The 111,704-nt window shown below is 45.6% G+C and carries 91 protein-coding genes; 56 read left to right on the forward strand and 35 right to left on the reverse strand.

Going from position 1 to position 111,704, the window contains the following annotated elements; all coding sequences use genetic code 11:
* Positions 1-114: 114 nt before the first annotated feature.
* Positions 115-840 (reverse strand): MIP/aquaporin family protein, encoded by a 726-nt coding sequence (locus ACYVGR_RS19305; protein WP_460959655.1) that lies wholly within the window; start codon positions 838-840, stop codon positions 115-117.
* A gap of 225 nt (positions 841-1,065) precedes the next feature.
* Between ACYVGR_RS19305 and ACYVGR_RS19310 the strand changes: the two genes are divergently transcribed.
* From ACYVGR_RS19310 to ACYVGR_RS19320, 3 genes are all read left to right on the forward strand, one after another.
* Positions 1,066-2,037 (forward strand): zinc-dependent alcohol dehydrogenase family protein, encoded by a 972-nt coding sequence (locus ACYVGR_RS19310; RefSeq protein WP_460959657.1) that lies wholly within the window; start codon positions 1,066-1,068, stop codon positions 2,035-2,037.
* A gap of 179 nt (positions 2,038-2,216) precedes the next feature.
* On the forward strand, positions 2,217-2,927 hold the full coding sequence (locus ACYVGR_RS19315) for a MotA/TolQ/ExbB proton channel family protein (RefSeq protein ID WP_460959659.1): 711 nt from the start codon (positions 2,217-2,219) through the stop codon (positions 2,925-2,927).
* Positions 2,928-3,028: 101 nt separating this feature from the next.
* Entirely contained in the window at positions 3,029-3,421 is a 393-nt protein-coding gene (locus tag ACYVGR_RS19320) for an ExbD/TolR family protein (RefSeq protein WP_460959661.1), read from the forward strand.
* Positions 3,422-3,687: 266 nt separating this feature from the next.
* Here the strand turns inward: ACYVGR_RS19320 and ACYVGR_RS19325 are convergent, their stop codons facing one another.
* Positions 3,688-5,229 carry a TonB-dependent receptor plug domain-containing protein gene (locus tag ACYVGR_RS19325; protein ID WP_460960798.1) on the reverse strand — a complete coding sequence of 514 codons (1,542 nt, stop codon included), beginning with the start codon at positions 5,227-5,229 and terminating at the stop codon, positions 3,688-3,690.
* Positions 5,230-5,431: 202 nt separating this feature from the next.
* On the opposite strand from ACYVGR_RS19325, the gene ACYVGR_RS19330 reads away from it, so the two are divergent.
* The 19 genes from ACYVGR_RS19330 (at position 5,432) to ACYVGR_RS19420 (ending at position 29,863) form a co-directional block, all read left to right on the forward strand.
* Positions 5,432-7,012, forward strand: a complete 1,581-nt coding sequence (locus tag ACYVGR_RS19330; protein ID WP_460959663.1) for an FAD-dependent oxidoreductase — start codon at positions 5,432-5,434, stop codon at positions 7,010-7,012.
* Positions 7,013-7,067: 55 nt separating this feature from the next.
* Positions 7,068-7,889 carry an exonuclease domain-containing protein gene (locus ACYVGR_RS19335; protein ID WP_460959665.1) on the forward strand — a complete coding sequence of 274 codons (822 nt, stop codon included), beginning with the start codon at positions 7,068-7,070 and terminating at the stop codon, positions 7,887-7,889.
* A 92-nt stretch (positions 7,890-7,981) separates the two neighbouring features.
* On the forward strand, positions 7,982-8,326 hold the full coding sequence (nuoK, locus tag ACYVGR_RS19340; RefSeq protein WP_046577146.1) for an NADH-quinone oxidoreductase subunit NuoK: 345 nt from the start codon (positions 7,982-7,984) through the stop codon (positions 8,324-8,326).
* Positions 8,327-8,436: 110 nt separating this feature from the next.
* Positions 8,437-10,347: an NADH-quinone oxidoreductase subunit L gene (nuoL, locus tag ACYVGR_RS19345; protein WP_460959667.1), complete on the forward strand. Its 1,911-nt coding sequence runs from the start codon at positions 8,437-8,439 to the stop codon at positions 10,345-10,347.
* Between the two features lie 81 nt (positions 10,348-10,428).
* Positions 10,429-11,907 (forward strand): complex I subunit 4 family protein, encoded by a 1,479-nt coding sequence (locus tag ACYVGR_RS19350; protein WP_460959669.1) that lies wholly within the window; start codon positions 10,429-10,431, stop codon positions 11,905-11,907.
* A gap of 73 nt (positions 11,908-11,980) precedes the next feature.
* Complete coding sequence (locus ACYVGR_RS19355) at positions 11,981-13,387, forward strand: NADH-quinone oxidoreductase subunit N (RefSeq protein ID WP_460959671.1); 1,407 nt, start codon at positions 11,981-11,983, stop codon at positions 13,385-13,387.
* Between the two features lie 140 nt (positions 13,388-13,527).
* Complete coding sequence (locus tag ACYVGR_RS19360; protein ID WP_182460074.1) at positions 13,528-14,022, forward strand: GtrA family protein; 495 nt, start codon at positions 13,528-13,530, stop codon at positions 14,020-14,022.
* A gap of 144 nt (positions 14,023-14,166) precedes the next feature.
* On the forward strand, positions 14,167-14,358 hold the full coding sequence (locus tag ACYVGR_RS19365; protein WP_460959673.1) for a hypothetical protein: 192 nt from the start codon (positions 14,167-14,169) through the stop codon (positions 14,356-14,358).
* 61 nt (positions 14,359-14,419) lie between these two features.
* On the forward strand, positions 14,420-15,055 hold the full coding sequence (locus tag ACYVGR_RS19370; RefSeq protein ID WP_460959675.1) for a sprT domain-containing protein: 636 nt from the start codon (positions 14,420-14,422) through the stop codon (positions 15,053-15,055).
* Entirely contained in the window at positions 15,045-18,506 is a 3,462-nt protein-coding gene (gene porU / locus ACYVGR_RS19375) for a type IX secretion system sortase PorU (RefSeq protein ID WP_460959677.1), read from the forward strand. The genes ACYVGR_RS19370 and porU overlap by 11 nt, the downstream gene beginning before the upstream one ends.
* Positions 18,507-18,624: 118 nt before the next feature.
* A complete protein-coding gene (porV, locus tag ACYVGR_RS19380; RefSeq protein ID WP_460959679.1) occupies positions 18,625-19,803 on the forward strand; it encodes a type IX secretion system outer membrane channel protein PorV in 1,179 nt (392 codons plus the stop codon).
* Between the two features lie 97 nt (positions 19,804-19,900).
* Positions 19,901-21,181 carry a M16 family metallopeptidase gene (locus ACYVGR_RS19385; protein WP_460959681.1) on the forward strand — a complete coding sequence of 427 codons (1,281 nt, stop codon included), beginning with the start codon at positions 19,901-19,903 and terminating at the stop codon, positions 21,179-21,181.
* Between the two features lie 152 nt (positions 21,182-21,333).
* Positions 21,334-21,984 (forward strand): glycerol-3-phosphate 1-O-acyltransferase PlsY, encoded by a 651-nt coding sequence (plsY, locus tag ACYVGR_RS19390; RefSeq protein WP_460959684.1) that lies wholly within the window; start codon positions 21,334-21,336, stop codon positions 21,982-21,984.
* 161 nt (positions 21,985-22,145) lie between these two features.
* Positions 22,146-23,507: a dipeptidase gene (locus ACYVGR_RS19395; RefSeq protein ID WP_460959686.1), complete on the forward strand. Its 1,362-nt coding sequence runs from the start codon at positions 22,146-22,148 to the stop codon at positions 23,505-23,507.
* 106 nt (positions 23,508-23,613) lie between these two features.
* The gene (locus tag ACYVGR_RS19400; protein ID WP_460959688.1) at positions 23,614-25,035 is read left to right on the forward strand and encodes a DUF1207 domain-containing protein; all 1,422 of its coding nucleotides are present in this window, start codon (positions 23,614-23,616) and stop codon (positions 25,033-25,035) included.
* Positions 25,036-25,118: 83 nt separating this feature from the next.
* Entirely contained in the window at positions 25,119-26,459 is a 1,341-nt protein-coding gene (purB, locus tag ACYVGR_RS19405; protein WP_460959690.1) for an adenylosuccinate lyase, read from the forward strand.
* A gap of 330 nt (positions 26,460-26,789) precedes the next feature.
* Positions 26,790-27,692, forward strand: coding sequence for an NAD-dependent epimerase/dehydratase family protein (locus ACYVGR_RS19410; protein ID WP_460959692.1), 903 nt, complete (start codon positions 26,790-26,792; stop codon positions 27,690-27,692).
* A gap of 431 nt (positions 27,693-28,123) precedes the next feature.
* A complete protein-coding gene (locus ACYVGR_RS19415) occupies positions 28,124-28,933 on the forward strand; it encodes an SDR family oxidoreductase (protein ID WP_460959694.1) in 810 nt (269 codons plus the stop codon).
* Between the two features lie 9 nt (positions 28,934-28,942).
* Positions 28,943-29,863 carry a helix-turn-helix domain-containing protein gene (locus tag ACYVGR_RS19420; protein ID WP_460959696.1) on the forward strand — a complete coding sequence of 307 codons (921 nt, stop codon included), beginning with the start codon at positions 28,943-28,945 and terminating at the stop codon, positions 29,861-29,863.
* A 793-nt stretch (positions 29,864-30,656) separates the two neighbouring features.
* On the opposite strand, the gene ACYVGR_RS19425 is transcribed toward ACYVGR_RS19420, so the two are convergent.
* A complete protein-coding gene (locus tag ACYVGR_RS19425) occupies positions 30,657-31,601 on the reverse strand; it encodes a hypothetical protein (protein ID WP_460959698.1) in 945 nt (314 codons plus the stop codon).
* 5 nt (positions 31,602-31,606) lie between these two features.
* On the opposite strand from ACYVGR_RS19425, the gene ACYVGR_RS19430 reads away from it, so the two are divergent.
* Together ACYVGR_RS19430 and ACYVGR_RS19435 are read left to right on the forward strand one after the other, a co-directional pair.
* Positions 31,607-31,744: a hypothetical protein gene (locus tag ACYVGR_RS19430; protein WP_460959700.1), complete on the forward strand. Its 138-nt coding sequence runs from the start codon at positions 31,607-31,609 to the stop codon at positions 31,742-31,744.
* A 95-nt stretch (positions 31,745-31,839) separates the two neighbouring features.
* Positions 31,840-33,093, forward strand: coding sequence for a glycosyltransferase family 4 protein (locus ACYVGR_RS19435; protein ID WP_460959702.1), 1,254 nt, complete (start codon positions 31,840-31,842; stop codon positions 33,091-33,093).
* Here ACYVGR_RS19435 and ACYVGR_RS19440 read toward each other — a convergent pair.
* Both ACYVGR_RS19440 and ACYVGR_RS19445 read right to left on the reverse strand, forming a co-directional pair.
* A complete protein-coding gene (locus ACYVGR_RS19440; protein ID WP_460959704.1) occupies positions 33,082-34,920 on the reverse strand; it encodes an ABC transporter ATP-binding protein in 1,839 nt (612 codons plus the stop codon). The two genes, ACYVGR_RS19435 and ACYVGR_RS19440, sit on opposite strands and share 12 nt — an antisense overlap.
* An 88-nt stretch (positions 34,921-35,008) precedes the next feature.
* Positions 35,009-36,031 (reverse strand): glycosyltransferase family 4 protein, encoded by a 1,023-nt coding sequence (locus ACYVGR_RS19445; protein ID WP_460959706.1) that lies wholly within the window; start codon positions 36,029-36,031, stop codon positions 35,009-35,011.
* A gap of 290 nt (positions 36,032-36,321) precedes the next feature.
* Between ACYVGR_RS19445 and ACYVGR_RS19450 the strand changes: the two genes are divergently transcribed.
* Entirely contained in the window at positions 36,322-37,395 is a 1,074-nt protein-coding gene (locus ACYVGR_RS19450; RefSeq protein ID WP_460959708.1) for a glycosyltransferase family 4 protein, read from the forward strand.
* 359 nt (positions 37,396-37,754) lie between these two features.
* On the opposite strand, the gene ACYVGR_RS19455 is transcribed toward ACYVGR_RS19450, so the two are convergent.
* Positions 37,755-38,546, reverse strand: a complete 792-nt coding sequence (locus ACYVGR_RS19455) for an alpha/beta fold hydrolase (protein ID WP_460959710.1) — start codon at positions 38,544-38,546, stop codon at positions 37,755-37,757.
* Between the two features lie 235 nt (positions 38,547-38,781).
* On the opposite strand from ACYVGR_RS19455, the gene ACYVGR_RS19460 reads away from it, so the two are divergent.
* From ACYVGR_RS19460 to ACYVGR_RS19480, 5 genes are all read left to right on the forward strand, one after another.
* Positions 38,782-39,384, forward strand: coding sequence for a Crp/Fnr family transcriptional regulator (locus tag ACYVGR_RS19460; RefSeq protein WP_460959712.1), 603 nt, complete (start codon positions 38,782-38,784; stop codon positions 39,382-39,384).
* Positions 39,385-39,527: 143 nt separating this feature from the next.
* Complete coding sequence (locus ACYVGR_RS19465) at positions 39,528-39,719, forward strand: hypothetical protein (RefSeq protein ID WP_460959713.1); 192 nt, start codon at positions 39,528-39,530, stop codon at positions 39,717-39,719.
* A gap of 46 nt (positions 39,720-39,765) precedes the next feature.
* Entirely contained in the window at positions 39,766-40,332 is a 567-nt protein-coding gene (locus ACYVGR_RS19470) for an alpha/beta fold hydrolase (RefSeq protein WP_460959715.1), read from the forward strand.
* Between the two features lie 83 nt (positions 40,333-40,415).
* On the forward strand, positions 40,416-41,282 hold the full coding sequence (locus tag ACYVGR_RS19475; RefSeq protein WP_460959717.1) for an alpha/beta fold hydrolase: 867 nt from the start codon (positions 40,416-40,418) through the stop codon (positions 41,280-41,282).
* A gap of 871 nt (positions 41,283-42,153) precedes the next feature.
* Positions 42,154-44,811 (forward strand): excinuclease ABC subunit UvrA, encoded by a 2,658-nt coding sequence (locus tag ACYVGR_RS19480; RefSeq protein ID WP_460959719.1) that lies wholly within the window; start codon positions 42,154-42,156, stop codon positions 44,809-44,811.
* A 277-nt stretch (positions 44,812-45,088) separates the two neighbouring features.
* Here ACYVGR_RS19480 and ACYVGR_RS19485 read toward each other — a convergent pair whose 3' ends face one another.
* The 3 genes from ACYVGR_RS19485 to ACYVGR_RS19495 form a co-directional block, all read right to left on the reverse strand.
* Complete coding sequence (locus ACYVGR_RS19485) at positions 45,089-45,454, reverse strand: hypothetical protein (protein ID WP_460959721.1); 366 nt, start codon at positions 45,452-45,454, stop codon at positions 45,089-45,091.
* 462 nt (positions 45,455-45,916) lie between these two features.
* Positions 45,917-46,351, reverse strand: coding sequence for a response regulator (locus ACYVGR_RS19490; RefSeq protein WP_460959723.1), 435 nt, complete (start codon positions 46,349-46,351; stop codon positions 45,917-45,919).
* 67 nt (positions 46,352-46,418) lie between these two features.
* On the reverse strand, positions 46,419-46,856 hold the full coding sequence (locus tag ACYVGR_RS19495) for a response regulator (RefSeq protein ID WP_460959725.1): 438 nt from the start codon (positions 46,854-46,856) through the stop codon (positions 46,419-46,421).
* Between the two features lie 302 nt (positions 46,857-47,158).
* Here ACYVGR_RS19495 and ACYVGR_RS19500 point away from each other — a divergent pair, with 302 nt between their 5' ends.
* Entirely contained in the window at positions 47,159-47,626 is a 468-nt protein-coding gene (locus tag ACYVGR_RS19500; protein ID WP_460959727.1) for a response regulator, read from the forward strand.
* A 238-nt stretch (positions 47,627-47,864) separates the two neighbouring features.
* Here the strand turns inward: ACYVGR_RS19500 and proC are convergent, their stop codons facing one another.
* The 3 genes from proC to gatB form a co-directional block, all read right to left on the reverse strand.
* On the reverse strand, positions 47,865-48,668 hold the full coding sequence (gene proC / locus ACYVGR_RS19505) for a pyrroline-5-carboxylate reductase (RefSeq protein ID WP_460959729.1): 804 nt from the start codon (positions 48,666-48,668) through the stop codon (positions 47,865-47,867).
* Positions 48,669-48,760: 92 nt separating this feature from the next.
* Positions 48,761-49,894, reverse strand: a complete 1,134-nt coding sequence (locus ACYVGR_RS19510) for a redoxin domain-containing protein (protein ID WP_460959730.1) — start codon at positions 49,892-49,894, stop codon at positions 48,761-48,763.
* On the reverse strand, positions 49,891-51,381 hold the full coding sequence (gene gatB, locus ACYVGR_RS19515) for an Asp-tRNA(Asn)/Glu-tRNA(Gln) amidotransferase subunit GatB (RefSeq protein ID WP_460959732.1): 1,491 nt from the start codon (positions 51,379-51,381) through the stop codon (positions 49,891-49,893). Before gatB ends, ACYVGR_RS19510 begins: the two co-directional genes overlap by 4 nt.
* A gap of 188 nt (positions 51,382-51,569) precedes the next feature.
* On the opposite strand from gatB, the gene ACYVGR_RS19520 reads away from it, so the two are divergent.
* The gene (locus tag ACYVGR_RS19520; protein WP_460959734.1) at positions 51,570-52,466 is read left to right on the forward strand and encodes a cupin-like domain-containing protein; all 897 of its coding nucleotides are present in this window, start codon (positions 51,570-51,572) and stop codon (positions 52,464-52,466) included.
* A 1-nt stretch (position 52,467) separates the two neighbouring features.
* Here ACYVGR_RS19520 and ACYVGR_RS19525 read toward each other — a convergent pair whose 3' ends face one another.
* The 6 genes from ACYVGR_RS19525 to ACYVGR_RS19550 form a co-directional block, all read right to left on the reverse strand.
* Positions 52,468-52,857 carry a type II toxin-antitoxin system VapC family toxin gene (locus ACYVGR_RS19525; RefSeq protein ID WP_460959736.1) on the reverse strand — a complete coding sequence of 130 codons (390 nt, stop codon included), beginning with the start codon at positions 52,855-52,857 and terminating at the stop codon, positions 52,468-52,470.
* Positions 52,858-53,067, reverse strand: coding sequence for a hypothetical protein (locus ACYVGR_RS19530; protein WP_460959738.1), 210 nt, complete (start codon positions 53,065-53,067; stop codon positions 52,858-52,860).
* A 112-nt stretch (positions 53,068-53,179) separates the two neighbouring features.
* Positions 53,180-54,016, reverse strand: a complete 837-nt coding sequence (locus tag ACYVGR_RS19535) for a phytoene/squalene synthase family protein (protein WP_460959740.1) — start codon at positions 54,014-54,016, stop codon at positions 53,180-53,182.
* 125 nt (positions 54,017-54,141) lie between these two features.
* The gene (locus ACYVGR_RS19540; protein WP_460959742.1) at positions 54,142-55,614 is read right to left on the reverse strand and encodes a phytoene desaturase family protein; all 1,473 of its coding nucleotides are present in this window, start codon (positions 55,612-55,614) and stop codon (positions 54,142-54,144) included.
* Between the two features lie 331 nt (positions 55,615-55,945).
* On the reverse strand, positions 55,946-56,461 hold the full coding sequence (locus tag ACYVGR_RS19545; RefSeq protein WP_111347040.1) for an RNA polymerase sigma factor: 516 nt from the start codon (positions 56,459-56,461) through the stop codon (positions 55,946-55,948).
* A 367-nt stretch (positions 56,462-56,828) separates the two neighbouring features.
* The gene (locus ACYVGR_RS19550) at positions 56,829-57,797 is read right to left on the reverse strand and encodes a KpsF/GutQ family sugar-phosphate isomerase (RefSeq protein ID WP_460959745.1); all 969 of its coding nucleotides are present in this window, start codon (positions 57,795-57,797) and stop codon (positions 56,829-56,831) included.
* 107 nt (positions 57,798-57,904) lie between these two features.
* Here ACYVGR_RS19550 and recQ point away from each other — a divergent pair, with 107 nt between their 5' ends.
* From recQ to ACYVGR_RS19565, 3 genes are all read left to right on the forward strand, one after another.
* The gene (gene recQ, locus ACYVGR_RS19555; RefSeq protein ID WP_460959747.1) at positions 57,905-60,112 is read left to right on the forward strand and encodes a DNA helicase RecQ; all 2,208 of its coding nucleotides are present in this window, start codon (positions 57,905-57,907) and stop codon (positions 60,110-60,112) included.
* 93 nt (positions 60,113-60,205) lie between these two features.
* Complete coding sequence (gene purD / locus ACYVGR_RS19560) at positions 60,206-61,492, forward strand: phosphoribosylamine--glycine ligase (RefSeq protein WP_460959749.1); 1,287 nt, start codon at positions 60,206-60,208, stop codon at positions 61,490-61,492.
* Between the two features lie 88 nt (positions 61,493-61,580).
* A complete protein-coding gene (locus ACYVGR_RS19565) occupies positions 61,581-62,780 on the forward strand; it encodes a PSP1 domain-containing protein (protein WP_460959751.1) in 1,200 nt (399 codons plus the stop codon).
* Positions 62,781-62,832: 52 nt separating this feature from the next.
* Here ACYVGR_RS19565 and ACYVGR_RS19570 read toward each other — a convergent pair whose 3' ends face one another.
* The 4 genes from ACYVGR_RS19570 to ACYVGR_RS19585 all read right to left on the reverse strand — a co-directional run bounded on the left by ACYVGR_RS19570 (position 62,833) and on the right by ACYVGR_RS19585 (position 66,118).
* The gene (locus tag ACYVGR_RS19570) at positions 62,833-63,822 is read right to left on the reverse strand and encodes a TlpA family protein disulfide reductase (RefSeq protein WP_460959753.1); all 990 of its coding nucleotides are present in this window, start codon (positions 63,820-63,822) and stop codon (positions 62,833-62,835) included.
* 10 nt (positions 63,823-63,832) lie between these two features.
* Entirely contained in the window at positions 63,833-64,780 is a 948-nt protein-coding gene (locus tag ACYVGR_RS19575) for a hypothetical protein (protein ID WP_460959755.1), read from the reverse strand.
* A gap of 87 nt (positions 64,781-64,867) precedes the next feature.
* Positions 64,868-65,644 (reverse strand): M56 family metallopeptidase, encoded by a 777-nt coding sequence (locus ACYVGR_RS19580; RefSeq protein WP_460959757.1) that lies wholly within the window; start codon positions 65,642-65,644, stop codon positions 64,868-64,870.
* 114 nt (positions 65,645-65,758) lie between these two features.
* Positions 65,759-66,118: a BlaI/MecI/CopY family transcriptional regulator gene (locus ACYVGR_RS19585; protein ID WP_182460116.1), complete on the reverse strand. Its 360-nt coding sequence runs from the start codon at positions 66,116-66,118 to the stop codon at positions 65,759-65,761.
* 111 nt (positions 66,119-66,229) lie between these two features.
* On the opposite strand from ACYVGR_RS19585, the gene ACYVGR_RS19590 reads away from it, so the two are divergent.
* From ACYVGR_RS19590 to ACYVGR_RS19600, 3 genes are all read left to right on the forward strand, one after another.
* Entirely contained in the window at positions 66,230-66,706 is a 477-nt protein-coding gene (locus ACYVGR_RS19590) for a gliding motility lipoprotein GldH (protein WP_460959760.1), read from the forward strand.
* A 19-nt stretch (positions 66,707-66,725) separates the two neighbouring features.
* Positions 66,726-67,364, forward strand: coding sequence for a phosphatase PAP2 family protein (locus ACYVGR_RS19595; RefSeq protein WP_460959762.1), 639 nt, complete (start codon positions 66,726-66,728; stop codon positions 67,362-67,364).
* A 104-nt stretch (positions 67,365-67,468) separates the two neighbouring features.
* On the forward strand, positions 67,469-69,361 hold the full coding sequence (locus tag ACYVGR_RS19600; RefSeq protein ID WP_460959764.1) for an amidophosphoribosyltransferase: 1,893 nt from the start codon (positions 67,469-67,471) through the stop codon (positions 69,359-69,361).
* A 96-nt stretch (positions 69,362-69,457) separates the two neighbouring features.
* On the opposite strand, the gene ACYVGR_RS19605 is transcribed toward ACYVGR_RS19600, so the two are convergent.
* Entirely contained in the window at positions 69,458-70,756 is a 1,299-nt protein-coding gene (locus ACYVGR_RS19605; RefSeq protein WP_460959766.1) for a vanadium-dependent haloperoxidase, read from the reverse strand.
* A gap of 292 nt (positions 70,757-71,048) precedes the next feature.
* Here ACYVGR_RS19605 and dnaG point away from each other — a divergent pair, with 292 nt between their 5' ends.
* Entirely contained in the window at positions 71,049-73,148 is a 2,100-nt protein-coding gene (dnaG, locus tag ACYVGR_RS19610) for a DNA primase (protein WP_460959768.1), read from the forward strand.
* 79 nt (positions 73,149-73,227) lie between these two features.
* Here the strand turns inward: dnaG and ACYVGR_RS19615 are convergent, their stop codons facing one another.
* Positions 73,228-73,611 (reverse strand): hypothetical protein, encoded by a 384-nt coding sequence (locus tag ACYVGR_RS19615; RefSeq protein ID WP_182460121.1) that lies wholly within the window; start codon positions 73,609-73,611, stop codon positions 73,228-73,230.
* Between the two features lie 291 nt (positions 73,612-73,902).
* Here ACYVGR_RS19615 and ACYVGR_RS19620 point away from each other — a divergent pair, with 291 nt between their 5' ends.
* Positions 73,903-74,598, forward strand: coding sequence for a LuxR C-terminal-related transcriptional regulator (locus ACYVGR_RS19620; RefSeq protein ID WP_460959770.1), 696 nt, complete (start codon positions 73,903-73,905; stop codon positions 74,596-74,598).
* Between the two features lie 4 nt (positions 74,599-74,602).
* Here the strand turns inward: ACYVGR_RS19620 and ACYVGR_RS19625 are convergent, their stop codons facing one another.
* Positions 74,603-75,589, reverse strand: coding sequence for a LytTR family DNA-binding domain-containing protein (locus ACYVGR_RS19625; protein WP_460959772.1), 987 nt, complete (start codon positions 75,587-75,589; stop codon positions 74,603-74,605).
* A 966-nt stretch (positions 75,590-76,555) separates the two neighbouring features.
* Positions 76,556-77,563, reverse strand: a complete 1,008-nt coding sequence (locus ACYVGR_RS19630) for a LytTR family DNA-binding domain-containing protein (protein ID WP_460959774.1) — start codon at positions 77,561-77,563, stop codon at positions 76,556-76,558.
* Positions 77,564-77,725: 162 nt separating this feature from the next.
* Here ACYVGR_RS19630 and ACYVGR_RS19635 point away from each other — a divergent pair, with 162 nt between their 5' ends.
* Both ACYVGR_RS19635 and ACYVGR_RS19640 read left to right on the forward strand, forming a co-directional pair.
* Positions 77,726-77,902 (forward strand): hypothetical protein, encoded by a 177-nt coding sequence (locus ACYVGR_RS19635; RefSeq protein WP_460959776.1) that lies wholly within the window; start codon positions 77,726-77,728, stop codon positions 77,900-77,902.
* A gap of 21 nt (positions 77,903-77,923) precedes the next feature.
* Complete coding sequence (locus ACYVGR_RS19640) at positions 77,924-79,039, forward strand: lysophospholipid acyltransferase family protein (protein ID WP_460959778.1); 1,116 nt, start codon at positions 77,924-77,926, stop codon at positions 79,037-79,039.
* A 90-nt stretch (positions 79,040-79,129) separates the two neighbouring features.
* Here ACYVGR_RS19640 and ACYVGR_RS19645 read toward each other — a convergent pair whose 3' ends face one another.
* The 3 genes from ACYVGR_RS19645 to ACYVGR_RS19655 all read right to left on the reverse strand — a co-directional run bounded on the left by ACYVGR_RS19645 (position 79,130) and on the right by ACYVGR_RS19655 (position 82,302).
* Entirely contained in the window at positions 79,130-80,689 is a 1,560-nt protein-coding gene (locus ACYVGR_RS19645) for an Rne/Rng family ribonuclease (protein WP_460959780.1), read from the reverse strand.
* A 381-nt stretch (positions 80,690-81,070) separates the two neighbouring features.
* Entirely contained in the window at positions 81,071-81,931 is an 861-nt protein-coding gene (locus tag ACYVGR_RS19650) for a tetratricopeptide repeat protein (RefSeq protein WP_460959782.1), read from the reverse strand.
* Between the two features lie 68 nt (positions 81,932-81,999).
* The gene (locus ACYVGR_RS19655) at positions 82,000-82,302 is read right to left on the reverse strand and encodes an HU family DNA-binding protein (protein ID WP_164041501.1); all 303 of its coding nucleotides are present in this window, start codon (positions 82,300-82,302) and stop codon (positions 82,000-82,002) included.
* Between the two features lie 139 nt (positions 82,303-82,441).
* Here ACYVGR_RS19655 and mutY point away from each other — a divergent pair, with 139 nt between their 5' ends.
* The 3 genes from mutY (at position 82,442) to gldE (ending at position 85,504) form a co-directional block, all read left to right on the forward strand.
* Entirely contained in the window at positions 82,442-83,530 is a 1,089-nt protein-coding gene (gene mutY, locus ACYVGR_RS19660; protein WP_460959784.1) for an A/G-specific adenine glycosylase, read from the forward strand.
* Positions 83,531-83,603: 73 nt separating this feature from the next.
* On the forward strand, positions 83,604-84,116 hold the full coding sequence (locus ACYVGR_RS19665; RefSeq protein WP_460959786.1) for a single-stranded DNA-binding protein: 513 nt from the start codon (positions 83,604-83,606) through the stop codon (positions 84,114-84,116).
* Between the two features lie 41 nt (positions 84,117-84,157).
* A complete protein-coding gene (gldE, locus tag ACYVGR_RS19670; RefSeq protein ID WP_460959788.1) occupies positions 84,158-85,504 on the forward strand; it encodes a gliding motility-associated protein GldE in 1,347 nt (448 codons plus the stop codon).
* A gap of 18 nt (positions 85,505-85,522) precedes the next feature.
* Here gldE and ACYVGR_RS19675 read toward each other — a convergent pair whose 3' ends face one another.
* Entirely contained in the window at positions 85,523-86,629 is a 1,107-nt protein-coding gene (locus ACYVGR_RS19675; RefSeq protein WP_460959790.1) for an LBF_2804 family protein, read from the reverse strand.
* Between the two features lie 178 nt (positions 86,630-86,807).
* Here ACYVGR_RS19675 and ACYVGR_RS19680 point away from each other — a divergent pair, with 178 nt between their 5' ends.
* Both ACYVGR_RS19680 and ACYVGR_RS19685 read left to right on the forward strand, forming a co-directional pair.
* Positions 86,808-87,932, forward strand: a complete 1,125-nt coding sequence (locus ACYVGR_RS19680; protein WP_460959792.1) for a DUF3500 domain-containing protein — start codon at positions 86,808-86,810, stop codon at positions 87,930-87,932.
* Positions 87,933-88,019: 87 nt separating this feature from the next.
* Entirely contained in the window at positions 88,020-89,624 is a 1,605-nt protein-coding gene (locus tag ACYVGR_RS19685) for a S8 family peptidase (RefSeq protein ID WP_460959794.1), read from the forward strand.
* Positions 89,625-89,690: 66 nt separating this feature from the next.
* On the opposite strand, the gene ACYVGR_RS19690 is transcribed toward ACYVGR_RS19685, so the two are convergent.
* Both ACYVGR_RS19690 and ACYVGR_RS19695 read right to left on the reverse strand, forming a co-directional pair.
* Positions 89,691-92,462 carry a S8 family peptidase gene (locus ACYVGR_RS19690; RefSeq protein ID WP_460960800.1) on the reverse strand — a complete coding sequence of 924 codons (2,772 nt, stop codon included), beginning with the start codon at positions 92,460-92,462 and terminating at the stop codon, positions 89,691-89,693.
* Between the two features lie 105 nt (positions 92,463-92,567).
* Entirely contained in the window at positions 92,568-96,635 is a 4,068-nt protein-coding gene (locus ACYVGR_RS19695; RefSeq protein WP_460959796.1) for a S8 family serine peptidase, read from the reverse strand.
* Positions 96,636-96,855: 220 nt separating this feature from the next.
* Between ACYVGR_RS19695 and ACYVGR_RS19700 the strand changes: the two genes are divergently transcribed.
* From ACYVGR_RS19700 to ACYVGR_RS19715, 4 genes are all read left to right on the forward strand, one after another.
* Complete coding sequence (locus ACYVGR_RS19700; protein WP_460959798.1) at positions 96,856-99,843, forward strand: hypothetical protein; 2,988 nt, start codon at positions 96,856-96,858, stop codon at positions 99,841-99,843.
* Positions 99,844-99,875: 32 nt separating this feature from the next.
* Positions 99,876-100,952 carry a beta-alanine-activating enzyme beta-propeller domain-containing protein gene (locus ACYVGR_RS19705; protein WP_460959800.1) on the forward strand — a complete coding sequence of 359 codons (1,077 nt, stop codon included), beginning with the start codon at positions 99,876-99,878 and terminating at the stop codon, positions 100,950-100,952.
* A gap of 163 nt (positions 100,953-101,115) precedes the next feature.
* Positions 101,116-102,552: a DUF1800 domain-containing protein gene (locus tag ACYVGR_RS19710; RefSeq protein ID WP_460959802.1), complete on the forward strand. Its 1,437-nt coding sequence runs from the start codon at positions 101,116-101,118 to the stop codon at positions 102,550-102,552.
* A gap of 87 nt (positions 102,553-102,639) precedes the next feature.
* Complete coding sequence (locus ACYVGR_RS19715) at positions 102,640-103,845, forward strand: DUF1501 domain-containing protein (protein ID WP_460959804.1); 1,206 nt, start codon at positions 102,640-102,642, stop codon at positions 103,843-103,845.
* Between the two features lie 72 nt (positions 103,846-103,917).
* Here ACYVGR_RS19715 and ACYVGR_RS19720 read toward each other — a convergent pair whose 3' ends face one another.
* On the reverse strand, positions 103,918-105,111 hold the full coding sequence (locus ACYVGR_RS19720; protein WP_460959806.1) for an IS4 family transposase: 1,194 nt from the start codon (positions 105,109-105,111) through the stop codon (positions 103,918-103,920).
* Between the two features lie 259 nt (positions 105,112-105,370).
* Between ACYVGR_RS19720 and purE the strand changes: the two genes are divergently transcribed.
* Together purE and ACYVGR_RS19730 are read left to right on the forward strand one after the other, a co-directional pair.
* A complete protein-coding gene (gene purE / locus ACYVGR_RS19725; RefSeq protein ID WP_460959808.1) occupies positions 105,371-105,856 on the forward strand; it encodes a 5-(carboxyamino)imidazole ribonucleotide mutase in 486 nt (161 codons plus the stop codon).
* A 94-nt stretch (positions 105,857-105,950) separates the two neighbouring features.
* Positions 105,951-106,760 carry a LysM peptidoglycan-binding domain-containing protein gene (locus tag ACYVGR_RS19730; RefSeq protein WP_460959810.1) on the forward strand — a complete coding sequence of 270 codons (810 nt, stop codon included), beginning with the start codon at positions 105,951-105,953 and terminating at the stop codon, positions 106,758-106,760.
* Positions 106,761-106,844: 84 nt separating this feature from the next.
* Here ACYVGR_RS19730 and ACYVGR_RS19735 read toward each other — a convergent pair whose 3' ends face one another.
* Complete coding sequence (locus ACYVGR_RS19735) at positions 106,845-107,708, reverse strand: DUF481 domain-containing protein (RefSeq protein WP_460959812.1); 864 nt, start codon at positions 107,706-107,708, stop codon at positions 106,845-106,847.
* 96 nt (positions 107,709-107,804) lie between these two features.
* On the opposite strand from ACYVGR_RS19735, the gene ACYVGR_RS19740 reads away from it, so the two are divergent.
* From ACYVGR_RS19740 to ACYVGR_RS19750, 3 genes are all read left to right on the forward strand, one after another.
* A complete protein-coding gene (locus tag ACYVGR_RS19740; RefSeq protein ID WP_460959814.1) occupies positions 107,805-108,773 on the forward strand; it encodes a Gfo/Idh/MocA family protein in 969 nt (322 codons plus the stop codon).
* A gap of 203 nt (positions 108,774-108,976) precedes the next feature.
* On the forward strand, positions 108,977-110,146 hold the full coding sequence (locus tag ACYVGR_RS19745) for an AIR synthase-related protein (RefSeq protein ID WP_460959816.1): 1,170 nt from the start codon (positions 108,977-108,979) through the stop codon (positions 110,144-110,146).
* Positions 110,147-110,204: 58 nt separating this feature from the next.
* Positions 110,205-111,344 carry a T9SS type A sorting domain-containing protein gene (locus ACYVGR_RS19750; RefSeq protein WP_460959818.1) on the forward strand — a complete coding sequence of 380 codons (1,140 nt, stop codon included), beginning with the start codon at positions 110,205-110,207 and terminating at the stop codon, positions 111,342-111,344.
* Between the two features lie 76 nt (positions 111,345-111,420).
* Here the strand turns inward: ACYVGR_RS19750 and ACYVGR_RS19755 are convergent.
* Positions 111,421-111,704, reverse strand: a 284-nt coding sequence (locus tag ACYVGR_RS19755; protein WP_460959820.1) for an efflux RND transporter permease subunit, incomplete at its 5' end; no start/stop codon positions are given.

Genomic DNA, 111,704 nt, shown 5'->3' on the forward strand with positions numbered 1-111,704 from the left:
ACCCAAAACTACGGCCCGACTGCGGTGTTTACTTGCCATCATTACTTTTTAAGGACTACCTTATCCAGTTACCGAAGATGCTTCCTGCGTCAGCATGACAAAAACAAAACTAGTTTACAACGCGAACCACCGGATCAACACCCCACCAATCACAGCCCCAATGAGTGGTCCTATAACGGGTATCCAGGCGTAACCCCAATCAGAAGATCCTTTGCCAGGAATTGGAAGAAGTGCATGCGCCAACCGTGGACTGAAATCACGGGCGGGGCTCATAGCATAACCTGTTGTTCCACCAAGCGAGAGGCCAATACTCCAAACCAAAATACCAACTAAATACGGCCCAACACCAATGGCTAATTCGCCTAGATTTTTAGACGAAATCCCGGCTAATCCAAGAATGAGCACTAATGTGGCCAACGATTCACTCAATAAATTAGCACCTGTGTTACGAATGGCTGGACCTGTAGCGAAGCAAGCCAGCTTGGCGTCTGGATCAGGCGTGGCGGCCCAGTGAGGGAGGTACTGCAACCAGACCAGCGCAGCGCCCAGAAACGCCCCAATCAGTTGCGCCGTAATGTAAGGCACTATATGGCTATAATCATTGGTCGCTACGGCAAAAGCCACGGTAACGGCAGGATTCAAATGGGCATCGGTGCTGCCAAAAGCCTTGGACACAAACACGCCCATTGTAACGGCAAACGCCCACCCCGCCGTAATGACAATCCAGCCCGATGATTCGCCTTTGGTTTGCTTGAGAACCACATTGGCTACTACACCATCGCCCAGCAGAATGAGCACCATTGTACCAATTAATTCACCCAGAAAAGGAGAGGTTTGCATAGGAAATAAATAGTCGTTAGTCGACAGTCGTTTATCAAAATCAGTTACTAAAACTATCTACTGATTAGCGATTTATGACTGTTGGCTAACGACTCGATTCAAGGTTTAGGAATAGTTTGTGCGAATTAAGTGATATTTTTGGCTTCGTTCCAAATAAAGTACTGGAATCTCAACTGGATCAGCTTAGTTGCTCAATCAATCAGTCGATAATTCACTCATTAACAAATGAAAAGTATCATTTTTGAAAAAACAGGCAAACCTGCCGATATCCTCAAATCCACCGATATACCAATGCCTGAGCCCGGTCCTAATGAAGTTCGGGTAAAAGTCATTGCCTCGCCAATCAACCCGTCCGATATCATGTTCGTGCAAAATCTGTATGGCATTCGGCCTCAGTTGCCATCGGCTGCAGGTTTTGAAGGCGTGGGCATCGTTGATGCATTAGGCGAAGGTGTGCAGATGCGAACGGGCATGCGGGTGAGTTTTACCTGTATTGGTACCTGGTCGGAGTATGCCATTGCGCACCATCGTAGCCTGATTCCCGTTCCTGACGCCATGCCCGATGACGTAGCGGCTCAGTTATTTGTCAACCCATTCACGGCCTATGCGATGGTACAGGATGCGAAAGTGCCGGAAGGTGGCTGGTTAATGCTAACAGCGGCTGGGTCGGCATTTGGGAAAATGGTGATTCAGTTGTGCAAAATGCGGGGTATCAGAACCATTGGTACGGTTCGGCGTGATGACCTTAACGAGGAGCTAAAAGCATTGGGTCTGACGGAGGTTGTAAATACAGAAACCGAAAATCTGTCTGCCCGTGTCAAACAAATTACAGAAGGGGCTGGCGTTACTTGTGTGTTAGATTCGGTGGGTGGGCATACAGCTAGCGAAGCGCTGAAATGCCTTGGCAAAGGGGGCACTATGCTTATCTATGGCGTACTGAGTTTGCAAGATCCTACCATTAATGCCGGGCTACTTATATTCAGAGAGTTGACAGTCAGGGGATTCTGGCTGACAGACTGGATGCGCAGAGTGGATAGCCAAACTCGTCAGGATGTAGCTCAAAATGTGATCAGTTTGCTGGCGTCAGGTGCTATTCAACTACCTGTTGAAGCTGCCTATTCGCTGGACCAAATCGTAGAGGCCGTTGAGCATGCCGACCGCCCAGGCCGATGGGGGAAAATTCTGGTGAAGCCATAATAGTGATTGAGAAGCGCTTTAAATCGTGGGTTTCCAGCCGCGTTACGTAAGCATTACCTAACTTTCTCTTTATCATACCGAAGGCTTCGTTATCTTTGAAACAATATCTGAGGAAAGCCATACGTTTGTTCCAGTAACGACCGCTGGTCTAACCTCACTCACTTACTCGACTCGTTCGTATGCTCTTGCTTCAGGTTCCGGCTGTTGACACCACGGCCGCATCGCTGTCGGCCACCACGGCTGCCCAACCCCAATCGTTGCAACTTTTTGATCTGGTAGCCAAAGGCGGCTGGGTTATGATACCCATTGCGTTTTTGTTCTGTGCTGCTCTTTATCTGATTTTTGAGCGGTACTTCGTCATCCGTGCGCAAACCAAGACCGATGCCAATTTTATTGATAACATCCGCGATATGATCGCGCAGGGAAATATCAAATCGGCCGAGTCATTCGCTAAAAATCAGCGGACGGCTATGGGACGCGTGTTCGAAAAAGCCATTGGTCGGATTGGGTCGCCTATTCGGGAAATCGAAAGTACCGTCGAAACCGTTGGTCAGATTGAATTGTCGCGTCTGGAACGCAACATGGGCTATTTAGGGATTATCGCGGGGATTGCCCCAATGATGGGTTTTATCGGGACTATCTCTGGTATTATTCGTATTTTCTACGACATCTCGCTGTCCGACAATATTAGCGTTGGGATTATTGCCGGTGGTCTATACGAGAAAATGATCACGTCGGGCGCAGGTCTGATTGTAGGCGTTATTGCTTATACCGGCTATCACCTGCTCAATATGATGATTGAGCGGTTTACGCTCTCACTCGAAGTGAATGCCTTTGAGTTTATCGAAGTTCTCCAGAAACCAACCACCGAACCCGCCCGGATGCGGTAATATTTAGTTTGAGGTTTATGCAAGACCACTGATGTGGTTTGAAGTTCGTAGTTACCGTAACTGAGAATTTCAAACTGTAAACTTCAAACTATAAACTGACTATGAAACTCCGTCGAAAAAATAAGTTTGCTGCCGAAGTCGCGACGTCCTCGCTGAACGACATCATGTTTTTCCTATTGTTGTTCTTTCTGATTATCTCGACGGTGGCTAACCCCAATGTCATTAAACTGATGTTGCCCAAGGCATCGTCGTCACAGCAACTGAGTAAGAAGCAGGTGACTTTATCGGTCGATGACAAAAAGCAGTATTTTATTGATAAGAAGCCGGTTGATCCGGCCAATCTGGAACTGGAATTGAAAACGATTATGGCCGGTATTGCTGAACCGACGGTCGTTGTTCGTTTTGATAAATCCTTAACCGTGCAGGATTTGGTGGATGTCCTCCAGACAGGGGCCAAGCTGAATATTAAAATGGTAATGGCAACGTCGAAGTAGGACCCGGATTTTTTTGATTAATCTGATTTTATTGGGCCGATGCAGGGTTGCATCGGCTTTTTTGTTGCGGTAATTTTTTAGAAGAAATTATCAATTGCAGGTATGACCCCGATGGGGTCAAATGTTTATAGTCAAGTTTTTTCTATAGACATCTGACCCCTTCGGGGTCATACCTGCAATTGATAGGATATCATTGAAAAACCCTCTTAACGATGCGATGACAAAGGCCATTGTTAAGAGGGTTTTCGTAGCAATAGGCTTATTGCTTAAAACCGGAAGTTCAGCTTGCCGAACCAATACGCTCCGTTGCTACCCATTTGAACAGGGTCCCAGGCACCACCCGACTCGGTCAGATCGGCCCGATGTAGGTCAGGGTACACGTTAAAGATGTTAGACCCGCCAATCGACAAGCCAACTTGTGGGGTGAACCGGTACGAAATCGATAAATCGGTTGTAGCTTTTGGACGGTAAACGTCGAGATTATTCGGATCGTAATTCCAGTTTGCCAGCTTCACTTCGCCAAAACGCACGATACGTAGCAGGAATGCCCACTTATTGATGCTATAATCAATCGTAAGGTTCATTTTGGAAGGGGGAGCCGACGCCTTTACGAAATAGTACTCTCGCAGGTCAAAATACAGGTCTTTATAGGGTTTCAGTTTTGCGTTCGTATTCACACTGATCGTGTCTAACGAATTGAAATTCACGCCTAAGGATGTATTCAATCGGCCATTGCCTAGCTGTGTATGATGCGCCAGTACGATATCGATACCGCGTGTGCGGGTTGAAATAGCATTCGTGAAAAACTGTACGCGGCTCACATTCAATTGCTTTAATTCATCGGCAATAGCAGGTAAATCATCGCTGAATTGTCCTGTCAGAACAACCCGATCTTTGATACGAACGTAATACGCGTCAACGGTTAACGAGAAGCCGCTTCCTAATTGGCTCGTAAAGCCCAAACTTCCATTGACAGACGTTTCCTGTTTAAGAGGAGGCACACCCAAAGCTTGGGTAATAACACTACCGTTCTGGGCAATTTGCACCTGCACAGCCTGACCACCTACGAAATTCGTAATAGTCGAGTTGAAATAGGTTTGCGCCAGCGAAGGAGCGCGGAAACCCGTACTAACGGTACCCCGTAGCATAAACGCCGGACTGATTTTCAGACGACTTGACAGTTTACCGTTCAAGGTACTTCCAAAATCACTGTAATTCTCATAACGGGCAGCTGCCCCAATCATAAAGGCTTTAGTCAGGTCAGCCTCCGTGTCGACATAAACCCCCACATTAGTACGACTTTTATTCAGCGCATTACTTGGCTGAAAGCCAGGAAATCCTTGTGAACCAGCAGGTTTTGTAATGTCATACGCTTTATAAGAAGCTTCTTCACCTGCGAAAATCTTATAATTCTCATACCGGAACTCCGAGCCAAAGGCGATGTTCAAGCCTTGTAAGGTGTTTTTGTAGAATCGGGTGAAATGCAGACCCGTTACGTTTTGCTGCAACTGAAAACCGCCAGCATTGAACTCGCGGGGGGATGAAGCGCCCATCGATGTATTCAGCGTGTTCTTGACACCATAATCGAAACGGTTTGAACCAAAGATGTTGCCCAAATCCACATTCCAGCCGCGAAGGTTTGTGCGTACACCGGCTGCAAAGGTTCCATCAAGAATTTTGCTAGTGATAATCGGGTCAAAACCATCGGGGTAAATGGAAGGAATGTTCCGTGGACTATCGGCTGTGCGTGTCCAGGCATAGGCATCGCCCTGACGGCTTAAAACCCATGCAAATTGTCGGTAAAAAATATTTTTTTGTGGACAAGTAAGTACTCAGCTAGTTTACTTACGCTTAGCTTGACAAGTCTTAAATGATGGATTTAGGGAGAATTCGGCGAAACGAATTCAAAGCAGGAATATCAACAACATAGACAACCATTGGCCAACTTAGTAGGCAGATCATAAATCAATTTAGTCAGCTTCATAGTTGTATAGCCAAACTTAACCACTTATGATCGCTGACTACACCGAAGCCCCTGTTTGCCATGTTGATGACATGGTCGATGGTGAATTGAAAGAAGTTCGCGTGGGCGATACCGACGTATTGCTCGCCCGTTCCGATGGCCAATACTATGCACTCTATCCGAAATGTACTCATTATCAAGGACCGCTGGCAAAAGGTCTGCTTAATGGGCATCGACTTGTTTGTCCCTGGCATAATGCCTGCTTCGATATTAGGGATGGCCATCGACTGGAAGCGCCTGCTCTGAATGGCTTACCGACACACGAGGTGCGTATTGAAAACGATCAGGTGTTCGTGCGATTGACTACGAATAAGGAAAGTCTGGAAAATCCAATGGCTGCACTAGATGGTGCTGCTTCTGAAACATACGTCATCGTTGGGGGGGGAGGAGCTGGTGCTTTTGCTGCCGAAGGCATGCGTGAGGGTGGTTTTACGGGTAAGATCATCATGCTGACCGAAAGCAGCGAAGCGCCTTATGATCGCCCAAATTGTTCGAAGGATTACCTGCAAGGCAAAGCTCCCGACGAATGGATGCCGTTGCGCCCGGATGAGTTTTACAAAGACTATGGGATCGAAATCCGTACTAATCAGCAGGTAACATCACTTGACCCAACTAAAAAACAGATTGAGCTGGCTTCTGGTGAAACGATTTCGTATGATAAAGTACTCATTTGTTCAGGGGGTAAGCCTAATACACTACCTGGCTTAAATACCGATCTCAAAGGAATTTATTCTCTTCGCAGTTTACACGATAGCCAGACTTTGCGTGAGTTAGGGAAACAAGGTAAGCGTGTGGTCATTGTCGGCAGCTCGTTTATTGGCTTAGAAGGGGCTATGAGCCTTCGTAAACTGGGTAGTGAAGTCACTGTAATCGGGGTAGAAAAAACGCCTTTCGAGAAAATTCTTGGTGAAAAAATTGGGCGTGCTATTCAGGGCTGGCATGAGAAAGAAGGTATCCAGTTTCATCTTGGCCGTAAAGTTGACCATGTAGAAGGTGAGGAAGCCGTGACTGCGGTAATTCTTGACGATGGAGAGCGGATTCCTGCTGATTTTGTACTGCTTGGGCTGGGCGTTAAACCGCGCACTGATTTTTTGAAAGGTGTTTCGCTTGAAAAAGATAGTGGGGTTAAAACCGATACTGATTTACAGGTAACAGACGGGCTATATGCCGCTGGCGACATTGCTCATTATCCCGTAGCGGATGGTTTTCAACGGATTGAACATTGGAAAGTGGCTGGCCAGCAAGGACATACCGCTGGTTTAACGATGGCAGGTAAGGACGAGCCATATACGGCCGTTCCGTTTTTCTGGAGCAATCAGCAAGGCAAACGCATCAACTATGTTGGACACATCACCCAAATTGATGACATTATTTATGAGGGTGACCCCGAAGAAGACGATTCATTCTTAGCCCTCTACATTCAGGATGATCAAGTCAAAGCGGCAGCTGGTCTTAAACGGGATCAGGATATTATTGCAATCCGGGAGTTGATGCACGAAGGCCGGATGCCAGCGATAGAAACGATTAGAAATGGGTTAAAATGGGTTGAGGAGTTGAAAAAAGCCTGATTCCACCGAAACGTGTTTACCTTTGTAACCTGACCGTGCGAAATCCGGTTTGGTTATGACGCATCAACTTATACTTAGAAAGCCGCTCGCGTTTTTCGATCTCGAAACAACGGGCGTCAACATTGCCAAAGATCGCATCATTGATATCTGCGTGATTAAAGCGCTTCCTGGTGGTGAAGTCGTCAGTAAAACTCAGCGTGTTCATCCCGGTATGCCCATACCGCTGGAATCGAGTCTGATTCATGGCATCTACGACGACGATGTAAAAGATGCGCCCCCATTTAAATCGGTTGCCCGAACGCTGGCTCAGTTTCTGGATGGCTGCGACCTGGCCGGTTTCAACTGCAATCGCTTCGATGTGCCTTTGTTGGTTGAGGAATTTCTGCGCGCCAATGTTGATTTTGATATGAAAAATCGGCGTCTGGTCGATGCACAGCGGATTTTTCACCTGATGGAGCCACGAAATCTATCAGCAGCCTACAGATTCTATTGCAATAAAGAATTAATTGGTGCTCATGGTGCTGAGGCAGACACCATTGCTACGCTTGAAGTGCTCGACGCTCAGGTACAACGCTATATGGGTATGGTTGCCAAAGCTGATAATGGGCAGGATGTTATCTTCGAGAATGACGTTGATATGCTCCATAGCTTGACCGCAAACACGAATGTTGACCTTGCCGGACGAATAATTCTCAATGAAAAAGGCGAAGAAGTATTTAATTTCGGGAAACATAAGGGTTTTCCAGTTTTGGAGGTACTCAAAAAAGAGCCATCATTCTACGATTGGATATTGAAAGGCGAATTTCCGCTCGATACTAAACGTCGGCTGACTGAAATACGACTTCGGATGTTCAGTAATGGCCTTGGAAAGAAGTAAAAGTGTAAATCTCACACTTACCTTGCCCTTCCAGATTTGAGCAAGCCCGAATAATCTTTACATTTGCGACACTTTCTATTAACCGGCAAGCCATGCAACCCACGCAGGACGTCCTCATTCCGGAAGTCATTCAGCAGATACCGCTCACCTATTATCTGATTCTCAGCACCGCGCTGTTTGTTATTGGAATCATTGGTGTATTGACCCGGCGCAATGCCATTATCATTTTCATGTCCATTGAGCTAATGCTCAATGCTGTCAACCTGCTACTTATCGCGTTTTCGTCGTATCGATCAGATTCGTCGGGGCAGGTATTCGTCTTTTTCATTATGGCCGTTGCTGCCGCTGAGGTTTCAGTTGGTCTGGCTATTATTGTTATGATTTACCGCAATACCCGCTCCATCGACGTAGGATTGCTTAACAAATTGAAATGGTGAAATCAGTTTTATGTTTCAAGTTCCACGTTCCCTGCTAGATGACTCAGATTTACGTGATCACTCTTACCTGAACCTGAAACTTTAAACCTGAAACCTGAAACTTAGACCTCATGAAAGTAGAATTACTCTGCGCTCTTATTCCGCTCTTTCCGCTGATTGGCTTTTTGATTAATGGCCTCGGTTTTCGTCGGGTACCAACGGGCCTGGTTGGGGCAATAGCCACCATAGCAGTTCTGGCCTCTTTTGTTCTGTCAATTTCGCTGTTCAGTTCTTTTTCGGGAGATTCTCAGCCTATCGTCGCTACACTCTTCGACTGGATTAGCGTTGGCGATCTACACATCAATTTCTCGTTTCAAATTGACCAGTTGTCGCTTTTGATGTTATTGGTGGTAACGGGCGTTGGTTCGCTGATTCACCTCTACAGTATTGGTTATATGCATCATGATGAAGGATTTGGTAAGTTCATGGCCTTCCTGAACTTGTTCATTTTCTTCATGCTCCTGCTGGTAATGGGCTCCAACTACGTCATCATGTTTATCGGCTGGGAAGGTGTAGGTCTATGTTCTTACCTGCTTATTGGTTTCTGGAATAAGAATACGAACTACAACAATGCCGCTCGCAAAGCCTTCGTCATGAACCGTATTGGTGACCTGGGCTTTCTGTTGGGCATATTCATGCTCATCAATACCTTCGGTACGGTTGAGTATTTAGATGTTTTCAAACAAGCTACAAGTCTGGAGATAGGCGATAAAACAGTTCTGGCCATTACGCTGCTTCTGTTTATCGGTGCCATGGGTAAATCGGCGCAGGTTCCATTATATACCTGGCTTCCAGATGCGATGGCTGGCCCAACGCCCGTTTCGGCCCTGATTCACGCAGCTACGATGGTGACCGCTGGTATTTACATGGTCGTTCGCTCGAATGTACTGTACACCTTGTCGCCACTAACGCTTGAAATTGTTGGTGGAATTGCCATTGTTACGGCTCTGTTAGCGGCTTCGATCGGCCTTTTGCAGAACGACATCAAAAAAGTACTGGCTTACTCAACTGTTTCGCAGTTGGGCTATATGTTCCTCGGTTTAAGCGCAACGGCTTACACGGCGGGTATGTTTCACGTTATTACCCACGCGTTCTTCAAAGCGTTGTTGTTCCTTGGAGCGGGTAGTGTGATTCATGCTATGTCTGATGAGCAGGATATTCGCAAAATGGGTGGCTTGCGAAAAGCATTGCCCATTACGTTTATCACCTTCTTAATTGGTACCTGGGCTATTTCAGGTTTACCTCCGTTTGCTGGTTTCTTTTCGAAAGATGAAATCCTGGCTCACGTTTTTGAACATAACAAAGTTCTTTGGGCACTGGGCGTTGTAGGTTCTGGCCTGACGTCGTTCTACATGTTCCGGTTGTTGTTCCTGACCTTCTTTGGGGAATTCCGCGGAACCGAAGAGCAAAAGCATCATCTGCACGAGTCACCGATTACGATGACCGCGCCATTAATTGTTCTGGCGATACTATCGGCAGTAGGTGGAGCGCTTAACCTACCCGGCGGAGGCTGGTTAGGGCACTTCATGGAACCCTTGTTTGAAGGTTCGAAGCAAGTTAATCCCGAAGCTTTTGCTGAATCGACGATTGAGCATAGCACAGAATATGCGCTGATGGCGGTTTCGGCAGGTGTTGCCTTAGTCGCACTGATTATTGCTTACGTCATGTACATCAGCCGGGGTGCTGTTCCTGCTCCCGAAACAGATGAACGTTCATTCGCAGAGCGGGTCATTTACAACAAATATTATGTCGATGAGCTATACGAAACGATCATCGTTCGCCCAATTCGTGGATTGGGAGATGCCTTGTATAGCTTTGGTGAAGGCCTTATCGACGGTATCGTGAATGGTGTGGCCTGGTTAGTACAAAAAAGCGCAGCGCAGTTACGATTACTACAAAGTGGTTCGATCGGCTTTTATGTCCTGGCGATGGTCGTTAGTATCGTTCTCATTTTTGCCCTACGATTCTTTATTCGGTTATAAGATAGTTTTTGGTTTTCGGTTTTTGGTTTGTCAACTGGCAAAATCGAAAACCGGAAACTGAGAACCGAAAACTTGTTCAAGATGCTTACATTATTTCTGATTTTTTATCCTGTCGTAGCAGCTTCGCTAATCCTGATGATTCGGGGAGAACGGGTAAAGCAGGCGGCTTTGGTAGCTGCACTTGTCGAGCTGGCATTTGCGGGTTACGCCTTCATTGGATTTAAACCTGATGCAAGTTCGCAATTCGGATTCGACTACGCCTGGATTGGTTCCTTAGGTATTCGATTCAGTGCAGGCATTGATGGAATCAGTGTATTGCTGGTATTGCTAACGGGATTGCTGGTTCCGTTCATTATACTGTCTACCTTCGATCGGAGCTACCCTCGTCCTGCTTTGTTTTATGCGCTGATGCTGTATATGCAGGCGGCCTTAATGGGAGTTTTTACCGCTCGCGATGGCTTTCTATTCTATTTCTTTTTTGAGGCCGCGCTGATTCCTATTTACTTCCTGGCCGCTATGTGGGGAGGGGCCAATCGGATTCCAGTTACCTTTAAGTTCTTTGTTTACACCATTTTTGGTAGCCTTTTCATGCTGCTTGCTTTAGTGTATTTGTATTACCAGACACCAGCAACAGCCGTATCGGCACACTCGGCCGCTATTGTTGATTTCTATAAGCTTAACCTGACGCCTGAAGCTGAAACCTGGCTTTTCTGGGCATTCTTTATTGCCTTCGCTATTAAGATGCCGGTGTTCCCATTCCACACCTGGCAACCCGATACCTACGTTGAATCGCCAACGCCCGCTACGATGTTATTGGCTGGCATTATGCTCAAGATGGGCGTTTATGGCCTGATTCGGTTTATTCTTCCTATCGTGCCACTTGGGGTTGAAACCTGGGGGAAAACAGCCGTTATTTTATCTGTCATTGGTATTATTTACGGGTCGATTATTGCCATTCGCCAGCGCGATATGAAACGATTGATCGCTTATTCATCGTTTTCGCACGTTGGTTTAATGGCAGCGGGGGTATTCTCGCAAACCGAAACGGGTATGCAGGGAGCCTTGGTACAGATGTTGGCGCACGGTATCAATGTAGTAGGAATGTTCTTTGTTGCCGACATAATTTTCTCGCGTACAAAAACTAACCAACTTGATCAACTGGGCGGTATTACACAAACCACCCCCAAACTAACGGTCTTCTTCCTGATTATGCTGTTGGGGAGCGTAGCACTGCCGTTGACAAACGGATTTATTGGTGAGTTTCTGTTATTACATGGCGTCTTCACCTACAACAATTACCTGGGTTTAGCGGCTGGCTTTACGATTATCTTCGGCGCAGTTTATATGCTTCGCATGTTCCAAAAGAGCATGTTTGGCCAAACTTCATCGCGCACAGAGTCATTTGCTGATCTGACCAGTTCTGAAAGTTGGGTATTTATTCCGCTAGTTGTGCTTGTCTTTTGGATAGGTATCTACCCGCATTCATTTTTGAAAGTAACCGAACCCGCTGTCGCCAATATGATGAAGTATATTGGTACAACAGCTGTATCCTTGAAATAATCGTTAAAAGTTTTCGGTTTCTGGTTTTAGCAATGCTGAAAATCAGAAACCGAAAACCGAAAACTATAAACCTATGCTTCCCATCGTTCTGTTATCGGTTTTTGGCATTGCTCTATTGTTCCTGGGCTTTTTGAAGTCAAAGGCAGTGTTACTACCAGCTACGCTCTTGTTCCTCGTTGTCACACTGGGAGTTAACTTCCTCGACTGGAATAAAACGTATCTGTATTTTAACGATATGCTGCGGACGAATAACCTGTCAATGGTTTTTACCGCTATTATGCTGGGGTCGGCATTTATGGTTGTGGCTTTGTCGAGTAGCTTTATCGATGAAGATTCTGCTCAACCGGCTGAATACTACGCTCTTATGCTGTTCTCGCTGGTAGGAGCTGTTATGATGGTTAGCTTCGAAAATCTGATTATGCTATTTGTTGGCGTCGAAATATTGTCGGTAGCGATGTATGTATTAACAGGCAGCGACAAACGGAACTTACGCTCAAACGAGGCTGCGCTGAAATACTTCCTGATGGGCGCCTTTGCCACCGGTATCATGTTATTCGGCATGGCGTTGCTATATGGCGCAACTGGCTCATTTACGCTGGCTGGCCTTGCTTCTTATACCGCACATCCACAAACAGGATTGTCTTTACTGATTTATGTTGGCCTGCTGCTGTTACTGATTGGCTTACTCTTCAAAGTATCGGCAGCTCCTTTTCATTTCTGGACGCCTGACGTATACGATGGAGCACCAACCATTTTCACAGCGTTCATGTCGACAGTGGTGAAGACGGCTGGTTTTGCCGCTTTGTTCCGATTATTATCTGTTTCCTTCGGTGGCGTTTACACGTTCTGGTGGACTCTGTTGGCTATTATTACGGCGCTGACGCTTATTGCCGGGAATATTACCGCCGTCTATCAAACGAGCTTTAAGCGGATGATGGCGTACTCCAGTATTTCGCATGCGGGTTATCTGCTGATAGGTTTAGCTTCCTTGGGTACACAAACGAAACAAGCTATTGTGTTTTATTCACTAGCTTATTCTGTGGCTACAATTGCCGCTTTTGGGGTATTGATATTAGTATCTCAACAACGAAGTACACAAACAATAACCAGCGAAGGTGTTCTGACCGAAAACTTCGATGCTTTCAATGGGCTGGCTCGGCAAAATCCACTCTTAGGTTTGGCAATGACCGTTTCGATGCTCTCATTAGCGGGTATTCCATTGACAGCAGGTTTCTGGGGCAAATTTTACATGTTTTCAACCGCTGTTGAACGCGGACAAATCTGGCTGCTGGTTGTAGCCGTGCTGATGTCGGCTGTGGGTATTTATTATTACTTCCGGGTCATTATTGCGATGTACTTCCGAGATGGCGCAACAGAGCCAATTCGCGTTGCTCCTTTCTTCCAGTATGTGCTCGTAGGAGCAATTATCCTGACCATAGGATTAGGCATTGCACCGGGTTTATTACAGGGCCTATTTTAAATAAGTAAACGTCTCTTTCTGAGACCGTATCCTAAGTAATAACGCCTGATAGCATAGACCTTTGCTATCAAGTGTGTACTTTTGGGGTAATTTGTTGGCCAGATAATAAATACAATTAACGAATTTCGCCCGGTAAAATAGTGAACGTGAGTAGCATAGAACAGCCAAAACCAAAAGAATATAAGGACTTTTTCTCGTTCTTTTTAACGGCTGTACTGGGTGCATCCATTAATTTTGTCAGCCAGATCTTCTACCGGAAATTCTTTGATTTTGATACGAGTGTTTTTTGCGGCTACCTAACCGCAACCGTGCTGACGTTTATTCCAACGAAACGCTACGCTTTTTCAGCTAAGGACACCGGTAACACAGGGCGTGAAGCCATTAAATTTCTGGGTATCGCTATTGTTGCCCTTGTAGTTCAGGTATATGTGGCTAAATATACTTTAGAGTGGATTGCTACTCCCTTATTTCCCAATACTCCTGAGCTCTGGCGTGAGAAAGGTTCGCACGTAGCAGGTATGGGAATGAGCTTCTTAGCCAACTATTTTGGCCATAAACTCCTGACATTTCGTAGTACGGGTTTTTATGATAAGCTCCTTTCGCGTTCATCAAAAGAACCAGAAAGTAACGTATAGAGGTAAACTCTGATTAATTCAACTTCAAATAGGACTTTTTGATGTGCTAAGTACCTAATTGTAAATTTATTGAAGGGTATTATTGCATTCACTAAGAAAAAAGTATATTTGTAGCTGGAAACCTAAAATATCACTGAGAAGGTAATGAAAAAAGTTATCGCTTTATTGTTCGTTGGTAGCATGCTGACATTTGCTGCTTGCCAAAGCAAACCTAAGACAGAAGAAACCACCACGGATTCGACTGCAACTATGTCAACCGACACTACGACAATGGCTACAGATTCTGCTGCTACGATGGCTACAGATTCTGCTGCTGCTGACACCACGAAGAAATAATTTTCTTCGCGCAAGAAGTTAAAAAGCCTTATTTTTATAAGGCTTTTTTGTTTTTAAGACGTTGACAAACGTATTTACTACGCATATTCCTCCGATGGCCGTTGAGTACTGCCATCAACTTCTACGGAATTATAAATTTCACTTTCGGATTGTAAAGCCCCGCCGGACACGTTTAGGCGACTTCCGGGTATTACCACACAATCAGACCCAAATTACGGTTAACACGAACCTAAATCCGTACGCATTTTTAATTACCTATGTGCATGAAGTAGCCCATGCGGCTGTTCATTTTCAGCACGTAGCCCAGCGAAGGTCCCGGCGGGTTAAGCCACATGGGAAAGCCTGGCAAATAGCCTTTCAGCAGCTCATGCAACCCTTGTTGACTGAAGCTATTTTCCCAGCGGCAATCCTGCGTCCACTTACGCATTACATGGCTAATCCTGGCGCTACAACCTATTCCCACCCTGCATTGATGCTGGCATTACGACAGTTTGATCCGCAACCAATAGAAACTGTACCAGAGAATCGGGTATTACTTCGGGATGTATCGGAAGGTAAGGCTTTTCAATTAGCTCAAAAGACGTATATACGAGGTACGCTACGGCGTACTCGCGTCGTTTGTAAGGAAGTTACATCGGGAAAATCATACGCCGTTCTGGCTCACGCCTGGGTGTCAATAATGATGAATGATGAATGATAAATGCAAAATAAACTATAGCCTACAGGAGTGGAGGAAGCAAGCAGCCAGAAAGGGGCTGTTTATTTTACTGATCATTCATCATGTATCATTCATCATTTGCCCTTCGAAAGCCCAGTCTGTCCTGCGCGAGGGAACGTGGGTGAAAATTGGCGTTACAGAATCTGGGATTTATCGACTTTCTCAAGCCCAGCTAATTCAATTAAACCCTGCTTTTGCGACTGCCGATCCAAGACGATTACGGCTCTATGGTAATGGAGGAGCTGTATTGCCACAACCGAATGCCACGCCACGGGCCTCTGATTTAATTGAAAATGCAATTCAGGTATCAGGTGAAGCCGATGGCCGATTCGATGCGGGAGATGCTCTACTATTTTTTGGCCAAAGTCCTCATGCAATTCGTTACGATTCAACGGCTAAACGATTCGCTCATCAACTCAATTTTTATTCCGACACAACCTTCTACTTTCTGACGATTGGAGCTGCAAATGGTCTGCGTATCGTTGATCGTTCAGCGGGCTCGCTGGGCGCTACAGCGACTGTTACGACCTTCGATGACTATCAATTTCACGAACTGGATTTGCTAAAGTTGCCGTCCGTCCGCTCAGGTCGGGAATGGCTGGGCGAATACCTAACTACGGACACAACCAAAGTTATTTCGTTTGATATACCGGGTCTGGTAGCCAATACTCCAGTCCGATTAGCCGCATCGGTTGTTTCGGGGGCGACTGTATCCACCCAATTTCGACTTCAACTCAATGATCAGTTGGTGGGTACAATGCCCATTGCCCCCATTTCAGGATACGAATATGATTATCAAGGCGTAGCCCGTACAGATACATTTTTAGCTAAATTAACAACTGCCGATAGCCCCATTCGCCTGGCTATTACCTTTCGTAAGAATGGCTTATACTCGGCGCAGGGCTATCTGAATTATTTGTCAGCACAAGTCAAGCGGGAGCTGCGTCAGTATGATAAGCCGACATGGGTACGGCGATTACCCGCTGGCCAGTATGCCATTAAACAGGCGTCTGCTGGTTTGCGTGTATGGGATGTAACAAGTCCATCTATTCCCATTTCGCAGACGTATACCCTTTCATCGGCACAGGAAGCTGGGTGGATGGCTTCGCGTTTAGGAGACTACTTTTTATTTACAGATTCACAGGTTTTAGCGCCTGTATTATTACAAAGCATTTCGAATCAGGATTTGCATAGTCAAACTACTGCCGACTTGATTATCGTAAGTCCAGCGGCCTGGGTAGATCAGGCAGAGCGATTAGCGAAATTTCGGCGTGAGCATGATCTGTTATCCGTTCAAGTTGTTACGACGCAACAGGTTTATAACGAGTTTGGCTCCGGACAACCCGATCCAACGGCTATTCGGGATATGGTTCGATACTTTTATCTGAAGCAACCTGCTAAGCTGAAGTACCTGTTGCTTTTTGGCGATGCGACGTATGATTATCGAAATATTTCGGGCCAGGTTAGTGCGGCACAATTAGCCAATATGGTGCCTGTATACGAAAGTCGGGAATCCCTGCATCCGGTTACGAGCTATTCCTCCGACGATTATTTTGGCTTCATGGATATTAATGAAGGGGAGTGGCCGGAGACTACTACGGGCGACTACCTGTTAGATATTGGTGTGGGCAGATTACCCGTAAAATCAGCAGATGAAGCCAAAACAGTTGTTGATAAGCTTATTCGTTATAGCTCAGATGCCTCATTAACTGGCGATTGGCAAAGTCGGATTACGCTTGTTGCCGACGATGGTGATTATAATATTCACCAGCAGGATGCCGATTTGATGGCGAGAAATATTGAGAAAATTGCGCCTGCTTATCGTCCAGAACGCGTTTTTCTGGACGATTATCCACAAGAAAACACATCAGATGGTCAGAAAGCACCAATTGTTAATCAATTAATTAATCAGGCGGTTACCGATGGGCGACTGATTATCAATTATAGTGGGCATGGGGGCGTAATAGGTCTGGCTGATGAGCAAGTGGTAACCCTTCAGGATATTCTTTCCTGGAAAAACAGTAGGCTTCCCTTATTTGTGACAGCTACCTGCCAATTCGGTCGCTATGATGATCCGAACGTTAATTCAGGGGCAGAACTGACCTTATTAAGTCGAACGGGAGGTGGAATTGGCCTGCTAACAACAACGCGCCCAGTTTATGCCAATACGAATTTGCTTTTAAACGAAGCGTTCTATAATACCGTTTTCACGGCAGTGAATGGCCAAATGCCTCGACTGGGCGATGTGATGCGGAGCACGAAAAACAATAGTTTGAGTGGTGCTGTTAACCGAAATTTTGCACTTCTGGGCGATCCATCTATGACACTGGCCTATCCACAGGCAAAGGCTGTGCTTACACAGGTCAATGGGAAAGTCGTCACTACTACTCGCCAGGATACCCTCAAAGCCTTGCAGACAGTCGAGTTAACTGGTGAAATTCGGCAGCAAAGTCAGCGAGTAACTGATTTTACGGGTACCATTCGATTGTCGCTTTATGATAAAGCGGTAACCCATACCACTCTCGGATCTGAAGCGGGTAGCCCTAAAATGACGTATCAGGCATTTAGCAACCCTATTTTTACAGGACAGGTGCCTGTTCAGCAAGGTAAATTTGTTGCTCGCTTCACCATGCCGAAAGATATTGACTATACCGTCGGCCCAGGTAAACTTTATCTATATGCCGTAAAATCGGATAGTTTGTTGGCGGCAGGCGGAAGCTATGATAGTTTGCTAATTGGTGGCAGTGTTTTTGCTGATAGTATCGATACGCAGCCACCTGTAATAAAGCTTAGTGTGATAGGAGGGAAGCTGGACGGTGATGTTGTTCGTTGTACCGGGCCAGATGTCCCGCTTCTTATTGATCTGTCAGATAACAAAGGAATTAATATTGCCAGATCGGGCCTTGGCCATGAGCTAACGGCTCAGTTTGGTGATCAGACAGCGGTTGTCCTGAACGAAAATTATGTTGCGAACAGTGCAGATGGGCGCCAGGGGGAAGCGAGCTATACATTTCGAAACGTAGTATCGGGTACATATACGATTCGGGCCAAAGCGTGGGATATTAACAATAATTCAAGCGAGGGCGCGTTGACCATAGTAGTTTCTGACCGACCGGGCTTAGCTTTGCGCACATTGCGGGCTAGTCCTAATCCAGTGGTTGCTCAAACAACGTTAACAGCAGAACTCAATCGTTCGGGCGAACCACTTGACTGGACAGTAAGAATATATGACCTCAACAGTCACTTGCTAAGCCAGCAAACTGGTCAATGTACCAATTGTGATGCGAGTGTTGACGTTGGTGTATGGAACGGTCTGACAGATACGGGTCAACCTGTATCGAATGGCCTGTACATTGTTCGGCTTGAAATTCGTTCGGCAACCGATGGCACAACAGCTATTGGCGCTAGCCGGATTGTACTAACAAAATGATTTAAAAAGACTTAAAATCGTCTCATTTTTTCTAATCCAACGATTCATTGTAATTTTGACCAAACAGTACTGCACTACTCACCCTATCCAGTTGCGGTCGTTGACCAACTCTCTTTGTATGAAGCGCAATTTTTTCCGTGTTCTTCTCGGCGTTTGCTTTTACTTTCCTTTCGTCGTATCTGCTCAAAATGGTTTAAACGGTGCAAAAAATGTTCCGACCTCATCAGTACCCTTCCTGAACTTTACGCCTGACGCTCGTTCTGGGGCGCTTGGAGAAGCTGGCGTAGCGCTTGGAGATGTGGATGCCAATGCTATTTTCTGGAATCCATCGAAGCTGGTTTTCGCTAAACAGAGTTCTGGAGGATCGCTATCCTACACGCCCTGGCTTCGAAATCTAATTGGGGATATGTACTATTCCTACCTGAGCGGCTACGGAAAAGTAGGTAAGAACTCCGTGGTAGCAGGTTCGTTAATGTATTTCGATTTAGGCACAGTTGATTTCACGACCGCAAATGGTGTAGCCGCTGGTACATTCAACTCCCGCGAATATGCACTCACCGTTTCGTTTGCGCAGAAACTCTCTCAGAATTTTTCGCTGGCTGTTGACCTGAAATACTTAAACTCCAACTTAGCTGCTGGTAGCGCTAACCCGGCGCTTAAGCCGGGTTCAACTGCGGCTGCTGATATCAGTGCTTACTACCATAACGAGTCACGTGATAATGCAACGGGCAAAGGAATTGGCTGGGCCTTTGGCGGTATGATTTCGAACCTCGGTGGTCGACTTAATTATGGTGGAACGCAGAGCTACTTTATTCCGACTAATCTTCGTTTAGGAACCAGTCTGACCTTGTTTTCCGACCAGTATAACAAGTTCAACTTTGTAGTAGACGCTAATAAGTTGATGGTGCCAACGCCAAATGTTGTTAACGGTGTGGATCTGAATGCCAATAAAGATTACTTCTCATCCGTCTTTGGTTCGTTTGCCGATGCACCGGGCGGATTCAGTGAGGAATTACAAGAGGTGACCTTATCAACGGGTGTTGAGTATTGGTATAACGATCAGTTTGCTGCCCGACTTGGCTATTTTAACGAATCGAATCAGAAAGGTGGCCGTAAATATGTGACGACAGGTATTGGCCTTCGACTCCAGCAGAAATTTGGCATTGATTTCTCGTATTTAGTGCCGATAAAACAAGGTAGCCCACTGTCCGATACGTTCCGAATCTCATTAGTATTTAACTTTAATAAAGCGAATCGGGTTGGCGATGAAGAAGCCGTAACCGACGATTCTAACTAAAATTAAAGAGCGAAAGAGCGAAAGAGTGAGTAAGTGGAGGCCAAACTGGCAAATTCACTCACTCACTCTTTCGCTCTTTCGCTCTTTTGCAATTTATATGACACTTAACAGAAGCCAATCGCCCGCCTTTCAGGCCATACATGATATACAATTACCCGCCGTTCAGTCTCATCGGTTAGATAATGGCATTCCACTGCATTTAATCACCGTCAACCAGCAGCCGGTAGTCCGATTAGAATGCGTATTTGATGCGGGAACCTGGCACGAGCTGGTTCCAGGGAGTGCGTTCTTTGCGATGAAGATGCTTTCAGAAGGAACAACTTCCCGCTCATCGGCACAGATTAGTGAGTATGTCGATCGTTACGGAGCATTTCTTGAATTGAATAGCGGCCCCGATCGAGCAAGTATCGTTATTCATTGTCTGACGAAGTTTCTGCCGAGCGTGCTGCCTCTTTTGAGCGAAATTCTTAACGAACCCGTGTTTCCGCAGAAAGAATTAGATGACCTGCGGAATATTACCTTACAGAATTTGCGGGTTAATTACGAAAAGAGTGCTTACCTGGCTGGGGTTCTGTTTCGGGAAAAACTCTACGGTGCCGAGCATCCTTATGGGCGTAGTCAGCGGCCCGAAGCGGTTGAGCAGCTCACTCGCGAGAACGTAGTAGCCTTTTACGAACGGGTTATTCGAAATCGCCAGTTTCAGATTATTCTAGCCGGACAAGCGTCTGAAAATGAGGTCTTGTTGATTAACCAAATATTGGGCCAGCAGCCTATTCATACTGATAGCCTACCCGGTTTTTCCGGTATCTTACCCGCCGATAATAACTTGCCTATTTTGGCGGAAAAGCCCGATAGCATTCAATCGTCCATTCGATTAGGGCGTCGGTTGTTTACCCGGTCTCATCCCGATTTTTTCAAAATGCTGGTCGCCAATGAAGTATTGGGCGGCTACTTTGGTTCTCGGTTGATGAAGAATATTCGGGAAGAGAAAGGGTTTACGTATGGCATCTCCTCGAATATGCCTTCCTTCCGGCGAGATGGCTATTTTCTGATTGGTACGGATGTCAATAAAGAAAATACACAAGAGACATTGGATGAAATACGCAAGGAAATCCGTATCCTTCAAACCGAGCTGGTTACTGACAGCGAACTGGAAACGGTAAAGAATTATATGTCTGGTGAATTTGTTGGATCTCTGAATACACCGTTTGACATTGCCGATCGGTATAAAGTGATTTTGCTGGACAGCATGCCTGCCGATTTTCTGACGACCTATATTCAAAAAATTCGCGCAGTAACAGCCGAGGAAGTGATGGAAATGGCGACCAGTTACCTAACTCCGGAAAGCCTGAATGAAGTAGTTGTAGGGGGTAAATAGGATTTGTATGGAGAAGCCAAGTGGTTTTGTAGTCTAAAAAGATTTGCCGTTTAGTAACAATCCCTTAATTTTGGGGTTACACTTCCTTTACAAGGCTAATCAATTTAATTGGCTAGTCTCTTTATCCAGCAACCAGTTCTTAAGTTTTATTGATGAACGTTCTCATTATTTGCGCCACTACGATAGTGGCCTATTTGCTAGGGTCTATTCCCTCCGCCGTATGGTACGGTCAGGCATTCTTTGGCCTTGATATTCGTAACTATGGCAGTGGCAATGCTGGGGCAACCAATACCTTCCGCGTATTGGGCAAACGAGCCGGAACCATAGTGATGTTGCTGGACGTGCTGAAAGGATACACAGCAGCTATTTTATCGACTATACTATGGTATGCCGATGTGATCACCGTCAATGAAATTCTGACCTTCAAAATCGTTTTTGGCTTAGTGGCCGTTATAGGGCATCTATATCCTGTTTTTGCCAATTTTAAAGGTGGAAAAGGCGTGGCAACACTGCTGGGAATGATGTTAGCGACGCATCCAGAAATGGCAGCCGTTTGCATTGGCATTTTTCTATTGGTAGTTATTGCCTCTCAGTACGTATCGCTGGGGTCAATTCTTGCTGCATTGGCCTTTCCCGTTCTGCTGTTATTGCAGATTTTCGGGCAGAAAGAAAATCCGTTATTGATTGTTTTTGGTTTCATCGTCTTTTTGCTTGTGGTGTTTACACACCAGAAAAATATTGGTCGATTATTACGTGGCGAAGAAAGCCGTACGATTCTAATCCGATTCCGAAAAAAGCACTAGGCTAAGAAACCTTATTTCAGGATAAATCAACGCCCCGGCGTTGCGCGAAAAAGGCGTAACTTCGGGGCGAACTTATTGAGATACGATTTACGGTTTACGGTTTGCGATTTCTGGCGTCAGCTCAAATCGTAAACCGTAAACCGTAAATCGTAAGTACATCTATGACTAACTACCTTGACGCCAATAAGCAACGATTTTTAGATGAGTTGCTGGACTTACTACGTATCCCATCGGTTTCGGCCGATTCAGCATTTAAAGGCGACGTGCGCCGGGCTGCCGAATTTGTGAAAGACAAACTAACGGCTGCTGGATTGGATAATGCCGCCTTGTACGAAACACCAGGCCATCCGATTGTTTACGCCGAAAAAATTGTAGACGATACCCTACCAACGGTGTTGGTATACGGTCACTACGATGTTCAGCCTGCCGATCCGTACGAACTCTGGAATACACCTCCTTTTGAGCCGACGATTCGTAACGAACGAATTTATGCGCGAGGTGCCTGCGACGACAAGGGCCAGTTCTACATGCATATCAAAGCCATTGAAGCAATGGTGGCTACGGATGGTTTGCCCTGTAACGTGAAAGTGATGATTGAGGGCGAAGAAGAAGTTGGCTCTGATCACCTTGGCACCTTTGTGAAGGAAAATCGGGAGATGCTGAAAGCCGATGTCATTCTAATTTCGGATACGAGCATTATTTCAAACGAAACGCCTTCGATTGAAATGGGTCTTCGCGGACTTTCGTACGTAGAAGTACAGGTTACAGGTGCAAATCGTGATTTGCATTCGGGCGTGTATGGCGGTGGGGTTGCTAACCCGATCAACGTCTTGTGCGAAATGATTGCGTCGCTTCACGATGAGAACGGTCGCGTGACGATTCCTGGTTTTTATGATAAAGTGATCGATCTAAGTGATACCGAGCGTGCTGAATTAGCGAAAGCTCCCTTTGATTTAGAAGAGTATAAAAAAGACCTGGGCATTAATGATGTGCTCGGTGAAACAGGCTACTCGACCAACGAACGTACTTCGATTCGGCCAACATTAGATGTCAACGGGATTTGGGGTGGATATACAGGCGAAGGAGCCAAAACGGTACTTCCCTCAAAAGCATCGGCTAAGATTAGTATGCGGCTGGTACCAAACCAAACACCCGACGAAATTACGGAGATGTTTACATCCCATTTCAAGTCAATAGCGCCAGCAGGAGTGTCTGTTACGGTTACGCCACATCATGGCGGTATGCCCTACGTAACGCCTATCGATTCGGTTGAATTTGAGGCTGCCAGCAAAGCATTTGAAGAAGCCTGGGGTCAGAAACCCATTCCAACGCGCGGTGGTGGTAGTATTCCTATTACAGCACTGTTTGAACAGGAACTCGGCATTAAGTCGATCCTGATGGGTTTCGGCCTCGATAGCGATGCCCTGCATTCACCGAATGAAAGTTATGGTCTCTTTAACTTCTATAAAGGCATCGAAACCATTCCTTATTTCTATAAATACTACGCAGCTCTTAAGCAATAAGTATTCTTCATAGGATTTTTGCCTGGAGCCCTGCCACAGCTCCAGGCAAAAGCCCTATTTCAAAAAGTCGCGTAAAACTGTTTAGGCGTAAATCCTTCTTTTCTCTATGAAAAAAACGTTACCGGTTCTTTTGTTAAGTTTTTTGGCGGTGACCTGGGCTTCTGCTCAACAAACACCAACTGCTCCACCTGCTCGCGTATTAACTCCCGCTGAGCAGAAGCAGAAAGAAAAGATAGACCGAGAAATTCAACGAGAACGGCAAATTCGGGCAGAATGGTTGCAAAAGCAACGTGAATACGAAGCTAAACAAGCCGAGAAGGAGCGCCAACGACAAGCTAAAAAAGCAGGGAAAGAACTGCCTGCCAAAGAGACCCCAGCCCCTCAGTCGAAGCCAATTGTAGCACCGCCACCTGCGCCAGTACAAACTGCGCAGCCCACGGTTAGCCAGCCCGTACCGACAGGGCCTACAGAAAAAGAAATACGTGCTAAAGAGGAGCAGGCGGCTAGGGAGGCTAAGAAGGCGCAGCAAAAAGCGGATAAACAGGCCGCACGGGATGCGAAAGAAGCCCAGAAAAAAGCTGGTAAAGCGGCTAAAACAGCACCTGTTTCGCCATTTACTGATACTCCAGCTGTAGCACCAGCAGTAGTGGAGCCAGCAAAGGTCGAACGCCCAAAACGAGAGAAAAAGCCTGTTGTCGTGCCGACAGATTCTACGACGAGTAACGTAGAACCAACAGCTATACGGCCCAAACGGGAGTTTCTGCCCAAAGGACATTTATTCGACCCAATTATACTGGACCCGCTGGAGGCCCAAACGTATGGGAGTATTTTACCCGGATACTGGACCGAAGGTCAGAAGTATAAGGGGAGCATAGTTCCATTCGCTTTTGGCTTTGCAAAACCCTTTTATCGCCGGACTACCGAACCTGGTCGGGCTGAAGAGTGGGTGCTGGATTTGGCCTCATTCACCCAATTCGAGGCTTATCACGATGACGTGATGGATAAGGCACGTCGGCAAATTATGAATACCGATTATAAAATCAGTATTATTTACAACATCCGCCGGGGAGAGCATAATTACCGCATTCGGGTCTATCACATATCCTCGCATTTAGGCGACGATTACATCTATCGGAACAAACTGACAGCTCCCTCACCCAATTCGGTTAACTACGAACAGCTAGACTTTACGTATAGCCGTACTGTAAGCGATTGGCGATTGTATGGTGGAGCTGGAATTGTACTGCGAAAAACAGAAGAGCGTAAACTATTTAGTGCACAGCTTGGCGCATTCTATAAAAAGCCATCTACGCATGCTGCCCGATTGGTAGGTGGTGCCGATATTAAATTCTGGCAGCAAACCGATTTCCGGCCTGGTATTCATGGTGGGATAGGTATTGAACTGGGTCGGACGCAAAATAACCTGACTTTTCTGCTGGAAGGATATTCTGGTTTCCGTCCATATAGCCAGTATGAGCAACAACAAACCTCGTGGATAGGCGTTGGCCTGTACCTGAGCCCATTTTGATATAGGATGTAGTATATATGATGTATGAGAGAATTACATATCATATATAACACATCATACATATTACATTATACATCATATATATGTCTTTGTCTGCACTAACGGCTATTTCGCCCGTTGACGGTCGCTATCGGTCTCAGGTTGAGGCTTTAGCTCCTTATTTTTCGGAACTTGGTTTAATTCATTACCGGGTTCGTATTGAGATCGAATATTTTATTGCGCTCTGCGAATGGCCTATACCACAACTCGCCGGAGTTGATGCAGCACAGTTTTCTGTTTTGAGAACCCTATACGAAACGTTTTCGGAAGAGGATGCGCTACGGATCAAGGAAATCGAAAAGACTACGAATCATGACGTCAAGGCGGTTGAGTATTTTATCAAAGAAAAACTGAAAGGATCGCCTGTTGAACCGTATCTGGAGTTCGTTCACTTTGGCTTAACCTCGCAGGATATCAACAACACAGCTATTCCGCTGTTGCTAAGTGAAGTGCTCGACACCGAAATTGTACCGCTTTACCGGCAGATATTCATGCGATTACAGGAGCTGGCCAATCAATGGAAGGATGTACCGATGCTGGCTCGCACACATGGACAGCCCGCGTCGCCAACGCGTTTAGGAAAAGAGCTTTCCGTTTTTGTTGAGCGAATTGAGAAACAATTACAAATTCTGGCGACCATTCCGACGGCGGCTAAATTTGGTGGGGCAACGGGTAACTTCAATGCGCATGCGGTGGCTTATCCAAAGGAAGACTGGAAGAAATTTGGCGATCGGTTTGTTGAAGGTCTTGGCATGGTTCGTAGCCAGTTTACGACCCAGATTGAGCATTACGACATGTTGGCGGCTACGATGGATGCCTTTAAACGGCTGAATACAATCCTGATTGACCTTGATCGTGATGTCTGGACCTATGTGTCTATGAATTACTTCAAGCAGCGTCTAAAAGAAGGTGAGGTAGGGTCGTCGGCCATGCCACACAAAGTTAACCCGATTGATTTTGAGAATTCGGAAGGAAATCTGGGTATCGCTAATGCCATTTTCGAACATTTATCAGCTAAACTCCCTGTTTCCCGGTTGCAGCGCGATCTGACTGATTCAACGGTATTACGGAGCATTGGCGTTCCGTTTGCGCACTCGGTTATTGCGCTCAAATCACTTCTGAAAGGCTTGAATAAACTGGAGTTGAACCAGGACGCCCTCAATGCTGATCTGGAAGACAACTGGGCTGTTGTAGCCGAAGGAATTCAAACGATTCTCCGTCGCGAAGGCTACCCACAGCCATACGAAGCCCTAAAAGCCCTTACGCGAACCAATCAGAAAATTACAGCGGATACCATTCGCGAATTTATTGAGGGTTTAGACGTATCGGAAGCAGTTAAGGGCGAGCTACGCGCTATTACACCATTTACCTATACAGGAATATAATTGATGTAGAGTAAAGTTAGATCTATATAACGAGCCGTGCTGCTAACAAGCGGCACGGCTCTTTGCCTTATAAACAAACTATAATCGATTCATTCTGAAATCTGTACTGGTCTGCTATGACCAGAAATCGGGCAATTATCCCCATCTATAAGTCTATAGGGGCCAGCTACCAATACCTAATATTAACGATCAAACAAAGAGCTTGCTCAGTGCCACACCCACGATTACTCAATGAACGAGTAACGAATAATGTTTAAATTGACCTGTTATAAGTGGGGTAAACAAGATCAATTTGTAAGTAAAAAAATCATAGATTAATCAGCAGAATACATGACTAAAAAACGCATATTTTTTACTGGTGGATCGGGGAAAGCTGGAAAGCATGTCATTCCCTACTTGATCGACCAAGGCCATACCGTGTTGAATGTAGACCTGATGCCCTTGGATCATCCAGGAGTAAATAATATCGTCGCTGATATTACGGATTCTGGACAAATGTTTAATGCCCTAAGTTCTTATGCCAGCTTAGATGAATTGGAGTCAGGTACGGGCGTACCCAAATTTGATGCCGTCGTCCATTTTGCAGCCGTGCCCCGAATTTTACTTAAATCAGATAATGAAACGTTTCGGGTTAACACCATTGGCACCTATAATGTGATTGAAGCGGCTGTCAAACTGGGTATTCGAAAGATTATTATTGCCTCTTCAGAGACTACCTATGGGATCTGTTTTTCCGATGGTCAAACCAACCCAAAATCGTTGCCGTTGGAAGAGGATTATGACGTTGATCCCATGGATAGCTACGGCTTATCGAAGGTAGTCAATGAACAAACGGCCCGTAGCTTCCAGCGCCGGTCGGGCTTTGATGTGTACGCCCTTCGGATCGGTAATGTGATTGAACCGCACGAATACTCCGAGCTGTTTCCCTTTTATTTGGCTCACCCTGAAGTGCGACGTCGGAATGCCTTTTGCTACATCGATGCGCGAGACTTGGGCCAGATTGTGGATTTATGTTTGCAAAAAGAGGGTCTTGGATATCAGATTTTCAATGCAGGTAATGATCACAATGGAGCTATTCTTCCTAGCCTAGAACTGGCTAAAAAGTTCTTCCCTGGTGTGCCCCTTACGCGCGAATTGGGGAAGTATGAAGCTTTGTTTTCAAACCGAAAAATTCGGGAAGTGCTGGGCTTTAAGGAACAACATAACTGGCAGAAGTATGTGCCCTGGGAGTAATAAAGCAACCAACATCTCAGCTAAGATTGACCAAAGGAAAGGGGCGAGCTAACAGATTCGGTCTAGGTTCCAGTTGGTTACTCAATACACCGCTCGGGCAGCGAGCTATTCCGATCCGAGCGTTTGCCTTGCCGTTCACACTGCTCCCGCATGATCGTGTAGGGCTATTCTTACATAGTCGACGTACGACGGGTATCCATGAATTAGCCATTACAGTGTCGAACACCAGTTTGTCATTAAGTATGACCAGGAAGAACTCACCCGACTGTTTGCGCTATCGAGTGCGTTCTTTTTTATGTTTACGGTATTGACCACAGAACGTAAAGCAAAGGATACCTGATGCGGTTGTCATTTTGAACACAACTAAACTCAATATGGCCACATCTTCCTGAAACGTTCCGACCAATTTTGCTCTATAAACGAATAAGCAAATGAGCAAGACAATTTTCATTACCGGAGCCTCGTCGGGTCTAGGGAAGGCCACCGCTACCTTATTTCAACAAAAAGGCTGGAACGTCATAGCAACCATGCGTAAGCCTGAGCAGGCAGGTGAACTGAGTCAACTGGACAACGTAACGATTTTACCGCTGGACGTCACTGACACTGAGCAGATTAAGCAAGCCGTCAGTAAGGCCATTGCGACTGGCAATATAGATGTCGTTTTTAACAATGCCGGGTATGGCCTGTCAGGCCCGTTGGAGGCCACTTCGGACGAACAGTTGATCCGTCAGATCAATACCAATCTGTTAGGCGTCATCCGGGTTACGCAGGCATTTATTCCCTATTTCAGGGAGAAGGGCAGCGGGCTTTTTATTACGACAACCTCAGTGGGCGGGTTGGTTGGCTTTCCGTTTTCATCGTTATACCATGCCACCAAATGGGGGTTGGAAGGATGGAGTGAAAGTATGGCTTATGAACTGAAAAGCATCAATGTCGGGATCAAAGTGATTGAACCAGGAGCTATTCAGACTGATTTTATTGGCCGGTCTTACGATAAAGCCTATCATCCTGCCTACGGTGAACTGTTTAACCGCTTTTTCTCGAATGTCGATCAGGTTACCTTTTCCCCGGCCGAAACAATAGCCGAAGTTGTTTATGAAGCCGCCACCGATGGGAAAGATCAATTGCGTTATTTGGCTGGAGAAGATGCTAGGGGCCTTTACAGCCAGCGACTGCAACTCGGCGATGAAGGGTTCAGGCGCTTTATGGAATCCGCTTTTTTAGGGAATCAACCTGATTAATATGGCTACATGAAACATACATCGAATACCCCCCTTAAAATCAGTTCACCAGTCGAATTGCACCAATTAATGGATTTACCAGGGCCTTTACATCCCCTGGTAAGTCTGTTCGATAATACGCAGACTATCGCGAATAAAGCTACTCTGCCTCAGTCGTTCATGTTTGATTTCTACACCATTTCGTACAAGAAAAGGCTGAAAGGGAGAACAGGCTACGGTCAGCATTACTATGACTTCGACGATGGGACAATGGTATTCACCGCGCCCGGACAATTAATCTCGACCGATGGCGATCACGACTATTTTGGCATCTCCCTGCTTTTTCATCCTGATTATATCCGGAATTATCCCCTGGGCAGGCGCATAAAACAATTTGGCTTCTTTTCGTATGAAAGTAACGAGGCTTTGCATCTTTCAGACAAGGAAAAGAATACCCTATTGACGGTTTTTAAAAATATTAACGATGAACTACAGCACAGTCTTGATGATTTTAGCCAAGATATTGTTGTTTCACTGATTGAGACCCTACTCAATTATAGTAATCGTTTTTATGGAAGGCAGTTCATTACGCGCAAAACGGTCAATCACGATCTGTTGTACCGAATAGAAAAACTGCTGGATGAATATTTCGGTAGCGAACAAGGCTTAACAACCGGCCTGCCAACTGTCGACTATTTGGCTTTTCATATTAATGTATCTCCTCGTTACCTGAGCGATATGCTCCGCGCCCTTATCGGGCAAAATGCACAGCAGTACATTCATGAAAAAATGATTGAAAAAGCAAAGGAATACCTGGCTGGAACAAATATGACAGTGGGCGAAATCGCCTATCGGTTAGGATTTGATTACCCACAGTCGTTTAGTAAGCTGTTTAGACGAAAGACAAATTTAACGCCCATTGCATTTAAGCATCAGTTGCATAAGAATTGACTTTTTTCGGAATAGCCTATCATAGAATTGTCAGGATAGTGGCCCTATCGCTAAAAGCCTTAATCAACACATCGAATGCCACCGGGTTGGTTGTACTGCGTATCGTTAGATCACCTTCTGGGTAAACCTATTATTTGTGGCTGTTGCAAAAGCAGATCAGTGCATAATAAAACTGGTCAGGCATTTATAAAACTGATCCATGAGCCTAATTGGCTAAAAATAAGGATTGAAACAACTATTTAACGTGAATAATGGGTTGAAATAATGCATAAATAACTGATAGTCAGAGTGATAAAATATGGTTTTGTCATCCCGACGCAGGAGGGATCTTCGGTAAATAATCAGTTGCCGAAGATCCCTCCTGCGTCGGGATGACAAAAAACAATATTATAAATAACTGACAATCAATCAACAATTTTAGATTCCATCCATTATTCACGTTATAATACATATGGACGGGTAATATTTGGACTTTATTTCAAGAGAATAAGTAAACAAACTTGTATGAATTTATCAGTAATAGTCAGATCTTAATGCCAATTGATTGCCTTCTGGCCGGAAATAGCATTCTGATCCAGCCAAAAGCAGATATCAAAAAACTAGAGCTATCTAATTGAGACGGCTAAAGGCTTCCGTTTGCTCATGTAAAATCCGTTGCTCGATGCATCTCAGAATGTACTTTGTAGGCACACCAATATAACCCAGATGAGCCGAGTCAATGCGTAGCCGAGTGATTGGACAACTGGCCCTATTTGTCTTATTCCGGCTAACGGCATATATTGAAAACTCCTTCTTATAGATATTCTTCGCTATTCGTTTTGGTGTTAATAACAGGAAGTCCTTCAAGTAGAGCACGGCGCTCTACGCCATCCAGAAAGGACATTTGACCATTCTGGTTTCGGCTTTCCCGAAAACGAGAATATACATATCCCTCCTCAACGGATATAGCGGGTAATCCATTTAATTTATCCTTTTTGACAAAGTACGCATTATTACCAGCCTGATTACAACCCACAAAAGCATAACCCTTTTCAATCGCTAAGTCACACAAAGCGGGGAGCGAAGCGCCGAAATACAAATAGGAGTAATGAGTTTGCTCGCGCACAAAATCAGGGTTGTACGGTATACTAATCGAGCGCTCGGAGCCGAACAGACTATTATATTCAATAACCACAATATCGGCTTCAACTACAGTGATGGCTTTCCACACCCAATAATCATTGCCGTCGATATCAATACTGAGTAATCCGATCTGACCGGTAATTCCACTACTGACTAACAGTTGGTTGATGTTTTCTGCGGTAATAAAACTCGCCACGGCTTTTAAGCTATAACGCCAGTAAAACGAACGGGTCTTTATGTAATCAATAAAGCTCGACGAACCATCTATTACCAAACCCTTCCAATTGTTATTCATCAATAAGAAGCGGGTATTTGCTTCTTCATAATTTTCCACGCCAAATTCTACAAACGTATCCACGCGGGGGTTGACGTAACTAATTAAGTACTGGATAATTCCGTCGTCTCCAAACTGAGAAAATAGTTTAAATTCCGCATCCTTCATGGAAGTAGCCTGCTTAGCTAGTTTAGCCAGCGTTGCCCCCATCACCAGTTTAGTAGCCGCATTATCTTCTTTAGCTTGTCTAAGTTGATCCTGTGTATCCCGCAACTGGTCTTGTATTTCCCGCAGTTGTGTTTGTATCGGTTCGATGAAAAATCGCCTTAATTTTCTCCTCATACGGCATGAATATTAGGTCTGTGATGGGATTGATCTTTTTGTATCAGGTAGTAATTGGCCAGGGATGGAGTAACCTGTTTAATGAGCAGCAAATTTACCAGAATGTCTCTGGTGCTAAACACGAATCCATAAATGCAGGTTAATAGCATTGTAATAAAGCCTGTGAGGCTCAAAATGCCTGATTCCGGTGATAATACTGCTATCAGCCGGCAGGCATCAAAAAATCAATACTCTTTACATGAGAAAAATAGCCTTTGTTGTCCAACGGTATGGCGTAGAAGTAAATGGCGGGGCAGAATACTATTGCCGCGTTCTTGCCGAACGACTAACCAGTACGTATGAAGTAGATGTACTAACGAGTTGTGCACTAGAATATGTTACCTGGGCTAACTGGTATCCGGCAGCCACCACCCAGATAAATGGAGTGAACGTACATCGATTTCCAACGCATTACGAACGGCAAGCGAAGGACCACTTGATGTATGAGACTGAACGTAAAATCAAGAAATGGTCGCGACCAGAGGAATGGCATGGAATGGGTTGGCTTCGCATGTGGGGACGTGCGCTAGTCGGCAAAACCGTCGGGCGCTACATGATGCGATGGGCACAGTATCAAGGGCCTTATACACCTGATCTGATCACGTTTTTAAAGCGTAATCATCGGCAATATGATGCGCTTATTTTCATTACCTATCTTTATTACCCCACCATTGCGGGGATGAACGTAGCCCCCCAAAAGTCGATTTTCATTCCAACAGCGCACGACGAAATCCCTATTTATTTGCCTGGTTTCCGGACTTTATTTCACAAGCCACGAGCCATTCTATTTCTCACATCAGCCGAGAAACGGTTTGTAAATCAATTATTTAAGAACGAAGCCATTTACAACGATGTCATTGGGGTTGGGATTGAAAAAATTGACGTAAACCCTACCAATTTACCAACTACAGCATTAACGGTGGAAGCACCTTACCTGATTTACATTGGCCGAATTGATAAAGCCAAAGGCTGTGCGGAGTTGTTCGATTATTTTATCCAATATAAAGAAAACCACCCTTCCGACTTAAAGCTGGTGCTGGTTGGCCAAGCGTTCATGCCCATTCCTGATCACCCCGATTTGCTACTGGCCGGATTTGTGGACGAAGAGGTAAAAATAGCTTTATTGAAAAAGGCTAAAGCCTTGGTTATTCCTTCGCAGCACGAGAGTTTATCGATGGTTACGCTGGAAAGTTTCGCGTATGGCATTCCTGTACTTGCCAATAAAAAATGTGAAGTTCTTGAAGATCACATTAACCTTAGTCAGGCAGGCCTGTTGTTTGTGGATTATACCAGCTTTGCGGATGCTGTTCAGCAATTTTTGTCTCAGGGTTCCAGTGAAATGTCAGGAAAAGGCCAGGCCTATATCGAGCAAAATTACACCTGGGATAAGGTGCTGGCAAAATTCGCCAAAGCGGTTGATTATGTGGCTGGCAACGGACGCTTATTGCACTAACTCCTGCATCATGTTCAGGCGTTTATACACGCTGTCTTCGCTATTGATCAGTTCATAGTGATTGCCTCGTTCTACGATCTTTCCGCCCTCCATAATCAGGATTTCATCAGCTTCTTTTATGGTGCTCAGGCGGTGCGCAATAACCAGCGTTGTACGACCTTCCATCAGGTTGTTCAACGCTTCCTGCACTGATTTTTCGGATTCGATATCCAGTGCAGACGTGGCTTCGTCCAGAATTAAAATAGAAGGTTTCTTAAATACAGCCCTGGCAATACTCAGGCGCTGGCGCTGGCCACCACTCAGGCGGATACCTCTATCGCCGATGACCGTATTATAGCCATCTTCGGTTTCCATGATGAAGTTGTGCGCATTGGCCACTTTAGCCGCTTCGATCACTTCGTCCATACTGGCATCCGGCTTTCCGAGGGCTATATTATTGAAGATCGTATCATGAAATAAGATAATCTCCTGGGTTACAAAACTCATCTGTCTCCGCAGCGATTCCATCGAATAGTCTTTGACGTCGATACCGTCTATTTGAACGCTTCCCTGGGTAGCTTCATAAAAGCGGGGGATCAAATCTGCAATGGTCGACTTCCCAACCCCCGAAGGTCCCACGAGCGCGATTTTCTTTCCTTTGGCAATTCGGAAATTAATGTTCTTCAGAACGGGTTTGTCGCCATACTGGAAACTAACATTGTCAAAAACAATGTCACGCCGGAACCGTTCCAGCACACTGGCATCTGGCTTATCTTCTATTTCTATGGGCTTGTCCAATAGCTCCAGAATACGCTCACCCGCAGCCTGACCCTGCTGAATATTGGTAAAGGCTACCACAATTGCTTTTGCAGGTCGAATCACCTGTGAGAAAATAGCAATGAACGCAATGAATGAGCCGGCCTGTAAATTATTCTCATTGTTTAACACCAAACTACCACCATACACCAGAATACAAGCCACGATAAACACGCCCGATGCCTCTGAAAAAGCCGGAGCCAGCTCGCGCCGTTTAAAACTCTCCAAACTTGCCTGTCGGTAAAAATCGTTTTCCCGACTGAATCGCTTAAGCACAAAATCCGTGGCGTTGAACGACCGAAGAATGCGCATACCAAGTAAGGTTTCGTCCATAATGGTCAGCATGCGTCCCATGGAAGACTGCACATCCTGCGCTTCTTTTTTGAGCTTCTTGGTCACAGCCGCAATGCCGATTGCCGAGATTGGGATGATAACTAGTGTAAAGAGTGTTAGCTTAACGGATATAGCAAACAGCGCAATAAAGTAACCAATAAATACATAGGGTTCTTTAAAGACAACCTCGATTGAACTACCTGCCACGCTTTCAATAGCATACACATCCCCATTGAGTCGGGAAAGCAAATCGCCTTTGTGCTCTTTGGTAAAATAACCTAAATGCAGGTGATTAATTTTGGAGAACAGAGCCTCCCGAAGCCGTTTTACCAGCAGAGTTCTGGCATTAAGCAGGCATTGCTGAGCCAGAAACCGGAACAGATTGGTCAATATAACCGACACCACAATCGTACCCGCTAGAAAATAAAGCGCATAGATCGGTTTGGTGGTTTTAAAATGATAAATCTGATGATAAAACACATCCTTAAAATACGCTGGTGTCAGTTGGAAATCCGGCACCGATGCATACTTGGCGGCATCAGCCGTATTAATTGGGTCAAACAGAAAATTAAGCAGAGGAATGATCAACGCAAACTGAAATACGTTGAAGAAAACGCCTATGAGCGTGAATATAAAAAAAGGAATAATAAACTTTCCGTAAGGCTTGGCATAAGCCATTAGCCGTTTATAAATCTTCATTCGTTATTAATACCAGATACAGATAATTATGCGATAGCAGCTCTTGTTTCCTTGGACAGGTTGTCCAAGGAAACAAGAGTAACTCAGATCAGGCCATTGACCGATAGACGTCAATGTATTTTCTGGCCGAATCTTCCCAGTTGAATGTAGCACTATAAGCTTTCAGAGCTGCCTCCATCTGGCTACCGGCTCGTTGGTATCGCTGCATTCCATCGGCGAAATCATCATGTATGTTATCAAAATCGTGGAGGTAAAATGCAAAATCTTTCCCTATTTCGGGCAGGGCTGTATGCCTCGATAGAAACACAGGTTTTCCAACGGACATGGCTTCGGTAACGGGAAGGCCAAACCCTTCGGCCAGAGACGGCATGACAACAGCCTGACAATTATGATAGTACCAGGATTTCTCTTCTTCTGAAATTTCATTGACCAAATGCATCCGGTCTTCCACGTTCAATTCAGAGGCATGCTGATGTAGAAAATGAGCATACTCTTTATCTTCGTGGCGACCTGCCAGAATCAACTCCAATGCCGGATTTCGTTGTAATAAAGGCAGAATTCGGTGCTGGTTTTTTTTGCGGGCAATCACGCCCACGTTGAATAAAAAGGGAATTCTTGGGCGGTATGATTTCGCCTTCAGCACAGGTTGATGCAATTGATTTGTACCATTATAAATAACATGGACAGGTTTCCCGGCCGTATTACAATGCGTTAGTACATCGTTCTTGGTAAATTCAGAAATACATACGATGGCATCACTACGGTCTATATTCTGCTGCACATGCTTCAAACAACTCTCTTTCTTGTGCTCAGCTTTGTCTTCATGCAAAAAATTAAGGTCGTGAATTGTTAGTAGCACCTTAATTTTCTTATTTCTGCGGGGTAGGTATTGAGAACTTTGATAGGTACTATGCCAGATATGGTATTGACCAACGGATGGCATCAGGAATTTCTGAAGTGAATGCTGCTTGATGCAGGTTGTCGAAGAATCGAAGGCTTCCCGAACATGGTTTGGGATAAATACGGACAATTGTTCTGGGCAGGTATGCTGCTGAATAGTTCGTCCTAGATTGAGACAATAATAGTAAAGTCCTGTGTTGACATACTTCATTCTCTCGCAATCAAAAATGATACGCATCATACTAAAGTTCTCCTAACGTTGTTTAAGTAATTGAAAAAATCAAAAACTGCACCTCTATAAAAGCAGTTACTATTCATTACTAAAAGGACCCACAAACGATAACTTCCGTTTAAAGTCCAGCTATAATAAAAAACTGCTCCACATGTAGTAGGTCGTGCAACGAAGGGTTTAGTATGAGCAATACGGAGTGATAGGCCTTAATGTTGCAGAAAACCCAAAAAAACGATTAGCCGGCCCATTTACCGACCTCTTTCAGGCTTATGTCCCGTATTATTCTTGATTGCGACTTAATGAAGTTTCCCCATTCTGGCCTTTACCAGTATTGCCAGAATCTTGGCGAGCATATCAACCAGTTGCTGGTTGAAACCAATCAGCCTTTCATGAAAATGTATCTTCCGCGTCGAAAAAAACTGGTCCTTCCCCCCGAACCGTACCATTTGGTCGAGCATAGATGGCATAAACTCATCCAGCCCTTTCTGTTCGATTGCCGGGTGTGGCATGCTCCATTTCAATCAGGAAGGATTTTGCCGAACAAAAAGAGGTTTCCTCATCTTAATGTAGTACTGACCATTCACGACTTAAACGTATTACACGAAGGGAAGCCCGACTACATTCAGCAGAAGAGTCTGGCGCATACACAGGCCTTAATTGATCAGAGTGATGCTATTGTTTGCATTTCTGAATTTACAAAGAATGACGTCCTTACCCACTGCTCCACAGGCGACAAGCCTATCTACGTTATTCACAATGGCGTCAGTAAATTATCAGAGACAACAGGAGACGTTGCTGCTTATAAACCAACCCGCGAGTTTCTGCTGGGAATTGGCTATGTAAATCAAAAGAAGAATTTTCATGTTCTGCTGCCCTTATTGCAATCGAATCCTGATTTAGAACTGATTGTTATTGGTCACCATGATAGTCCAGACTATGTAACTCAGATGCGAAGCCAGGCACAGCAGTTAGGGGTAGAGAAGCGCCTGCACTTGCCAGGCACGGTTTCGGAGGAAGACAAAATCTGGTATTTGCGTAATTGTAAAGCTCTGCTCCACCCTTCTCTTGCTGAAGGTTTTGGTTTACCCGTTATCGAAGCTATGCAATTTGGTAAACCAGTTTTCCTTTCTACGCTCACCTCGCTACCAGAAATAGGCGGTGATGCTGCTTTTTACTTTTCTACTTTCGAAGCCAGCCTTATTCAGGAAGTGTACTGGGAAGGCATGAAAGCCTTCGAGTCGTTGGAGCGTAAAGAAGCTATTTTGAAAAATGCAGCCCGTTTTAATTGGGAAAGCAGCGCCAAGCAATATGTAGCAGTGTATGAGAGTACCATATGTAACTGATTGTGCAAACATAGGCTAAAAAAGTAAAGTACCCTTGTAAAAGGGAAATTCTCCGAAAAGGCTGTTTTTAATAGCTGCCCAGTGGTACGCCTATTGGGCTCAAACCGTAGATTTCTAGGTATAGTAAATCGGTAGCCTATAGTCCGGAAGATCTTCGACTCAACCAAAAACCCAGACTTATTCCTATCGGACGATGATACGATTTGGCCAGGGCGCTACCCAAATCCGCTAGTCCATAGCCATAGGTAACCCCCACTATGTCTGAGGCATATACCCTAACTATCCAACAAAAAGGCCATCTCATAAGTCAGTTATGAGATGGCCTTTTTGATTGTTATATTGAATTCTTTCTGACTATGTTATTGTCCTGTTTTAGTTAACAATATGGCTACCGAATCTGGTTTTGCTAAGAATGCCGAGTGGCTGGTGTTTAATTGATAAACTGTTTTTACGTTTCCAGATACGATCATTCTGGCTTGCAGACCAGGCGAAACCACCCGATCCTGCAAGGTTTTAATATAAACCTTCTCAACAGAGCCAAAATTAGCCGCCGTTAATGTCACCGGATTGGTAAATGGAATGGCTGGTTCAGGGCGATAATTTTGTAAAACAAGATTTTGTACCTGAGCAGAACCGTCCTGGATAAAGACGTTCACTAGCTGGTCACGCAACACATCCAGGGTTCCGTTCGCATTTTGGGTCAGTATAGGGACATGATTAACGGAATCACCAAGTGCTGAGCCGGCATCGGTGCCAGCAAGAGACAGTAAGGATTGTCCGGAAGATGGGAGATAAGCTGCGAGATAGACAAGTTTTTCAATTTTTGACGGATTCTGCTCGGCAACAGAAGAAATGATCATACCGCCTAAACTATGGCCTACCAGGATAACTTTGCCGTTTATTCCTGACATAGCATTAAGAACTTTGTCTCTGTAACTGGTCAACGTTAAGGTGGAGGGAACAGTTTGATCGCTGCCGTGGCCAGGCAGTTCTACAACGGTCACATTGTTGCCTTCATTAATCAAGCTGGCTTTTACGGCATCCCATACATAAGGAGCCTGCCATGCGCCGTGTACCAACACATAATTTTTAGCAACGGGTTTCACGTCATCATTCTTTTGGGAACATGAGGTGAACAGGATAGTAGCCATAGCTACAGAAAGGAAGAGTACGATCAGTTTGTGCATGATTTGTGGTGCCTAATTGTTTAGGACACCACAAACCTCGGGCTAGGCCGCGGCAATAAGTTTAACCCAGGTTAAAATCGAAAATAATCCCAAGCAATCCCTTAAAGCAACCCCTACAGGGATTTATCCGTAATGAGGAGGCACTATGATATAGGCACAAGTCGACACTTGATATCACTAAAATTTATATTTTTAGAGCATGGTGGAGAACAAAATAGAAACAGAGATAGACTTATTACGAACGATTTTAGGCTCTGCCGGTATGAAACCGGAAGTATTTGACTTGTCATTACCGTACTGGCAATCAAAACAGTATAAAAAAGGTGAGTTTTATAATGAATATAGAAATGTTTGCAAGCACCTTGGATTTGTAATCAACGGGGTATTCAGGATATACCGGGTAAACAGCGAGACGGGTGAAGAAAAGAATATGCTATTCTTTACTAATCACCAGTTTGTAGCTTCCTATAAAAGTTTTTTAGCCCAAACGGCCTGCGATTATTACACGGAGGCTATGGTTGATTCGCATATATTATACATACATATTGATCATCTGAATGAACTGTATAGACAATCACACCAGTGGGAACGGTTTGGAAGGATTGTTGCCGAAACAGCTTTTCATGAAGTGATGACCAATACCGAAGGTTTTTTATTTAAAACGCCGGAAGATCGTTACCGGGAAATGATGGAGAAACATCCAACTATTTTTAATTCGGTACCCCTTTATCATATTGCCTCTTACCTGGGCATCCAGGGGCCATCCTTGAGCCGGATTCGTAAACGAATGGTTGGAAAGTAAAACCCGGTATCTTCTGGTTATGGCTACTGAAACCCGCTAAACAAATTTGTTTGGCGGGTTTTTCGATTTTAACCTGGGTTAAACTTATTGCCCTAGCTGAGCCCGAGGTTTGTGGTGTCCTAAACAATTAGGCACCACAAATCATGAAAACAGCAATAATCGCAATGGCAATGAGTGTACTAGGTTTTTCGGCTCAGGCCCAAAACACAATCAGCAAAAATTCGAAAACGGTCGTACTTGTTCACGGCGCTTGGTCAGATGCATCGGCATGGAATGCCGTAACCCCTTTGTTAACGGCCCAGGGCGACGAGGTGATTACGGTTAACCTGGGTTAACCTGGCAGGCCACGGAAAAGATACCACTTCATTTGCCGGTATTACCTTGCAAACTTATGTTGACCAGGTAAAAGCGGCTATCGGCACCCGCACCAATGTGGTTTTGGTGGGCCATAGTTTTGCCGGATTGGTCATCAGCCAGGTTGCCGAAGAGATTCCTTCACAAATCAAAAAGCTAATCTATCTGGCAGCAGCACTTCCGCATGATGGGGACAGCCTTCTAGGCCTTGCAAAAGGGGACCCAGCATCGCATATCGGTAAGTTTCTTACAGTCGATAAGGAACATGGTGCCGCAATCATTGCGAAAGAAGGGGTAGCGGATATTTTCGCGGCCGATGCCCCTCAGCAGGTTCAGGAATACCTGGCAGCCACTATTAAAGCAGAACCCTTGGTACCTCTTGCTACCCCGGTACATCTGACCGAAAAGAACTTTGGCAGCGTCAGGAAGGTGTATATCCACACAGAAAATGACCATGCGATCAGTTATCCAGCCCAACAATACATGGTAAAAAATAGCAAAGTTGATAAAGTGTATACGCTGCAAAGCAGTCATACACCATTCGTTTCTATGCCGGATAAATTGGCCACCATACTGATTACCGAAAGCAAGTAATCCCGATTAACAGCAAAAAATAAATTCTTCATATCGGGCTTCTTCCGACGGAAAGGAGAAGCCCGGTCATAAAACACAATAAAATGTCACTTTCTCTAACCAAGAGCACCAATATACTTACTCACGAAACAGTACCAACTACCTTTATCGATGTAAAAGGTACAAAATTCGCTTATCGTTCATTTGGGAAGCAAGAAGGCATACCCATTGTATTCTTGCAACACTTTACTGGTACTTTAGATAATTGGGATCCGGCCCTAACCAATGAATTGGCCAAAACACACCCGATCATATTATTTGATAACAAGGGTGTCGGTAGCAGCGAAGGCGAAACGCCCGCTACAGTAACCGAAATGGCCAATGATGCCTATGAGTTCATCAAGGCATTAGGGTTGGAAAAAGTATATCTGCTTGGCTTTTCATTAGGCGGTTTTATTGCACAAAACCTGGCAGAAGGATATCCTGAATTGGTATGTAAAGTAATTCTGGCAGGTACCGGCCCGAAAGGCAGTGAAGGAATAACCGAAATTGTGAATGTAGTAACCGCAGGTATGTCGGATGGCCCTGCCAAAGTTCTGCGAAATATATTTTTTACAAAAACAAATAATGGTGTAGAAGCTGGCGAACAGTTCTTAGAACGTCTGCAATTTAGAAAAGAGAACCGCGATACGCCTACGACCGGAGCAACGGTCAATGCACAGGCAACAGCCATTATTACCTATGGGCATGAAAAAGATCCGGAATACCAGCAACTGCGCCATATTAAACAGCCTGTTTTGATCGTAAACGGCACCAATGATTTGATTGTGCCTTCTATCAATTCATTCACGCTAGCACAGTACCTGATCAATTCAAAACTCATTCTATGGAGTGATTCAGGCCATGGTGCACTTTTTCAACATAGCCAGGACTTTGTTAAAGAAGTTAATTCTTTTTTAGCCATATCATAAAGCATGCGTTAAATCAACATCAGGGCTAAGCCTATTTAATAGGCTTAGCCCTGATGTGTTTCAAATTGACATTGTTCAATTAGTTCTGATAATCCTATTCCATCAGCAGTTTATATCCTTATAGCGTACTTTTTGATTTTAATAAATGATTATCAGATGGATAGACTTAAAATACGCACTAGAGATACGGTTGGTAACCACCAGACAATCAGCCACACATCACGTAAGGCAGGCCAATCTTGCAGACAAAACGTCAACTGGTCGATAAACACTTCGAAATGCCATCCCATCTGGTTGAGCTGGTAGTTAACGGCTTGTGTTTGTTGTTCAACATTTTGGTCTCCTGAGTTAAACTGAGCATTTATGTATCGGTCCGATTAAAACCCGGGAAAGTCTACTATAAAAACGCGCTTCTTATCATTTGTAACCATGCTTTACATAATATTACAAAAGGCTCCAAGCTGAGACGAAAGAGGTAAGTGCGATTACTCAATTTTAGGGAGTTTGTTGGAACAGTGTTTAGCTCATGGTTTCTAACTCTGGCTAGTATACAGCAGATTATACAAAAGTTTCATGTGTAAGTACTCCTGTAGTTATATACCAAAACTTCATTTTATAATTTTCACCAAGCATACTAATTGGGGGCTTTTCGTTGACAGCGAGAGCCTTCACGACTACAGCCGAATAAGCACTAGCTCTCGTCTGCTTGTCCTTAACAAAGACACCATTTGATTTGTTACCTTATACTGGACAATACGTTATGAGTGTTTTCTATACTGTTCGGTAAAAGGAGGCAAGTTCATTTACGCGGTTAACGAAAAAGCGCACACGTTAACATTTTATAGCAACATCTCCAAGCACTTCTTTTAGCATGGCTCTACGAACAAGCTCTAACGACCAGGACGATAAAGTAGCATCCGGATATGTCCGCGTACGGGGGGCACGTGAGCACAACCTCAAAAATATCGACGTCTCAATTCCACGAAATCAGCTGGTGGTTTTCAGTGGTGTCTCCGGCTCGGGCAAGTCTTCCCTTGCCTTCGGCACCCTCTATGCCGAAGCACAGCGACGGTATCTTGAATCAGTTTCTCCTTATGCCAGGCGGCTGATCGATCAGGTCGGCGTGCCGGATGTCGATGCGATTGATGGCCTACCACCCGCCGTCGCCCTACAGCAACAACGCGGCACGCCCAATGCCCGCTCGACGGTAGGCAGCCTAACCACACTCTCGAGTCTGGTACGTATGCTTTACTCGCGCGTCGGTACCTACCCTGCCCACCAAACGATGCTTTATGCCGAGGATTTTTCCTTCAATACCCCACAAGGGGCTTGCCCCCGTTGCCAGGGCATGGGCCGCGTGCATACCATGACGGAGGAGTCGATGGTTCCAGATCCTTCGCTGACCATCCGTCAGCGGGCCATTGCCGCCTGGCCCACAGCCTGGGGTGGTCAGAACCTGCGCGACATTTTAGTCTCGCTGGGCTATGATGTTGACATTCCCTGGAAAGACCTGCCCAAAAAGGATCGGCAGTGGATTCTGTTTACCGACGAGCAGCCGACGGTTCCCGTCTATGCAGGCCTCACTCCGGCCGAAACGCGTCAGGCTCAGCGACGAAAGCTGGAACCGAGCTATCAGGGCACCTTCAGCAGCGCCAAGCGAAACCTGGAATATACGCTGGCCAATACGGAAAGTGCAGCGATGCGAAAACGCGTGTTGCAGTTTATGATCAGCACCGTATGCCCGGTATGCAAGGGCAAGCGCTTAAAGCCCGAGGCACTTTCGGTTACGTTCGCTGGCTACGACATCGCCGATCTTTCGCACCTCTCCCTGGTGCAACTGGCAGAAGTTATCAGGCCGGCCGCGAATGGCGAGTTTGCCGCCGACACGAATCCATCAACGTCGCTCGTGACTCGTGAAGCGGCAAAAGCCGCACTGGATATGCGCGTGAGTGCAGGTGGCTCAGCACACAAGGGCGCCCCGGATGTGCGTCGCACGGATGATCTCTCGCTGGAAAAGCGCATCGCTGCCGAGCGCCTGTGCGGTGATCTGCTGGATCGCCTGACCACGCTCATTGAGCTTGGCCTTGGCTACCTGTCGCTGGACCGCAGCACGCCCACCTGCTCATCCGGTGAGTTGCAGCGGCTGCGTCTGGCCACCCAGCTCTCCTCCCAACTCTTCGGTGTTATCTATGTGTTGGATGAGCCGACGGCAGGACTGCACCCAGCCGATGGCCACGCGCTGTTTGACGCGCTGGATAGGCTCAAAGCGTCGGGTAACTCGCTGTTCGTGGTCGAGCACGATGTTGAGATGATGCGCCGTGCCGACTGGCTCATTGATGTCGGCCCTGAGGCAGGCAGCGCGGGCGGACGCATTCTCTACAGTGGTGAACCACAAGGCCTTCGGGAGGTCAGCGAGTCCCGCACCAGGCCATACCTTTTTGAGGAAACAACCCGGCTCGTGTCCCCCAATCGTCCCCCTCAAGGCTGGCTGCGCCTGGAAGGAGTCCGACGAAACAACCTCAAGGGCGTTGACGTTTCTTTCCCGCTGGGTTGTTTTACCGCCGTGACTGGTGTGTCGGGGTCCGGTAAATCCAGCCTGGTGAGCCAGTCTCTGCTTGATCTGGTGGGAGAACACTTGGGCATGAGACGGGAGGAGACCGAGGAAGAAGCTCTGGAGGAGGGCCCTGCCGAAAAAACCATTGGTCAATTGCAGGGGGATATCAATGCCATCCAGCGACTGATTGAGGTCGATCAAAAACCAATCGGACGAACGCCACGCTCCAATCTGGCCACCTATACCGGGCTTTTTGATCATGTCAGAAAACTCTTCGCTGCAACACCAGAGGCACGTCGGAGACACTTCGATGCCGGTCGCTTTTCCTTCAATGTCGCCAAAGGGCGGTGTCCGACTTGCGAAGGAGAAGGGAAAGTCAGCATCGAGCTGCTGTTTATGCCGAGCGTTTATGCGCCCTGTCCGACCTGTCATGGCACACGCTATAATGATAAGACGCTGGAGATTAACTGGAACGACAAAACCATTGCGGATGTACTCGACATGACGGTTGACGAGGCCTGCCTGTTTTTTGCCGAGGAAGTGTTGGTATTGCGGTCTCTCGAAACACTGAGGGATATTGGCCTGGGTTATCTCAAGCTTGGGCAAAGCGCTACTGAGCTTTCCGGTGGCGAGGCCCAGCGGATCAAGCTCTCCACCGAGCTGCAACGCACGCAACGCGGTACAACTCTCTACGTGTTAGATGAACCAACCACCGGACTGCATCCGCGTGATGTCGACCGTCTTCTTGTTCAGCTTAACCGCCTGGTTAATGCCGGTAATACCGTTATCGTTGTCGAGCATGATATGCGCACGGTCGCCCAGTGCGATTGGGTTATTGACGTTGGTCCCGGAGCCGGGGATCGCGGTGGCACGATCGTTGCGGCCGGAACACCCTCCGAGATCAGCGCGTGTCCGGCAAGCCGTACGGCACCTTTCCTGGCAAACATCCTGAAGCCAGCGCTAAGTACCCCCTAATCAACGCAACAACCAGTCTATGTGTTAACAAGTTAGTTTCTTATAACCTCCCTAGTTTCATCCTGAGTTAGTTCCTAGCTTGGAGCCGGAAGAATTATAGACCCTCATTACTAACGGGGGAAAACGTTATTCCGTAGGTGCCAGGCGATTGGATATTGAGAAAAACGACCTTGATCCTACTGAGACGAGTATTGATTTCAAACGATTTCCGAGTACGCCAGGAAAGGAGTGGTGGGAATAGTATAGATTTGGGCTAGGTTAACATCAGTTAGTCAATTCATTTTACAGCTTGACTTCTCCGCTGTAATACATAATGGCGAGAAGTATCAGGGGAGGGTACATACACGTTTACTAACTCCCAGCCATGTTTATAAATATAGTTCAGCGCTTCAACTACAGAGGCAAAACGTACCCTTTCATGATCGTTAACGGGCTTCAAGAACTCGCTTGATTTACTAGCAGTATAATTCCGGCCGAAGTCAATCCAGACGCTAGCTTCCCAGGTAGATCGATTAAAGCCAATTAACTCCATGTATTGAATATCGAGACTGTCAACATTAATACTTCCTACAATAATTTGAGCTTTCGCAGTCCCTACGCCTACCAACCAGCAGGTTAAAATGGCTAAAAATATTTTCTTCATGCCCGTGTCGCAAACTAGATCTGACCAGTTGTATAATTTGCTTTATGATAATTTAATTGTAGAGAGCCTAAACAAGCTTCTTTGTAAGCAAGTACTTCATTAGCCGTTCTCTCCTCTTCTAGAGAGGTTCCCTCTTCTCAAGCATGATTTTGATTAACTCCGTGCTCAGAATTGTTGTATAATCGTCCTTGCGATAGCCCAGAAGCCGTTTTTAGCGGTCTTTTACTCGCAATGAAGAGAGCCGACCTACTGATATTCCATTAACATAATAATAGCTTTTACTATCCCCTTTCCAAAGGACAATTGGACATGCTTTTATGGCTTGTATAGGGTGAATGATCTTGAAAAGTTTATTCAACATAAAAACTTTGGCTGTTGCAAAAGTCTAAAAGCTATCGATCCTATACCACAAATGAACTTTTATTGGGCAGAATTTCACTTCAATGCAGAACGCTCAACTAGTTATATTTTCGGTAGACGAGCTGAATCACGCCAATACCGACGTAACATGGTTACATACTCATGCCAGCCCTGCATGTCCTCAGGTTTTTGCGTATAAGCCACAGCGCCCAGTTCGTAGGCTTGTTCAATTTTATCTTCTTCATCCAGGTAACTCAGCATGATGATCGGCACTCGGCCCTTGAAACGCGCCCATAATTCAGGTAATAAGCTTAACCCATCGGCTGATTCACGCAGGTCGATGTCTAAAAGAATGAGTTGAGGAGATTGATCGGATTGCTTATCCAGATACGTAATCGTTTCTTGAACGGATCGAGTATTGGTAAACCGAGCTTCGGGAAACTCCTTTTCCGAAGCTCTCACCAGAAGTTCATAAATGGGCGGTTCATCATCCACCACTAAAATAGCAAAGTACTGACTAGATTGTGCTGACTGCATACGTTAAGATAAAGAAAGTTGGTTAGTAAGTAGCCCGATTTTTTGAATTGATTTCAGCTGAACCATCCTAAGGCCCACGTTGATTGGTCCGGCGGGTTGGAATTTTAGCTAACCTAAACCAGTATAGACGAATCTGTTCGGCCAGTTCGACTAATCCTTGATGTTGCGTCGGTTTGATTAGGAACGTATTCGCTCCTAATTCATAGGATCGGTTAATGTCCTCCTCGTTGTCGGACGTCGTTAATATCAAGATGGGTACGTGGCGATAGTGTGGAGAGTTTTTTAGATGAGAAAGCACCTCAAAACCACCGATCCGGGGCATATTGAGATCTAATAACACCAAGTCAGGAAGGAAGTCTGTACGATCAATATTTTCTAAGACATCAGTACCATCATTAGCAAATCGAAGATTGAAAAGGGGTGAATCCTGCTCAAACGCGGTCTTTAGTAAAAACTGATCATCCTCATCATCGTCGACGATCAAAACATTAAACGTGTTTTTCATTTAACTGAGTGAATTTCATCGGGCTATTAACGTGAGTATACTTTTTGTTCATGGTTAGTGTTTTCCTTTTGGGTTAAATAACATGAAGACATTATTCTCTCCGGATCGCGAACGTGTTGGCTAAAAATAGATAAATACGTATGTCCCAGGTTATTGGATTTAGTTCAATGAAAGGCAGGCATCTTTATCACCGTTTGTCTTGTGACAAAGTCGTTAACCCATTGCTTGTCCTAATGACGCAGGGCGTTCAATTTAACAGTTTTCGCTGAAACGGGTTACTTTTGATAAACACCACTGTCTCGATGTCTTTGAATCCAACCAGTGAGCCTAGATTTCCCATCCTGCTGGTGGAAGATGATCTGGCCATTATTGATATTATTCAACGCGCAACCAGAGCTTGCTTTCCAGAAGCTGATATTATTGCTATCTCCACCTTTGAAGAAGCAGTCGTTTATTTGTATAATCTGGAGGGGAAAGGACCTCGCTTACTTTTATTGGATGTTTTTCTAGATGGCGGTCAAACTGGGTTAGATTTTCTGCAACTGCTTAAAGCTCATCCATTAGGAAAACTGCTGCCGGCGATTGTGTTGTCGCAAAGCGCTCGGCATGTCAAAGACGCCTATCAGTTGGGGGCGGCTGCCTATTTTACCAAGCCATTTTCGTTCCAGGATTGGAAACAGTATATGCTCGATCTTCGCTTGTTTTGGTACGAAACCGCTACACTCCCGCAAACGTATTTCGAAAGACAGCAAGCGCTTCTGCATGGATAGTAAAAGTGGGTAAGCTATTCTCATATCATCCAATCACGGTACCGACCGCTTCCTGCATCATAAGCAGGCGATTAATGCAGCTAAAGCAGCCGGTGTAAAGAGAATTTATGTACACCGGTTTCGATATGAACGATTTGTGGCATAGTGCTATGCCCTTTCTTTCCATACCGCATGCCCAGACCATTGACTACCTGAAGTAGGCAGAGATTAGCGCGCCCATAGCGGCTGGCCTTGAAAATTAGCCTTTTGATAATTCGGTTGCCCGAATTTGAGCCGCTTTGATTCCTGTTACTAATGTGTCTGATAAACCACCGCTTTCAAATGCGCGGAGTGCCGCTTCGGTGGTACCGCCTTTAGAGGCTACTGCTTTAATAAGATCGTCTAGTGATTTATCAGCGTTGTTAATGAGGTGATACGCTCCGAGCATTGTTTGTTTAACCAGCAAAGCCGCCACTGCATCGTCGAACCCCATTTGTTTGCCAGCCTCAATCATCGACTTTACGACGTAATAGAAATAAGCTGGACCGCTACCACTAAGGGCAGTTACGGCATCAATCATGGCTTCATCTTCCAGAAAGATGGATCGACCTGTAGCATTGATTAGATTTTCGATTCTACGTAGGTTGTTGAGGTCCACTTCTTTGGCCGCTGTGAAACCGGTGATGCCCATACCGAGCATGGCAGGTGTATTAGGCATAGCCCGAACAACCAAGGGGTGCCCCAGTTTTTCCTGAATTTGTGCGATTGGGATACCCGCCATGATCGACAAAATCACTTGATTGGGCTGAATAATCTCGCGTAAGGCTTCGTGAACGCTATTAAAATCCTGTGGCTTTACCGACAGAATAATCAAATCCGTTTCGCCAACGTGTGGCCCAATGGTATCAACAACAACGCCCGCTTTTTCAGCTTTCAACGATTCGGAGCGGTCGGCACTTTTTTCGATTAAGAGTAAATCGTCTTTTTTTACAAGGTCATACTGCAAAAACGATTTGGCAAAAGCCATACCCATGTTGCCGCAACCTACAATAGCAATTTTCATAATGGAGGGAGGAGAGGGAGAAAGGAGGAAAGGGACGAAGGAGATGGATGAACCTTTCTCCCCTTCGTCCCTTTCCTCCTTTCTCCCTTTTTCTATTTTACTTGTAAAACTTCTTCTAATTTTTGCTCCAAAGCAGGGCCACGTAGATTTTTGGCGATGATCTTACCGTCTTTGTCAAGCAGGAATGTTGCGGGAATGGCCTGAACGCCGTATTGTTGAGCGGCTGCCGATTGCCAGAATTTCAGATCTGAAACGTGCGTCCAGGTGAGGTTATCATTGCGAATGGCTTTGGTCCAGTTCGCTTTGGCCTGATCGAGCGAGACACTATAAATCGCAAATCCTTTGTCTTTATACTTGTTATACATCCGAACCACATTTGGGTTTTCGGCCCGGCAAGGGCCACACCACGACGCCCAGAAGTCAATCAGAACATATTTGCCACGCAATGACGAAAGTGGAACAGGTGTTCCGGTCGTGTCGTTCAGGGCAATTTCCGGGGCCGGCGCGCCAACCGATACGCCTTTGATTCGGGTTACACGGCCAATCAGCGATTTGGCATGGGGACTATTCGGATTCTCCTTCTCGAACCGTTGGGCCAGCGCATCGTAGGTGGCAAAATCGGTATCGATATTGATGAAGTTCAACGCGAAAAGAGACACTAAAGATGTTCCCATTTCGGGCAACATTGCCTTTACTTTATTGACAACCTCCTGTTCGGCATTCTGATAATCCTGCTCGATCTGGGCAATTTTCTTGTTGTCTTTTTTCTCCGTGGCAGCCGCTACCTGTTTATTCCAATTGGCAACTTTGGCCTCCATTTCGGTACGGAGCGCCATTAGTTTGCCATAATAGTCCATGTTTTTGGAACCAGAGACCGTTGCATGACCCATTTGCCCGGTTTTGGCATCCATCTGAAAACCATCGGCCACCACATTCAGGGTTTCGCCCCCTTCCACCAGCAGGGCCATTTTCTGACCTCCGCCCACGTTAAGCACGAATACCTCACCCCCATCGGCCACTTTGCCGTTGAGCGTGAATGTATTACCCTCAACGATTTTAGTCGAGTCAATTTTATGAGTTGGCTGCGAGTTCGTTTCCAGATAAACGTAACTGCCTGGCGTTGCTTTATTGACTTTGCCCGTAACCGTAAAGGTTTTTGTGCTTTGAGCATTGGCTACGAGGCTGAGCGCCATGAAACCAGCGATACCGAATACTGCGTTTTTCATATGTTCTGTAATGTCTTCGCTAATAACTCATTCACCAATTTAGGGTCAGCAGAGCCTTTCGATTTTTTCATGACCTCGCCAACAAACATGCCCATTAAATTTTTCTTTCCTTTTCGATATTGTTCAACTTTATCGGGCCAGGTAGCCAGTACTTCTTCTACCAACGTTTGCAGTGCATCGGTATTGCGGTTCTGAATGAGTCCGTGTGCTTTTGCTAATTCTTCGGGCGATGCATCGGGCTGCTCAGCCATCAGTGTGAATATTTGCTGAGCCGCCGTTTGACTTACTGTGCCTTTGTCAATTAGGGCAATTAAATCAGCCAATCGTTCGGCCGAAACCGGAAACTGACGATCGCGCAGCGTTTTTTCGTTAAGCTGACCTTTCACCGGACCCATAATCCAGTTTGAGGCAGCTTTATAATTAGTCGTATGCGCACAAACGGCTTCATAATATTCGGCCAATTCTTTGGCATCGGTCAGTAAAGCTGCATCGTAATCAGGCAAACCGTACACCGTCGTAAATTTCTGGTATAAGGCAGCCGGAAGCATTGGCATTCGATCCTGAATATCAGCCAGCCACTCCTCCGAAATAACGACAGGTGTCAGGTCAGGATCAGGGAAATAGCGATAATCATTCATGGTTTCCTTCTCACGCATACCATAGCTGAGACCTGTAGCGGCATCGAACGTACGGGTTTCCTGTATGATGCGTCCGCCTGATTCAGTCAGTTCAACCTGGCGAAGGAATTCACTATCTACTGCGCGCATTACGTTCCGAATCGAGTTCAGGTTTTTAACCTCAACCTTCGTGCCGAGATGTGTTGCGCCTTTGGGACGGATCGAAACATTGACATCGCACCGGAGCGAACCTTCCTCCATGTTCCCGTCGCAGATGTCCAGATACCGAACCAACCGGCGAACTTCGGTTAGATATTGGCCCGCTTCGTCGGCAGTTCGGATGGTTGGGTCCGTCACCATTTCGATCAAAGGTGTTCCGGCTCGGTTATAATCGAGCTGAGTGGCCCATTCATCGCCATCGTGAATGGATTTGCCCGCATCTTCCTCAAGGTGAATATGATGGAGCTGAATGGTTGTTTGGTAAGATTGACCCGTAACGGGGTCTTTCGCTTTAATCGGAATGCCGCCACCCACACAAATCGGTCCTTTATCCTGTGATAACTGATAGCCTTTTGGCAGATCGGGATAAAAATAGTTTTTCCGGGCAAACACATTGTGGCGCGTGATTTCGCTGCCACAGGCTAATCCCATACGAATCGCGTATTCAACCGCTTTGCGATTTAATTTGGGTAAAGTGCCCGGATAGCCGAGTGTAATAGCACTGATATTCGTATTGGGTTCTGCGCCGAATGCATTAGCATCGGCCGCGAAAATTTTGCTTTGCGTAAGCAACTGGCAGTGTACTTCCAGCCCAATTACAGCTTCGTATTTGGACAGAACATCTGGCGAAAGGGTCGCTTCGGCTACCATCGGTAAAAATTAGTGATTTTAGGCAAAGATAGGCAGAAATAAAAACAGCTGACGGTTGCTAACGAGCATTAACTGAATCATGTAAAGATACCGAACAATAAATAGACCAACTTGTAGATGTCTATTTGTTGAATTCATAGTCTAAAGGTTAATAGTATCTTTTTTACCTAGAACGACCTCCTCTGAAAATGGCTACCCAAACTGTTGAACTGGTTCACGAGAAAAATATTTTGGTGGAAAAAAAGTACCACATGAGTTATGACGAATTTGCCGAGAAACACCTCTTTGCGAATTATCCTGTGGTGATTGGAGATGCTTGTGAAGCCTGGTCGGCAAAGAAAAAATTTACGCCCGAGTTCTTCAAGAAATATTACAGCGACCGTGAAGTAACTATCTCCGGAAAAACATACAGCTTAGGGGAATACATTGACTGGATGCTGACAGGCGATGAGACGAATCCTGCTCCTTATCCCTGCACGCTCCAAATTGAGAGTGAATATCCGGAGCTATTACGCGATGTTATGCCTCCGCTCAAATATGCTCAACCAAGTCGCATTGGTAGCAAACTCGTACCTAATCGCTTACTGTCAGGGGCAAACACGCTGGAGATATTTTTTGGCAGTCCGGGTGCTCTGTTCCCCTATGTGCATTACGACTTTATGTGCCTTCACGCGTTCATTACGCAATTGTATGGCGAAAAAGAATTTACAGTAATTCCGCCTGATCAAACGCCATATTTATACCCAACGCCCGGTAATACCTGGGTTTCGCAGGTAAATGATATCTGGAATCCTGATCTGGAAAAATACCCGTTGTTTGCCAAAGCAACGCCCGTTTCGTTTGTGGTTGGACCTGGCGAAACCTTGTTTATCCCTTGTGGCTGGTGGCATACTGCCCGCTCGCTCACACCCACCATATCCGTGGCATTAGATAGCCTGAATGCATCCAACTGGAAGAATTTTATGAATGAAGTCGATATGAATATGCAGAAGCATAGACCCAAACTAGCTAAAGCAGTTCAAACCTACTTATCTGTGGCTGGGGGAGTATTAGGAACACTTGAAAAAGCAGGCGTGCGGGTGTAGTCTAAAGCCAAATCGTTTGAACAGATCGTGATGACTCGATTTTCGGATCGTTTGTAATTAACTCACACCGTAAATAGTAGGCAGTGGCAGCAATGGGCCGGTCATGTAATTCCGGAATATCATTAATCTGGAAACAAGACTTTATGATCTCAAAATTAAGTGGATAGACTTCTATTTTTGGAAAGCGATCGATATAGTCATTAACCATGTCCAATGTTGTATCAATTCGATTTCGTTCAGATAGATAACCAATCTCAGCAAGTACCATTGCGGGTATCACTAATTGCAAATCGCCATCTTCCGCAGACTTGAATAGCTGACGAGAACGCTCTGGCATTCTCCTATTTTCTAACCGGAGAACGAGAGCCATTGTATCAACGACAACCATCATTTATTCAACGGGATATTGCTGTTTGTAATCAGCAAATTCTTCTTCGAGATGCTGTTCTTCGACGAGAGATGCGCCAGAAAACAAGGAATATGGAGGCTGAGCGTATTTGGTCTTCAAAAAAGATACAAAATCGGCGACTTCCTGTAGGAGTTGGGGAGGAAGATCACGGGTTTGTTCGACAATACGCTGTTGAAGCTCTAATGTTGACATAGCTTTTAAACTTAGGGTCAAAGCGCTACTTAAGCAATCAAATATAACAAAAAGTTACGCAAGGGTAAGGCTCCGAAAGGTAGCAAACCGAAAGTTCATTTAGTCTGATTGCTCAAATTACATTCAAGCGATACTTCAGATACGTTTGGGCGAGTAGCGCCAATTTTTGCGGGTTCGGTACGCGGATCCGCTCGTTCTGAATGCGCGAAGCCGGGAGTTGTTTAATCTTGTTGAATAGGGTTTGATAGTAGATGTAAGCCAGATAAACGCCCATTCTGGCTCCTCGTGGCAGATTCATGATGCCAATATAAGCTTCGTTAAAATCGCGCTGAATATCAACTTCGATAAGTTGCTTGACTTCACTGCCAAAGTTGCTGAAATCGACACCGGGGAAATAGGTGCGTCCCCGTTCAACAAAGTCGCTTTTCATGTCGCGCAGAAAATTCACTTTCTGAAAAGCGGCTCCTAACTTTCGGGCTGGTTCGCAAAGACGATTGAATTCAGACAGATTACCTTCACAGAATACCCGCAGGCACATCAAACCCACAACCTCCGCCGACCCATATATATAGTCGTTATAGCCATCTGCATCGTATTCCTGGCAGTACAGATCCATTTCCATACTTTTCAGGAATGCTTCAATAAGCTCATGCTCAATTTTATACTGGCTGACCACCAGTTGAAAGGAGTGTAAAACCGGATTCAGGCTGATGCCTTCTTCGATGGCCTGATAGGTATCGTGCTTAAAGCGTTCGAGCAGCGTCTTTTTGTCGTAATCATGAAACGTATCCACAATTTCGTCGGCATAACGAACAAACCCATAGATGGCGTAGATGGGGAAATGGAATTTACGATCGAGTGTTTTGATACCTAACGTAAACGACGTACTGTAACGCTCGGTCACTAATTTGCTGCATTCCAGTGCGGTTTTATCGAATAAGGCCATCATACATTTTAAGAAGGAAGGGTTACAAGGAAAGGCATGGAGAGAAAAAATATCACTAGCGAAATGACATGTACGACATTTTCGTTGGTCTGGTTTTTTTATCTCTTTTCGGAATGCGGTTCCTAAAACTAAACAAACTCTTTGGCAACTTCATCGGCCACGACCAATCCTGAAATCAGAGAAGGTGGAACACCGGGCCCCGGCACGGTTAGTTGACCGGTGTAGAACAAGTTGTTCACCCTTTTGTTCTTAAGCGATGGCTTTAAAAGTGCTGTTTGTAAAAGCGTATTGGCTAATCCATAGGCATTTCCCCGGAAAGCATTGTAATCAGCTTTAAAATCCCTGTGTGCGTAGCTGCGCTTGAACACGATGTGGCTGCGAATAGCTTCCCCAACGTAAGCTTCGAGTCTATCCATAATCAGGTTGAAATACCGTTCGCGCGTAGCCTCATCGTCGGTAAGGTCAGGAGCGACGGGAATTAACAGAAAGAGGTTTTCGCACCCTTCTGGCGCTACGCTCGGGTCGGTTTTGGATGGGGCCGATGCGTAGAATAGCGGTTTGGTAGGCCAACGGGGCGTTTCATAAATCTCCTGGGCATGGAGTTTGAAATCTTCATCGAAAAAGAGATTGTGATGCTGTAAACGCGGCACTCGCTTATTTACGCCCAAATAAAATAATAGCGATGAGGGTGCCATTACCCGCTTTTGCCAATAGGCATCGCTGTAATTTCGGTTATCGGGATCGACTAAAGCAGTCTCGACATGGTTATAATCTGCCCCGGCCACAACAACATCGGTCTCAAAAATGCCTTTATCCGTAATAACCCGGTGCGCTTTTTTATTGAGTACATCGATTTTTTGTACTGTCTGATTTAACAGAATCTTGACCCCTTTCTCTTCGGCGAGGCTAACCATCGCTTTCACGATTTCGTGCATACCGCCTATCGGGTACCAGGTGCCAAACACCATCTCGGCGTAGTTCATCATGCTATACATGGCGGGGGTGTTTTCGGGAGTGGCCCCTAGAAAAAGCACTGGAAACTCAACTATTTCGAGTAGTTGGGGGTGTTTAAAAAATTTGCGGGCATGCGTTGCAAAAGACTGAAAGACATCCAGTCGTGCTACATCGTAGAGTAATTTCAGACTCAGAAATTCAGTAACCGAGCGGCTTGGTTTCCAGACAAACTTATGCATCCCAACTTCGTATTTATAGGCTGCCTGCTTCAGAAATTCTCGTAGTTTAAGTCCGCTACCTGGTTCTATTTGCTCAAACAGAGCTTCGAGCTTATCGCTACCTGCCGGAAGGTCAACAGATTCGTTGGGGCCGAAAACAACGGAGTAGGAGGGATCGAGCCGAACAAGCTTGTAATAATCAGAAGGCTTTTTGCCGAAGCGAGCAAAATAGGTTTCAAATACATCGGGCATCCAATACCAGCTTGGCCCCATATCGAATGTAAACCCTTGTGCCTGAAAAATACGCGCTCTGCCGCCGGGCATGGAGTTTTTCTCAAGGATGGTAACGTCGTAACCTTTCTCGGCAAGGCTGGTTGCAGCGGCCAGCCCGGCAAAGCCGGCTCCAATAACAAGAACGCGTTGGGGCATTAGTTAGAAAAAAATTGATTGAGTCTGTTAGTAATTGCTTGATGAAGCAATTTGTTTTCGTGAAGCTACCCGAAAATTGCTGAAACTAACGCGCTAAGAGGCCGGATTTACAGGCAAAGACAAAAAATAATAACGATACTCCTGAATTGTTCAGGTAGAAGAGGAATGGTGTGAAGGGCAGTTATTGTGAGGTTAAACTGCTGATTATGAGTCTATTGAAATAAAAAAAAGTTGGGTGGATACCACCCAACTTTTTTGAACCTTCCTCTTTTTTAACCAAAAACTACTCAATCAATATGTCTTAGACGCAGCTTCGTCCAGAAAGTATCGCTTATGCGTTAAAATAAGCGTAAACTTTTAATTGATCTTTCAATTCTTTGCGGGCAATGTGAATCCGATTCTTCACAGTTCCAATGGGGATATTCAGTTTTGCTGCTATTTCGTGGTATTTAAAACCCCGGAAATGCATCATAAACGGTGTTTTATAAGTATCGTCGAGGCCATTCACTGCGCGGTTGATATCATCTTGAGCAAAAGATGAATAGGCCAGATTATCAGTGCTGCTTTCTATTGAGTTTATGTAGTGCAAATTATCAGTCGTATCAATAAAGGTGTTCTTACGAACCATACGCTGATAGTTTGTGATGAATGTGTTTTTCATTATCGTATACAGCCAGGCTTTCAAATTAGTGCCATCTGTGTACTTGTCACGATTGGTGAATGCTTTCAATAGTGTGTCCTGTAATAGGTCGTTCGCATCCTCAACATCTTTCGTAAGACGAAGGGCGAATGGGCGTAACGATTTGGACACTTTGCCAATATGATTAGTAAATTCGAGAGCTGTCATGGCTGTTAAGTTTTTCTGTTGAATCACATCTGCATATCCACTAGACAAAAAAACAACCAGTCTTTTTCGAAATAGAATAAAAGTCTGAATTTGAGATATAAATATTTGATAGTTAAGTATTTATATAACGTTAAATTTGCGTGCCAAACTTTTTTTGCTGATAGCCTCAGTGTGGGGAGTGTGGAATATTTCCCCCATTCTGGGGAATCCACACTGTGGATTTTGTTTAGTTGTTTAACAAAAAAACCTGAACAGGGCTAGGTTGAACCGTAGCCTATATCACTAACAAACGATAATTGGCATAGCCTGAATGAATCTGACTATGCCAATTCGGAAAATAAAACCTTAATTGATATAACAAGTAACCTTAAACGAGTCCTTCCTTTAATAAATCGTGTAGGTGAACAAAGCCATAAACTCGACCTTCTTCGGCAACAATAAGCTGTGTAATATCTCGCTCTTGCATCAACTGTAAAGCTGCTACAGCATACTCATCAGGAGCAACGCAAACGGGGCCAACCGTCATGGCATCTTTAGCACAAAGTTGCCAGAAAGAATCATGTTCATAGGCCACTCGTCTAATATCACCATCCGTAACAATTCCGATTAATAAACCTGCTTCGTCAACCACCGCTGTGGCCCCTAAACGATTGGCCGAAATGGTGAAAATAACGTCTTTGATTTTAGTGTTTGGAAGCACCTGGGGGCACTGATTATGGGGGAAGATATCGGCTACTTTCAGATATAGTTTTTTCCCCAACGACCCACCGGGATGGTAACGCGCGAAATCCTGTCGGGTGAAACCTCTGAGTTCTAAAAGGCTGACAGCCAGGGCATCGCCTAAAGCAAGAGCTACGGTTGTACTGGTTGTAGGAGCCAGATTCAGTGGATCCGCTTCGTGTTCGGCGAAGGCGTGAAGCACATGGTCGGCGTGTTGAGCCAAATACGAATCGCGTGCGCTAACAAGCGCAATTAACCGAACACTCGTTCGCTTCAAAAGTGGTAATAGAACTTTGATTTCGGCCGTATTACCACTCTTCGAAATAATGAGTACCACATCATTATCCTGAATCATGCCTAAGTCGCCATGAATGGCATCGGCTGCGTGCATAAACAGCGAAGGTGTACCCGTCGAGTTCATGGTAGCCACGATTTTCTGACCAATCAGAGCGCTTTTGCCAACCCCCGTTACTACCAAACGCCCTGTTGTGTTTAGTAGCGTTTCTACGGTTGCATCAAATTGGTCGTCAAGTAAATCGACGGCATTACGGATGGCATCAGCTTCGGCCAGGAGTACCGTACGGGCAATAGTCTTAGGATTTTTTATTACTTTCAATGTCAGTTTTGATGAACAGGAAAACTTTGCTGTGTATATTCGCTAACTTTATATAGCAAAGATACGGCAAGCAAATAGAGTAAAGTAACTTTTGTACGATTTGTAGAATGATGCAGGTTGATGAGGCAGTCCACGCGACGCTTAAAGAACGACTGAAAGAAATATTTGGATATAGTCAATTTAGGGGCGAACAGGAAATCATTATTTACAGCATCCTGGCGGGTCGAAACACGTTTGTTATTATGCCTACTGGGGCAGGTAAGTCGCTGTGTTACCAGCTACCTGCTATTGTTAGCGATGGTACAGCAGTTGTTATTTCCCCCTTAATTGCCCTGATGAAAAATCAGGTTGACCAGTTAAACGCCTTTGGAATCAATGCGCAGTTTTTGAATTCGACGCTCTCAAAAGCCGAGATGAATAAGGTCAAAAAGGACACGTTGAATGGTACACTCAAGCTGCTTTATATTGCGCCAGAATCCTTAACGAAGGAAGAGAATTTGGATTTTTTAAAGAAAGCCAACATTTCTTTCGTTGCTATTGACGAAGCTCACTGTATTTCTGAATGGGGGCATGACTTCCGGCCCGAGTATCGAAAAATACGAGGTATTGTCGATAACATTGGCAATTTGCCCGTTATCGCACTGACTGCTACGGCAACGCCCAAAGTACAGCAGGATATTCAGAAAAACCTCCAGATGGAGGACGCCAACCTCTATAAAACCTCGTTCAATCGGAAAAATCTTTACTACGAAATAAAGCCAAAAGTCGACGCCAAAAAGCAGCTTATTAAGTATGTTAAGCAGAACAAAGGCAAGTCGGGTATTATTTATTGCCTTAGCCGGAAAACGGTTGAGGAAATTGCCGAATTACTTAGCGTCAATGACGTAAAGGCGCTTCCTTACCACGCTGGCCTGGACCCACAAACACGGATGCACAATCAGGATGCTTTCCTGAACGAAGATGTTGATGTTGTTTGCGCCACTATTGCATTCGGAATGGGTATTGATAAGCCCGATGTTCGATTCGTAATTCACTACGATGCCCCCAAATCGCTCGAAGGATATTATCAGGAAACGGGCCGTGCAGGACGTGATGGCCTGGAAGGCAATTGTCTGATGTTCTACAGCTACGACGATATTGTTAAGCTGGAGAAGTTCAATAAAGATAAACCCGTTACCGAACGCGATAATGCCAAGCATTTACTGGCCGAAATGGTTTCATACGCAAATCTAGGCGTGTGCCGTCGTCGGCAATTGCTGGGTTATTTCGGGGAGTTTATGGATAAGGATTGCGGTTTTTGCGATAACTGCCTGAAACCGACTGAGAAAATCAAAGTGCAGCATGAAGTGGTTCTGGCTTTGCAAACCGTGTTGCAAACAGAACAACGCTTCGATGTCGCCCATTTGGCCGATGTATTGACCGCGACCAACAATCAGTATGTTACCAGTTATGAGCACGACCGGCTCGCTGTGTATGGTAAAGGGCGTGAATTCAACGAAGACTGTAATTTCTGGTGTTCGCTTATTAAGCAGATCGCTATTTACGGCTATCTCGAAAAAGATGTCGATAACTACGGTATCCTGAAATTGACGCAACGGGGTTTGAATTATATCGAAGACCCATACCCAATTACGCTGGCCAAAGATCATGATTACGAACAGGCCGTTGAAACAAAAGAAGACGACGATAAAGATGCCACGCCATCGTCGGGCGGAGTGGCTTATGATGAAGAGCTGCTTGGGTTACTGAAAGCACTTCGGAAAAAAATTGCTAAAGAGAAAAATTTGCCTCCCTATGTCATCTTCCAGGAGACATCGATGGAGGAAATGGCAACAACGTATCCCACTACGCGCGAAGAAATGGCGCAGATTAACGGTGTGGGTATGGGTAAAGTGCAGAAGTTTGGTCGGCCCTTTATCGACCTGATTTCTAAGTATGTTGAAGAAAATGAGATTGAAACAGCTCAGGATGTAGTTGTTAAATCGACTGTTAATAAATCGAAAGTCAAGATTTTTATCATTCAGCAAATCGACCGGAAAGTTGATCTCGATGAAATAGCCGAGTCGAAATCGTTATCGATGGAGGACTTGATGGAAGAAATTGAGCATATCTGTTACTCGGGTACGCGGCTCAACCTTGATTATTACATCAATCAGGTAATGGATGAAGACCGGCAGGATGAAATTTACGACTACTTCATGCAGGCCGACAGTGATAATATTGCTGTAGCTATGCGCGAATTTGGGGGCGATGATTTCACTGAACAAGATCTGCGCCTAATGCGCATTAAATTCCTGTCGGAAGTAGCAAACTAATTGATTTACGGTTTACGATTTACGGTTTATGATTTTCTGAAGAATGCAGGCAATCAACTCGTAACTCGTAAATCGTAACTCGTAAATCGGTACATGAATATACTAATACTGGGGTCTGGTGGGAGAGAGCACGCCTTTGCGTGGAAATTGGCGCAAAGTCCATTATGTGATAAATTGTTTGTGGCACCGGGTAATGCCGGTACAGCGCAGGTTGCCACTAATTTAGCCGTTAGTTACACTAATTTTTCGGCCGTTGCCGATACAATTCGGGATAACAAAATTGACTTGCTGATTGTAGGTCCAGAAGAGCCTTTGGTGAAAGGGATTGTTGATTTCCTGCGCCAACAGCCTGATTTAGCTAGCTTGCGGATAGTTGGACCCGATGCAAAAGGAGCCCAGCTTGAAGGGAGTAAGGATTTCTCGAAGCAGTTTATGGTACGTTACGGCATTCCAACAGCGGCTTCGCAGACATTTACGGCAGCAACCCTTCAGGAAGGTTTAGCCTATTTGGAAACACATTCGCTGCCAATTGTTTTAAAAGCGGATGGATTAGCTGCCGGAAAGGGAGTTATTATTGCTGAAACGCTGGCCGATGCAAAAACCGCGATGAATGAAATGCTCGACGGGAATAAGTTTGGCGACGCGGGCAGCAAAGTTGTTGTGGAGCAGTTTTTGCGAGGTATTGAATTGTCGGTGTTTGTCTTGTGCGACGGGGAGAACTACAAAATTCTGCCTGAAGCGAAAGATTATAAACGCATCGGCGAAGAAGATACAGGCCCAAATACGGGGGGAATGGGCGCCGTTTCTCCTGTTGTATTTGCCAGTCAGTCATTTCTTCGGAAAGTTGAAGACAAAGTTGTAAAACCAACGCTGGCCGGTTTAAAGCAGGAAGGTATTCATTATCAGGGCTTTATTTTTGTGGGCCTGATGAAAGTAAATGGTGAGCCTTTTGTTATTGAATATAATGCCCGAATGGGCGACCCTGAAACGGAAGTCGTATTACCACGACTTCAGAATGATTTTGTTGAATTAATGGTGGCAACTGCCGACGGAGAACTGGATCAGATTTCGGTTCAAGTCTCTCCTCAAACTGCGGTAACAACCATGCTGGTATCGGGTGGTTATCCTGGTGATTATGTGACCGGTAAAATCATTTCGGAATTAGAGCGTTTAGAAGATGTACTAGCGTTCCATGCCGGAACGTCGGAAAAAAATGGTCATGTGCTGACTAATGGTGGGAGGGTACTGGCGATAACAGCACAGGCCAACTCGCTGGAAAATGCCGTTCGGAAATCGCAGGAAGCGGCCCGATTGGTGCAATTTGACGGGAAACAGTACCGTAAAGATATAGGGCTTGACCTGATTCGGTACTCCGACTAACTGATTTACGGATTACGATGTACGATGTACGATTTTTTCGAGCGTCAGACAATTCGTAATTCGTACGTCGTAAATCATAAATCAATATATGTCATGTAAATCCTGTGCAACCGGTGGGTGCGGAACCCAACGTGGCGCATCCGAGGGTTCCCAGAAGACGGCTACGGCCGGATGCGGAAGTGGTGGATGTAGCACCGGAGGTTGCAATAAATTAAATTCATTTGACTGGCTCAGCGATATTGCGATGCCAGGCCTGAAATACGACGTTGTAGAGGTCAAATTCAAAGGGGGCCGGAAAGAGTATTATCGGAATGTTCACCAGCTTGATTTGACTACCGGCGACTATGTTGTGGTCGAAATGCAATCGGGCTTCCATATTGGAGCCGTTTCATTGCAGGGCGAACTCGTACGATTACAAGTGAAAAAGCGGGCGATTAAGATTAACGATGATACCAAAGTTATTCATCGCCTGGCTACCCCCAAAGATATGGAACGGCATGAACAGGCTGTTCTGCGCGATCTGCCTTCGCTTTATCGTTCCCGCGAAATTGTCCGGGAGTTAAAACTTAACATGAAATTATCTGACGTTGAGTTTCAGTCAGATAACACGAAGGCGACATTTTATTATTCGTCCGAAGAGCGGGTTGATTTTCGGGAGTTAATTAAAATGCTGGCGAGTGAATTCAAGGCTCGCATTGAAATGCGCCAGATTAGTCTGCGTCAGGAAGCGGGACGATTAGGGGGCATTGGTTCCTGTGGACGAGAACTCTGCTGTTCAACCTGGTTGACGGATTTTAAAAATATTGCCACGTCGGCGGCTCGTTATCAGAACTTATCATTGAACCCAGCAAAATTATCGGGTCAGTGTGGACGGCTGAAATGCTGCCTGAACTACGAATTGGATACGTATATGGACGCCCTGCGCGACATTCCGACAATCGAAAAACCGTTGGAAACCCAAAAGGGCCGGGCGTATCTGCAGAAAACCGATATTTTCCGTAAACTGATGTGGTTTGGTTATGGAGCTGAGAGCACCTGGCATCCATTGCCCATTGCCCGAGTACTGGAAATTGTTGAGCTGAATAAAAACGGTATTGTTCCGGAGTCATTTGACTTACTCATGCCAATTGCGGAAAAAGAGCCTGTTACTGCCGCGGCTCTCAATAGCGATTTGCAGAAGCTAGATGCCAAATACACGTCGAAGTCAACGAATAAGAAGAAAAAGAAGAAGCCGCGCGGCCCCGAGGGGAATTCATCCCGTCCTGCCCAAAACGGTAAAGTCTCTTAACAAGAAACCCCGATCTAAGTAGGTCGGGGTTTGTTGTTTTACATGCATTGTGCTATTTCTCGGCTAGAGCGTTTTCGAGCAAGCGGATAATTGACTCCTCGTCTTCTCCGTAAGGTAAATAGGTTGCATAAAAGTTGCCATTTCGATCAATTATGAATTTGGTTGGTAGCGCATTAATGCCATAGGATCGTGAAAGAGAGCGCTCATCAGTACTATTGGCTAAAAGGTGTACTCCCATGAATTTATGCTTCCGTAAAGAATTTATCCATTTGTCCTTATCTTTTGGTTTATCAACCGAAACGTATAATAAGGCCAAGTCCGAATGATTTTTTAGCCTCTTTTCTCCGTTTTTGAGTCGCTCCATTTCTTCCATACAAGCTCCGCACCAGTGCGCCCAGAAGTCTAGATAAATAACTTTTCCTCTATAATCGCTCAGGCGAATTTGTTTGCCTGTTGAATCAGGTAATGAAAAGTCGAAGGCTGGCTTGCCTTTCGAGAGGGCAGCTTTGAAATTTTTAATGAGCCTTTTGTTTTGTTCTTCTAATTCAGCAACGGCTGTGCTTGGGAATTCTTTTTCGACTTGCTCTCGTAACGATTTCGGAAAATTCTCGCCAACTATGTCACTGTGCAAACCTGATAGTGGATCATACCAAAACCCAAGAGGAGGAATATGTAAAGTGGCTTTTGTGTGCCCCACACTAATGCTTTGCGACGCCAGCCATTGTTGCCGTTGCTTCGGAAGAATTAACCGATTTGATAAGAGTGTATCATTTAGCTTGATGCGCTTTTTATCGAAGGCGAGTATGTTACCAGATAGTTTAGTTAATCGCCCTTGTTCATCTCGATCAACATCTGGTTTAAAGAAAATACTGTGATCTAGTAACGCTTGGCTTAGTATGTGAAAAGTAAGGCTGTCCATTGCGGGAGTTACAACCCAATATATGACGCTGTCCTGCTTTACTACATAGGGTGATGTTACCTGCTCCGCTTTTTGCTGACAGGAAAATACAATACTGAGTAGTGCAATGACTAAGTATCGCATAGAGCGTATGTTAAAAATCGCCGGAATAAAATGGACTGAAGACGTAATAGCTACTATCTCGTTTAGCCCGTTTGGGCGTTGTTTGAATATTCAACTCGAAGCGAGGCAAAGGATTATCGGCGCGGAACCATGCCCGGTAAGATCGTTCCTTGGTATAGAGCCGAGCTACTTCGCGGACATGAACCGTTTTTACATCAGCAGGAGTAGCTGGTAAGTTATTGATAAAGATATCCGTCGTTTTCGCGAAGTCGTCATATACTTTCAGGTGTTCGTCCTGCGTCCGTTCGACCAGTGCGTTTTTGTTGTGAAAAAACGTGGCTTCGAGCAATTGATTCATGTTAAAAGAGAAACTCTCGCCAAGCGGATATTGAGAAACAGCCGCTGCCTGCAACAACGTAAAGAATTGCTTACGAAATACATCAAATGGAATGGGTTGCTGGCTAGTCTGAACAATAATCTGATAGGGTTTGGCTTTGGTATCGGCGTTTGCCATATTTTCCCATTGATGCATCACGAATAATTCACTGACAAACTCCGGCGAAAGTTTTTCTAAGGCTTCAACTGACACTTCCTGTCCGTCGATATATACTGCCGATTCGTACTTGTAGTCATCTGGAAGAATGAATTTATTCCCCTTCAAATGCAATACAACGGGCTTACTTTCAGTAACGACTGTACCGAGCTTATTTTGAAATAAAGCAAGATGCCGATACCACGTTCCTTTATCTTCTAAATCTAAGACCATTGCCCGCGTTGGACTGCTGGCAGGAAGCGTGTGTGGACGCGAAGTTTGCTCCCCTTGTTTGTCTGTATACCGACAGGCCAGACCCATTGTACCTATTAAGATTGCCCAAAGTGTATACCGCCACCAGGCTGATGAGCCCGAACGATGATTGTTCATCATACTGACACGCTGGCGCAGCGTTGGACCACTGAACTGATTGGTGAAGGAGTACATAATCAGAGTCTTTACAGCTTATTGCAAAGGTTTTTACTCGGGTAGCTGGGGATACTATGATCCGTTAAAATGACTTAGCCCAACTGACTACCCCGTTGATAGGCTTACTTTAATCAGGTTGTACTGATACGAACGGGCATCAACTCCTTCGGCCAATACGGCTCGGTCGGCACTGAATTCGAGGGTTTGATGGAGCAATTGCCGGAATAGGTAAGCCGCCGGATTGAACCAGAAAACAATACAGACCAGCTCCGCTCCCAGCATGTCGAAACTGTGTCGATCTCGTACGTGCACGCGCTCGTGTCTGAGAATCTGCTCCAGTTCGTCGGGTGCATGGTAATTGGGATTCAGGACAACCCAGTTAAAAAAGGAGAAAGGCGAGGTAGTGTTCTCGTTGCGAACTAACGTAAAGTCATCGTAGAGCTCATGCGTCGATTTTCGGATAAGTCGTCGCAAGGAGAATAGCTGAATACCAAATCGAATAATTAATACAAAAACCCCGCTTATATAGAATAATAAGAGTCCAATTGGCCATGACCACGTAAATTTTGCGGGCGCATGCCGGAACAGCTTATATGTCTTTTTATCTGGAAACGTGATGGTTACTTCCGGTTGATTAGATGCTAAATTGGGCAAAACCCTTGGAACAATTACCTGTGCTGTCCTGTGCATCACGGTTCGTACGCGTTCTGGCCGCCAATCGGGGAGTTTAAGTAAGGGGAGGAACAAAGCACCAGCTAAACCTAACCACAGAGCCAATCGGTTGGCGCTAAAAAACGTTTCACGTCGAAGTAAAACGTAATAAGCAATACTGACAATAGCCAGAAGTGCATTCACCAATACAGCGTAGCGTAAAATTTCCATGGTTAAGGGGTGTGGAAAAGAGTTGGCTAGAAGTAGTCAAGTGTGGACAAGGATGGTCATCGTACTCGTGATCAATAGACCTGACCATGCTTGACTACTTTGGGCTACTCATGTCTATTTTTTCTCGATCATGGCCAGAATCTCGCGCAGCTCATCGGCCGAAATCTTCTCATTCTTAGCAAAATAACTGACGAGGTTCTTGTACGAATTATCGAAATACTCATCCACCACCTTCGTCAAAACAAACCGATTCTGGTAGGCTTCCTTTGTGATTATAGGATAGTATTCATGAGTATTGCCATAGGCTTTATGGCCCACGTATCCTTTTTCTTCGAGATTACGAACAATAGTCGAAACGGTGTTATAATGCAGTGGAGGGTCCGTAAACTGCGGAACCATGTCTTTAACATACCCTTGCTCCATTTTCCAGAGCACCTGCATTACTTCTTCTTCCTTCGCTGTTAACTTTTCCATAAGACAAACCTATAACTATTTATATCGTTTGCAAACTATTTGAGTAGTTTTTTATCGTTTGAAAAGCCAGCGGTACCGTTGTAGCTTTGTACATTATTCGGCACGAGGTTTATGAAACAATTGGGATTGGTAGTATTGATCGTCTGGCTATTTGCCGGCTGCGATACAAATGCGGTATATAAAGAGTACACCGATATCGATGATGGAAAGTGGTACATCAAAAACGCACCGTCGTTTACGTTCGAGATCACGGATACATCGGTTCCCTACAATATCTACTATAACCTCCGCAACAGCCTGTCGTATGGCTACTATAATCTGTATCTGACTCGTTACCTGCGCGATGCAAGTGGTAAAGAGCTGGAATCTCGTCTGGATGAGCTGATTTTGATGGACCCCAAAACCGGGAAACCTAACGGCGATGGATTAGGGGACTTGTTTGATCACAAGGTTTTGATGAAACACAACTACCGATTCCCGAAGCCTGGAAAATACACCGTCCAGATCAAGCAATATATGCGTCAGGACCCCTTGCTTAATATTCTGAGTGTAGGAATTACGGTTGAAAAAGCCGTATCTACCAATTAATTCGCCGAATTTGCTGCCAATGGTTTTCGACTTTCTGCGCAAAAATCGTTTTTTCTTCCTGGCCTACCTGCTTGTCTTACTCGTAGTGGGTCTGTTGCAAGTGGTTTACACTCAGACACAGTTAATGCAGTGGGTCAATGCCCGGAATAGCTCACTAGCCGATCAGTTATTTCCCTACATTACCTATATGGGCGACGGCGCATTTTTTGTGCTTGTTTGCCTGATTATGTTGATTTATAAGTGGCGCATCGGCTTGATGGGCTTCGCCAGTTTTGCACTTTCCTCACTTACATCGGAGTTTTTTAAGAAGATTATTTTTAATGGATCTCCCCGGCCGCTGAAATTTTTTGAGCATTCAACCTTTGAGTACCACATCATTAAAGGGTTGGATATTCATAGCTACAACAGCTTTCCATCGGGACATACAACCACGGCTTTTGCGGTATTTGGCCTACTGGCGTTTCTGGATAAGCAAAAGGAGAGAGGTATTATTTATCTGCTTTTGGGCGTTCTGGCGGGTTATTCGCGGGTTTATTTGTTTCAGCATTTTGTTGAAGATACCTACGCTGGTTCGTTGATTGGGACGATTTCGTCGGTTATTATTTATTTATTGATGTACCGCTGGGTAACGAATAAAGAAAATATAGCCGGGAATTAGGGGCTCTTTTGTCTATCTTTGTTTAGTGCTCTGCCGAACCATTGCCCAAGCGGAGCCGTTACTTCATTACTGACTACAATCAACGTGCATCGACAAACTCTCTCATGAGCGACGCCATTAAGCATGAGTGCGGTATAGCCTTAATCCGGCTCCGCAAACCGTACCAATATTACATAGATAAGTACGGAACGGCTCTTTATGGAGCCAACAAACTCTACCTGCTCATGGAAAAGCAGGTTAACCGAGGCCAGGACGGTGCCGGTATCGCCAATATAAAAATTGATGTTCCGGCCGGTAGCCGTTATATCAGCCGATATCGATCAGTTGATCAGCGACCTGTAACGGACATCTTCGAAAAAGTCAATAAGAAATTCCGTAAAGCCCTCAAAGGCAACAAAGACAAAGCTAAGGATGCAAAATGGCTCCAGGAAAACATTGCCTTTACGGGCGAAGTCTGGATGGGCCACCTTCGATATGGCACACACGGTGCCAACGAAATCGAAAACTGTCATCCAATGCTTCGGCAAAGTAACTGGCGGAGCCGTAATCTGGTGGTAGCGGGTAATTTCAACATGACGAATGTTGATGACCTGTTCAAAAAACTGGTTTCGCTGGGTCAACATCCCAAGGATAAAGTTGACACGATTACGGTGATGGAAAAAATCGGACACTTTCTGGACGAAGAGAACCAGCGCGTATTCGAACGTTTTAAAGGGATCTATGAAAACCCGGATTTGTCGGATATTATTGAAGATAATCTGGACCTTCAGCGTGTTTTGCACCGTTCTTGTCGTGATTTCGACGGTGGATACGCCATGGTAGGCATGACAGGTTATGGTGCCGCATTCGTTGCTCGTGATCCAGCTGGTATTCGGCCTGCCTATTATTATGCCGACGACGAAGTAGTTGTCGTTGCTTCGGAGAAACCGGCTATCAAAACTGCCTTCAACGTCGATTATAGTGCTATTCAGGAAGTGAAACCTGGGCATGCGCTCATTGTCGATAAATATGGTGAGTATGCAGAGCAGGAGTTCGTTACACCCATTGAAAAGAAATCGTGCAGTTTCGAGCGGATTTATTTCTCGCGGGCTACCGATCCAGATATCTACAACGAGCGTAAGGCATTGGGTAAACTGCTGATTCCGCAGATTCTCAAAGAAATTGACTACGATCTCGAAAACACTGTTTTCTCCTATATACCGAACACAGCCGAAACTGCCTTCTTTGGCATGGTTGAGGGTCTGGAAGAATACCTCTATAAACAACGCAAAAAAGCGATTATGGAAGGAATTCTGTTCGAGGAAGAGCTGGATCGGGTACTTTCGTTTAGGCCTCGAATTGAAAAGCTGGTCGCCAAAGACGTAAAACTCCGAACGTTCATCACCGACGATTCGCAGCGGGATGATATGGTGTCGCATGTATACGACACTACGTTTGAGGTCATCAAAAAAGGCCAGGACAACGTCGTTGTGGTCGATGACTCGATTGTGCGGGGAACTACGCTCGAGAAAAGTATCCTGCGTATGCTGGATCGGCTAGGCCCTAAAAAGATCATTATTGTTTCGTCGGCTCCTCAGATTCGCTTCCCAGACTGTTACGGCATCGATATGTCGAAGTTCAAGGAGTTTATTGGCTTCCGGGCTGCGCTCGAATTACTTCGGGAGCGGGGTATGGACGATTTGCTGGATGAAGTTTATGCTCAGTGCGTGGCAGCAATTGAGTCGGGCAATGCCAATCAACAGAACTATGTAAAGGCTCTGTTTGATCCCTTTACACACGAAGAATTATCTAAAAAAGTAGCGCAAATTGTTACACCATCTGATCTGAAAGCCGAAGTAGCGGTTGTTTATCAGACGGTTGAAAATTTACATAAAGCCTGTCCTAACCATTCGGGCGACTGGTATTTTACGGGTAACTACCCAACCCCCGGTGGCAATGTAGTGGTCAACAAAGCCTTTGTGAACTTCATGGAAGGGAAATTGGTAAGAGCCTATTAGCCCTTTTAGTAAAAAGTAAAGTGGGTGGAGTACGTGAAGTTAGTTCCTGCGCATAGGCATAACTACTTCACGTACTCCACCCACTTTACTTTTTGCTTATTTCTCCCAGGCCAGCGCATTAATGTTAGCACCAATTTTCTTCCCTTCGGCTAAACCTGTTTCGTTATCCTGACGAGTGTGAATATTGCCGTAGAAGCGTGAATCGGCAGATTCCTGGGCTGATGCTGCAAAGGAAGTGAACGAGCGGGCTTTAAAGGCAATGTGCCGTAGCGGATCGTCAGGACGACCAACGTGTGAGTCATCCGTAAACGCAAAGTTTTCACCGAATAACGCGGTCAATACGACGGCTGCCGACGATGATTGAGTCGCATGACCCGATGGGTAACCTGGAAATGGTGGAGCTGGCCAAAAAGGCACCCAGGCCGGATCGACAGTCAACCGGACGTAATTATAAGGCCGTATATTATTGTAAGTGAACTTGCAGCGCCAGCATAAAATAAAGGCATCGGCAACGGCCATACCGGTACGAGCAAACGTTTCGGCGGCTTTAGCTAGATTTGCTTTGGTAGCCGTTACAGCAATACGGGCAAGGCTGTACGAATGCCCAGGAGGAGTAAACGAATCGCCTGGATTATCGGACCACCAGAGAGAAATCTCTTTTTCCGTTTGGGTCAAACTTTTCCCCTTGTTATAGACGTCAAGATACTGATTGAAAATAGCGGATTTAACATCGGTTGAATAGGCCAGCGGTTTAGGCATTGGCAGATCGTTATTTGCCTTAACAAACGTCCGATTTTTACCCCAGTAAGGTTGCATCGGAATCTTTTGGCCATTTTCGGTTGGCTGCCACATACCAGCTCCCGTAGGTACAACATAACTTGCGGGGAAATTGCGGGTATAGCCGGCATCGCCCCCATCGGTTTTCGACCACTCGAATAAAGCGTCGGCTATTTTCTTCCCAAAAGAGATCGACCGCTCGTTGACCGTTTCATCAGTTGCTTTATTGGCGGTTAGCAAGACTGTTTCGAGAGAGTCAATGATCGCTTTATTTGCGGCACTGGTGGTTGGGAATAGGCTGCGTATTATCTGGGCTTGGGCTGCATTGGCGCTGATGGCCCAATTGTACTCCTTACCAGCTTCTGCCTGTGGAAGTGAAGTTAAACCCTGAAGCTGACCGACCATAGACTTGCGATTGGCAATACCCGGAATAACCGATTCATACATGGTTAGACCTGCGTAGCCAAAAGCCCGTGATGCTACAGGGGGACTGAAACCTGGGGTGGTTTTCGTTAGTTTCAATTGCAGAGCTGCCCATGCATTGGCAACATCGGCTGAATATTGATCGGCTGCTTTACCTGTCGTTAAGGTTGGCTGAACGTCATCCGTAGACTGCATTCGACAAGCCTGCAGAAATGCAACAAATAGGAGTGTAGCAAGTAGGTTTAAATGGGTGCGTTGAGAGCCATACCTTATAGTTGAGCCCTTACTGGTAAAAGGAAAATGTACATTCATACGGTGAATCGAATAAAAAAAGTAGATGTATTGGCGATGCGGCAGAACGTCAATAGGGAGTTTAGCAAAAATGTTGCCAGAAAAAAGGCCCGAAAATTACATCTATTGACACCGCTGTACACAATACGTTAACTTCGTTGTAGATTTAATACTTGATTAAACCTGATCATCTCTAATGCGTATTCCCGAAGAGACCGTTGAACGAATTCGCCAATCTGTCGACATTCTGGAGGTTATAAACGATTTCGTTTCCCTGAAGAAGCGCGGAAGCAATTACATAGCCTGCTGCCCTTTTCATAATGAGAAAACACCCTCGTTCAATGTAAACCCAACCCGACAGATTTATAAGTGCTTTGGGTGCGGAAAAGCAGGCGATGCTGTTCGGTTTGTGATGGACATTGAGAATATCGGTTATGGCGAATCGCTACGGTATCTGGCCAAAAAGTATGGTATAGAAATTGAAGAAGAAGAGCAGACTCCAGAAGACCTATTGCGGCAGAATGAGCGGGAAAGCCTTCTTATCGTGCTCAACTTCGCCAAAACGTTTTTTCAGGAAACACTCCTGAAAACTGATGAGGGAAAAAGCATCGGCTTAAGTTACTTCCGCGAGCGGGGTTTTACGAACCCAACTATGGAAGCGTTTGAGCTTGGCTACACACTCGACCAATGGGACTCTCTCTTACTGGAAGGTCAACGGAGAGGTTATAGTCGGGATCTACTTGAAAAAGCCGGTCTAATTTTAATTAAGGAAGGCAACGCTGGAGGAGATAATAAAGTATTTGACCGGTTCAGAGGGCGGGTTATGTTCCCGATCCACAACGTATCAGGCCGGGTAATTGCGTTTGGGGCTCGGATTCTGAAAACGGATAAGAATCAGCCTAAATACCTCAATTCGCCTGAAACGACAGTTTACCATAAAAGCCAGGTATTATACGGGATTTTCCAGGCCAAACAATCCATCCGGCAAGAAGATGTTTGCTATTTGACAGAAGGCTATACAGATGTTATTTCACTGCACCAGGCAGGCATCAAAAACGTAGTGGCTTCGTCGGGTACTTCGCTGACAACCGAGCAGATTCGACTCATTGCCCGATTTACGCCAAACGTCACGATTCTTTACGATGGCGATGCCGCTGGTATTAAAGCAGCTCTGCGTGGTCTGGACATGGTTCTGGAAGAAGGACTAAATCTTCGCTTGCTATTACTGCCTGACGGCGAAGATCCGGACAGTTATGTGCATAAAGTCGGGGCAGATGCCTTTAAAACGTATATCAAAGAGCATTCTCAGGATTTTATTGACTTCAAAGCCAGCCGATGGCTAACCGAAGCTGGTGATAATCCGTTAAAGCGGGCCGAGGGTATATCCGATGTATGTGCCAGTATCACTAGAATACCCGATCCGCTGAAACGCCAGACACTCTCGCAGCGCGTTGCGCAGGTATTTCACGTGAGTGAGCAGTCCGTTATTTCTGAAATCAACCGGTTACTGCGAAAACAGCAGGAGCAAACTAAGAAAGATTCTGAACGCCAACAACGTTCGGCGGGTGCAGGAAGGCAACAACCATCTTCAAGTAATACTTTAAGTACGAATGAGCCTTCGTTAGACGATATAAATTCGATGCTAGATGGATTCAGCGTCGAATCGCCTGATTTAAGCGATTTTGGGCTTGATGTAGCCCCAGGTAGGCAGTCGGCTCCTGTTGAGCGCGTAAAGGCTGTTAAAACGCCTATATCATATCAGGAAGAAGAATGCGTTCGATTATTAATAAATCATGGCATACGAGAACTTGAGCCGGGTATTACACTCTGTCAGTACGTATTGAGTGAACTCCACGATATTGAGTTTCAAACATCACCCTACGACCTTATTCTGACGTTATTTCGGGAAGCCTATAATCGGGGCGATATACTGACTGCGAACGATTTCTTAAGCCGACAACCAGGAGAAGGGAATAGCGATAGAGACGTGGAATTGCAGCATGAAGCAATTCATCTAACAACACCCCGTTATGAAATCAGTGATGGTTGGGGAAAGCATGAGATCTTTGTGCCATCAGAAGAGGAAATAGGTATTTTGGCGGATGCCGCCTACCGAAATATCCTGCGAATCAAAAAAATACTCGCTGAACAGCGAATGACAGCTTTGCAGCAACTGCTTCGTGAATCGAGAAATAAAACGCCTGAGGAGTCGGATCAGCTTCTGACCGAGTTTATGCACTTCAAGCGTATTGATATGGAGATATCGGGTTTATTAGGAACGGTTATCTCCGGTTAAAGAAGAAACAAAGCATAAAAAAGCCCCAGCTATATATCATAGAGTGGGGCTTACCTTTATCAACAGGGGAGGGTGAACACTACGCTTGAGCTACCGTTGTGAAGCTAATCAGTTCGGCATCAATTTTACGGTTCAGTTCGTCCAGCAAGCTGGCATGCGAATGAAGCTGACCCGGTTTTGAAGGCTGAGCTGAGCGACCAGACTTCTGCCCCGACATGTCGAGTAGCAGAGTCATCAGAACGTCACTCATGTGCTCACGTAAATCAATCAGTTGCCGCAACCGAGTCCGGTTAAATTTGGGATTACGGCGTGCCGCAACTTGTAAGGAATTGATGACCTGATTCAGTTTGGCATAGCGGCCATGAAACGCTTCTGTCGCTCTTGCCCATTCCATAATCACTTTTTGTATCTCTTCTGCTGACGCTTCGTAGCTAGAAAATACTGCTGATTCTTCCTGATTCATCACCCTACTTGGCTAAACGTGTTTTGCAATTGACTTGATCAAAATTGGCCCTTGCAATTACTGAAAACAAACCAATCTGAGTGAAATCACCCATTTTTGGTGTGAAATCACCCAAAAAGTGTGAAATCACCCTACGCTAAATGGGTGCTTATCTCGCTTTTCTGTGAATTAAACTGGGGTATTCAAACCTTTTGGTTTGTTTCATACTTAAAATTGTTGATTTCATTCACAGTGTGTTATAAAAATCCAAGTATTGGTAGTACATTCATCCACCCATATATGTAATAGACCATGAATCAATCAATCGGTGTCCAAGAGGTCACCAAAAACTTCGCTATTCGTAGGCGAGACTTTTCTATTCTCGTTGCTCAATCAGAGCTGTTCACCTGCGAAGTCTTAAGCCAATTATTGAAGGAACAAGGCTACAATGTTGTTGGCCGTGCTGTTGAAATGGAAGACACACTTCAGCAGATTATGGTGAAGCGCCCCAAATGTGTTATTCTGGAATCTGAAATTTCGGGCGAACAAAGCTTCGAAATCGTCGATCAGATGCAGAGCGCCAATCAGCAAACGAAGTTCATTTTATATACGCGCAAACCCGATCTCCGAACGGTAGCTAAGGCTATGCAAAAAGGATTCTTTGGGTTTTTATATGCCACCGATGGTTTAGAAGAGTTGTACCGCTGTTTCCAAACTGTTAGTAACGGAGGTTGTTATTACAGCAGCGGATTCATGGATTTACTCAAAAACTTCGGTGTCGATATTATTTCTGAATCGACACGGGAAGAACTAAATCGCCTGACCGAGCGCGAACGAGAAGTGTTACGGATGGTTGCCAGTGGGCATACAGCTAACGAAATTGCTGATCGGTTAAATATCAGTTACCGAACGGCCGTAAACCACAAAGCCCACATCGCCAAAAAACTCAATCTAGATAGTATCCGGCAATTGCCTCGCTACAGTATTGCAGTAAAAAACTATCTCTAAATTGCTAGGAAACCGTTTCGAACGGCTGCAAGTCTTCTTGTTGTAACCATTCACGAAGTTCCTGCATCCGGGTGCGTGGTATAACGATAGTGTGTGGTTTAGGCGTGTTGAGCCTGATGCTATATTTCCCATTTTCCCAATGGGTATAGCTTTCTATTGCCTGTCGGTTAACGATATAATCCCGCTTAATGCGCAAAAAATGAGCGGGGTTTAGCTCCGCTTCCAGTTCATTTAAGGTTTTACTGATTGAATAGCGTCCTTTAGCCAACTCGGCATAGTAGAGCCGATCTTCAATAGTGAAATAATAGACATCATTGACCGGGAAGTCCAGCTCTCCAGTTGTATTTCGGCCTTTTAGATGCGTCAGATAGGGGGAGAAAACTGTTGGTTTCGGTGATTCAGCTGCTAGATGTACCAATGCTTTCTGATATCCTTCAGCTTCGGCAGTTTCCTGAGCTTCTCGTCGTTGATTTAAGTAGTCTTTAAGGAGTGATATGTTAAGCGCGATGTAGCCAATTAAAATAACAGGGAACAAATATTTGAAATAAATTTTCCAACTATACGTATGTACGATGTACTCCTTCCAGTACTCCGCCCAAGAATAATCAGGTCCACTCTCTAAAAAGTAGCGAATAGTTTGAGTGAATGGGTTGAAGACTAAAAATGATAATGCTAGAAGAGGTAAAAAACGTAATTCATATTGACTGATAGAACGCCAAGTGTTTTCTACTGTATATATATGTCTAATGCTATGGAAACAATTAATGAGGGTAACGATTGTAAACAGTGTAAATAATTCAGGTATAAAAAGACTACTGACTAATATGCCAACATACTGAAAAGGTCCCCCTGCATCAACAACGATTTGAAGCTTTAGGATATACCCGATGGACCAGCTTACCGCTTCAATTAATGCTATAACTCCTAATAATATAAATACACTATTCAACGGATTTTTTAGAAAGGCCCGTGTAAGTCGAATTTCGTTCATACGCTAAGCTTTATTAAAATAGAGTACTAATATAGACATAATAACTAGACCAATTTGACTAAGTAAGGTATCATTTTTGTTATTAATATTTAGGTAATACCTAGCGTACTCTGGGTAAATAAGGATATTGTTGGAGACTATATACTGTTTGAAAATGATCTTTCTTATGCTAAATATCCTACTGAATTTGGGTTAAAGTGTTGACTCCTGTTGTATCACAACAACCAAAAGTGGGCTGCTTGCATATAATAAGCCCCTACTAGTTTAATTAGTAGGGGCTTATCATTTTTAACGCTCGTGGTACCGCCGGGTGAACTGAAATATTCGCTTAGCTCTAACTTTTGAGAGATTTGTGCTGATTATTGACTGGGCTCGGGCTAGTGAAGGGCTGTTCTGAAGATTGTAGAGCAGTTAGAACTAATAAGCCTATAGCTAATTGACGGCTATCGCGTCTCTTAAGTTTGACATGGCACACTGAGCTGATTTTAGGAGGTGGATAAGCGGAAAGCTTTGATATACTGAGCCGAAAGTAGAAGGGCCTCTAAGAAGAAAGCAACCCGTTTTGACTGAAATCACCATTTGGCCGGACGAAATCACTTAAAAAATTAGAAGTAAGGTAATTTTTTATACCAATCGCCTTGCAATAAATGACTAGCAGAATAGAAAATCATACGTATTTGGGTACGCGCTAGTATTAGTAATCAATAGAGGTTAAGGGACACGCAGAACGTGTATAGTAACGAGAAAAGTAGCTCGATGCTGGCCTAATTAGTGAAGCAATTGAGCTATTTAGGTGAAATCACACATAAAATAGGTGATTTCAGACAGAAAGCATTCGATAAATTAAATCAACAAATGATATTCAAACCCACAATCAGTCATATGTGGCATGACCAATAGCTATTGCTTTAGCGGAGGAAAAGATTGGGCGTATAAAAAGGAAGGTAGATTAACGACCTGAGCGAACTATAATAGATTAGCATGTTCTGGCTTACTGGCATCACGACCCTGTAGCCATTCCCGAAACTCATGCATTCGAACGCGGGGAACAATAATCTTATGATGATCAGGCGTATTGAGCGTAACGATATACTTACCATTTTCCCAATATGAGTAATGTAACACCGCCTGGCGGTTAACAATATAATCGCGCTTAATCCGGAAAAACTGCGTCGGGTCTAGTTCCGTCTCAAGATCGTTTAGCGTTTTGCTGACCATATATCGTTCCTTCAGCGTTTCGGCATAATAGAACCGATCCTCAACGGTGAAGTAATAGGCTTCATTAACCGGGAAGTCTATTTCACCCAGATTGTTTTTGCCTTTCAGATAGCTGAGATAAGGCGAAGGAGCGGTGGGAACAGGTGGCGGGGAGAATGTTTCGGATAAGGCTAAAACTTTTTGAGCAGCTTCAGCAGCTTCGGCTTCGGCAGCTTCCTGGGCCTCTCGGCGTTGTTTTAGGTAATCCTGAAGTAATGAAATATTTATAGCTGAATAGCCTATAAGGATTACCGGAAACAAGTATATGAAATACGTTGACCAATTGAATGTATAAAGAATATAATTTTTCCAGTATTCTGGCCATGAATAATCTGGGTATTTCTCTAAAAAATAACGAACAGTTTGGGTGATTGGATCGAAAATCCAAAAAGCGAAGGCTAAAACAGGTAAGCAACGTAATTCATATCGACCGATAGAACGCCAAGTATTTTCAACAACATATACACCCCGTAAACTATGGAAGAGGTTAATAAGTGCAATTGTAATGAGCAAAGTACATAACTCGGGAACAAATAAGGTACTAACAAGTATGCCGATATAATTTATCGCTCCCCCTGCTTTGTCAACTAGCTTTAGTTTTGAGTTGGGGATAACAGACCAACCAACAGCCTCAATCAATACTACAATTGCCAGTAGTATAAGTAGACTGTTAAATGGCTTCTTCAGGAAAGCTCGAGTGATTCGAATCTCCTTCATATGGTCTTCTTAAAGAAAATTTGGACTAATATACTGGTAAATTTTAACTAATTACAACGAATAATCGGGACTTTTTTGCGATTGATGAGCCTCTGATAAGCCGGTAGCTTTGTATCAACAAAAACAAGCAACAACTTATCAAATAGATAAAATCAAATCGCCATGAAAAAGCAATTTATTATCAAGCCAGCTCAAGTAATTAAAAATGTTCTTACACCAGCTACTAAATTAGAATCATCGAAGCTGTTAAACTTAACAGCTGATAGTACGCCATGTTGTGGTGGTTTTTATACGGATTTTACTAGCCTTGCTAATCCCAAGCCCGTTTTCTCGCTTTAATCTAATTAAGCTACAGTAGCTATGCTTACCACACGGCAACTTTACAAACAGGAGCTAGAAACCTGTCGCCACCACTTCGAACAGGTGGACTTGTCCAAAGAACGGGGTTATTTAATGAAGTATACAACATTCTCTGCAAATGTTGAGAATTTACTTCCTTCAATACCCCGTAAAGACCACGAAATGCTTTTTCGGGAGCTATTGTTGCAACAAGTCTTCACAACGTTTGATCAGAAGTGTTTAACAGCAGGTGATCTGGTAAAGTTGCGTGGAGCCCATAACGTGCTGGATAAAGAGCATAGCCCCAAAATTTATTGCACGTATCACCTCGGGTCGTACCGATTGTTGACCAGTGTGTTGTTTCGCAAGGGAGTTGACTGCGTGTTACTGGTTGGCAGTAACATGAACCGTAGCCAGGGCGCAGAAATGACGGAACATATTGAAGGGTTGCGGGAAAAACATGGCCTTACTAATGTGTTTCGGGTGGTTGAAGCAGGCAGTCCATCTGCCGGATTAACCGTACTACGTGAGCTTAAAGCAGGTCGTTCCCTTATTGTTTTCGTAGATGGGAGTCCCGAGACGGCTCCTGAAGCTGGAGAGGAATCTCAATTTTTGTCGGTGCGTTTTGGCCAGCGCCGTGTCTTAACACGGAAAGGAGTTGGCTATCTATCCCATGCGGCTGGTGTGCCTATCATACCGGTGGTAAGTTATCGAAAGTCTGATATGAGCAATGTGCTGCATTGTCTTAAACCAATTCGTCCAATTGTACGAAGCGATCGGGACATGTATTGCCAGGAGGCTATGCAGCAGTTATACGATTCATTTTGGCCTTATCTGAAACAATACCCAGGCCAATGGGAAGGCTGGAACTTCATTCACTTATTTTTGGAGCCAGAAATAGTCAAGAATAATTCTTTAAGCTATCAGGTCAAACGCCTTGCTTTTAATGAAAATCGCTACTCATTGTGTGATTTGGAACAGGCGCCAATCTTATTCGACCGGAAACTATATCAAACCTATGAGATTACTGAAGATTTACGGGACTTGCTCCTGAATCTTCATGAGGTAGACTCGGTCGAAGATGTGGTTGGTCAGGAGGTGTTTAGCGAATTAGTCGATATGGAAGTACTTCATTAAGTACACTTTCAAATAATTAAGAAGCCCAATTAGATCACCTAATTGGGCTTCTTAATATGTAGTAAAACGTAGTAAAATTTTACTACGTTACTAGGAATTATTACTGATCTCTATTTCTTCCCCCGATTTGTGGAAGAATTTAAAATTAACGATGCCTAAGGAGCTGTCTTTGACAACTTTAACCCAAGTTTTGTACTTTATAAACCATTGCATTTGTTTTGAGTAAATGCCCTTAGTATAATAAGCATATAAAAATGGATTCATCGAGATCGAGATACCGCGCTCATTCTGCTTAGTGAGTATATAATCGAGATTATTTTCGATTACATCTGTTACTAACACGCTGGCCTGGATCGTTCCAGTTCCTCCACAAGTTGGACATACCTCGCGGGTAACAATATTCATTTCGGGCCGGACGCGTTGACGCGTAATCTGCATCAGGCCAAATTTTGTGAGGGGGAGAATGGTAAACTTAGAGCGCTCTGGTTTCATTTCATCGCGCATGATGTCTTGCAGAAGTTTCTTGTTCTCTGCTTTCTTCATGTCAATGAAATCCACGACAATAATTCCCCCCATATCGCGTAGGCGCAGTTGACGGGCTATTTCCTTCGCAGCTTCACGGTTGACACTAATAGCGGTGGCTTCCTGGTCTTCTTCTGAATTAGACTTGTTACCACTGTTAACATCAATAACGTGTAGCGCTTCAGTATGTTCAATAATCAGATAGCCACCACCTGGTAGACTTACCGACCGCCCAAAGAGCGATTTTAGCTGTTTTTCAAGGCCTAAGGCCTCAAAAACTTTTACTTTGCCACTGTAGAGCTTAACAATTTTCTCTTTGTCTGGGGCAATGGTATGAATATAATCCCTGATTTCGTCGTAGGACTCACGGGTATCTACTGTAATACTCTCAAATGACTCATTGAGCATATCACGTAAAATAGACGATGCCCGGTTCATTTCGCCTAACACACGATCGCGTGGTTTGGCATCAGCCAGCGATTTAAGGGCTTGGTCCCATTTGGCAAGAGAGTTTTGCAGATCGCGATCAAGCTCTTCTACATCTTTATCCTGCGCAACTGTTCGTACAATAACACCGAAATTTTGTGGTTTTAGCGACGACATCAGACGCATTAACCTCGACCGTTCGGCGCGGTCGGTGATTTTCTTTGAAAGGTTTACGCCATCTGAAAATGGCACCAGAACTAAATAACGACCTGCAATTGAAATGTCGCAGGAAAGGCGTGGACCTTTGGTTGAGATGGGTTCTTTCACCACCTGAACCAGAATGGGAGCGTTTTTCGTCAGCACCTTATCGATTTTCCCGATTTTCTCGATAGGTGGCTCTAGCTTACCGCTGAGCCGTCCGTTTGTGACGCGCTTGGCGATTACATCTTTAACCAGTTTATTGAGCGAATTAATATTCGGTCCTAAATCCTGGTAGTGCAAAAAACCGTCTTTCTCGTGGCCAACGTCTACGAAAGCAGCGTTGAGGCCCGATGATAATTTCTTGACTGTTCCTAAGTAAAGATCGCCAACGGTGAAGCTGCTGTCTAACTCTTCTTCGTGATACTCCAGCAATCTCTTGTTTTGCAAGAGCGCAATCCGATCACCTTTCTGAGTCGAACTGATAACTAATTCATTACTCACAAGATGAATGTACGGTTAAGAATGGCTATATAAAAAGAAAGAAGCCACGTTCGGGCTTTGCAGACCGGCCGAGGCTTCAAATAGGTAGGCAGTAGGTAATTGCAGAAGGCAGTTATAAGCATAACAGACAGACTGTTGACTGCCTACCGCCGACTATTTCTTCTTGTGCCGATTTTTTCTGAGCCGTTTTTTCCGCTTGTGAGTGGCAATCTTGTGCCGTTTCCGTTTCTTACCGCAAGGCATAGCAAACTAATTTAATGGTTAAAATATGTGTCGACCTACCAACCGGCCAGGTCCTAAAAAGTTGTATAGTTTTAAAGTTGTATAGTTATGCGACTGGCTAATAAACTTATCAATCCGCTAACTGGTCAACTGTATAACTCACTTCAACCGCTCTTCGTATTCACGAACGGCGGCCAGAATTTGCGGGTCTTTCTCCTGCTGCTTTACTTGGGCCAGCACCTGTTTTGCTTCGGTTTTCTGACCAGCTTCTGCTAAACTAACCCCCAAATAAAATTTAGCTTTCCGACTCGACGGGTTGTTGACCAGTATTTGTCGGAATCGCTCAATAGCTCGTTCGTATTGGTTAGACCGCATGGATAGCAGGCCTAAGTTGAACAGAGCTAGTTCATTCGTTGGGTCCTGCTTGATTACCTCACGCAAGAGCATAATACCCTGCATTGGCGTATCGGTATTGACGTAAGTCATGGCCATATTGGCCTTTGCCGATAGCAGGTTTGGATTTTTAGCCAGTGCCTGCCCGTATAAATCACGAGTTTTCTGACCTAAAAGCGCTGTCTTCTTTTCATCGACAGCAAATGTGTAAGCTTCAAAGTACTCATCCCCGGCTCGTAATAGATTCCGTTCCGTTGGTTGAGCAGTTGCCAACTCCTCCGCATAATGCGCTGCGCTGTCGTAGCGAGTTACCTCATGCAATAAGCTGATAAGCTTCACACCAACGGCCTCTTTCTCTGCCGGAGTTGCTTTTGCAAATTCAGTTTGGAGTGTTACCAACCGTTTTTGCTGCTCAGGCAACAATGGCTTTTCATGAATCGGGGAGCCGTTAGCCTTATCAGCTACATTAGGCGAGCCAGCATCTGACTTCCCAGCTCCAGACATTTGCACTGAACGTCCACCTGCTAGTTGCTTACTTTCATTTCGTACAACTACCTTCGGCAAGGTGTATAATCCAACCGTTAGGGCTGCAGCCAACAAGACAACGAGCAATACGAATTTATTCATGATGGAAATCGTCACAATGCAAATGCCTGAGCCAGTCTACCAATTTGTAGTCTTTCGGGCAACGTTGCTTACTCAGCAGTTACTTTCGCTTTGTCGCTGGTTTTTACCTGCTCAACAAAAACCTTGGCGGGTTTGAAACTCGGAATAAAGTGCTCGTCAATTACCATAGCGGTATTTTTCGAGATGTTCCGAGCTACTTTTTTAGCCCGTTTCTTATTGATGAAGCTACCGAACCCTCTCACATAAATGTTCTCTCCCTCGGCCAATGAATCCTTAACTACTGAAAAGAAAGTTTCCAGGGTGTTTGTTACTTCTGCCTTATCAATACCGGTCTTATCGGCGATCTCGGCAATTACGTCTGCTTTCGTCACGACTTCTTAAACTTTAACGTTTACTGTATTGTTGAAAATTCGGGTCTCAAAATGGGAGCACAAAGGTAGGGCTTTCCTATAAAATTAAAAACCCTCTGCTTCCGTTTTTCCTGGTAACGACGTATTTTTTTGTTTTATTTTGAATTGGCTATCAGACCTTAACACGATCGAAACCTCATTTGCGCCTATTCTTGAGCAATGGTATTCGGTTCATAAACGTGACCTGCCGTGGCGCCACACGCGAGATCCTTATCGCATTTGGCTGTCGGAAGTCATTCTTCAGCAAACCCGCGTAGCGCAGGGGAAACCTTATTACGAACGCTTCGTGGATGCTTATGCAACGGTTGCCGATCTGGCTCAGGCCGATGAGCGGGAACTGCTCCGGCTCTGGCAGGGATTAGGCTATTATTCCCGAGCCAGAAATCTGCACCAGACTGCTCGCTATGTAACTCTTCAATTAGAGGGTAAGTTCCCTGATACGTATCAGGACTTGTTGAAAATGAAGGGGATAGGCGCCTATACCGCGGCTGCTATTGCTTCGTTCGCCTTTGGAGAGCGTGTTCCTGTTGTCGATGGGAATGTTTATCGTGTGTTGGCACGGGTATTTGGTATTGAAGAAGATATTACCACTACGACTGCAAAAAAAACGTTTGCGGCCCTGGCAAACCGTCTGATTCAATCAGCCGACGATCCGGCAACCTATAATCAGGCAATAATGGAGTTTGGGGCCATTCATTGTACCCCTGTTGCGCCTGATTGTTTACTTTGCCCGTTGCAGCAAGGATGTGTTGCTTATTTGACCGGACGACAACACCAATTGCCAGTTAAAGCTAAAAAAGCACCTGTACGCGAGCGGTTCTTTACGTACCTCATTTTTCGAAGTAAGGGAAGGCTGGCTCTCCGTGAACGAAAAGCGAAGGATGTCTGGCAAAATCTTCACGATTTTTATTTGCTTGAAACCGAAGACCATCAAGATGCGTTACAAGACCTGTTGCTTCCTGAAGCGGCTCTGAATCTAGTGCAGCAGGGGGGGATTGCGGGTTTGCCGGTCGAGTCGGTTCAGCTATTATCGCACCAGCGGATTCGGGCTAAATTTTATCTGATTGATCTGCCTGATGAGCCTACCGGAAGCTTACCGACCGACTTACACTGGTTTACAATTGACGAAATTAATGACCTTCCAAAGCCCGTATTGATCACAAATTATTTGGAAAATCTGTTTGGATAAGTGGGTAGATTTCAGTATCTTTAATCCTCTTAAACGCTACGGAATTTTATACGTAACCAACAAAACAAAGCGTATGGCAAGTCTTAATAAGATGACAATTATCGGTAACTTAGGTGCCGATCCTGAAGTTCGTTATCTTGATGGTGGAGCAGTTGTGGCAACCTTTAATGTCGCAACTACTGAAAAATATACAACCCGAACCGGGGAGAAAGTAGAACAAACCGAGTGGTTCCGAATTGAACTCTGGAATGAACAAGCCAAAGTGGCTGAAAAATATTTGAAAAAAGGAAACTCTGTTTACGTAGAAGGTCGTCTTCGGACGGAATTGTGGACAGATAAAGAAGGTAAAGAACGCACATCACTACGAGTTCGGGCCAATACAATGCAATTGTTGGGTAGCCCCAATAGCGACCGGCAGGAGGAACCTTCGTATGAGGCACCTCGCCAGCAGGCAGCTCCCCCACAACCCGCAGCCCGTCAGCAACCCGCGCCACAGCCTGCACGCCAACAGGCTGCACCATCGCGCAGGGAGCCTGAGCCGGTGCCCTTTGAGAGCAACAGTGGTGATGACGATTTGCCGTTCTAACCTGCATAACTTGCTCTTTTGTTGAACGAGATTTGATATACATGGATCCTGGTGACCCTCTTCCTCGACAGGTGCTCCCAGCCGCAGACGGCTGGAGCACCTATTTTGATTTATACGGCCCTTATACGGCCCTGATTTTATTGCTGCTGACGCTGGCTGGATTGGTATCGGCATCAGAAGCAGCATTCTTCTCGCTTTCTCCCGATGATCGTGCCTTCTGTCGGGATAGCATGCAGGCCGACGATAAACGGATTGCCACTCTTCTCGAACGCCCTAAGCGGTTGCTGGCATCGCTGGTCATTTTCAATAACTTACTCAATATTGCCATTGTTGTTATCGTAACCTACCTAACCTGGGAGATAACTCGTATCTCGTCAGAGTCAGGCTGGATATTGTCGGCTACGGCCTTAGCGACCACAGTTGCCATTGTTTTGTTTGGCGAAATTGTACCGAAAGTATACGCGAGTCAGAACAACCTGATTGTGGCTCGTAAGACTGCTCCTTTAGCACAGCTTGGTTTAGCCGTATTCCGCCCATTGGCAATGATGCTGGTGAACTTGAGCAATCAGATTGATAAGCGTATCCAGCGAAAGGGCTATAAATTATCTGTAGAAGAGCTAAGCCAGGCGGTGGAGTTGACAGGGGCTAATGCAACTGTTGAAGAAAAAGAAATTCTTAAGGGTATTGTCAACTTTAGCAATCTGACGGCTCGTCAGGTCATGCGGGCAAGACTGGATATTTCGGCTGTTAGCGACGACTTATCGTTTAGCGAATTACTGGCTCAAATCAACGCATCGGGCTATTCAAGGGTGCCGGTTTATGGCGAATCGCTGGACGAAATAGAAGGCATTCTTTATATAAAAGACTTACTACCCCACATACATGCTGATGATTCGTTTCGTTGGCAATCGTTGCTACGGCCAGCATTTTTTATTCCTGAAAATAAGAAGGTAGATGACCTGCTTCAGGATTTTCAGAAGCGACGTGTACACATCGCTATTGTGGTTGATGAGTATGGTGGTACACGCGGTCTGGTAACGCTGGAAGATATTATCGAAGAGATATTTGGAGATATAAACGATGAGTTCGACGATGAAGATCCGCTGGGCTATCGTCGGGAAGATGATCAAACGGTGATATTTGAGGGTAAAATGTCGCTAACCGATGTGTGCCGGGTGCTCAATGTCGACCCAACAACCTTCGAAGATGCTCAAGGTGATAGTGAATCACTAGGTGGTCTCTTGCTGGAGTTGTTTAGCCGACTTCCGAAACCGGGTGAAGAAACGACCTACAATGGGTTCCAGTTTCAGGTGTTATCGGCCGACGATAAACGGATCAATGAAGTACGCGTGCGGAAAAATGACGTGGTGAAAGAAGCAGAAGGGTAAGGGGAGATCATCACTTTTTTATACCCAAAGTCCACGTCCTTGGTTATAGTCTGCTCCGATCTGTTGGATTGTACTTGCAGAATAACTCAGAATTCCCTTTTTGCGAAGCTCTCGCAAACGAGTTTTCTCGAGCCACGACAGCTTACCATCAACCAAAACCCCGAATACAATGAGTCGTTCCAGGCTTCGGCGTACGGCAATGGGAGCATTGAGCATCTTTTCGGTAAAATTGCCTGTCAGCGGTTGATCAATAGCTAAATGAAATTGATCCAGCAACGTTTCGGTAAGCATGAGGTGGGCATAATTATGCTGCCTTTTCAGGATAGAAACGTATTGAAGAGCTTCCAGAATCAAGGGGCGAAATTGATCGTTTTTGCCCCATTCTTCATGCAGTTCATGAACAAACTCACGAATCGTAATGGGTGCCATTACCCGAACCTGCGCTTCGTGGAGCGTTTGCCAGGATGCCCAGGTATTCCAAAGCGCATAAATTGGCATACCAGCCAGATTCGTTACGGGGTGTAAAGTATATTGGCCAATCGATTGCTTTACTACCAATTTTAACGCGAGCGTACTAAGTGCCGCTTTGACCGTGTTCAGCAGAAAAAAGATCGTTAGTCCCCAACGCGGTGCACTCATGTACGGATCAGTTCCAAATCGAACGAAACCCTGATATTTTTCGGAAGCAGCGTTCGCCAGTGATTGCAAATGACGTTCATATTGGGCGTCGTGAGCACGAGGAAACTGGCATATTTCCATAATCGACTTTACGCCCCACAGGTTAATCGCCAGTAATAGATTCACCTCCAGATAGACCAATAAAAGGCTATATAAAACGGTAATAAGCGGTAACTCGTAGGCACTTCCCAGAAAGCGAACAGTTGTTGTACTGAACAATTCAGGCCATGAATCCTGAGGCCAGTAAAACAACAAAACGCCCACTATGCCAAGCAGAGCAGCTATTGTTAAGGTTATAAGTTTTATTCGGCGGATAACTCGGCTTTCAACAGCATTCAGCACATAAGGCTCATCGGCGGGGTGTGCCATATCGAGTACCTGCCGCAAGTAGCGCATCGACAGATGGTCAAGTGGACCAGTACTGTTGTTCGGAGGGCGGGTAGACATGATCTTGGTTTGTAACAGTGGCGTTAGGTAGTAAACTACTAAAACACAGAGGTTGTTGGCAAACAGCCAGATATAATCAACTAGCTTTGACTAAGCGGTAGAATCTCCTTTGATAATCAATAGGTAAATGCAGCCCTGAATACACTTTTACGGGGTAGTTTATAAACGCCCTTTACCTATGAAGTACGTACTTTTTATACTTGGCGGCTTATTGGCCAATCAACTACAAGTTTTAGCTCAGGTTGCCCAGTCGCCCAAAACATTGCCTGTTCAGCAGCGCGTTAAAGATGAAATGACAGATGCTGCGAATGTGTTTCTAGGAACGTTGACGCCAGAACAACGGGAAAAAACAACGTTCGCATTTGATAATGAAGAGCGGTTCAACTGGCACTTTGTACCCCGAGAACGGAAAGGCTTGCCTTTAAAGCAAATGACGCCAGAACAGCGCAAGGCAGCTATGGCAATGCTCAAAACAACACTAAGCCTGCAAGGTTATGAGAAAGCAACGTCCATTATCGACATGGAGAATGTGCTGCGTGTGATTGACAATCGGCCACCCAATGATGTGTACCGTGACCCAGAAAATTACTCCTTTACCGTTTTTGGTGATCCAGCCACCAATACGCCCTGGAGCTGGCGTATCGAAGGGCATCATTTATCGTTGCAATTTGTGGCTGTAGAGGGCAAGGTGTTAGCCCAGACGCCTACGTTTTTTGGCAGTAATCCGGGCGTGTTGAAATTTGACTCGAGCATGGCCGACAAGCGCATGTCGGACCCACGTGTAAAGGATTTACCCCAAAAAGGACGAGCGATCTTAAAGCTGGAAACCGAAAAAGCCTTTGCGTTATTGAAAACCCTGAACACCGACCAGCGCAAGCTGGCAATACTGGCCCCGGTTGCTTATCCTGAAATGGTTACGAGCAATAAGCGTAAAGCGTCGCTGGAAAAAATGGACGGCGTGAAAATGGCCGACATGAATGCCGAGCAACGTAAATTATTTCTGGATTTGATTCAAACTTATTTAGCCAATTACCGCATTACGTTGGCCAAACAACAATTGGATAAGCTCAAGAAAGCAGGTCTGGACGAAATCCGGTTTGGCTGGGCCGGTGATCTTACGCCTGAGCTGGGAGATGGCAAGGGCTGGTACTATCGGATTCATGGTCCAACGATCCTGATTGAGTACGATAATTCGCAAACGAATGCCAATCATATCCATACGGTAGTGCGCGATTTGACCAATGATTGGGGAGAAGATTTATTACAGGAACACTACAAAAACGTTAGTCACGGTAAGGACTGATGCAACCAGAGTAGGCCGTTTAACAATTTTTAAGCCATTTATAAGGTTGTTTTTTCTTAATTTGTCCAGATTATTTGTTCTCAATTCATGAAGAAACTCCTTATTAGTGCGTCGGTTGTCTTGCTTTCGATAGCAGCTTCGGCGCAGGAATCGCAGTGGTATCTGCAAGATAAAACCGATAAAACAGCTGGTATTAGCGTTGAGCGGACATACCGTGAACTACTGAAAGATCGAAAGCCAACTCCCGTTATAGTCGCTGTAATCGATGGTGGAATCGACACCACGCACGAAGATTTACGGCGGGTATTATGGGTCAACCCCAAGGAAATTGCCGGAAACGGGAAAGACGACGATAAAAACGGCTATGTCGATGACGTACATGGTTGGAATTTCATTGGTGGTAAGGATGGCCGAAACGTCAATTACGAAACAACCGAAGTTACTCGCTTGTACGTACAGTTAAAGCCTAAGTATGAAGGGAAAGACCGGAAATCGTTAAAGCCAGATCAACAGAAAGAGTATGATCTGTACGTGAAAACGAAGGCCGAAGTCGAAAAAAACCAGGCACAGTACAAAGCGCAGTATCAGGGAATTGGTCAGTTTTATACCCAATTTTCAGGTGCGGTCGATAAGCTGAAAAAAGCGTTGAATGTAACGAAGCTAGACACGCTTACTTTGCTTAAAGCTGCCGATACACTTAAGGATGCCAGTTTGAAGCGGCCTGTTCTGGGTATCTTACAGATATTGGGTCAGCAGGGAGCGCCTGATACCGATGTGATTATGAATGAACTCGAAAAGGCGAACGAGCAACTCAAAGCCCGTGCCGAGTATCATTACAATCCTGACTTTGATGGCCGTGGTGTTGTGGGTGATAATCCAAACGACATGACCCAGCGCGATTATGGCAACGCCGATATTTCGGGCGCTAATCCTGACCACGGTACGCACGTTTCGGGTATTATCGGGGCCGATCGGACCAACAATATTGGCGTAAAAGGAATAGCCGATGCTGTTCAGATTATGGGTGTGCGCGCCGTACCTGATGGTGATGAGCGTGATAAAGATGTGGCCAATGCCATTCGGTATGCGGTTGATAACGGCGCGCAGATTATCAATATGAGCTTTGGAAAAGACTATTCTCCACAGCGTAGTGTAGTTGAAGATGCCGAACGCTATGCGCTTTCGAAAGGAGTCTTAATGGTGCATGCCGCCGGTAATGATGGGAAAGACATCGATACGGCGGCTAATTACCCCGCTCCCCGATTCATCAATGGTTTAGCTATTCCGAACGTAATTACAGTAGGGGCCAGTGCCGAGCCAAACAACAGCGATTTGGTGGCTAGTTTCTCGAACTACGGTAAGCAGAATGTCGATGTGTTTGCACCAGGTAAAGATATTTACTCAACCGTGCCGGGTAGCAAATACGAAAATAATAGTGGTACCAGTATGGCCTCGCCCGTAGTGGCAGGGGTAGCCGCGGTACTGAAATCGTATTTCCCGAAGCTAACGTATGCGGATATCAAACGGATTATTCTTCAATCGGCAACGCCCTATTCAACCAAGGTGACCCGACCAGAATCTACGGATACAGTTTCGTTTAGTTCATTGTCGAAAACGGGTGGTATTGTCAATTTGTACGATGCCGTGAAATTGGCACTGGCCGAGGAAACGGCCTCTGGCAAAGCGAAGTAAGGAGCATAATAGCGAATCTGATAACAACCGGGTCGATTAAGCCAAAAGTGCTTTGATCGACCCGGTTTATTTTTTGATAAATCGCCCGATCTGGATGCCAGACCCATCGGCAAGACGGAGAATATACGTTCCGGCGGGCAGAGACTGAATCAGAAAATCGCCTTCAAATTTCCCGTTCGAGGCTTTTATTGACAGTACAGGTTGTCGTAAAACGCCGTTCAGATCAAATAAACTGACCTGAACCTGCTTGGCCACAGGATTGGTGTAACGAATGGAAATGGTATTTTCTGTCGGGTTTGGGTAAAAGATAAATACACCCGCTGGATCGGCGATCGTTGTAGAGACTGCTGTCGATTGCACCAGACGATTCGTGGACCAGCCTACGCAGTTGTGCTGCGTTATCCGTACTTTGTAAGTGCCTTCCGTTGAGACCGATAGGCGGTAATCAGTGGCATTCGCTAATGCACTTTCATTCCGGTACCATTGATACGTATAAGAGGTGTCGAGGGGAGCTTTTAGGGTAACAGTGGCACCTTTAGGAAGACTTAATTCTGTTTCTTCAGGCATCAACTCAATGGAACTAACCGAACTAAGCTGGATCGTTGTTTCGGCGGAGAGCGCCTGGCAACCATCCTGTGTTATTCGAACCTGGTAGTTACCTGCCTGGGTAGCATTAAATGTACTTGCCTGCGCATTCGCAATAACCGAATTATTCAGGAGCCACTCAAATGTAACGCCTGTTAATGGAGCCCCATTGGGCGAGGTTGCTACTAAATGAACGGAGGTATCTGTACGGCAAAGCCACTGATTACCAGTTGGCGATAGTGTTACCGCGGTTGTTCGTGTCTGAACCAGAATGGGTTGTGATGTCGCTGAACAACCGTTATCGTCGGTAATGCGTAGCGTATATGATCCGGCTTGGGTTGCCTGATAACCAGATGAAGCCCCACCTGCCAAAATTGTTCCGTTGAGAAACCACTGGTAGTGCAAATTCGCTGAAAAATTACCCGCTTGTAAAGGCAGCGTTGCTCCCGGACAAATCGTTGTATCACGCGCCGGAATGGTCGTAGCAGTTAATTGGCAATTAATTCGATGGAGGCCGCTCACAATCAATGAATAAGGCTGGCTCGAATACGTCATCTTGCCTTTATGCGAAACCGTTATCGTATAAGTTTTTCCGGCTACAGGATTGGCGATATACACCTGCTCAACATTATCACGCACATTATCTCCTCGGCTGGCGGCTTGTGCTGGTTTCGCCGGATCAAGAACAAATGGCAGGTTGGTCTGTTGGCCGTCGATGATCCGTAAATCGAGATCATTGATAAGTTTGGGCGTTGGACTGTCCACCGAACTGGGGACAACGCTGGTGGCTACCCCTTCGGGATCGGTCCAGGACAAGGTGACAATCAAGGGCTCGTTGCCCTGAGCGACGATGGATCGGGTATATGTACTCCCGGCGATCAAACTTTGTTCAAGAACCAAGTGGGCCAACTCTTCATTGAGTAACAAACGAGCAGCAGCTTCGGTATTTAACAAGCCCCATCCCTGCCGATAATCGGGACCTGCTGCCGGGTTAGGCCGATCTGCCGTATGCAGAGCCAATCCTTTGAGAGTAGCCGCTCGCATAAATTGGCCATTAGCAGGCAAGCCGCTTGCCCGCTGACGGGCGTAGAGTTCCTGTAATAAAAATAAAGACCCCGACACATTAGCCGATGCCATTGAGGTTCCGCTATAAGTACCATAATCCGTATTCGATGTACCGATAGACGATAACACATCGGACCCAATTCCCAATAAATCGGGCTTAATGCGTCCGTCATCGGTAGGCCCCCAACCGCTAAACGCTGTTGAACCAACTAAAGTGGGCACATTTGCATTGGCATACGTCACATCGGCAGCTCCAATTGTCAATACGTTTTTGGCTGTAGCTTCGGCCGGAATTACATCATAAGCATCGTTTCGGCTGCGGGCAATTGTGCTTTGGGTAGTCGTATTTCTGAGATAATACGCCGTTCCGGTGGGTGGCCCGGTTTCACCGCGTTTATTATCCGCCGAGCGGACCATCAAAAAATAGGGGTTGTTATAGGCAATTCGGTCGAGATCCTGCGCTTTGCTTGTATAAAAGCCAAACAAATAATCTTCGGTTGCGCTGATAGTTGTATTACCCCACCATTCCCATTTTAAGTTCGAGTCGGTGCCAGGCCGGGAGGCATTGTATACCCAGCCAACTACTGGCCCGTAAGCATGGTTGGAAAGGAGTAAGTTAGGGGCTGCCGTGAGCAACTCGGTCACGTCGTCGGTATAGTCCCAGACAGATAATTGAGCCCCATAAGCCATTCCTTTGGCGAGTGGGTTCACCCCCTTACCAACAAGCGTTCCCGCGAGATGCGTAGTGTGGTCATTGACTCCGGTGATGTTATCTTTCTGGGTGATCTTGGTGCCGTTCGTCGTGGTTCCGCTGAACTCCTGATGCGATTCCAATACTCGGCCACCGTCCCATAAACCCAGCCGACCAGCCATTGCTGGTGAGCTACCTGATAGCGAAATGGCTAATGAGCCACCACCTTGTAGCGCCACTGTTCGGGTTCCTCGAGCCGCTTCAACATTATGCAGTGAATAATAAACAGGTTGCCCCAGAGCGTCGACTTCCTGAAGTCGGAAAACGCGGTGATTGGAATAGTTTTTGTAGAGAGGCCAATTGTTCCGAAGCGCTAGCGTAAGGGTTCTTTTTCGGTTTTGCGCATAGCGGTCTACCAGCTCAGTTTGCCAGGGTAGTTGTTTTTTGGATGAGACAGACTGCGCCCAGACGAGGCTATCAACCCCGTTTATAAACACCAAAATAAGGCAGAGCGATAGGCGAAAAAACCGCCAAATACTGCGCTGTGCCTTATTTTGAGTGATTGTGCGATTCTTGTTGAGAAGTGTCAGATGCGAGTTAGGTTATTGCTTTTGGATTCGTTTTACCCGAACGCTTTGCGTCCGGTCATCGCCAACAACCACAAAAAACGTACCGCCGGGAAGGCTCGACACATCTAATATTGTCGAATAATTTTTTCCATCGAGTTGTAAAGCGCCCGTTTGAACGGTACGGCCCTGAATATCAGTCAGGCGGAGCGCTGGAGCCTTAGGTAGAGATGCTGAAACGGCCAGTGAGACCGTCACTTGTTTGGTTGCCGGGTTCGGGTAAACTGCCAGTTCGTCGTCACTTAACAGAGGTTCAGTGGCCAAAATCGTTAGAACAACTTCGTTAGAAATCGCCACACCACAGCCATTCACATTGCCTTGTACGGTGTACCTGCCTGATTGTACTACCGTAAAGGTGGTTCCGGTTGCACCAGCAATAGCTACCCCATTCAATAGCCATTGGATGTTTGAAACGGCGTTGGTCGTAAGAACAAAACCATTGGCCACCAGGGTTGGCGTTTGCGCTGTATTAAGTGATACCGCCACCGCAGGTGATCGAGTGGAGGGGCAACTATTAGCCACCTGGAGCGCATATGAGCCTGCTGTCGTAACCTGAAGCGTACTGCTGGTGGCACCACTTATCGCTGCGTTACTTTTATACCACTGATACGTTAGTCCAGCCCCCGTTGTAACAGCTTGCAAAGCAACACTTGAGCCCTGACAAATACTTACCGACCCATTGGGCGTAATGGTTGCCGTTGGCGATGTACTGGTGGTAGGAATTACAGCTGTTCGTTGCGGGTTGGGGCAGTCGAGCGATCTGACTTTCAGATTATAGAAATAATACCAGGCCGTTTTAAGGGTATCGGTTGTGCTTCCGCTGGTATATAACGACCCCGTCACGGATACAATAGGCGTGCCCGTCGAGGTTTTGAGCTGATACGGGAATCCGTTTACACCCACATTACTTCGGAAAATAGAAGCACCACCAGAATAGTCGATCGTAATTTTATAATCGCCTGCTTCTGGAATGCGTAAGTTAAGCGGGTAAACCGCCCCCTGATCATTGGGATCGTCAACTAAATTGCCATTGCTGGTGACCGTTGTTAAACTTTGGTCACGTGTTGGCTGTACATCCAATGTAACACTTGAAATAATTGTTTCATCTAATCGATGTACTGTAAATGTCACTTGTCCTGCATTGCCAATATAAAGCCGCGCACTTTCAATAAGTATGGGTACTGTAGTCGAGATGATGGGCGCTGGGGTATAAGAGCCGTAATACGATCCGCCCCCAAATTCGGTTTTAGTTATAGGGCCAACGATACCTGAAAAATCGTTTAGCGTAGCATAAAAGTGGCCAGTTGCTGGTAGATTTTTAACTGAAAACTGGTTACCTGCTGCCAATAGATTACCTCCCGTCAGAGCATCGTACCAATAGGCCGTGCCACTTCCTACATTGCGTAATGAATAAGCCGAATCTACACTGCATTGTGTGGCCATAAACAGGCCGCTGGCGGGCACTGGAGCCGTGGTACGGGTTTCTGTGACGCTATTATTCGTCGCGTTCTGATCTGTACTTAGGCTTGTCGTAATCGCAAACTTATACGTTTGGCCGGCTACCAACGTGCTGGCTGCTGGTAACTGAAGCGTCAGAACACTTTCCCGAAAAGCAGCCAGAGTAGGGACGACGCCACTTAGCGTTGTTAGTTCAACATTGTTCGCATCCGTGATCTTAACGCTTACTGGTACGTTTGTCTGATCGGCGGTTCCGTAGTTGTGTACCCGTACCGATATGGCCATATCGGTATTGGTTTGACCACAGAAGTTAGTCTCCGGCGAAACCAATGCTGTTGCGCCAACATCATTCATTGTCTGCACCACATTTAGCAGATAATCCTGGGTTTCGCCGTTTCCATAAAGGCCGCAGGCTGCTACCGATGCTGCATTGTCGGTTTCGGTAGCCACCAGGCGAAATTTGATAATCTGCCCGTTGGTTACGCTGGTTGGAATCGTAAGCGTGGTTGTGAATTGCGCTGAGTTTGCCAGCACACTCGAGGTCGCGAGGGTTTCACCAGCGTCGTCGAAGCTGCCATTTTGATTCCAGTCGGCAAAGGCTTTCACAACTACGTTTTTGGTTGCCCCACAAGTGCTCAGCGATACGGTCAAAGGAAGCTGTTGGCCAGCCTGAATGGTTGTCGATACTTGTGAAAAGTCGTTATACGATGTACAGCCAGCGGCCCCTGCCTGATCGATGCTCCCCATTTGTACCCGGCTGATTTTCGTATCGGCAGTTGAAGTTGGCCGCGATTCGCAATAGGCTTTACCGCCCGCACCACTCACTAAAAGCGCATAGTCTTGTTTGCTGCCGTTTAGGGTGCCTTTGTGGGAAATGATCAGCGTGTAAGTCTTGCCGGGTATTGAATTATCGATGATGACCTTCTCTATGTTATCGCGGATGTTATCGCCGTGGGTAGCGGCATTGGCTGGATTATTCGGGTCTAATGTCCAGGGTTGCGTTGTAGTTGTGCCATCGTTAATGCGCAAATCAAGGTCATTAACGAGCTTTGGTGTTCGATCATTCAGAACACTCGTAGGCGTACCCGCCGGATCGGTCCAGCAAATGGTTGCCACCAACTGGCCACGCCCAGATGCGGTTACCCGAATCGTATCACGTTGCCCTTGTGTGAGGGTTCGTTCACTCAATAAATTGCTTTGATCGGTATTGCCAATGACCTTAGCGGCCCGTTCCATATTGAGTAAGCCCCAGCCAAACTTATAATCGGGACCCGGTGTCGGACCGGCTTCGTCGGCGGTATGTAAAACCAATCCACGAAGCGTCGAGGAGCGCATGTATTTGCCCGAATTGAGCTGGGCGTAATATTCCTGAAGTAAGAGAATTGATCCCGCGACATTCGGGGAAGCCATTGATGTACCACTCTCAATAACATAGGCACTGTCGGTAGTTGAGCCACAGGAAAGGATGTTAACGCCCGCACCAACTATGTCTGGTTTGATACGACCATCATCGGTAGGTCCCCAGCTACTAAAGTCGGCTAGTTGAACATCGTTAGGTTGGTTATAGCCGAATGCCAGATTACTAATCGCGCCAACAACTAAGGTATTTTTTGCCGACGCGGGAGCAGGGAGTACATCATATCCCGTTTGATTGTCACGTGGAAGTGTACTGATTACGGTTTTGGTCTTCGTTGTATAATTCCCCATGATATAAGCTTCGCCGGTTGCAGGACCATTGTAGCCCCGGGAATTACCCGCTGCACCAACAATAAGGTAATTTGGTGCATTGACAGTAAGCTGATCCCAAGACCGGGTACGACTATCATAAACCCCAAATCTATAATCATAAGTCTTGCTCACTGTGGTATCGCCGTACCAAATCCAGGCATACTTAGAGGTAGCGTCTGGATTTGGGATAAAGCCTGTATTATATCCATAAGAGTGATTTGATACGAGCAAATTAGGCGCTGCGGCCGTCATTTCAGTAATATCATTCGTGAAGTCCCAAGCTTTCAGCCTTGCTTTATTAGCCATACCTCGTACCAATGGATTTAGGCCAGATGCGATCATAATACCTGATACGTGAGAGGGATGTTCTTCATCGTCAATCTTTGTACTGGCGCTATCCATTTGTGTAACTCGTCCCGCCAGCTCAACGTGCGTAGTTAGTACGGCCCCACCATCCCAAATGCCCAGTTTTCCCTGTACTGAAGCACTGCTTCCCGATAGATCCAGGCCAAGGCTACCACCCGCATAAAGTGCATTGGTACGAGTAGTAATGCCGGCCTTTGTAGCACTAGACGTTACGTAATAAAGCAAGTTACCACGGTCATCCACTCCCTGTAAGCTCATTTTACTTCCATCAGGAAGTCTCGTTTCTAATGGACGTCCTAATTGTTTCGCCAGCGAAAGGGCACGACTATAATTAGTATCGTAGGTTTTCTGAAATGTCTGCCGAAGCTGGTCAATCTGCTGTCTCTGCGTAGCGGAGTAAGGTATTGGCTGGGCGAAGAGAAGTGTATGAGTAACTGATAGAAAAAGAACAGTCAGTAGCCAGTTAACATTGAACCATAAACGTTGACACATGGGAATATCAGCTAATTATAAACGCGCTAGGAAGATACATATAAGTACGATAGATCCGCAGTTTCTGTTGCGTAGGAGCCTGATATCAGGACCGATTAACTACTTTTTAATTCATGAATTATCATTTTATGTAATAAAATTAAAAATAATAGATACTTATTGTTGTGTTAATATTTTATAAATAGTTACTTTTGGATTCAATCTTCTATTATATACTTTTATGAAAAATAATTACTTAACTCAGTGGGTGCTTAGCCTGATTTTGCTTCTGCTGGCTAGCTCAAGTAGCCAGTTGTGGGCACACACTCCTCCAACAGTTTTAACCCCAAGCACGACCCTGGCTTTTCAGGTGGTAAGCTACAATTGTACATCAGGTGTGCTCCAATATCAATTTACAGGAGGAGATGGCTCGCCTATCAATGTGTCGATTCCGGGTGTTTTTGGCGGGAGCATGAATGCCAATACCGTAGCTAGCACCACGTTTCCATCCGATGCCCGAACGGCAGGTAACATGACAGGCACCGCCACTCAATCGGGTAATACCATCGCCATTAATTTTACCAAATCCTGCACCACCACTACACCCCCACCCACCAATCCAACGAATCCTCCTTCAAATGGAAGCCTGGCTTTTCAGGTCGTGAGCTATAACTGTACATCGGGTGTGCTCCAGTATCAGTTTACAGGCGGGAATGGTTCGGCAATCAATGTGTCGATTCCGGGTGTTTTTGGCGGGAGCATGAATGCCAATACGATAGCCAGCACCACGTTCCCATCGGACTCACGCACGGCAGGCAACATGACAGGCACCGCCACTCAATCGGGCAATACCATCGCCATTAACTTTACTAAATCCTGTACCACAACCAACCCACCACCTACCAATCCACCGACGGGGAATTGCCCTTATTCAGAAGGACAGTTTTTATTTACTACCAGCTGGGGCGAGTCGGTCTATGCCCATTATTACAACAACACCTTATTTGCAGCTTACCAGAATGGAAGTAATTTCCGACCTCAACATTGGTTGGTGGCTACTGGCCAAATGACGAGCAGTGTAGCCAGTTGTTTTGCCGAAAATGATCCGCATACCACCACGACTCCCACACAAAATCCGAATCCCACTCCAACAACATCGCCCGTTCAGGCAGGCAGTAACTTTGCCGGGAGTTTTGATGGAGCCGACTGTAATGGTATTAGCGGCTGGGTCGTCAACAAAAATACACCCCACCAATCTACTAAGTTTGATGTGTATATAAATGGCTGGTTGGTGGCAGTTGGTGTTCCTGCTACCAATACTCGGCAGGATGTCGCCAATGCGCTGGGTATTTCGGGTTACAATGCTTTTGGTTTCTATATGCCCTTGCCTAACAGGTTTAAAACGGGGAGCGCCATGATAATTTCAGTCAAATATTTTGGTACCCAAACCAATATCCCAGGAAGCCCTAAAACAACAGCCGCTTGCCCGGTTAATCCATTGGGCTGTAATGGCGATGGAGCAGGCAGAGTAGCGTATGCTGACGGAGGAGGAGCATTACAATTAGTGAAGGGAAGTAGTTCGCATGTTTCCTCTTTAACTGGCAAATTAATTCCTGTACGCCAGGGGACGACCTACTCGTTAGGTGTATATGCCTATGCGCCTGGTGTGCAACGGCCAAGTTTAGCCCCTCAGATTACAGCGGCAATAGTAGGGGGAGCATTGGCAGGGGCTAATCTCTTACAGCAACCGACGTCCCCAGACCAAAGTCGTTCACTTTCCTCTAAAGCACCTGTTCTTGGTATTAGTACAGCACTGGTAGCTCCACTGGTTAAGTCGCTCATAGCAAGGCGCCTACCTAATGCTCGTGTGGAGTTAGCTTTTTATAACAGACAAGGCAAATTTATGCACCGCCAACAGGTTAATGTTAGCAAGGACGCTCTTGGTAATTGGGAGTTCCTACATATTAAAGGCTATGCCCGTGAGAATGGATATGTAGTCGTTCGCTTACAAAACCGGAGTAAAACACCAGTCTGGTTCGATGATGTTTCGTTTCAGACACGCCAATTGTCCCAACCGGCGTTAATTACTAAAGAGCTTTTCTCTCCTAAAACCATCTCCACAACTAGTGATTTTGCACCACAGCAGCCAATCAATCCAGAAAGTCTTTATCGGAACTGTACATCAGAGACTCCTGTTAACGGTGGTTGGTTGAATGCGTATGTAAACGTAACAGCTAATGGCAATGATTTCAGTCCAAATTGGGGCTGGGTGTCGGGTCCAAGTAGTGGTAGCATCACAGGGGGGAATACTAGTGGCGGAGGGGACGGTAGTAGCAGTGGTAGTGGTGGTTCCAGTACTTCTACTACGTATATACCCTACAATGCTCCCATAGATTCTGTGGCAACGGGTCTATCAACGACAGGCGCATTAGTGAAGGGCCGAGTATTTACTACACTTTCGGGAACAACTTATGTTTGGGATGGCAAAAGCTGGTGTGTTGCTATCTCCGAAGTCGAAGTGAAAGGCCAGCGTCCAGCCAATCCAGCCAATGGTCAGTATCATGTATATATTGATCCTCAGTATGGCTATCCATCAGTATATGAATACATAAGCGGTCGATGGACAATACCGATGGTGACTGGAGATGATTTGGAGAGATTGATCGCGCAGACCTTTGCGACTAAGTTACCAAACCTTTGTGACGGAGTGAAAAAACTATGGAATTTGAGTTACCAAAAGAATAACCCTGAAAGTACCTATGAAATGGGGGGAATGCTATTGTCCGATGGCTCATTTATTATGTTACCTTGGGGTAAGAATGGTGGCCAACAAACGAAATTTTATACAGACGGTACACCTATGTTAAGTACGACCGGGCAAGATGAGTATACAATCGTTGTACCTAAAAATGGCCCGTATACAGGTCAATACGTTTTACGGGATTACAATTTTATCACACAAACATTCTTGCCAGATCAACCTATTGCTGCTTATGTACATACTCATCCATGGACTGATGGTAGTCATGGAACGTATACCATTACAGCAGGCCCTGATGACTTAAATCCTAATATACCGGAAAATGGAGATTGGGCACCTAGTAAAGAAATGAAAATTCCAGGTATGATCATTACCCCCACGACAATTATGAAGTTCCATTATGATGGGACAAAGGAACAACCACAAGTGAAAGACAGCGAGGTTACCAAAAAAGAGCTTTGCCCATAGATATTCTTCTAAACGTTTCTGCTACTACCCCTATGAATATTTTTTTATTCACTTTTGGCTTCAGCTTATGGCTAGTATTTAGTCCCCGAGTAGAGGCAAAGCTTCCGTCACTTGTATACATTGGCAGTAATGATCATAATCTCTATGCTCTAAATGCGCAAACGGGTACTCAATCTTGGCTCTTTAGAGCACAAGGAGCTATAGATTCCAGCCCTACAATAGCTAATGGATTGGTATATGTCGGCAGTAACGATCATAACCTCTATGCTATAAATGCTCAAACAGGACGTCAACTTTGGAAATTTACGGCAGGTGATATTATCCAATCTAGTCCAGTGGTGCATAAAGGCATTGTCTATGTAGGCAGCGTTGACCACTGCCTATACGCCATGGATGCAAAAACAGGGAAACTGCATTGGAAATTTAAGACCAAAGACGCGATTCGTTCTAGTCCAGTTGTAGTCAATGATATTATTTATGTGTCTAGCTATGATAGTCACCTGTATGCCCTTGATACGGCCACTGGGAATCAACGATGGGCTGTTGATATGGGAAATCCTATTTACGCCAGCCCTTTAGTGGCAAAAGGTCTTATTTATGTAGGCAGTTTTAAAAGTTTCTATGCTTTGGACGCGACAACAGGTATTCAAAAGTGGGTATTTGCTATGGATGGTACTATCACTTCTAGTCCAATTATAGAGAATGGGCTAGTGTATGTTGGATCCACATTTAGGAACTTTTATGCACTTGATGCAAAAACGGGAGATAAAAGATGGATATTTAATTTAGAGGAAGGAATTGATTCTAGTCCTGTAGCAAAGGATGAGGTAGTATATGTAAAGGGAGCAGACTCCCATCTTCATGCTCTTAATGCTTTAACTGGCGTTGAAAAATGGAGCTTTAAAACGTTTAGAGGGGGGAGTCCAGTTGTTGCTAATGGATTGGTATATTTGGGAAGTGCTGAGAACTTTTTCTATGCTCTCGATGCTCAAACAGGTATTAAACGCTGGTCATTCAGAACAGAAGGGGTGATCAATTCCACTCCTGTAGTTGCCCAAAATGGAGTGGTTATCGGAAGCTACCCAACCGTAAGTGGCGCAGGTAAGTAAAATTGTGTGAATAGTTAAGTATTCTGCCCTTCTATTTATTACAGCATAGAAGGGCAGATTCTTGCTACAGTATTCTATCACTTATTTCTGATTTTTAATCTCCTGCTAATTAAACGCTTACGGCTTTAACTTGTCATACACATATTGTGAACGGTTAAACCATATGACAAACCAAACCAGACAGCAACAAACGCGGTACCTGTTGGCCCGGGCTGGCTTCGGGGCCACGCCTGCCGAGCTTGATGAGGCCGCTCGCAAACCCCTGAAAAAAGTGGTGAGGCAGTTGTTTAAAGATAGCGACTCTATGTCAGATTTGCGAGTCGTTGATGCTGATACCAACGAGACGAAAAAGCAACTCAAAGGCATGTTTCAGAATGGGCAACTGGATAAAGACATGCTGAAAGAGCGCATTCGGGACAATGCCGAGAAGGTGCGTGATCTCAATCTGCAATGGCTCGACCAGATGTCTACGGGTAAGGCCGCCCTACGCGAAAAGATGGCTCTATTCTGGCACGGGCATTTCGCCTGTCGGGCTCAGGGAAGAAATCCACTGTTTATGCAGCAGTACGCCAACACTATTCGGCAAAACGCACTCGGTAAGTTCAGCGATTTATTGATGGCGGTGTCGAAAGAACCGGCCATGTTGCAATTCCTGAACAATCAACAGAACCGAAAGAACGCACCTAACGAAAATTTCGCGCGCGAAGTAATGGAGTTGTTCACGCTTGGTCGGGGCAACTATTCGGAACATGATATAAAAGAAGCTGCTCGTGCCTTTACGGGCTGGCAATTTACGGTTGATGGGCAGTTCATTTTCCGGCAGCAGGTTCATGACGATGGCGAGAAAACCATTTTCGGGAAAACGGGTGCTTTTAAAGGAGAAGACGTCATAGCCATGCTACTGGAGAACAAGCAGACCGCTCGGTTCATCACGGCGAAAATCTATCGCTTCTTCGTGAACGAAACGGAAGATAAAAAACAGGTTGAGTTGCTGGCCGATCAGTTCTACAAAAGCAAGTATGATATTACTGACCTGTTAGAGACCATCTTCACATCAGACTGGTTTTACGATGCCAAAAACGTGGGTGCGCATATCAAATCGCCGGTTGAGCTGCTGGCGGGGTTACGTCATACGTTGGGCGTACAGTTCGAGCAACCACAGTCGCAGATTTTTGTCCAGCGCACCTTGGGTCAATTGCTGTTCTACCCGCCCAATGTTGCGGGTTGGCCGGGGGGTAAAAACTGGATTGACTCATCGAGTCTGCTTTTCCGGATGCAACTACCAAATTATGTACTGAAAGCTGCCGACGTGACTGTGAAGCCGAAAGAGGAGGGCGATGTCAATGTGCAGTCGCTGGCGCGAAAAGGCGGAGCCCGATTCCAGACCAAAGTCGACTGGACTGATTTTGAGGCTGCTTTTGCCAAAACATCCGACACTGAGCTAACAGATACCATTGCCAGTACCTTACTGCCCTTCCCACTTCGATCCGACCAACGCGCGTTAATCAACAAACAGGCCCAATCCAGCCAGTCTCGTTCCGAACAGATTCATGCTATAACCGCAGCGCTCATGAGCCTGCCGGAGTATCAACTTACTTAATGGTGAAAGAGTGAATGAGCGAAAGAGTGAAAAACAGCCGCAAACCATTTTCACTCTTTCGCTCATTCACTCTTTCGCTCTTTAACTATGAACCGTAGAAACTTCCTGAAACAATCAGCTTTCACAACGGCGGGCACTATGCTGATTCCGCACTTTTTGAAAGCCTATGAAGCGCAGATGATGGGTCAGGTATCCGCATCGAACGGAAAAATTTTAGTGGTGGTCCAGCTCTCGGGTGGCAATGACGGGCTGAATACCGTTGTTCCGTACCGCAATGATATTTATTATCGCGAACGACCAACGATTGCCATTAAACCCGATAAAGTGCTGACAATGAACGATGAAATTGGCCTACATCCAGCCATGACATCCCTAAAAGCATTGTATGATGAAGGCCTGGTCACCGTCATCAACAACGTTGGCTATCCTAACCCCGATCGCTCGCATTTTCGCTCGATGGATATCTGGCAAACAGCCAGCGATTCAGACAAGTATGTAAATTCTGGCTGGGTAGGTCGGTATCTGGATGCGGCTTGTGCCGGTAAAGAACATCAGCCGTTTCGAACGATTGAAGTAGATGATACGCTGAGTCTGGCCATGAAAGGAGATACCGTGAATGGGTTGGCTGTTTTAGATCCCAGGAAGCTCTACAACCAGACGCGCAGTGATTTGGTCACTGGATTGAGCAAAGAGCATCCGTCCCACGAACCGGAATCTGTGGCGTATCTCTACAAAACACTGGCCGAAACCGTGTCGTCGGCAAACTATGTGTATGATAAAGCAAAAACGTATGCTACGCTGGCTACTTACCCAACAACTGAACTTGGCAACCGCCTAAAAACGGTTTCGCAACTCATTCAAGCGGGGGTTAGTACAAGCGTTTATTACGTGTCGATCAGTGGATTCGATACGCATATAAATCAGCCGGGGCAGCAGGAGCGACTTTTGGGGCAATATGCCGAAGCGGTTGGTGCTTTTATGAAGGATTTGAAAGCCGCTGGGCGTCAGAATGATGTGTTGCTCATGACGTTTTCGGAGTTTGGACGCCGGGTGAAGCAAAACGCCAGCAATGGCACCGATCATGGTACAGCTAATAATGTATTTCTGATAGGAGGGGGATTACCCGCCAAACGGGTTCTGAACGAAGCGCCGAATCTGACGAAATTAACCGAAGGAGATCTGACGTATTCGGTCGATTTCCGGCAAATCTACGCAACACTCCTGCATGATTACCTGGGTGCCGACGATGTGGCTATTCTGGGTCGTAAATTCGATGGTGTGAAGATTGTCTGATGTGAGAACTCAGTTGATTTATTCTAGTCTTTGTGGAGTCAGATTCTCAAATCAGTATTGTCCGTAATGTTTTTAGGCGTCATCTAGCAAGGCTGGGTCACCTTGGCATTCCTCAATAAATGCCTTAAGCAAATCGGCTTCGAGTTCATAGAAAAAGAGCAACTTGGTGATCTTGAACCCAGAACGGCCATTAAATCGACCATACAACCCAATCAACAGGGCTCCAATCAGCATCACATACGCCATGAGTTTGATCCCATTGGAAGAGCGAGACAAGAAATGAGAAAAATTCATCTGTTGCTTGATGAACCGAAAGAATTTCTCAATCTGCCAACGTTGTCGATAGATCTGACTCACTTCCAGAGCACTTAATGAAGCAGGCAAGTTGGTCAAAAACAGCAGAGACTGTTCTGGCTTATCAGCTAGGTGAGCCTTGATCAGCCGAAATGAGTCGGCAATAAGCCGATTTGAGGCTGTATAGAGCCTGACGCCTAACTCCGTCTCTAAGACAAGCGTATCGGTGGAGATCGCTAGCGGTTGCTCAGTTAGGCATTGATACCGACTATTGGCTTTCAGGCGGGTAACAAAAAACCGTTTCCCCTCACCGGGCTTGGTAAACTGCTCAAAGGTAAGTCGATTTTGCAGCCCAGCGTCAAAAACAGCCACATCTTTGGCCGAGAAGGCCAGCGATTGAATCGTTTCTTTGAGGGGCGTTTCATCGCTGGCATGGGTTTGCTGATCATAGAAACGGATTGTTTCAGGCTTTAACCCATCATAGCCAATACTAAATTTGATGTGCTTATAGCGATGGCTTTCATCCTTGGCTTTGCGGCCCAGTTGAATGCCTATACTCAAGAGTTTGGCTGAACAAGCGACCAATGTTGAATCAACCAGGTGGAGCTGATAGCCCTGGAAACTGGGGGTGGGCCAGTGCTGGTTGACTAGCTTGATGAGCTGCTTAAAAATAGCCTCTAGGTATCGACAATCAAGTTGAGCCAGTCGATCAGCTACGGAATTTCGTTGGGTGGTAAAGTGGGCATCCACACCGATTAATTGGCGGATGCCCACCTTTTCCAGCAAAGCGATAAGTACATTCAGACTCAACTCATTGGTGGCCAGTACAGCATAGAGCAGTAGCTTAAAAACGAGCGTTCCCCGGAGTTTTTTGACGTGTTTGTCGACCTGGTATTCGATGGCTAATGCGTCCAGTAACTCATCCGGTAAATAGCCTAAGAGCGTTTTTACAGGTAGTTTAGCAGTGTTCATCGGCTTTTTGACTAAAACAAACAGGTTCGAAAAAACATTACGGACAATACTGATTCTCAAATCTGACTCTTAGTGAGGTTTCTTAAAACCGAACAGTGCCTACAATTCGGTTTTAAGAAACCTAGCTGGGCAGGTTAAAGAACCTGCCCTTACGAAAAGGCTGAATCATTTTACACGTATGATAAAATTTCGGGGCTATAGGTCTAATAATATCCCTGAATCTGTGTTATTTCGCAGAGAGTCAAGTTAATTATTCTGAATGATAGGTATCATCATGGGCAGTCTTTCCGACCGTAAGGTTATGCAGGAAGCTGCCGACATTCTGACCGAATTAGGCGTTAGCTGGGAGATGGACATCGTTTCGGCCCACCGGACGCCTGAAAAAATGGTCGATTACGCAAAAACGGCCCGCGATCGTGGGCTACGAGTTATTATTGCCGGGGCAGGCGGAGCCGCCCATTTGCCTGGTATGGTAGCGTCATTAACAACATTGCCGGTGATTGGCGTGCCCGTGAAATCGAGCAACTCAATTGATGGCTGGGACTCCGTCCTGTCGATTCTGCAAATGCCGGGTGGTGTTCCTGTGGCGACAATGGCGCTGGATGGTGCCCGGAATGCGGGTATTCTGGCAGCTCAGATTGTCGGTACATTTGATGAGGCTGTTGCCCAAAATCTTAGTCAGTTTAAAGAAGATCTTAAAGAGAAAGTGGCCCACATGAGCCATCAATTAACGACACCAATTTAAATGAATAATGGATAATGAATAAGTGAAAATGCTATACCAGTCTGACGTTCATTATCCATTATTCATTGTCTATTATCCATTCTTCAGTTAACCCATGGAATCCGACAACCAATCATCCAATCCGCGCCCTGCTGGAAATACCAGTCTGCCTGCCATTACCCTTGTCGTATTGGTGGGGCTAATTGCTGCCCTGCTTTATGTAGGCTACGGATATATTACCGACGATACGAACGGCTCCGACGAGTTAACCAATGTGGCGCTCGATACAGCCTCGCAACAGCCACTGGCAAAGAATGAGCCCGAAATGCTGATGTCGCCAGAGGAAGTAGATACATCTTCTCAGCCAGTACCCGTCGATCTTTCTCAGGCTACCCCACCCGCCGATTCCCCCGAAGCCAAAGCCGAAGAGGTTGCTGAAGATAATCGCGAAACGACGGATGGAAAACCTTCTTCTGACGAAAAGTCGAAAGAAGAGAAAGCGGCTGTGGTGAAACCTAAAGAAGAAAAACCCAAGACTGAGGAGAAGCCTGCGGAAAAACCGAAGGAAGAGAAGCCGAAAACCGAAGTTGTTGAAAAAGTTAAAGTCAAGCCTGGTGGTGTTTCGAGCACGTATACGGTTGGATCAGGCGAAACCTTCTATGGGGTTGCCAATCGGTACAATATGAAAATTGCCACGCTGAAAGCTCTCAATCCTGGCGTGTCGGAGAGCGACGTGAAAGCGGGTATTACCAAACTTAATGTGAAAGCCATGGCGGTACATACCGTTGGCCCTGGCGACGTGTTGCGCGTTGTAGCTCAAAAATATGGTGTCAGCAAGGAAGCCATTATGCGGGCCAATAAAAAAGATAGAGACATTGCCACCAGGGGCGAAAAACTGATTATTCCGTTCCCAGACAAGCAGTAGCTTTTAGTAATAGTAGTGAGAATGGCTGGCGCAAACAAATTAGGCCGCGCCAGCCATTCTCACTACTATTACTAAAAGCTACTATTACTTCTTCTCATACACCAACCCCAGCGTAAACCGGAAATCGTTGTTCTGGCGGCCCGGCACAACCAAACTTTCGTAGGCATTGGCCACTGTCGACCGAAGACTAATGACCTGTGTTAGTTTTATCTGTAGGCTCACACTGGCATTCCATCGAACGTTGTATTGTCCTAATGCAGGCTGATAGAACGCTGTATGCGTGATGGTGAAGCGATCTTTGTCGAAGCTGTATTCCCCATAAAGCCGGGCCGAATTTCGCCAGATATTGATGTCATTTAATTCCACAAAATCGGTGTACTCCTGCATAATCACATCCGTAAGCGAGATGTACGCCCGTTTATGATTCAGAAGTTTGTAACCTGCCCCAGCCGCAATTGTCCAGCGATGATTGATCTGTCGCAAATTGCTCCGTTCGTAGGAGCCAAAGGCTAAGTAGTAAAGCCGCTTTTCGTACCGATAAGTAGTCCGTAAATCGCCAAACCATTCGCGTTCGGCTAGTATGCCATTTTGTTTACCGTACACAAACGACGGATTGCTCGACAATTTGAAATAATTGCTCAATTGGTAATCGACGGCGCTGGTCAATTGCAGAAGCGCCCGACTAACGTTCCCTTCCGTAATTGTACCATCGGCGGTGAAGCGGTAACGGAAAATTGTGGGTATGGGTGGAGCCTTCTTAAGTGAGTCGATTTTCTGTTGGCTGAGTGTCGTTTTACTGGAATCTATTTTAACGGCCTTGCTAGAGTCTGGTAATGAAGGCCGAAGCGGATCAGGTTGCTCAACAATCTGAGCGTTGGTATACGTAAAGGCAAAAAGAAAAAGTAACGTGAGAAGGTATTGCTGAGTGTATTTCACAGAAAGAGGCATTGGTGAAACCGCAACTTAGAAAAAAAAGATACATTTGACAGTCGACCAGGTGGTCAACTTATCCAATAGCCTACTCATCTAAACCTGCCTTCACCCATGACTCGCTGGGGAATTTTAGGACCGGGCCGCATCGCCCACAAATTTGCAAAGGACTTACTTACCCTGCCCGATGCGCAACTTTATGCGGTTGCTTCATCCGATCAACAACGTGCTAATGAATTTGCACAGGAGTACGCTATTCCGCATGCGTTCGGCTCGTATACCGATTTACTGACGTTGCCTGATCTGGACGTTGTATATGTGGCTACGCCCCACGTTAAACACCATGAGCATGTACTACTCTTGCTCAACGGCGGAGTGGCCGTTCTTGGCGAAAAACCATTTGCCATGAACAGCCAACAGGTTCGGGAGATGGTCGAAACGGCGCGTTCAAAGGGCGTATTTCTGATGGAAGCTTTATGGACTCGGTTTATGCCGGGCATTCTTAAAGCGCTGGAACTAGCTCAATCAGGCGCCATTGGCAAGGTAGTTTCTATAAAAGCTGATTTTGGTTTTAGAGCGCCGTTTCTGCCCGAAAAACGATTGTTTAATAAAGAACTTGGTGGTGGTTCTGTGCTGGATATTGGCATCTATCCCCTGTTTTTGTCGTACCTCTTTTTGGGAAAACCATCAACGGTTAAAGCATCGGCCAACTTCGGCTCAACGGGTGTCGATGAGCAGTGTGGTATGGTGCTTACCTATCCAGACGGTCAACTGGCTCTGTTGGATAGTACAATCATTGCAGATACCGACTGTATTGCCCTAATTCAGGGAGAAACGGGTCAGATTCGAATTCACAGTCGCTTTCACGAAACGAAAGGCATTACGCTCAAACAGACTGATCAGCCCGAACAGGTATTCACATTTGATCGTACAACCTTTGGCTATGATTACGAAGCGCAACACGTGATGCAATGTCTTGCAGAAGGCAAAACCGAAAGCCCACTCTGGTCGCTGGAGGATAGTTTGAATTTAATGGCGCTGCTGGATGCGGTTCAGGCCGAAGCGGGAATTGTTTATGAATGATGAATGATGAATGATGAATGATGAATGATGAATGATGAATGATGAATGATGAATGATTATACCTATTGGCAAGCTCTCTCGATGGAATTATGACAGGGTGTTGATGCTCTTTCTTACCTTTGTCTTTCGTTAGTTCGCCAGCCCGGTTGTCACCGTGCGGGCGGTCCTGTCATTATTCATCATTCATCATTCATCATTCCTGAATGGACCGCTATGCCCAGCGCGGAGTTTCCGCCAGTAAAGAAGACGTTCACAACGCCATTGCCCAACTTGATAAGGGCCTGTTTCCCAAAGCATTTTGTAAAATCGTACCTGATACATTAGCGGGTGATCCCGATTTTTGCACCATTATGCATGCCGATGGGGCTGGTACTAAATCGGCCCTGGCCTATCTGTACTGGCGCGAAACAGGAGATTTGAGTGTTTGGAAAGGCATTGCGCAGGATGCGGTTGTCATGAACACCGACGATCTGATCTGCGCTGGAGCTACCGGACCGATGTTGCTTTCATCGACCATCGGTCGCAACAAAAACCTGATTCCGGGGGAAGTCATTGCCGAAATCATCAATGGTACGGAAGAGGTGTTGCAAATGCTACGCGACCACGGCATCGAGATTTACAGCACTGGAGGAGAAACCGCCGATGTAGGCGATCTGGTTCGGACGGTAATTGTCGATAGTACGGTTATTGCCCGGATGCGCCGTGATCAGGTGATTAGTAACGACCGCATTCAACCGGGCGATGTGATTGTTGGCATGGCTTCATACGGTCAGGCTACCTACGAAACGTCGTACAATGGAGGTATGGGTAGCAACGGACTAACGTCAGCCCGCCACGATGTACTGGCTCATTATCTGGCCGATAAATATTCCGAAAGTTTCGATCCGGCTATTGATAAGTCGCTCATTTATAGTGGCTCAAAGCAACTAACCGATTCCGTTACTGTTGAACAGGATCAGTCCGTAACGGTAGGCCAACTGATTTTATCGCCTACACGTACCTACGCCCCTGTCGCAAAAGTGTTACTGGACGAGCTTCGCTCGCAGATACACGGTATGGTACATTGTTCGGGTGGAGCGCAAACGAAAGTGCTGCATTTTGTTGATAATCTACACATTATTAAAGATAACCTCTTTCCGATTCCACCTCTGTTTCGGTTGATTCAGTCCGAGAGTGGCACCAGCTGGCAGGAGATGTACAAGGTGTTCAACATGGGCCATCGTCTTGAAGTCTACCTACCAGAAAGCCACGCGCAACAAGTGATCGATATCGTCCAATCATTTGGAATAGCCGCTCAGATAATTGGTCGCGTTGAGGCCTATGAGAGCAAACGAGTGACCATACAAAGTGAAGTAGGTGAATTTATTTATTAAGTGACTTATTCGGACCTTGTCGTCCAATAGGAACACCTATTGGACGACAAGGCCTAGCATGAAGAAACAACACCTCCGTTTGTGGCTTTTGCTACTTATATTAACCACCGTATCTGAAGCTCAGGATTTAAATTTCAAGACAACAGCACCTATTTATCCAGATGGGGCGCTTAGTAATAGCTATACAGGTATAGGTAATCCGGCTGTTGATGTGACAGTTACTGTAAGTAGCAACGGCTCTCAAACGTTTAATTTAGCAACGCCCAAGCCGGTTTCTAATGGTTTACAGATAGCGGCTTATTACCATGATAAATCGGATTCAAAAACGATTACAATTGAATTCAGTCAAGGAGTCAGTAATTTGTCATTTAGTATTTATGGTGTTGATAAGAATGCGACTGGCCAGGATCAGGTAACAATTTTTGCCGACAAATATGGCACAGCTGTAACGCCTACTATAACGCCCTCTGCCTTTGCCAGCGTGTCGGGAAATGTTCTATTAGGTGTTGCTGATGAAACAAGTGGAAGTACTCCATCGCCAGTTCAGTTTGGCGATTATGTTAAAAAACTGACGATTGTCTTTAGTAGTGGAGCGGCCTCAGCATCAACGCCAGGATCTGTGGGTATTACAATTGGTAATTTAAACTGGACATCCCCACTCCCTGTAACCCTACTTTCTTTCACTGCCAATCCCGAAGGTGACCGTGTTCAACTGGCCTGGGCAACCACATCGGAGCAGAATGCAGACCATTTCCTGATTGAACGTAGTTACGACTTAGGCGAATACATCGCAGTAGGTGAAGTGGCCGCCAAAGGCACAACAGATACCCGGCAGTATTACGGCCTGACAGATTTGAATCCGAAACCAGGCATCAACTATTACCGTCTGAAACAGATTGACCGGGATGGTACAACCCAAAGTTTCAAACCTGTAGAAGCCATTATTCGAACTGACGAACCCGTTGTGTCCGTTTATCCTAACCCCACCAACTCTAACCGAATCCACTTGCGACTGTGGAATGCCGACGATGCAACTGTGCAACTACGATCTATGACGGGGCAACAAATTACCGGCCGATTGGAGCGTCAGGCTGGCGAGGCTGATCTGGTATTTGAGCAACCGTTGCCTTCGGGTTTGTATTGGCTGGAAGTGCACGTGAATGGGCAACGACGGGTGATTAGAGTACTTGTACCGTAAAGACTCAAGTTCCGTGATGTCAGCTACTTATAGCTGACACCACGGAACGGGAACAGTACAAGGAGCGTCAAAACAGTTAAACCATCTCCGGTTCCTTCGCTGGAACTGATTTTACAACAACCCCCGGCGGCAATAATTTATACAACACAGGTGTAACAATACGGGATAGCAACGTGCTGGAAATCAGACCACCAATAATTACCCAGGCGAGTGGCGAATAGAGCGGGTTTCCTTCGATAGCCAGCGGAATTAAGCCGCCAATGGCCGTCAACGAGGTGAGTACAATTGGCACAAATCGGATTTCGCCAGCCTCCTGAATCGCGTCGATTAACGACATGCCTTCTTCGCGTAGATGGTTGG

Source organism: Spirosoma litoris (genome assembly GCF_054776755.1).

Coding starts and splice junctions, on each gene's coding strand:
- ACYVGR_RS19305 (WP_460959655.1), bottom strand. CDS start 840: ATGCAAACCTCTCCTTTTCTGGGTGAATTAATTGGTACAATGGTGCTC.
- ACYVGR_RS19310 (WP_460959657.1), top strand. CDS start 1,066: ATGAAAAGTATCATTTTTGAAAAAACAGGCAAACCTGCCGATATCCTC.
- ACYVGR_RS19315 (WP_460959659.1), top strand. CDS start 2,217: ATGCTCTTGCTTCAGGTTCCGGCTGTTGACACCACGGCCGCATCGCTG.
- ACYVGR_RS19320 (WP_460959661.1), top strand. CDS start 3,029: ATGAAACTCCGTCGAAAAAATAAGTTTGCTGCCGAAGTCGCGACGTCC.
- ACYVGR_RS19330 (WP_460959663.1), top strand. CDS start 5,432: ATGATCGCTGACTACACCGAAGCCCCTGTTTGCCATGTTGATGACATG.
- ACYVGR_RS19335 (WP_460959665.1), top strand. CDS start 7,068: ATGACGCATCAACTTATACTTAGAAAGCCGCTCGCGTTTTTCGATCTC.
- nuoK (WP_046577146.1), top strand. CDS start 7,982: ATGCAACCCACGCAGGACGTCCTCATTCCGGAAGTCATTCAGCAGATA.
- nuoL (WP_460959667.1), top strand. CDS start 8,437: ATGAAAGTAGAATTACTCTGCGCTCTTATTCCGCTCTTTCCGCTGATT.
- ACYVGR_RS19350 (WP_460959669.1), top strand. CDS start 10,429: ATGCTTACATTATTTCTGATTTTTTATCCTGTCGTAGCAGCTTCGCTA.
- ACYVGR_RS19355 (WP_460959671.1), top strand. CDS start 11,981: ATGCTTCCCATCGTTCTGTTATCGGTTTTTGGCATTGCTCTATTGTTC.
- ACYVGR_RS19365 (WP_460959673.1), top strand. CDS start 14,167: ATGAAAAAAGTTATCGCTTTATTGTTCGTTGGTAGCATGCTGACATTT.
- porU (WP_460959677.1), top strand. CDS start 15,045: ATGATGAATGATAAATGCAAAATAAACTATAGCCTACAGGAGTGGAGG.
- porV (WP_460959679.1), top strand. CDS start 18,625: ATGAAGCGCAATTTTTTCCGTGTTCTTCTCGGCGTTTGCTTTTACTTT.
- ACYVGR_RS19385 (WP_460959681.1), top strand. CDS start 19,901: ATGACACTTAACAGAAGCCAATCGCCCGCCTTTCAGGCCATACATGAT.
- plsY (WP_460959684.1), top strand. CDS start 21,334: ATGAACGTTCTCATTATTTGCGCCACTACGATAGTGGCCTATTTGCTA.
- ACYVGR_RS19395 (WP_460959686.1), top strand. CDS start 22,146: ATGACTAACTACCTTGACGCCAATAAGCAACGATTTTTAGATGAGTTG.
- ACYVGR_RS19400 (WP_460959688.1), top strand. CDS start 23,614: ATGAAAAAAACGTTACCGGTTCTTTTGTTAAGTTTTTTGGCGGTGACC.
- purB (WP_460959690.1), top strand. CDS start 25,119: ATGTCTTTGTCTGCACTAACGGCTATTTCGCCCGTTGACGGTCGCTAT.
- ACYVGR_RS19410 (WP_460959692.1), top strand. CDS start 26,790: ATGACTAAAAAACGCATATTTTTTACTGGTGGATCGGGGAAAGCTGGA.
- ACYVGR_RS19415 (WP_460959694.1), top strand. CDS start 28,124: ATGAGCAAGACAATTTTCATTACCGGAGCCTCGTCGGGTCTAGGGAAG.
- ACYVGR_RS19420 (WP_460959696.1), top strand. CDS start 28,943: ATGAAACATACATCGAATACCCCCCTTAAAATCAGTTCACCAGTCGAA.
- ACYVGR_RS19425 (WP_460959698.1), bottom strand. CDS start 31,601: ATGAGGAGAAAATTAAGGCGATTTTTCATCGAACCGATACAAACACAA.
- ACYVGR_RS19430 (WP_460959700.1), top strand. CDS start 31,607: ATGAATATTAGGTCTGTGATGGGATTGATCTTTTTGTATCAGGTAGTA.
- ACYVGR_RS19435 (WP_460959702.1), top strand. CDS start 31,840: ATGAGAAAAATAGCCTTTGTTGTCCAACGGTATGGCGTAGAAGTAAAT.
- ACYVGR_RS19440 (WP_460959704.1), bottom strand. CDS start 34,920: ATGAAGATTTATAAACGGCTAATGGCTTATGCCAAGCCTTACGGAAAG.
- ACYVGR_RS19445 (WP_460959706.1), bottom strand. CDS start 36,031: ATGAAGTATGTCAACACAGGACTTTACTATTATTGTCTCAATCTAGGA.
- ACYVGR_RS19450 (WP_460959708.1), top strand. CDS start 36,322: ATGTCCCGTATTATTCTTGATTGCGACTTAATGAAGTTTCCCCATTCT.
- ACYVGR_RS19455 (WP_460959710.1), bottom strand. CDS start 38,546: ATGGCTACTATCCTGTTCACCTCATGTTCCCAAAAGAATGATGACGTG.
- ACYVGR_RS19460 (WP_460959712.1), top strand. CDS start 38,782: ATGGTGGAGAACAAAATAGAAACAGAGATAGACTTATTACGAACGATT.
- ACYVGR_RS19465 (WP_460959713.1), top strand. CDS start 39,528: ATGAAAACAGCAATAATCGCAATGGCAATGAGTGTACTAGGTTTTTCG.
- ACYVGR_RS19475 (WP_460959717.1), top strand. CDS start 40,416: ATGTCACTTTCTCTAACCAAGAGCACCAATATACTTACTCACGAAACA.
- ACYVGR_RS19480 (WP_460959719.1), top strand. CDS start 42,154: ATGGCTCTACGAACAAGCTCTAACGACCAGGACGATAAAGTAGCATCC.
- ACYVGR_RS19485 (WP_460959721.1), bottom strand. CDS start 45,454: ATGAAGAAAATATTTTTAGCCATTTTAACCTGCTGGTTGGTAGGCGTA.
- ACYVGR_RS19490 (WP_460959723.1), bottom strand. CDS start 46,351: ATGCAGTCAGCACAATCTAGTCAGTACTTTGCTATTTTAGTGGTGGAT.
- ACYVGR_RS19495 (WP_460959725.1), bottom strand. CDS start 46,856: ATGAAAAACACGTTTAATGTTTTGATCGTCGACGATGATGAGGATGAT.
- ACYVGR_RS19500 (WP_460959727.1), top strand. CDS start 47,159: ATGTCTTTGAATCCAACCAGTGAGCCTAGATTTCCCATCCTGCTGGTG.
- proC (WP_460959729.1), bottom strand. CDS start 48,668: ATGAAAATTGCTATTGTAGGTTGCGGCAACATGGGTATGGCTTTTGCC.
- ACYVGR_RS19510 (WP_460959730.1), bottom strand. CDS start 49,894: ATGAAAAACGCAGTATTCGGTATCGCTGGTTTCATGGCGCTCAGCCTC.
- gatB (WP_460959732.1), bottom strand. CDS start 51,381: ATGGTAGCCGAAGCGACCCTTTCGCCAGATGTTCTGTCCAAATACGAA.
- ACYVGR_RS19520 (WP_460959734.1), top strand. CDS start 51,570: ATGGCTACCCAAACTGTTGAACTGGTTCACGAGAAAAATATTTTGGTG.
- ACYVGR_RS19525 (WP_460959736.1), bottom strand. CDS start 52,857: ATGATGGTTGTCGTTGATACAATGGCTCTCGTTCTCCGGTTAGAAAAT.
- ACYVGR_RS19530 (WP_460959738.1), bottom strand. CDS start 53,067: ATGTCAACATTAGAGCTTCAACAGCGTATTGTCGAACAAACCCGTGAT.
- ACYVGR_RS19535 (WP_460959740.1), bottom strand. CDS start 54,016: ATGATGGCCTTATTCGATAAAACCGCACTGGAATGCAGCAAATTAGTG.
- ACYVGR_RS19540 (WP_460959742.1), bottom strand. CDS start 55,614: ATGCCCCAACGCGTTCTTGTTATTGGAGCCGGCTTTGCCGGGCTGGCC.
- ACYVGR_RS19545 (WP_111347040.1), bottom strand. CDS start 56,461: ATGACAGCTCTCGAATTTACTAATCATATTGGCAAAGTGTCCAAATCG.
- recQ (WP_460959747.1), top strand. CDS start 57,905: ATGATGCAGGTTGATGAGGCAGTCCACGCGACGCTTAAAGAACGACTG.
- purD (WP_460959749.1), top strand. CDS start 60,206: ATGAATATACTAATACTGGGGTCTGGTGGGAGAGAGCACGCCTTTGCG.
- ACYVGR_RS19565 (WP_460959751.1), top strand. CDS start 61,581: ATGTCATGTAAATCCTGTGCAACCGGTGGGTGCGGAACCCAACGTGGC.
- ACYVGR_RS19570 (WP_460959753.1), bottom strand. CDS start 63,822: ATGCGATACTTAGTCATTGCACTACTCAGTATTGTATTTTCCTGTCAG.
- ACYVGR_RS19575 (WP_460959755.1), bottom strand. CDS start 64,780: ATGTACTCCTTCACCAATCAGTTCAGTGGTCCAACGCTGCGCCAGCGT.
- ACYVGR_RS19580 (WP_460959757.1), bottom strand. CDS start 65,644: ATGGAAATTTTACGCTACGCTGTATTGGTGAATGCACTTCTGGCTATT.
- ACYVGR_RS19585 (WP_182460116.1), bottom strand. CDS start 66,118: ATGGAAAAGTTAACAGCGAAGGAAGAAGAAGTAATGCAGGTGCTCTGG.
- ACYVGR_RS19590 (WP_460959760.1), top strand. CDS start 66,230: ATGAAACAATTGGGATTGGTAGTATTGATCGTCTGGCTATTTGCCGGC.
- ACYVGR_RS19595 (WP_460959762.1), top strand. CDS start 66,726: ATGGTTTTCGACTTTCTGCGCAAAAATCGTTTTTTCTTCCTGGCCTAC.
- ACYVGR_RS19600 (WP_460959764.1), top strand. CDS start 67,469: ATGAGCGACGCCATTAAGCATGAGTGCGGTATAGCCTTAATCCGGCTC.
- ACYVGR_RS19605 (WP_460959766.1), bottom strand. CDS start 70,756: ATGCAGTCTACGGATGACGTTCAGCCAACCTTAACGACAGGTAAAGCA.
- dnaG (WP_460959768.1), top strand. CDS start 71,049: ATGCGTATTCCCGAAGAGACCGTTGAACGAATTCGCCAATCTGTCGAC.
- ACYVGR_RS19615 (WP_182460121.1), bottom strand. CDS start 73,611: ATGAATCAGGAAGAATCAGCAGTATTTTCTAGCTACGAAGCGTCAGCA.
- ACYVGR_RS19620 (WP_460959770.1), top strand. CDS start 73,903: ATGAATCAATCAATCGGTGTCCAAGAGGTCACCAAAAACTTCGCTATT.
- ACYVGR_RS19625 (WP_460959772.1), bottom strand. CDS start 75,589: ATGAACGAAATTCGACTTACACGGGCCTTTCTAAAAAATCCGTTGAAT.
- ACYVGR_RS19630 (WP_460959774.1), bottom strand. CDS start 77,563: ATGAAGGAGATTCGAATCACTCGAGCTTTCCTGAAGAAGCCATTTAAC.
- ACYVGR_RS19635 (WP_460959776.1), top strand. CDS start 77,726: ATGAAAAAGCAATTTATTATCAAGCCAGCTCAAGTAATTAAAAATGTT.
- ACYVGR_RS19640 (WP_460959778.1), top strand. CDS start 77,924: ATGCTTACCACACGGCAACTTTACAAACAGGAGCTAGAAACCTGTCGC.
- ACYVGR_RS19650 (WP_460959782.1), bottom strand. CDS start 81,931: ATGAATAAATTCGTATTGCTCGTTGTCTTGTTGGCTGCAGCCCTAACG.
- ACYVGR_RS19665 (WP_460959786.1), top strand. CDS start 83,604: ATGGCAAGTCTTAATAAGATGACAATTATCGGTAACTTAGGTGCCGAT.
- gldE (WP_460959788.1), top strand. CDS start 84,158: ATGGATCCTGGTGACCCTCTTCCTCGACAGGTGCTCCCAGCCGCAGAC.
- ACYVGR_RS19675 (WP_460959790.1), bottom strand. CDS start 86,629: ATGTCTACCCGCCCTCCGAACAACAGTACTGGTCCACTTGACCATCTG.
- ACYVGR_RS19680 (WP_460959792.1), top strand. CDS start 86,808: ATGAAGTACGTACTTTTTATACTTGGCGGCTTATTGGCCAATCAACTA.
- ACYVGR_RS19685 (WP_460959794.1), top strand. CDS start 88,020: ATGAAGAAACTCCTTATTAGTGCGTCGGTTGTCTTGCTTTCGATAGCA.
- ACYVGR_RS19695 (WP_460959796.1), bottom strand. CDS start 96,635: ATGTGTCAACGTTTATGGTTCAATGTTAACTGGCTACTGACTGTTCTT.
- ACYVGR_RS19700 (WP_460959798.1), top strand. CDS start 96,856: ATGAAAAATAATTACTTAACTCAGTGGGTGCTTAGCCTGATTTTGCTT.
- ACYVGR_RS19705 (WP_460959800.1), top strand. CDS start 99,876: ATGAATATTTTTTTATTCACTTTTGGCTTCAGCTTATGGCTAGTATTT.
- ACYVGR_RS19710 (WP_460959802.1), top strand. CDS start 101,116: ATGACAAACCAAACCAGACAGCAACAAACGCGGTACCTGTTGGCCCGG.
- ACYVGR_RS19715 (WP_460959804.1), top strand. CDS start 102,640: ATGAACCGTAGAAACTTCCTGAAACAATCAGCTTTCACAACGGCGGGC.
- ACYVGR_RS19720 (WP_460959806.1), bottom strand. CDS start 105,111: ATGAACACTGCTAAACTACCTGTAAAAACGCTCTTAGGCTATTTACCG.
- purE (WP_460959808.1), top strand. CDS start 105,371: ATGATAGGTATCATCATGGGCAGTCTTTCCGACCGTAAGGTTATGCAG.
- ACYVGR_RS19730 (WP_460959810.1), top strand. CDS start 105,951: ATGGAATCCGACAACCAATCATCCAATCCGCGCCCTGCTGGAAATACC.
- ACYVGR_RS19735 (WP_460959812.1), bottom strand. CDS start 107,708: ATGCCTCTTTCTGTGAAATACACTCAGCAATACCTTCTCACGTTACTT.
- ACYVGR_RS19740 (WP_460959814.1), top strand. CDS start 107,805: ATGACTCGCTGGGGAATTTTAGGACCGGGCCGCATCGCCCACAAATTT.
- ACYVGR_RS19745 (WP_460959816.1), top strand. CDS start 108,977: ATGGACCGCTATGCCCAGCGCGGAGTTTCCGCCAGTAAAGAAGACGTT.
- ACYVGR_RS19750 (WP_460959818.1), top strand. CDS start 110,205: ATGAAGAAACAACACCTCCGTTTGTGGCTTTTGCTACTTATATTAACC.